The 109,701-nt window shown below is 46.0% G+C and carries 94 protein-coding genes, 1 pseudogene and 2 riboswitches; of the genes and pseudogenes, 62 read left to right on the forward strand and 33 right to left on the reverse strand.

Features of this window, described 5'->3' with window-relative positions:
• Window positions 1–328: 328 nt before the first annotated feature.
• From TW81_RS15035 to rplI, 6 genes are all read left to right on the forward strand, one after another.
• Complete coding sequence (locus TW81_RS15035; protein ID WP_045956554.1) at window positions 329–517, forward strand: (2Fe-2S)-binding protein; 189 nt, start codon at window positions 329–331, stop codon at window positions 515–517.
• 73 nt (window positions 518–590) lie between these two features.
• The gene (gene bfr / locus TW81_RS15040; protein WP_045956555.1) at window positions 591–1,067 is read left to right on the forward strand and encodes a bacterioferritin; all 477 of its coding nucleotides are present in this window, start codon (window positions 591–593) and stop codon (window positions 1,065–1,067) included.
• Between the two features lie 207 nt (window positions 1,068–1,274).
• Window positions 1,275–1,655 (forward strand): 30S ribosomal protein S6, encoded by a 381-nt coding sequence (gene rpsF / locus TW81_RS15045; RefSeq protein ID WP_045956556.1) that lies wholly within the window; start codon window positions 1,275–1,277, stop codon window positions 1,653–1,655.
• Window positions 1,656–1,663: 8 nt separating this feature from the next.
• A complete protein-coding gene (gene priB, locus TW81_RS15050; protein WP_045956557.1) occupies window positions 1,664–1,966 on the forward strand; it encodes a primosomal replication protein N in 303 nt (100 codons plus the stop codon).
• 16 nt (window positions 1,967–1,982) lie between these two features.
• On the forward strand, window positions 1,983–2,210 hold the full coding sequence (gene rpsR, locus TW81_RS15055) for a 30S ribosomal protein S18 (protein WP_000090472.1): 228 nt from the start codon (window positions 1,983–1,985) through the stop codon (window positions 2,208–2,210).
• A 31-nt stretch (window positions 2,211–2,241) separates the two neighbouring features.
• Window positions 2,242–2,694: a 50S ribosomal protein L9 gene (gene rplI / locus TW81_RS15060; protein WP_045956558.1), complete on the forward strand. Its 453-nt coding sequence runs from the start codon at window positions 2,242–2,244 to the stop codon at window positions 2,692–2,694.
• An 84-nt stretch (window positions 2,695–2,778) separates the two neighbouring features.
• Here rplI and TW81_RS15065 read toward each other — a convergent pair whose 3' ends face one another.
• Window positions 2,779–3,543 carry a DUF481 domain-containing protein gene (locus TW81_RS15065; RefSeq protein ID WP_156980978.1) on the reverse strand — a complete coding sequence of 255 codons (765 nt, stop codon included), beginning with the start codon at window positions 3,541–3,543 and terminating at the stop codon, window positions 2,779–2,781.
• A 173-nt stretch (window positions 3,544–3,716) separates the two neighbouring features.
• On the opposite strand from TW81_RS15065, the gene TW81_RS15070 reads away from it, so the two are divergent.
• From TW81_RS15070 to TW81_RS19715, 3 genes and pseudogenes are all read left to right on the forward strand, one after another.
• Window positions 3,717–5,129, forward strand: a complete 1,413-nt coding sequence (locus tag TW81_RS15070; protein WP_045956559.1) for a replicative DNA helicase — start codon at window positions 3,717–3,719, stop codon at window positions 5,127–5,129.
• A gap of 3 nt (window positions 5,130–5,132) precedes the next feature.
• Window positions 5,133–6,218 (forward strand): alanine racemase, encoded by a 1,086-nt coding sequence (gene alr, locus TW81_RS15075; RefSeq protein ID WP_204244006.1) that lies wholly within the window; start codon window positions 5,133–5,135, stop codon window positions 6,216–6,218.
• Between the two features lie 70 nt (window positions 6,219–6,288).
• A pseudogene (locus tag TW81_RS19715) lies at window positions 6,289–6,435 on the forward strand (BamA/TamA family outer membrane protein); the annotation flags it as partial.
• A 33-nt stretch (window positions 6,436–6,468) separates the two neighbouring features.
• Here the strand turns inward: TW81_RS19715 and TW81_RS15080 are convergent.
• The gene (locus TW81_RS15080; RefSeq protein ID WP_045956560.1) at window positions 6,469–6,888 is read right to left on the reverse strand and encodes a secondary thiamine-phosphate synthase enzyme YjbQ; all 420 of its coding nucleotides are present in this window, start codon (window positions 6,886–6,888) and stop codon (window positions 6,469–6,471) included.
• A 294-nt stretch (window positions 6,889–7,182) separates the two neighbouring features.
• On the opposite strand from TW81_RS15080, the gene pgi reads away from it, so the two are divergent.
• Window positions 7,183–8,835, forward strand: coding sequence for a glucose-6-phosphate isomerase (pgi, locus tag TW81_RS15085; protein ID WP_045956561.1), 1,653 nt, complete (start codon window positions 7,183–7,185; stop codon window positions 8,833–8,835).
• Between the two features lie 72 nt (window positions 8,836–8,907).
• Here the strand turns inward: pgi and TW81_RS15090 are convergent, their stop codons facing one another.
• From TW81_RS15090 to TW81_RS15120, 7 genes are all read right to left on the reverse strand, one after another.
• Window positions 8,908–9,804: a TIGR03899 family protein gene (locus tag TW81_RS15090; RefSeq protein WP_045956562.1), complete on the reverse strand. Its 897-nt coding sequence runs from the start codon at window positions 9,802–9,804 to the stop codon at window positions 8,908–8,910.
• Between the two features lie 298 nt (window positions 9,805–10,102).
• The gene (locus tag TW81_RS15095; RefSeq protein WP_420835067.1) at window positions 10,103–10,567 is read right to left on the reverse strand and encodes a DUF3299 domain-containing protein; all 465 of its coding nucleotides are present in this window, start codon (window positions 10,565–10,567) and stop codon (window positions 10,103–10,105) included.
• A gap of 36 nt (window positions 10,568–10,603) precedes the next feature.
• Complete coding sequence (locus TW81_RS15100) at window positions 10,604–11,863, reverse strand: ABC transporter permease (RefSeq protein ID WP_045956564.1); 1,260 nt, start codon at window positions 11,861–11,863, stop codon at window positions 10,604–10,606.
• Window positions 11,860–12,567, reverse strand: coding sequence for an ABC transporter ATP-binding protein (locus TW81_RS15105; RefSeq protein ID WP_045956565.1), 708 nt, complete (start codon window positions 12,565–12,567; stop codon window positions 11,860–11,862). Before TW81_RS15105 ends, TW81_RS15100 begins: the two co-directional genes overlap by 4 nt.
• A gap of 55 nt (window positions 12,568–12,622) precedes the next feature.
• Complete coding sequence (gene zrgA / locus TW81_RS15110) at window positions 12,623–13,321, reverse strand: zinc uptake protein ZrgA (protein WP_045956566.1); 699 nt, start codon at window positions 13,319–13,321, stop codon at window positions 12,623–12,625.
• Window positions 13,322–13,402: 81 nt separating this feature from the next.
• The gene (locus tag TW81_RS15115) at window positions 13,403–13,693 is read right to left on the reverse strand and encodes a DUF2607 family protein (RefSeq protein WP_239424382.1); all 291 of its coding nucleotides are present in this window, start codon (window positions 13,691–13,693) and stop codon (window positions 13,403–13,405) included.
• Between the two features lie 71 nt (window positions 13,694–13,764).
• A complete protein-coding gene (locus TW81_RS15120) occupies window positions 13,765–14,316 on the reverse strand; it encodes a YtfJ family protein (RefSeq protein ID WP_045956568.1) in 552 nt (183 codons plus the stop codon).
• A gap of 208 nt (window positions 14,317–14,524) precedes the next feature.
• Between TW81_RS15120 and TW81_RS15125 the strand changes: the two genes are divergently transcribed.
• Complete coding sequence (locus tag TW81_RS15125; protein ID WP_045956569.1) at window positions 14,525–14,725, forward strand: DUF1107 family protein; 201 nt, start codon at window positions 14,525–14,527, stop codon at window positions 14,723–14,725.
• Window positions 14,726–14,788: 63 nt separating this feature from the next.
• On the opposite strand, the gene msrA is transcribed toward TW81_RS15125, so the two are convergent.
• Window positions 14,789–15,415, reverse strand: coding sequence for a peptide-methionine (S)-S-oxide reductase MsrA (msrA, locus tag TW81_RS15130; RefSeq protein ID WP_045956570.1), 627 nt, complete (start codon window positions 15,413–15,415; stop codon window positions 14,789–14,791).
• Between the two features lie 115 nt (window positions 15,416–15,530).
• On the opposite strand from msrA, the gene tamA reads away from it, so the two are divergent.
• From tamA to TW81_RS15150, 4 genes are all read left to right on the forward strand, one after another.
• Complete coding sequence (gene tamA, locus TW81_RS15135) at window positions 15,531–17,246, forward strand: autotransporter assembly complex protein TamA (protein WP_045956571.1); 1,716 nt, start codon at window positions 15,531–15,533, stop codon at window positions 17,244–17,246.
• Window positions 17,243–21,007 carry an autotransporter assembly complex protein TamB gene (gene tamB / locus TW81_RS15140; RefSeq protein ID WP_045956572.1) on the forward strand — a complete coding sequence of 1,255 codons (3,765 nt, stop codon included), beginning with the start codon at window positions 17,243–17,245 and terminating at the stop codon, window positions 21,005–21,007. The genes tamA and tamB overlap by 4 nt, the downstream gene beginning before the upstream one ends.
• Window positions 21,008–21,069: 62 nt before the next feature.
• Window positions 21,070–21,417 carry a gamma-glutamylcyclotransferase family protein gene (locus TW81_RS15145; protein ID WP_045956573.1) on the forward strand — a complete coding sequence of 116 codons (348 nt, stop codon included), beginning with the start codon at window positions 21,070–21,072 and terminating at the stop codon, window positions 21,415–21,417.
• A gap of 56 nt (window positions 21,418–21,473) precedes the next feature.
• Window positions 21,474–21,830, forward strand: a complete 357-nt coding sequence (locus TW81_RS15150) for a DUF2799 domain-containing protein (protein WP_045956574.1) — start codon at window positions 21,474–21,476, stop codon at window positions 21,828–21,830.
• A 48-nt stretch (window positions 21,831–21,878) separates the two neighbouring features.
• Here TW81_RS15150 and fbp read toward each other — a convergent pair whose 3' ends face one another.
• Window positions 21,879–22,895 carry a class 1 fructose-bisphosphatase gene (gene fbp / locus TW81_RS15155; protein ID WP_045956575.1) on the reverse strand — a complete coding sequence of 339 codons (1,017 nt, stop codon included), beginning with the start codon at window positions 22,893–22,895 and terminating at the stop codon, window positions 21,879–21,881.
• Window positions 22,896–23,198: 303 nt separating this feature from the next.
• Here fbp and mpl point away from each other — a divergent pair, with 303 nt between their 5' ends.
• The 5 genes from mpl to thiQ all read left to right on the forward strand — a co-directional run bounded on the left by mpl (window position 23,199) and on the right by thiQ (window position 28,754).
• Window positions 23,199–24,551 (forward strand): UDP-N-acetylmuramate:L-alanyl-gamma-D-glutamyl-meso-diaminopimelate ligase, encoded by a 1,353-nt coding sequence (gene mpl, locus TW81_RS15160; protein ID WP_045956576.1) that lies wholly within the window; start codon window positions 23,199–23,201, stop codon window positions 24,549–24,551.
• A gap of 14 nt (window positions 24,552–24,565) precedes the next feature.
• Window positions 24,566–25,192: a flavin prenyltransferase UbiX gene (locus TW81_RS15165; RefSeq protein ID WP_045956577.1), complete on the forward strand. Its 627-nt coding sequence runs from the start codon at window positions 24,566–24,568 to the stop codon at window positions 25,190–25,192.
• Window positions 25,193–25,264: 72 nt separating this feature from the next.
• A riboswitch (TPP riboswitch) is annotated at window positions 25,265–25,386 on the forward strand.
• 46 nt (window positions 25,387–25,432) lie between these two features.
• On the forward strand, window positions 25,433–26,440 hold the full coding sequence (thiB, locus tag TW81_RS15170; protein ID WP_045956578.1) for a thiamine ABC transporter substrate binding subunit: 1,008 nt from the start codon (window positions 25,433–25,435) through the stop codon (window positions 26,438–26,440).
• Window positions 26,441–26,449: 9 nt separating this feature from the next.
• Complete coding sequence (gene thiP, locus TW81_RS15175; protein WP_045956579.1) at window positions 26,450–28,054, forward strand: thiamine/thiamine pyrophosphate ABC transporter permease ThiP; 1,605 nt, start codon at window positions 26,450–26,452, stop codon at window positions 28,052–28,054.
• Entirely contained in the window at window positions 28,038–28,754 is a 717-nt protein-coding gene (gene thiQ / locus TW81_RS15180) for a thiamine ABC transporter ATP-binding protein (protein WP_045956580.1), read from the forward strand. The genes thiP and thiQ overlap by 17 nt, the downstream gene beginning before the upstream one ends.
• Before the next feature lie 144 nt (window positions 28,755–28,898).
• Here the strand turns inward: thiQ and yjgA are convergent, their stop codons facing one another.
• Window positions 28,899–29,426 carry a ribosome biogenesis factor YjgA gene (yjgA, locus tag TW81_RS15185; protein WP_045956581.1) on the reverse strand — a complete coding sequence of 176 codons (528 nt, stop codon included), beginning with the start codon at window positions 29,424–29,426 and terminating at the stop codon, window positions 28,899–28,901.
• Window positions 29,427–29,534: 108 nt separating this feature from the next.
• Here yjgA and pmbA point away from each other — a divergent pair, with 108 nt between their 5' ends.
• Window positions 29,535–30,878, forward strand: a complete 1,344-nt coding sequence (gene pmbA, locus TW81_RS15190; RefSeq protein WP_045956582.1) for a metalloprotease PmbA — start codon at window positions 29,535–29,537, stop codon at window positions 30,876–30,878.
• A gap of 77 nt (window positions 30,879–30,955) precedes the next feature.
• Here pmbA and lysC read toward each other — a convergent pair whose 3' ends face one another.
• On the reverse strand, window positions 30,956–32,308 hold the full coding sequence (lysC, locus tag TW81_RS15195; protein ID WP_045956583.1) for a lysine-sensitive aspartokinase 3: 1,353 nt from the start codon (window positions 32,306–32,308) through the stop codon (window positions 30,956–30,958).
• A gap of 113 nt (window positions 32,309–32,421) precedes the next feature.
• Window positions 32,422–32,599, reverse strand: a riboswitch (Lysine riboswitch).
• Window positions 32,600–32,821: 222 nt separating this feature from the next.
• Between lysC and TW81_RS15200 the strand changes: the two genes are divergently transcribed.
• Window positions 32,822–33,943 carry a pyridoxal-phosphate-dependent aminotransferase family protein gene (locus TW81_RS15200; RefSeq protein ID WP_045956584.1) on the forward strand — a complete coding sequence of 374 codons (1,122 nt, stop codon included), beginning with the start codon at window positions 32,822–32,824 and terminating at the stop codon, window positions 33,941–33,943.
• Between the two features lie 52 nt (window positions 33,944–33,995).
• On the opposite strand, the gene TW81_RS15205 is transcribed toward TW81_RS15200, so the two are convergent.
• The 4 genes from TW81_RS15205 to TW81_RS15220 all read right to left on the reverse strand — a co-directional run bounded on the left by TW81_RS15205 (window position 33,996) and on the right by TW81_RS15220 (window position 40,436).
• Window positions 33,996–35,771 carry a PglL family O-oligosaccharyltransferase gene (locus TW81_RS15205; protein ID WP_045956585.1) on the reverse strand — a complete coding sequence of 592 codons (1,776 nt, stop codon included), beginning with the start codon at window positions 35,769–35,771 and terminating at the stop codon, window positions 33,996–33,998.
• A gap of 67 nt (window positions 35,772–35,838) precedes the next feature.
• Window positions 35,839–38,661, reverse strand: coding sequence for an excinuclease ABC subunit UvrA (gene uvrA / locus TW81_RS15210; protein WP_045956586.1), 2,823 nt, complete (start codon window positions 38,659–38,661; stop codon window positions 35,839–35,841).
• A 136-nt stretch (window positions 38,662–38,797) separates the two neighbouring features.
• Entirely contained in the window at window positions 38,798–39,673 is an 876-nt protein-coding gene (gene galU / locus TW81_RS15215; RefSeq protein WP_045956587.1) for a UTP--glucose-1-phosphate uridylyltransferase GalU, read from the reverse strand.
• Between the two features lie 112 nt (window positions 39,674–39,785).
• On the reverse strand, window positions 39,786–40,436 hold the full coding sequence (locus TW81_RS15220; protein ID WP_045956588.1) for a response regulator transcription factor: 651 nt from the start codon (window positions 40,434–40,436) through the stop codon (window positions 39,786–39,788).
• A 281-nt stretch (window positions 40,437–40,717) separates the two neighbouring features.
• Between TW81_RS15220 and TW81_RS15225 the strand changes: the two genes are divergently transcribed.
• The 26 genes from TW81_RS15225 (at window position 40,718) to tldD (ending at window position 71,755) form a co-directional block, all read left to right on the forward strand.
• On the forward strand, window positions 40,718–41,254 hold the full coding sequence (locus tag TW81_RS15225) for a single-stranded DNA-binding protein (RefSeq protein WP_045956589.1): 537 nt from the start codon (window positions 40,718–40,720) through the stop codon (window positions 41,252–41,254).
• Window positions 41,255–41,419: 165 nt separating this feature from the next.
• Window positions 41,420–43,438 carry an RNase E specificity factor CsrD gene (gene csrD, locus TW81_RS15230; protein WP_045956590.1) on the forward strand — a complete coding sequence of 673 codons (2,019 nt, stop codon included), beginning with the start codon at window positions 41,420–41,422 and terminating at the stop codon, window positions 43,436–43,438.
• 4 nt (window positions 43,439–43,442) lie between these two features.
• Window positions 43,443–44,885: a coiled-coil domain-containing protein gene (locus TW81_RS15235; protein WP_045956591.1), complete on the forward strand. Its 1,443-nt coding sequence runs from the start codon at window positions 43,443–43,445 to the stop codon at window positions 44,883–44,885.
• Window positions 44,885–45,532, forward strand: a complete 648-nt coding sequence (locus TW81_RS15240; RefSeq protein WP_045956592.1) for a type II secretion system protein M — start codon at window positions 44,885–44,887, stop codon at window positions 45,530–45,532. The genes TW81_RS15235 and TW81_RS15240 overlap by 1 nt, the downstream gene beginning before the upstream one ends.
• Complete coding sequence (locus TW81_RS15245) at window positions 45,525–45,848, forward strand: hypothetical protein (RefSeq protein WP_045956593.1); 324 nt, start codon at window positions 45,525–45,527, stop codon at window positions 45,846–45,848. The genes TW81_RS15240 and TW81_RS15245 overlap by 8 nt, the downstream gene beginning before the upstream one ends.
• Before the next feature lie 15 nt (window positions 45,849–45,863).
• Window positions 45,864–47,525 (forward strand): pilus (MSHA type) biogenesis protein MshL, encoded by a 1,662-nt coding sequence (gene mshL, locus TW81_RS15250; RefSeq protein WP_045956594.1) that lies wholly within the window; start codon window positions 45,864–45,866, stop codon window positions 47,523–47,525.
• 5 nt (window positions 47,526–47,530) lie between these two features.
• A complete protein-coding gene (locus tag TW81_RS15255; protein WP_045956595.1) occupies window positions 47,531–48,373 on the forward strand; it encodes an ExeA family protein in 843 nt (280 codons plus the stop codon).
• Window positions 48,374–49,399, forward strand: a complete 1,026-nt coding sequence (locus TW81_RS15260; protein WP_045956596.1) for a tetratricopeptide repeat protein — start codon at window positions 48,374–48,376, stop codon at window positions 49,397–49,399.
• Window positions 49,389–51,113: an MSHA fimbrial ATPase MshE gene (locus tag TW81_RS15265; RefSeq protein WP_045956597.1), complete on the forward strand. Its 1,725-nt coding sequence runs from the start codon at window positions 49,389–49,391 to the stop codon at window positions 51,111–51,113. The genes TW81_RS15260 and TW81_RS15265 overlap by 11 nt, the downstream gene beginning before the upstream one ends.
• 8 nt (window positions 51,114–51,121) lie before the next feature.
• Window positions 51,122–52,342, forward strand: coding sequence for a type II secretion system F family protein (locus tag TW81_RS15270; protein ID WP_045956598.1), 1,221 nt, complete (start codon window positions 51,122–51,124; stop codon window positions 52,340–52,342).
• Window positions 52,326–52,805, forward strand: coding sequence for a hypothetical protein (locus tag TW81_RS15275; RefSeq protein ID WP_045956599.1), 480 nt, complete (start codon window positions 52,326–52,328; stop codon window positions 52,803–52,805). The genes TW81_RS15270 and TW81_RS15275 overlap by 17 nt, the downstream gene beginning before the upstream one ends.
• Before the next feature lie 78 nt (window positions 52,806–52,883).
• Window positions 52,884–53,450 carry a prepilin-type N-terminal cleavage/methylation domain-containing protein gene (locus tag TW81_RS15280; RefSeq protein WP_045956600.1) on the forward strand — a complete coding sequence of 189 codons (567 nt, stop codon included), beginning with the start codon at window positions 52,884–52,886 and terminating at the stop codon, window positions 53,448–53,450.
• A gap of 34 nt (window positions 53,451–53,484) precedes the next feature.
• The gene (locus TW81_RS15285) at window positions 53,485–53,970 is read left to right on the forward strand and encodes a prepilin-type N-terminal cleavage/methylation domain-containing protein (RefSeq protein ID WP_045956601.1); all 486 of its coding nucleotides are present in this window, start codon (window positions 53,485–53,487) and stop codon (window positions 53,968–53,970) included.
• Between the two features lie 149 nt (window positions 53,971–54,119).
• Entirely contained in the window at window positions 54,120–54,623 is a 504-nt protein-coding gene (locus TW81_RS15290) for a pilus assembly FimT family protein (protein ID WP_045956602.1), read from the forward strand.
• Window positions 54,613–55,164: a type II secretion system protein gene (locus TW81_RS15295; RefSeq protein WP_045956603.1), complete on the forward strand. Its 552-nt coding sequence runs from the start codon at window positions 54,613–54,615 to the stop codon at window positions 55,162–55,164. Before TW81_RS15290 ends, TW81_RS15295 begins: the two co-directional genes overlap by 11 nt.
• On the forward strand, window positions 55,164–55,952 hold the full coding sequence (locus tag TW81_RS15300) for a PilW family protein (protein WP_156980979.1): 789 nt from the start codon (window positions 55,164–55,166) through the stop codon (window positions 55,950–55,952). Before TW81_RS15295 ends, TW81_RS15300 begins: the two co-directional genes overlap by 1 nt.
• Window positions 55,924–56,349, forward strand: coding sequence for a hypothetical protein (locus TW81_RS15305; protein WP_045956604.1), 426 nt, complete (start codon window positions 55,924–55,926; stop codon window positions 56,347–56,349). Before TW81_RS15300 ends, TW81_RS15305 begins: the two co-directional genes overlap by 29 nt.
• On the forward strand, window positions 56,339–60,859 hold the full coding sequence (locus TW81_RS15310; RefSeq protein ID WP_052706228.1) for a DUF6701 domain-containing protein: 4,521 nt from the start codon (window positions 56,339–56,341) through the stop codon (window positions 60,857–60,859). The genes TW81_RS15305 and TW81_RS15310 overlap by 11 nt, the downstream gene beginning before the upstream one ends.
• A 209-nt stretch (window positions 60,860–61,068) precedes the next feature.
• Window positions 61,069–62,112, forward strand: a complete 1,044-nt coding sequence (locus TW81_RS15315; protein WP_004747218.1) for a rod shape-determining protein — start codon at window positions 61,069–61,071, stop codon at window positions 62,110–62,112.
• 54 nt (window positions 62,113–62,166) lie between these two features.
• The gene (gene mreC / locus TW81_RS15320) at window positions 62,167–63,039 is read left to right on the forward strand and encodes a rod shape-determining protein MreC (RefSeq protein WP_045956605.1); all 873 of its coding nucleotides are present in this window, start codon (window positions 62,167–62,169) and stop codon (window positions 63,037–63,039) included.
• A gap of 3 nt (window positions 63,040–63,042) precedes the next feature.
• Entirely contained in the window at window positions 63,043–63,531 is a 489-nt protein-coding gene (gene mreD / locus TW81_RS15325; protein ID WP_045956606.1) for a rod shape-determining protein MreD, read from the forward strand.
• A 3-nt stretch (window positions 63,532–63,534) separates the two neighbouring features.
• Window positions 63,535–64,098 (forward strand): Maf family protein, encoded by a 564-nt coding sequence (locus TW81_RS15330; RefSeq protein WP_045956607.1) that lies wholly within the window; start codon window positions 63,535–63,537, stop codon window positions 64,096–64,098.
• Between the two features lie 16 nt (window positions 64,099–64,114).
• A complete protein-coding gene (gene rng / locus TW81_RS15335; protein ID WP_045956608.1) occupies window positions 64,115–65,584 on the forward strand; it encodes a ribonuclease G in 1,470 nt (489 codons plus the stop codon).
• A gap of 9 nt (window positions 65,585–65,593) precedes the next feature.
• Window positions 65,594–69,469, forward strand: a complete 3,876-nt coding sequence (locus tag TW81_RS15340) for a YhdP family protein (RefSeq protein WP_045956609.1) — start codon at window positions 65,594–65,596, stop codon at window positions 69,467–69,469.
• A gap of 12 nt (window positions 69,470–69,481) precedes the next feature.
• Window positions 69,482–70,300 (forward strand): carbon-nitrogen hydrolase family protein, encoded by an 819-nt coding sequence (locus TW81_RS15345; protein WP_045956610.1) that lies wholly within the window; start codon window positions 69,482–69,484, stop codon window positions 70,298–70,300.
• 9 nt (window positions 70,301–70,309) lie between these two features.
• Window positions 70,310–71,755, forward strand: a complete 1,446-nt coding sequence (tldD, locus tag TW81_RS15350; RefSeq protein ID WP_045956611.1) for a metalloprotease TldD — start codon at window positions 70,310–70,312, stop codon at window positions 71,753–71,755.
• Window positions 71,756–71,820: 65 nt separating this feature from the next.
• Here tldD and arcA read toward each other — a convergent pair whose 3' ends face one another.
• Window positions 71,821–73,041, reverse strand: coding sequence for an arginine deiminase (gene arcA, locus TW81_RS15355; protein ID WP_045956612.1), 1,221 nt, complete (start codon window positions 73,039–73,041; stop codon window positions 71,821–71,823).
• Window positions 73,042–73,608: 567 nt separating this feature from the next.
• Here arcA and rraB point away from each other — a divergent pair.
• Together rraB and TW81_RS15365 are read left to right on the forward strand one after the other, a co-directional pair.
• Window positions 73,609–74,022, forward strand: a complete 414-nt coding sequence (rraB, locus tag TW81_RS15360; protein ID WP_045956613.1) for a ribonuclease E inhibitor RraB — start codon at window positions 73,609–73,611, stop codon at window positions 74,020–74,022.
• A gap of 167 nt (window positions 74,023–74,189) precedes the next feature.
• Window positions 74,190–74,990 (forward strand): glycosyl hydrolase 2 galactose-binding domain-containing protein, encoded by an 801-nt coding sequence (locus TW81_RS15365; protein ID WP_045956614.1) that lies wholly within the window; start codon window positions 74,190–74,192, stop codon window positions 74,988–74,990.
• Here TW81_RS15365 and TW81_RS15370 read toward each other — a convergent pair.
• The 5 genes from TW81_RS15370 to argR form a co-directional block, all read right to left on the reverse strand.
• Window positions 74,987–75,379, reverse strand: coding sequence for a DUF2061 domain-containing protein (locus TW81_RS15370; protein ID WP_045956615.1), 393 nt, complete (start codon window positions 75,377–75,379; stop codon window positions 74,987–74,989). The two genes, TW81_RS15365 and TW81_RS15370, sit on opposite strands and share 4 nt — an antisense overlap.
• A 149-nt stretch (window positions 75,380–75,528) precedes the next feature.
• Window positions 75,529–75,969, reverse strand: coding sequence for a universal stress protein (locus tag TW81_RS15375; protein WP_045956616.1), 441 nt, complete (start codon window positions 75,967–75,969; stop codon window positions 75,529–75,531).
• Window positions 75,970–76,074: 105 nt separating this feature from the next.
• Window positions 76,075–78,654 (reverse strand): TRAP transporter permease, encoded by a 2,580-nt coding sequence (locus TW81_RS15380; protein ID WP_045956617.1) that lies wholly within the window; start codon window positions 78,652–78,654, stop codon window positions 76,075–76,077.
• Window positions 78,655–78,875: 221 nt separating this feature from the next.
• Window positions 78,876–79,844, reverse strand: a complete 969-nt coding sequence (locus tag TW81_RS15385) for a TAXI family TRAP transporter solute-binding subunit (protein ID WP_045956618.1) — start codon at window positions 79,842–79,844, stop codon at window positions 78,876–78,878.
• Window positions 79,845–80,175: 331 nt separating this feature from the next.
• Window positions 80,176–80,646, reverse strand: a complete 471-nt coding sequence (argR, locus tag TW81_RS15390) for a transcriptional regulator ArgR (protein ID WP_045956619.1) — start codon at window positions 80,644–80,646, stop codon at window positions 80,176–80,178.
• Window positions 80,647–80,976: 330 nt separating this feature from the next.
• Between argR and mdh the strand changes: the two genes are divergently transcribed.
• Entirely contained in the window at window positions 80,977–81,909 is a 933-nt protein-coding gene (gene mdh, locus TW81_RS15395; RefSeq protein WP_045956620.1) for a malate dehydrogenase, read from the forward strand.
• Window positions 81,910–81,983: 74 nt separating this feature from the next.
• Here the strand turns inward: mdh and TW81_RS15400 are convergent, their stop codons facing one another.
• From TW81_RS15400 to TW81_RS15420, 5 genes are all read right to left on the reverse strand, one after another.
• Window positions 81,984–82,373 carry a RidA family protein gene (locus TW81_RS15400; RefSeq protein ID WP_045956621.1) on the reverse strand — a complete coding sequence of 130 codons (390 nt, stop codon included), beginning with the start codon at window positions 82,371–82,373 and terminating at the stop codon, window positions 81,984–81,986.
• A gap of 141 nt (window positions 82,374–82,514) precedes the next feature.
• A complete protein-coding gene (gene pyrI / locus TW81_RS15405) occupies window positions 82,515–82,976 on the reverse strand; it encodes an aspartate carbamoyltransferase regulatory subunit (RefSeq protein WP_045956622.1) in 462 nt (153 codons plus the stop codon).
• Between the two features lie 14 nt (window positions 82,977–82,990).
• Complete coding sequence (pyrB, locus tag TW81_RS15410) at window positions 82,991–83,920, reverse strand: aspartate carbamoyltransferase (RefSeq protein WP_045956623.1); 930 nt, start codon at window positions 83,918–83,920, stop codon at window positions 82,991–82,993.
• A 250-nt stretch (window positions 83,921–84,170) separates the two neighbouring features.
• Window positions 84,171–85,175 carry an ornithine carbamoyltransferase gene (argF, locus tag TW81_RS15415; protein ID WP_045956624.1) on the reverse strand — a complete coding sequence of 335 codons (1,005 nt, stop codon included), beginning with the start codon at window positions 85,173–85,175 and terminating at the stop codon, window positions 84,171–84,173.
• A gap of 118 nt (window positions 85,176–85,293) precedes the next feature.
• Window positions 85,294–86,670 (reverse strand): PhoH family protein, encoded by a 1,377-nt coding sequence (locus TW81_RS15420; protein ID WP_045956625.1) that lies wholly within the window; start codon window positions 86,668–86,670, stop codon window positions 85,294–85,296.
• Between the two features lie 474 nt (window positions 86,671–87,144).
• On the opposite strand from TW81_RS15420, the gene rapA reads away from it, so the two are divergent.
• The 3 genes from rapA (at window position 87,145) to TW81_RS15435 (ending at window position 91,856) form a co-directional block, all read left to right on the forward strand.
• Window positions 87,145–90,054: an RNA polymerase-associated protein RapA gene (gene rapA / locus TW81_RS15425; RefSeq protein ID WP_045956626.1), complete on the forward strand. Its 2,910-nt coding sequence runs from the start codon at window positions 87,145–87,147 to the stop codon at window positions 90,052–90,054.
• Between the two features lie 62 nt (window positions 90,055–90,116).
• Window positions 90,117–90,854 carry a bifunctional tRNA pseudouridine(32) synthase/23S rRNA pseudouridine(746) synthase RluA gene (gene rluA / locus TW81_RS15430; protein ID WP_045956627.1) on the forward strand — a complete coding sequence of 246 codons (738 nt, stop codon included), beginning with the start codon at window positions 90,117–90,119 and terminating at the stop codon, window positions 90,852–90,854.
• Between the two features lie 39 nt (window positions 90,855–90,893).
• Window positions 90,894–91,856 carry a D-2-hydroxyacid dehydrogenase gene (locus tag TW81_RS15435; protein ID WP_045956628.1) on the forward strand — a complete coding sequence of 321 codons (963 nt, stop codon included), beginning with the start codon at window positions 90,894–90,896 and terminating at the stop codon, window positions 91,854–91,856.
• Here TW81_RS15435 and TW81_RS15440 read toward each other — a convergent pair.
• The 4 genes from TW81_RS15440 to pepA all read right to left on the reverse strand — a co-directional run bounded on the left by TW81_RS15440 (window position 91,853) and on the right by pepA (window position 97,734).
• Window positions 91,853–92,587: a substrate-binding periplasmic protein gene (locus TW81_RS15440; RefSeq protein ID WP_045956629.1), complete on the reverse strand. Its 735-nt coding sequence runs from the start codon at window positions 92,585–92,587 to the stop codon at window positions 91,853–91,855. The two genes, TW81_RS15435 and TW81_RS15440, sit on opposite strands and share 4 nt — an antisense overlap.
• A gap of 134 nt (window positions 92,588–92,721) precedes the next feature.
• Window positions 92,722–95,580, reverse strand: coding sequence for a valine--tRNA ligase (locus tag TW81_RS15445; RefSeq protein WP_045956630.1), 2,859 nt, complete (start codon window positions 95,578–95,580; stop codon window positions 92,722–92,724).
• Window positions 95,581–95,695: 115 nt separating this feature from the next.
• Window positions 95,696–96,145, reverse strand: a complete 450-nt coding sequence (locus TW81_RS15450) for a DNA polymerase III subunit chi (protein WP_045956631.1) — start codon at window positions 96,143–96,145, stop codon at window positions 95,696–95,698.
• 80 nt (window positions 96,146–96,225) lie between these two features.
• Window positions 96,226–97,734: a leucyl aminopeptidase gene (pepA, locus tag TW81_RS15455; RefSeq protein WP_045956632.1), complete on the reverse strand. Its 1,509-nt coding sequence runs from the start codon at window positions 97,732–97,734 to the stop codon at window positions 96,226–96,228.
• A 190-nt stretch (window positions 97,735–97,924) separates the two neighbouring features.
• Here pepA and lptF point away from each other — a divergent pair, with 190 nt between their 5' ends.
• Entirely contained in the window at window positions 97,925–99,028 is a 1,104-nt protein-coding gene (gene lptF / locus TW81_RS15460) for an LPS export ABC transporter permease LptF (RefSeq protein WP_045956633.1), read from the forward strand.
• A gap of 3 nt (window positions 99,029–99,031) precedes the next feature.
• Complete coding sequence (lptG, locus tag TW81_RS15465; protein WP_045956634.1) at window positions 99,032–100,102, forward strand: LPS export ABC transporter permease LptG; 1,071 nt, start codon at window positions 99,032–99,034, stop codon at window positions 100,100–100,102.
• 81 nt (window positions 100,103–100,183) lie between these two features.
• On the opposite strand, the gene mutS is transcribed toward lptG, so the two are convergent.
• On the reverse strand, window positions 100,184–102,748 hold the full coding sequence (gene mutS, locus TW81_RS15470) for a DNA mismatch repair protein MutS (protein WP_045956635.1): 2,565 nt from the start codon (window positions 102,746–102,748) through the stop codon (window positions 100,184–100,186).
• Window positions 102,749–102,833: 85 nt separating this feature from the next.
• Here mutS and pncC point away from each other — a divergent pair, with 85 nt between their 5' ends.
• The 6 genes from pncC to csrA all read left to right on the forward strand — a co-directional run bounded on the left by pncC (window position 102,834) and on the right by csrA (window position 109,499).
• Window positions 102,834–103,325 (forward strand): nicotinamide-nucleotide amidase, encoded by a 492-nt coding sequence (pncC, locus tag TW81_RS15475; RefSeq protein WP_045956636.1) that lies wholly within the window; start codon window positions 102,834–102,836, stop codon window positions 103,323–103,325.
• Window positions 103,326–103,520: 195 nt separating this feature from the next.
• The gene (gene recA / locus TW81_RS15480; RefSeq protein WP_045956637.1) at window positions 103,521–104,567 is read left to right on the forward strand and encodes a recombinase RecA; all 1,047 of its coding nucleotides are present in this window, start codon (window positions 103,521–103,523) and stop codon (window positions 104,565–104,567) included.
• 69 nt (window positions 104,568–104,636) lie between these two features.
• Window positions 104,637–105,101 carry a recombination regulator RecX gene (gene recX / locus TW81_RS15485; RefSeq protein ID WP_045956638.1) on the forward strand — a complete coding sequence of 155 codons (465 nt, stop codon included), beginning with the start codon at window positions 104,637–104,639 and terminating at the stop codon, window positions 105,099–105,101.
• A gap of 142 nt (window positions 105,102–105,243) precedes the next feature.
• Window positions 105,244–107,826: an alanine--tRNA ligase gene (alaS, locus tag TW81_RS15490; protein WP_045956639.1), complete on the forward strand. Its 2,583-nt coding sequence runs from the start codon at window positions 105,244–105,246 to the stop codon at window positions 107,824–107,826.
• A gap of 195 nt (window positions 107,827–108,021) precedes the next feature.
• Complete coding sequence (locus TW81_RS15495) at window positions 108,022–109,209, forward strand: aspartate kinase (RefSeq protein WP_045956640.1); 1,188 nt, start codon at window positions 108,022–108,024, stop codon at window positions 109,207–109,209.
• Between the two features lie 92 nt (window positions 109,210–109,301).
• On the forward strand, window positions 109,302–109,499 hold the full coding sequence (gene csrA, locus TW81_RS15500; RefSeq protein ID WP_004415691.1) for a carbon storage regulator CsrA: 198 nt from the start codon (window positions 109,302–109,304) through the stop codon (window positions 109,497–109,499).
• Window positions 109,500–109,701 lie beyond the last annotated feature (202 nt).

Raw genomic sequence — 109,701 nt, forward strand, 5'->3', positions numbered from 1 at the left:
TTGCTAAGATCTTCGACTAATATTTAGTTGATATCTTGCACCTTCTTCATTAGAAGAACATGCATCTGAAAAGGGAAGCTTCGGCTTCCCTTTTTGCATTTTGTTATAAGCATTACTTATCGTCTTGTTTCACTAATTTACTAATAGTAAAAGAGAAAGGCGCCTAGATATTTACGCCTATCTGGTCGTTATTCATAAGTGATTGATTCAGTCTGAATGAGTGAGTGGCGATATAACAAACAGTTCTTAAAAATGTACAAATGCAACTGGTAATGAGAGTTGTTCTTGTTTATATTGCTTTTGGTTTATTGTCGTTAGGTGGTCGAATATGTACGTGTGTCTTTGTCATGGAATTTCAGATAAGAAAATTAAGAAGTTAGCAATTGATGAAGGTATTACGGATATTCGTGGCCTTAAGCGATGCACTGCGTTAGGCAGCCAATGTGGCAAGTGTGTTAAGCAGGCAAAAGCTATCTTAGCGGAAACAGAACCTTTTCGACTAAAACAAGCCTGCTAACTCTGGCTTCGTCTTTTTTGACACTCTTCTATTTGCTTCTATGTTTAAAGAAGCCAAAGAGGAGGGCTTAATAATGAAAGGCGATCCAATCATCATTCAACATCTCAACAAAATACTGGGTAATGAGCTTGTTGCCATCAACCAGTACTTCCTTCACGCTCGAATGTACAAAGACTGGGGGCTAAAGCACCTCGCAGATAAAGAATACCATGAGTCGATTGATGAGATGAAACACGCCGATCATCTGATCGAGCGTATTCTATTTTTAGAAGGACTGCCGAATTTACAAGATCTCGGTAAATTGAGCATAGGTGAAGACACTAAAGAGATGCTCGAATGTGACCTAAAATTAGAAATGGCAGCCATTCCCGATCTCAAAGATGCGATAGCGTATGCTGAAGATATTCGTGACTATGTGTCGCGTGATCTATTTCAAGACATTCTGGAAGATGAAGAGGAACATGTCGATTGGCTTGAAACTCAACTCGGCCTGATTCAAATGTCAGGCATTGAGAACTATCTACAGGCTCAGTATGTTGATGAAGAATAAGCAATAATTTTTGTCATCCTTAACCCCATAGAATAACAGCTGCTATTAAAGTGGCTGTTTTTGTTTTAGCTCACATTTCTCTTGCTTCAACTGCTTTCTTTCTGTACTATTCGTGCTCCTTAAACTCAGTCAATTATCTTTAGTTCCTTGCTTCCTCTGGATGACTGAGCCATTTGTGGAAGCTGAATAATCCGTAAGGAGCAACCCATGCGTCATTACGAAATCGTATTCATGGTGCACCCAGATCAAAGCGAGCAAGTTGCTGGCATGATCGAGCGTTACACTGGTTCAATCACTGAAGCTGGCGGTAAAATCCACCGTCTAGAAGACTGGGGCCGTCGTCAACTGGCTTACCCAATCAACAAGCTTCACAAAGCTCACTACGTTCTAATGAACGTTGAAGCTGACCAAGCTGTAATCGATGAGCTAGAAACTGCTTTCCGTTTCAACGATGCAGTTCTACGTAACATGGTCATGCGTACTAAAGCGGCTATCACTGAGCAATCTATCATGCTTAAGCAGAAAGAAGAGCGTGCTCCTCGTCGCGAAGAGCGTGCTGAAGCTAAGCCAGAAGCAGCTGCTGAGTAATTTAACTTATGGCCAATCGGATGGAGCTTTCTGGCACTATTGCCAAACCGCCCGTTCGGAGTAAAAGCCCAAGTGGTATTGAACACTGTCGATTTTGGTTAGAGCATCGCTCGACTGTTATCGAAGCTGACCTACCGAGACAAGTTTATTGTCGTATGCCGGTTGTGGTTAGTGGGCAAAGGTCACAAGCATTCACTCAGAATTTAGTACAAGGTAGTAGCATTAAGGTAGGGGGCTTTGTCGCTTACCAAACTGGCCGAAATGGCGTAGGTAAATTAGTGCTGCATGCCGACAATATTACTCAAATTTAAGATCAGGAGATAGCCCATGGCTCGTTTCTTCCGTCGTCGTAAATTCTGCCGTTTCACTGCAGAAGGCGTACAAGAGATTGATTACAAAGACGTAGCAACTCTTAAAAACTACATCACTGAAGCTGGTAAAATCGTACCTAGCCGTATCACTGGTACAAGTGCTAAATACCAACGTCAACTAGCTCGCGCTATCAAGCGTTCACGCTACCTAGCTCTACTACCGTACACTGACAAGCATCAGTAATCGGTTCGTTTTTAAAAAGAGGAATTAAACAATGCAAGTTATTCTACTTGATAAAATCGGCAAACTAGGTGCTCTAGGTGAAACTGTAAACGTTAAATCTGGCTACGCTCGTAACTTCCTTATCCCTCAAGGTAAAGCAGTTATGGCAACTAAGTCTAACGTTGAAATGTTCGAAGCACGTCGTGCTGAACTAGAAGCTAAAGCTGCTGAGCAACTAGCTTCTGCTGAAGCTCGCGCTGAAAAAATCAACGCTCTAGAAGCAGTTGTTCTAGCGTCTAAAGCTGGTGACGAAGGTAAACTATTCGGTTCTATCGGCACTCGCGACATCGCTGATGCAATCACTGCAGCTGGCGTTGAAGTTGTTAAGAGCGAAGTTCGTCTTCCAGAAGGCGCACTACGTAACACTGGTGAGTTCGAGATTAGCGTTCAACTTCACTCTGAAGTTTTCGCAACTGTTACTCTACAAGTTGTTGCTGCTGAATAATTCAGTATCAAGACGTATTTTAAAAGCACCTTTCGAGGTGCTTTTTTTATGTCTGTTGAATAGCTAGAAAGAAAAGAGGCAGGTTTAGAAGGCAAACAGTAGATTAACTGAAAACATGCTGTCAGCTTTAAATAGGCCTTCCGGCACTTTATCGTGGTACTGACGCGAATAAGCAAGCTTAAGCGCGATATCTTCAGTAATATTGTTGGTTACGCTCAAGTCTGTATCTGTTCGTGTATTACTATACCCCGAAACAACGGTGATATCGGCGGAAATCGACAGGCTAGGTAGCGCCTGCCAAGTTGAATTTAAGTTGCCCCTAAATATCCCCTCTTGAACCGTTTCTGGAAAGATAATGTCGTCGTCATCAATTTCGTCCAAATTGGGCTCTTGGTAACGAAAACCGGGTCCAAATTCAAACTCGAGTACGAAGGTGTCAGTATTGGAGAATTGATAACCTAAACCACCAGATAGGGTGTAATCTTTAAAGTAGGCGCTATAACGTGAGTCGACACCTTTAAAGCTGCCATACAAATAGGTTTTAGGGCCTAGTTTGTAGTCACTTTGAGCGGTGTAAGTGGACTGACGTTTGTCTTCTTCGCCCTCTTTGTACAGAAGGTAGTATTTCCATTCGCCATTAGTTCGGTGGCGGCCTTTTACGTACTCGGCACTTAGGCGTGAATTGAGTGAACGTGAATCTGAATTTCCTGTGTGTGACTGGTAGCCGAACTCAATCTCGCTATCCCAAGGGGAAGATACATCAATATCCGTGTCAAATTGTTCATTGTCTTCGGCGTGAACGAGCATAGAGCTCATTAAACCAGCACTGATTAGCCAAATTTTAGACACTCACAACCTCTATATTGATGAAACGAATGGCGCAATAGTAGATTTAAACTCAAACAATACCGTCAGCGATAGGTTAATTCTACATTAGAACTCGACAAAGTATTGTATTAGTACAGACAACCGCTTCATTCTCGTTATAATTAGCGGTCTAGAGCAAGTTGTTGAGCAGAACCATGGCTGAAGCGAAAGTAGATTATCGAAATAAAAAGTTTAGTGACGCACAAGTTGATGCGATAAAAGTGCCACCACACTCGTTAGAAGCCGAGCAGTCAGTTATTGGCGGACTTCTGTTGGATAACGAACGCTGGGATACCGTCGCTGAACGTGTGGTTGCTAAAGATTTTTACAGCCGTCCGCACCGACTAATTTTCGAGGCGGTGAAATCTATTCTTGAAGACAATAAGCCGCTTGACCTTATTACCCTCTCAGAGTTTCTCGAATTACGCGAACAGCTAGACGATGTCGGCGGTTTTGCTTACCTTGCTGATTTAGTTAAGAACACGCCAAGTGCGGCTAACATCAACGCTTATGCCGAGATTGTGGCAGAGCGTGCATTGGTGCGCGACCTGATTGGCGTAGCAAATGACATCGCTGATGCGGGTTATGACCCTCAAGGTCGAAGTTCAGAAGACTTACTTGATTTGGCAGAGAGCAAAGTGTTTGCGATTGCTGAGTCACGTACCAATGAAAATGAAGGCCCGCAGAATGTCGACAACATCCTTGAGAAGACGCTAGAGCGAATCGAGCTGTTGTATAAAACGCCTCAGGATGGTGTAACGGGCGTCAATACTGGTTTTACCGATCTGAATAAGAAAACAGCAGGCCTGCAAGGTTCAGACTTGGTGATTGTTGCGGCGCGTCCATCTATGGGTAAAACCACGTTTGCGATGAACTTGTGTGAAAACGCGGCGATGGAGCAAGATAAACCCGTTTTAATCTTCTCGCTGGAGATGCCAGCAGAACAGATCATGATGCGTATGTTGGCATCGTTATCACGTGTTGACCAAACCAAGATTCGTACGGGTCAGCTTGATGACGAGGATTGGGCACGTATCTCTTCTACCATGGGGATTCTGATGGAGAAGAAGAATATGTATATCGATGACAGTTCAGGTCTTACACCTACAGAAGTGCGTTCACGTGCTCGTCGCATTGCTCGTGACCACGGTGGCCTGTCGATGATCATGGTCGACTACCTGCAATTGATGCGCGTCCCTTCATTGACCGAGAACCGTACTCTGGAAATCGCTGAAATTTCTCGTTCTCTCAAAGCATTGGCCAAAGAGCTCAATGTGCCCGTTGTCGCTCTGTCTCAGCTCAACCGCTCTCTAGAGCAACGTGCTGATAAGCGTCCGGTAAACTCGGATCTACGTGAATCTGGCTCTATCGAGCAGGATGCCGACTTAATCATGTTTATCTACCGTGATGAGGTGTATAACCCAGACAGCTCAATGAAAGGCACGGCTGAAATTATTATTGGTAAACAGCGTAACGGTCCAATCGGCTCGGTACGCTTAACTTTCCAAGGTCAGTGGTCACGTTTTGATAATTACGCAGGTCCTGCATTTGATATGGATGATGAATAACGCATGAGCTATATGAAGGCAGCGACGGCGTTTATTAATCTACAGGCGTTGGTGCACAATTTAGAGCAGATTAAGCAGCGAGCTCCGCATAGCAAAGTGATGGCAGTCGTTAAAGCTAATGGTTATGGCCATGGTTTGCGACATATTGCCAAAAATGCCAGTGGTGCCGATGCTTTTGGCGTCGCGCGCATTGAAGAGGCACTGCAACTTAGAGCTTGTGGTGTGGTAAAACCTATCCTTCTGCTGGAAGGCTTTTATTCTTCTAGCGACCTGCCTGTGTTAGTCACCAACAACATTCAGACGGCAGTCCATTGTGAAGAGCAGTTAACCGCGCTCGAACATGCCGAGCTAGAAACGCCAGTGGTGGTGTGGCTCAAAATCGATAGTGGCATGCATCGTCTCGGGGTACGACCTGAGCAGTACAGTGAATTTGTCACTAGACTAAAAGCTTGCGATAACGTCGCCAAACCACTGTGTTATATGAGCCACTTTGGCTGTGCTGACGAACTTGATAAGCCGACAACCAATGAACAGACTCAGCGCTTTATGAGTTTAACCGACGGCTGTGAAGGTGAGCGCTCTTTGGCTGCCTCGGCTGGCTTACTAGCATGGCCTGACAGTCAACTTGAGTGGGTACGCCCAGGCATTATTATGTATGGCGTCTCACCTTTTAATGATAAGACGGCACAGCAGATGGGTTACCAACCTGTGATGACACTTAAATCGCATTTAATTGCGGTACGAGATCTCAAAGCGGGAGAGAGTGTCGGTTACGGAGGCACTTGGACCAGCGAGCAAGATACCAAAGTCGGTGTAATTGCGATTGGCTATGGTGATGGTTACCCAAGAACCGCCCCCAATGGTACTCCAGTGCTGGTCAACGGGCGTAAAGTGCCGATTGCTGGCCGAGTATCTATGGATATGCTGACGGTTGATCTTGGTGCGAATGCGCAAGATAAAGTGGGTGACGAAGCCATTTTATGGGGTAAAGAACTGCCCTCAGAAGAGGTCGCTGAGCATATTGGAACCATCGCGTATGAACTGGTGACTAAACTGACATCACGCGTTGATATGGAATACTCTAAATAAATGAAACTCAGCCGTTTTCAAAAAGGGCTGGCCTTGTGTGCCAGCCTTTTTATTTCTTGTTGCCGACTAATATGACCTCAAAACATTGCATTTAGATATGCTGTGGAATATTGGCGGAGCCGTGTGATTTCAGGTTGAAGGAGTCGTGGTACGTGCTGAAATTGCTCGAGCAACGGATGAAGGCACCTTCCGAGTGATGGTTAACCTGCCGTTCTAAAATCGACACCAAGGAGTGCCACGCTCCTTGCGTCTACTCACCTTGTATTGTCGCCATGATTTGTCGACTAGTCGCGTAGTCTCGATGCTCACCTAGATAAATACCTTGCCATGTGCCCAGCGCCAAGCGGCCGTTCTTAATGGGAACCATCACGCTACAACCTAAAATCGACGCTTTAATATGTGCGGGCATATCATCATCGCCCTCATAGGTGTGTTGATAGTAGGAAGCTCGCTCTGGAACAAATTGGTTAAAGTGCTTTTCCATATCATGCCTGACGGTTGGATCGGCATTCTCATTAATGGTTAAACTGGCTGAAGTATGCTGAATAAAGAGTTGTAAGAAACCGACAGAATAATTCGAAATTTGTGGTAATTGTTGTTCAATTTCATCGGTAATGAGGTGGAAGCCACGCTTTTTGGCGCTGACCTGAATGGTTTTTTGTAGCCACATAAAGAGACCTACCTACAATTTGGACTTGTGTTGCCGTTAAGCTTGCTCTAGGTTAATGATACAATTCTAACTGCTCATATGACGTTTGTTTAGTTTTGAAGTAGGGAACGTGACCTAACTCAATGTGAGTGAGATTTCCCTACGTCATAATGATGCTGAAAAAAAATTACAAAGCCTTGTTATGTGGCAATTTGCCCTAACATGCCTAATATTATTAATTTGCTAATCGGGGATTCCACCAGTTTTCGCTAGGCTGAATGGAATAGAACCTACTGTAACATCGGGATAGTTACCATGTTGAAAAATATCAATCCAACGCAAACTCAAGCTTGGAACGCGCTAACGGCACACTTCGAATCTGCTCAAGACATGAATCTGAAAGACCTGTTTGCACAAGATGCAGCACGTTTTGATAAATTCTCTACGCGTTTCGGCAGCGATATTCTTGTTGATTACTCTAAAAACTTAATCAACGAAGAGACCATGAAGCATCTGTTCGCCTTAGCAAACGAAACTGAGCTTAAATCAGCGATCGAAGCGATGTTCAGTGGTGAAGCGATCAACCAAACTGAAGGTCGTGCAGTACTACACACGGCACTGCGTAACCGTAGCAACAAAGCTGTGATGGTGGGTGGTGAAGACGTAATGCCAGCGGTTAACGCTGTGCTAGAGAAAATTAAGTCATTCACTGAGCGTGTTATTGGCGGCGAGTGGAAAGGTTACACTGGTAAAGCGATTACGGATGTTGTGAACATTGGTATCGGTGGTTCTGACCTTGGCCCTTACATGGTAACGGAAGCCTTAGCACCGTATACAAACCATCTCAATCTGCACTTTGTTTCTAACGTTGATGGTACGCACATCGTTGAGACATTGAAGAAAGTAAACCCAGAGACAACGCTATTCCTTGTTGCGTCTAAGACGTTTACTACTCAAGAAACCATGACTAACGCACATAGTGCACGTGATTGGTTCCTTGAAACCGCAGCAGACGAAGCGCACGTTGCTAAGCATTTCGCGGCACTTTCGACCAATGCACAAGCGGTGTCTGAATTTGGTATTGATACAGACAACATGTTCGAATTTTGGGACTGGGTCGGTGGTCGTTATTCACTATGGTCTGCGATTGGTCTATCGATTGCTCTTGCTGTTGGCTTTGACAACTTTGTTGAGCTACTCGATGGCGCACATGAGATGGACAAGCACTTTGCGTCGACAGAATTAGAAAGCAACATCCCAGTGATTCTTGCTCTTGTTGGTTTGTGGTACAACAACTTCTACGGTGCGGAATCTGAAGCAATTCTGCCATACGATCAGTACATGCACCGATTTGCTGCTTACTTCCAGCAAGGTAACATGGAATCAAACGGTAAGTATGTCGACCGTGACGGCAACCCAGTGACCTACCAAACAGGTCCAATTATTTGGGGTGAACCAGGCACTAACGGTCAGCACGCGTTCTACCAGCTAATTCACCAAGGGACTAAGCTGATCCCATGTGACTTCATTGCACCAGCAATCAGCCACAACCCGGCAGGTGACCACCACCAGAAACTGATGTCTAACTTCTTTGCTCAAACAGAAGCGCTGGCATTTGGTAAAACGGAAGAAACAGTAAAGGCTGAACTTGTTCAAGCAGGTAAGAGTGCTGAAGAAGTTGCGGCGATTGCTCCGTTTAAAGTGTTTGAAGGTAACCGCCCAACTAACTCAATCCTGGTTAAGCAAATCACACCACGCACCCTAGGTAACCTGATTGCGATGTACGAGCATAAGATCTTCGTTCAAGGTGTAATTTGGAATATCTTCAGCTTTGACCAATGGGGTGTGGAGCTAGGTAAGCAACTAGCAAACCAAATCCTACCAGAGCTTGCAGATGAGTCTGCAATCAGCTCACACGATAGTTCGACCAATGGCCTGATCAACGCCTTTAAAGCGTTCAAAGCTTAATGAGCTTAGCCATTGCTAAATAAGCAACGCCAACCTCGAGGTTGGCGTTTTTTTGGGGGTTACTTCATTGCACTAAACGGTTGTATCGACACTCGGTTGAGCGTCAGTGCTCGCAGTAAACTTCTGGCTTAATAGAGCGACCATTTGGTCGTAGTATTGCATGTTGGGTTTATTACCAAGCAGTTTACACAACTCATTGCCCGTTGGGCTAAAACGGTAGTAGAGTAGCCGCACGCCTCGGCTATGCGCTTGCAACGAAAGGTGCTTGCCTTGGTAGATGAGAGGCAGTGGCGAGTCTAGGCCGATTTCGCCAGATTCCAGCTCGGTACCATGCATTAATCCAAGCTCAAACAGCACCAGCAGACTAGAATAAGGGAGTTGGAAGTTACCGACGTTAATGTTGCTAGCCGTTGTACGTTTACCAAAGCTAAATATCCCACCTTGGGCTCGATATCCGACTAACAACTTGCGGCTATTGTCACCGCCAAAACTGCATGCGAGTGACGCTGCGCGCTGAAGGATCTGCGCCTCTTTGGGCGTCATATCTTGCAAGACTTTCAGCGCTTTCATTGATGTCGAACCAGGGTTGGTTACTTCTCGTTTAAGTACCTGTGCCCACAAGCGTTGCATCGAATGATTGTGGACCTCTTGGGCCATATCAAAAAAGCGATACAACCAGTCTTGGTCGGGGTCACCCGCCGTTTCGTCTTTGCAGGATATATGCGCGAGCTTAAGGATTTGTTCAAGGTTTTTTTGTCGCAGTTCCTTACGTTTGCGATCACGTAACAACGCACGTTCAAGAATGCTTTTTTCGGGCTTATCGGTTTGAAGTAGCGCATCTAAGCCATAAGTTTGAGCAATGCTGAGTACGCGACTTGAACTGTCTTTGATATAGCTTGATTTCTTTTCTTGCCGGCCGGCTTGTTCGGCTTGGTGTTCAATAATCACCGGTTTGCTCGTCTCAGACATGCTATTTCCTTAGCCATCATAAGCTTAACATTAGGTATAACTGTACCTCGGAACGCTATAGCCTGCCAGAAAAAGACTGTGAGCCAGTTGGTAAAATATCGCTATCATAAATGATAACAAGTTGTTAAAATTGTTATCGTTAGTTTTGAGGGGCTTATGAAGTATTTCAATGAGAATAAACTGAAAAAGCACCTGTCAATTGCTCTAGTGTTACTGGTTTACCTAGGTGTACTCAGCTATCTTTCTAGCTATCTGTCCTAATTTAGGCAATTAACAGGCCGCTTATATTTTTTAACAATTACATGTCATCGTACTCGGCGATCTCTGTCCCTTGTATGACATATCCTGTTTCTGCCAACTCATGGCTCATGCTCTCGGTCTTTAAGGTACCAATCACATAGACTACATCCCAAAGCTCCTGCACTGGTGCGCCTTTCGGAAATTTGACATAGATGATTTGATTCGGCGGCGGTGGTGGCACATGGATACAGGCGCCGAAATAGGGAACTAGGAGAAACTCAGTCACGATATTAGCGTCCCCTTCTAGCGGAATGACAAATCCAGGGATCTTAACTTTACTGCCATTTAGCTCCTGTCTTACGCTGCCGATCTTAGATTGTTCCATCGTGTTACCAGAGTGATCAATGGCGGGCATGCCAGTTGAGTCAAACTGATTGCGTTCGCTTTCCGGTATCAAATCTATCCACTCTAAGGTGAGTGTATCGTCTGCTTTTACGCTATAACTCGCCAAGCCTAACGTCATTACAGCGATTAAGATCGTTACTATTTTTTTCATAATTTAAACTCTAATTGTCATACCGTCGCTGAGCGATTGTCGATAAGCTCTAAATGCGGGAATCAGACCGATAATAGTACCTGCCAGCTGCACCGCCGCCAACAGTGTCCATTCATATTGAGATAATGCGCTCATCTGCAAGTTGATACCATAGCTTTGCTGGATTATTGGTCCAGCAACGGTAAGTAGGGTATAAAGACCGAGAGTGCCCACTAGTAAGCCAACAAAGGTCAGTGCACTCGCTTCTAAAATCAATAGTCTAAATACATGCCTTGGCCTTGCTCCCATTGCGCGAAGAATCGCCATTTCTCGTCGACGCTCTTGCAAACTGGTCAAGAGGCTCGACAGCATACCTAACAAGCCAGCAAAAACGACAAACACCGAGACTGCCATCAAGGCTTGCTCGGCGACAGACATCATGCCCCAAAGTTCATGTAAGGCGACGCCGGGCAATATGGCGCTCAACGGCTCTTGTGGGTAGTTATTGATTTGGCGTTGGAGAGCAAAGGTTTGGATCTTCGATTTTAGTCCAAGCAACATTGCTGTGATTTGCTTAGGCTGAAAGTTCATTGCTTGTAGTTGCTCGGCTGAAGGGTTGTTGCCCAGATTGGCCCCCGACTCCCAGCCAACATGAATTGCTTCAATCGCTTCTAGTGAGACGTGCACCGTTTTGTCAACCGGTGTGCCTGTTGGTGCAAGAATACCAACCACTTTAAACGGTGTATTATCATGACGACTAAACCCAACATCACTAATGCCATGAGCAATCACCATTTCACTGCCAATAGTGTAATTGAGTGATCGTGCGACATCAGCACCAATAACGGCTTCAAATAAGCGATCAAAGGGTTTACCTTGCTGAAATGCGAGCGGTTGCTTGCGGCCATAACGATAGTGTTCAAAGTAACTATGATTGGTTCCCATCACACGAAACCCTTTGTGGGAATCGCCAAGCGAGATAGGAATTGCCCACTCTACAGCGCGATGTTGGCTAAATTCCTGATAGCTTCGCCAATCGATGTTATTGGTCGCATTACCGATACGAAATACAGAATAGAGCAATAAGTTTACTTGACCAGAGCGTCCACCAACAATCAAATCAGTACCTGAGATTGTATTGGCGAAGCTCTCTTTGGCTTGGGTTCTGATACGTTCCACGCCAAGCAGTAAAATAACGGAAATGGCTACGGTTAAAATAGTAAGCAGGGCTGTAACTTTTCGATTACGGACGCTTTTCCACGCCAAAGTTAGTGTCGGTGTCATTGCTTCGCTCCTGCTTGATTCAATTGCTCTAAATTGATCGTTCTATCGAACAACGCTTCTAAAGTCGGATCGTGGCTGACAAACAGTAGGGTCGACCCCGCTTGATTGACTTGATCAAGCAGCAGTTCAATAAAGGCAGTACGATTGTCGTAATCCAGTGAAGAGGTTGGTTCATCGGCGATAACCACTTTGGGTTTGCCCATTAGTGCGCGAGCGGCAGCGACACGTTGCTGTTGACCAATACTTAATTCAGCGACAGGTTTATCGAGCAAATCAACAGGCAAATGTAACCTTTCCAAGAGCTGTTTGGCATACGAGGCCAAATCCCCAGAGACTTGCTGGCGGCGTAAATTTGAAAATTGGCAAGGCAACATGACATTTTCAACCACGCTTAAATAGGGCAATAAATTAAATTGCTGAAAGATATAGCCAATATTACTAGCGCGGAACTTGTCCCGTTTACTCCCCGACATCTCGGTCAAATTGTTGCCCAGAACCTTAACAGAACCTGAGGACGCCGTGTTAATGCCAGTGAGTAGCCCGAGTAGGGTAGATTTTCCACAGCCGCTAGGACCTTTGATAAAGAGATGCTCACCAGATTGAATAGTGAGGGACGGAATGTCGAGTGTCGCAGTGGTATTGCCCGGCCAAGTAAACACCACTTGATCGAGTTCCACTACGGAGTGAGGAGAAGGTTTATCCATTATTTTTCCAGTGTTGCGAGTAAAGCGGTTTGGAATAGCCAAACCGCTTTAGACGTTAAAGAGAAATCTTAGTGTCGCCTTTAGCAAGCTCAAGCGCTGCTTGTTTACTGTCTGTCAACACATTGACCTTCAATGACTCTGTGGTTGGGAACAGAGCAAACCATTGAGTCTCGATACTGTTTAGAGCGCTAATATCACTACAGTCGTAGTGGTATTCAACACTAAATTGACCATGGCTATCATGATCATCATGGTCGTGACCTTCGTGACCTTCGTGACCTTCGTGACCTTCGTGACCTTCGTGACCTTCGTGTTCATCATGATTATGTTCATTTTCATGCTTGTGGTTGTCATGCGCATGATCATCATGCTGGTCGTGGTCGTGGTCGTGGTCGTGGTCGTGGTCGTGGTCGTCTTCATCTTCATGGCCACCCAAAGTATGACTCACAGATTGGTGTTCGACCTTACAGCCCGCAGCCTTTGCTAAGGTGAAAACATTTTCAGCGCGCTCAAGTTTTGCGATAGCTTGTTCTAGCAGGCGCTGCTGCTGTTCTGAATTTGGTTGATGCTCAAACCCAACCACGTCCACGCCTGGAGCGGTAATTTCCATTAATAGCTCATTACCATCTTGAGCGATGTTGATCTCTACCTCGCCGTGAACGTGAGCGTCATGTTGGCGGTAACCTTGTTCTGCATGAGCGAAAGTGCTGACAGCCAGTGTGATTCCTAAAGCGATTGGCGTGATATTTTTCATATTAAATCCTGATATTTTCATTGAGTAATGCAAGGTATCCAGCAGATATGGATACTATTATTGGGTGTATAATTGATGAAATCAGGATAGTGGCGGCGAGCGAGGAAGGTAGGCGAAGCTCACCACTTCACTGTAGTGATAGTCCGCAAGTGCATAGAACTGGTCGTTGGGCTCAGGAAGCCTGACAACTGGTAACGCTGGAGTGAGTCCATGCGCGCCACTCGCAAAAAGCTGACAGTGGTGATCGCTATGATGATTGAATGAAAGGTCGTACTGATGGTCTATAAACGCGAAATTTAGCCACAGCACAAGAGCAATTGCGAACAAGGCAAGCGCAGTCTGGTGGTATGGTGTTAGGCGAGTTTGAGGCACAGTAACAAGCATTCAATAAAAATGGAGTTGTTATAATATAACAACTCCATCTCAAAGAAGAAACTAAAGGATTAGAGGTTTTCTGTTACTAACGTCAGCACCTGCTGAATTTCACTTTCATCCAGAGAACCTTCCTTAACAAATAGTACTTTGCCTTGTTTGTCTTGGACAATAATCGCAGAGGACTCTTCAGCGAGCTGCCAAGCGTCTGCGACGGCACCGTCTTTATCTAATACCATCGAAGACCATGGGAACTCAATCTTGCTATCGATAGCCGATGATTTTACAAATGAGCCAGTTCCCCAAATTGCATCGTCTTGGTTGATTATCGATGTCGTTTGGTAACTTTGCTCGGGAAATTTGGCTGCCGTGATGGCTGCCATCAGTGGGGCATTCATCGCTTTTGAGCTGCTACGTCCGGCGATGGCTTGAATCACTCGTACTTTGCCAAGCAAGTTTTGTGTCGACCAAGCTTGGAAGGTGGCGTCCTCTCCGTTGAGAACAATTTCACCATGTTTGCTTACCATCGCGTCGGGTACGGTTTGACCTACAGAGATGTTGTGAGCAAAAGCAGCAATGGGAGAGCATGCGATTGCTAGGGCGAGAAGGGTTTTATTTTTCATTATGTTATTTCCTTTTAAAAGTGCGGAAAAAGTATATACCCAAATTTATAGCGCGGTAAAAAAAACTCATCAAGCACACTGGTCTGACATCACGTTGTTAACAAAATGCTACACATTAAATACGCATCCGGTATAATACATGTCAGCCCTAAGGATTGGAGCTAAGCAATCGGTTCGAATTGCATCACATAAGGATATTGGAGTTGTTATGCTGCGTGAATTCACTATTTATCGCCCTCAACAAATTGCACGATTTGTTAAAACTTTGTTTAAAGGGCAATTTGTAATATCAGGAGTGGGTAAGTTCACTTTTGATAATGGCAAAGTTTTGCTACCGGACGTAAAAGATCCTCAGAAGCTATCGACTTACAAAGAGATCAATCAGGCGATTGCGCTGCTGTCGGTCTAATCAAGTTATCACTACCCATTAATGTAAAAGTCGCCCAAGTAGGCGACTTTTTCGTTGCAGCACTTATTGGGGCGGGAAGCACACTCCAGTACCACCCAGACCACAATAGCCTTCGGGGTTCTTAGCCAGATATTGCTGATGGTAATCTTCGGCGTAATAGTATCGGCCTGCGGGTAGGATTTCAGTTGTGATCGCGCCTTTCTCGGTACCAAGTAGCGCTTGATAGCTATTTTTTGATTTGAGTGCCGTTTGGTATTGTTCATCACTGTAGACGTATATTGCTGAGCGATATTGGGTACCTCGATCGTTGCCTTGCTGCATGCCTTGAGTCGGATCGTGTCTTTCCCAGAAGGCTTGCAGTAGTTGCGTGAGACTGATTACCTTAGGATCGAAGACGACACGAACCGCTTCGGTGTGACCAGTTTGTCCGGTGCAGACTTCTTCGTAAGTTGGGTTCGGGGTAAAGCCTCCCGCGTAACCAACAGAGGTACTGACGACGCCTTCAAGTTGCCAAAAAAGACGTTCAGCTCCCCAAAAACAACCCATTCCGAGCAAAATTTTCTCGCAACCTTCTTCAGGTTCCGCAGTCAAACTGGAGTGGTTAACGAAATGAGTGTCCTCAAGAGGAAACGGTGTCTCACGACCAGGGAGTGCTTGCTGGGCTGTGATCATGGTTTGTTTGTCGAGCATCGTGATTTCCTTGCTAGCGTTTTTTATATAGACCGCCTAATTCCCTGTTTTTATACAGACTTATTATTTAACTGGCGGTATTATTCTCTTATATGATGTAGACAGATAATTAAGCATGATCCGCAGGCCTTTACCAGTTCTAATCTCGCTTCTTTTGTACTCTTCGCCGCTATTGGCGCAAGAAGTCGATCTTAAAATTCAAGGGATTGATGGGGCACTGTTGGATAATGTTAAGGCGTATCTATCTGCGATACCTGAGAAAGATTACGAAGTAAGTTTACGTTTTAAGGGGCGTCTTGAGAATAACTTTAACGATGCCTTGAACGCACTTGGTTACTATCACCCTAAGTATGACTTTGTGGTATCGGACGATGAGAAACAGGTGACTGTCAATATTGATCCTGGCCCCGTCGTCATCATCAAGTTGCTAGATATACAGATCAGCGGTGAAGCGAGCCAAGATCCCGAGTTTAAAGCGTTAGTCGACAAGAGTGGCTTGGTCGAGGGCACTGCGCTCAATCACAGCCAGTATGACTCGTTAAAAAGTGCTATCCGTAATCTTGCTCTGCAGCGAGGCTATTTTGAGGGCGACTATCAACAGAGTCGTCTCGAGGTCGCACCACAGCTCAACCAAGCCTTTATTCGCCTTCATTTTGATAGTGGTATTCGCTACCATTTTGGTGAGAACACTATCTCAGGTAGTCAGATCACAGAAGAAAAAGTCTCCTCGCTATCACCTTATCAGCAAGGGGAGCCTTATCAAGTCACGCTAGTTGGGGAGTACAACCAAAATCTTTCCAATACAGACTGGTTCTCATCGGTATTTGTTGAGCCAGATCTCAGTGTGTTAGGTGAAGAGCGTGAGCTACCAATGAAGGTCTCTTTAGCGCCGCAAGCTAGGAATAAAATAGAGACAGGTGCCGGGTACTCGACAGACTTAGGTGTCAAAGGTTCGCTTAAGTGGAAGAAGCCTTGGGTAAACAGTCGTGGACACAGTTTTGACAGCAGCTTTTCACTCTCGGCACCTGAACAGACAATCACAGCGGGCTATCGTATTCCGCTCGAGGATGCCTTGAATGAATACTATCGCATCCAATATGGAATGAAGAAACAAGATAGCCGCGATACAAAAAGCATTGAATCCAATTTGGCCGTTGAGAGACATTGGCTACTGGATAATGGCTGGCACCGTACTGTCTATGTTCGACACCTGTTAGAGAACTATACTCAAGGTTTACAAGATGATAACGCCCAGTTTGTATTACCCGGGATTACTTTCTCACGCAGTCGTATTCGGGGTGGCGCGATGCCCACTTGGGGAGATAGGCAAAGCCTGACTTTGGAATACGGCGATCCCAATGTACTTTCCGAAACAAGGGTTACGCGTGTCATTGGTGGGATGACTTGGATTCGTAGTTTAGGGACCAATCATCGCGGAATTTTTCGCATTGATGGCGCCGCGAACTTTGCAGATGAGTTCGACAAGCTTTCGCCGTCGCTGCGTTTTTTTGCTGGTGGTGATAATAACTTACGTGGCTACAGTTACGAGTCGATTTCTCCGCGAGATGAAAGTGGCGCGTTAACGGGTGCAAAATACATGGCAACGAGCTCACTGGAATATCAATATCGCGTCTATGGCGATTGGTGGGGGGCAATGTTCTACGATGTTGGCGATGCCTTTAATGAATCGCCAGATATTAAACGCGGTACTGGGGTCGGTGTGCGTTGGGCATCCCCTGTCGGGCCGGTTAGGCTGGATTTTGCTTGGGGGCTTGATGCCAATAAAGGCGACGAATTCAAGATACATTTCACTCTGGGACCTGAGCTATGATACGTATTGTTATCAAATGGTCGAAATGGCTTTCCTACTCTTTTCTGCTGCTGTTGCTGAGCGTATTTATTGCCGTAGGTGTGTTGTTATTCACCCAGCCGGGTTTAAATCTCGCTTTGTGGGCCTCTGAAAAGTTTGTGCCTCAGCTTAAAGTGGAATCTGGGCAAGGTGCGATTTTTCCGCGCTTTACTCTTAACAATGTCGCCTATCAAGACGAAACATTGCAGTTAGATACCCAGCTCAAGTCGATAACCTTAGCGGTCAATGCAGCCTGTTTTACTGAGCCAAGCGTATGTGTGGATGAATTGGCAATCGATGGGGTATCGCTATCAATGCCGCAACTGCCAGAAAGCCCGGATGAGTCCGAGCCGACGGAGTCATCGAGTAGCGGTAAAGTTACTTCGCCTATCCCAATTGAGTTAAGTCGCTTAGCCTTAACGGATATCAATCTGGATATATTGGGCCATCAGATCTCATGGGACTCATTTACCAGCGGCGCTTCATTGCAAGGCAACCGTCTACGTGTTAACAAAACGAGATTGGTGACACTTTGGGTTAAGTTGGCTGACAGTGCGTCCTCGCCTGCTGAACCAGAACCCGAGCAAACTCAGACAAATAAAGCAAAAGAGATAGTATTACCCGCTATTCAACTGCCGCTGCAAATTGAGCTGGTGCGCCTTGATATCAACGATTTCAAGCTTGAACAGGCAACGCCGATCATCGTCAATCATCTTGGTTTAGCGGCAAACGCCAAAGGTTACAAAGTTGATGTTAAAACGCTTGAACTCGATATGCCTCAAGTGGTTGCTCAGCTTCACACCGCCGTTGAGCTGAGAGGGGAATACCCACTTGCTCTGGCTCTCGATGCAACTGTTAAAGAAGAGATAGCTGCTGGACAGAAATTATCACTGCAAGCGCAAGGCAGTGTCGCCGATCTCGCCTTGTCGGCGCAGTTTTCGGGATTAGCGAAAGGGGACCTTGTCGCAAAGCTTGCTCCACTCAAGCCTGAACTGCCTTTTGATATTCAGCTGACTAAGGCTGATGTTCAGTGGCCACTTATTGGCGAAGGCGATTACTCAGCAGCGATAGAAAGGTTCACAGCACAAGGTTCACTAGAGGGATATCGCCTTGACTTGATGGCTGACCTCAAGGGTAAGCAGTTGCCCGATGTTGCTTTGGCGGTTGAAGGTAAGGGGGATTTGTCTCAAATAGAGCTGAGCAAGGCTGATATTGCGACTCTTGGCGGTACGATTTCTGGCGACCTGATGGCTAACTGGCAATCTCCAATCAATTGGGCGGCGAATCTAACACTGCAACATATTCAACCCGGACTGCAATGGTCTGAGACTGAAGGTGATATTAGTGGCGCATTTTCCACCACTGGTCGTCTGACACAGCAAGGTGGCTGGCAAGTGGATGTCCCTCAGCTAAATATTGATGGTGTGCTACGCGGTTATCCGCTCAATATTGCGGGCAGCCTCACTGCTGCGGATGTCACGGGTAACAACGAATTAAGAGTCCAAACCCCACAATTAGTTTTGGCTCATGGCCCGAACAGCATTAAGGCTCAAGGCGAGCTCAATAAAAAATGGCGCATGGATCTTGCGATTAACTTCCCTGATTTGATCAAAACAGTGCCAGAGTTAAAAGGGCGGGTTGTTGGTGATGTTTCTTTACGTGGTGATTTTCAACAGCCCCAAGTTGGGGTGAATCTTGTTGCCAACAGCATTGATTGGCGCAAGCAAGCCCAAGTGAAGCAGATCTCTTTGACTGGTGATGTCACACCATTGCCAGCGCCAGGCGGTACGCTTAGTGTTAAGGTCAATAAAGCCCAATACCAAGACTACCTAGTTGACCGTGCCCAGTTGGACTTTTCAGGTTCGGAGCAGCAGCACCGACTGACTTTAGATGTTAACTCAAACATTGCCTCGACAAGTTTAGCGCTGAGTGGGGCATTAACACAAAAACCTCAACTGCAATGGCAGGGCAAGCTTGAGCGAATGTTACTTTCTTCGCAGCAAGGTGAATGGCGTTTAAACAAGCCAACAGCGTTAGGTTTTGAGCAGGCGACACAGCAAATTTCGGTGGCTTCTCACTGTTGGTTGCAGGCAAATTCCTCTCTGTGTTTAGAAAAGAGCATCAAAGTAGGCAAAAGTGGCGAGGCCACGGTCACCTTGGATCAATTCGACTTTGAACAGATAAAGGCTTTTTTACCCAAGGAGACTCAACTTGTTGGTCAAGTCGGTGCTAAGGTTTGGGCCAAATGGGGTCAAGATATTGCGCCACATTTGACTGCTAATGTGGTGTTGCCAAAAGGCCAAGTCACGCAGCAACTTGAACAACCACTAAAGATTGGTTGGGAAGGGGTGACTGTCAATGCTGAGCTGGCTGACAATAAACTGCATGCTGACTGGCTACTTGATGTTACTGATAATGGGGATGTATCAGGAAATGCAACGATTCCCGATGTACTTAGCGAAGACAAGAAAATAGATGGTCGCTTGAAATTGTCCACGTTTAATCTCGACTTTCTAGCCCCTTTGTTTGGCGAGTTTAGCCGCCTTGAATCCAATATTAGCAGTGACCTTACAATTAATGGGCCAGTATTGCAGCCTAAAGTGAACGGCAGCTTTGTTGTCGATGACATTGTGGTTGAAGGTGAGATTTCACCAGTAGAGGTAGATTCTGGTCGTATCGCGATTAATTTTTCAGGTTACGAAGCGACGTTAGCATCTGTACTGCAAACTCCCGATGGCAAACTGGAGGTATCAGGTGATGCAGATTGGCACAACTTAAAAGATTGGAACGCTAAACTACGTGTATTTGCAGAGGAATTGCTGGTTAACATACCACCTATGGTGAAGCTAAAGGTTCAACCCGATATGACTATCGCTGCCTCGCCCAGCTTGGCGACGATTGATGGTACTATCGACTTGCCTTGGGGGCGTATCGTTGTCGAAGAGCTACCACCAAGTGCGGTCGGTGTGTCAAAAGATCAGGTTATCCTTGATGAGCAACTCCAACCAGTTGATAAAGAGAGTTCCGTGCCATTTACCGTCCAATCCAATATTAATATCAAAATTGGTGATGACTTTAAGCTCTCTGCTTTTGGTTTAGAGGGGGGATTAGTCGGTAACCTCAATGTTGCACAGAAAGATAAAGGCCCATTTGTCACGGGTGAAGTTAACATTACTGATGGCTCGTACCGCTCATTTGGCCAAGACTTGTTGATTGAAGAAGGTAAGGTGCTGATGAATGGTCCAGTCGATCAACCTTATCTGCAGATCACAGCGATTCGTAATCCGGACAATACGCAAGATGATGTTACGGCGGGGGTTAAAGTGACAGGGCCTGTAAGCGAACCAACTGTGGCGATTTTCTCCGACCCTGCGATGGCGCAGGCGAATGCGCTTTCTTACTTACTGCGAGGTCAAGACATTGATGGCGAAGCGGGTGGCAGTGCAATGACAACGACCTTAATTGGCCTTAGTCTCGCGAAAAGTGGTCGAGTGGTGGGAGAGATTGGCCAAGCATTTGGTGTGCAAGATCTACAACTGGATACCGCAGGCTCGGGTGATGATTCTCAGGTGACAGTAAGCGGCTATATTTTACCCGGGTTACAAGTCAAGTACGGAGTCGGTATATTTGACTCGGTTGGCGAGTTCACGGTGCGCTATCGCCTAATGCAAGACCTCTACTTAGAGGCCGTGTCTGGGGTAGATAGTGCTGTTGATTTGCTTTATCAATTTGAATTCGATTAAGCGTTGGCTTCTGCGCTAAACGATCAATGCAATAAACCTACACATCGAAAGGAGTCGATGCGATGCAGCAATTAGTTTTTGTCTACGGGACGCTTCGCTACGGTCAGGTGAACCATTATTTACTCGAACAATCGCAGTGGCTTGGTAACCATGCTACCCCGCCTATTTATGCTCTTTATGATCTTGGCGCTTATCCAGCCGTAATAGAAGGACACAGCGTTATTTATGGTGAAGTCTATCAAGTCGATGAGCATACGTTGCAGCAACTTGATTTATTGGAAGATGTTCCCGTAACTTATCGCAGAGAGCAGGTTGAAACACCATTTGGACCCGCTTGGATGTATGTATATCAACAGAGCAACCAACTTGATGTGTTGATATCTTCAGGCGATTGGTGTCAAAAGGTGTAATACTTAGAGGGTACGCTTTGCTCGAGCAATAGAGTGAAGTGACTAAGGAGAAAGCGATGAAAACTAAACTGGCACTAATGAGTTTGTTGTTAGCTGGGTGCACATCGATGCCACCTCCTACGAGTAGTGTCGAAGGTGACTGGTTAGATTATGGAAAGCTGCGCGCAGAGCAAGGCTTGTTAAAACAATCTGAGCAGAAGTTAACGAAACTCGATGATGATGGTGTGTTGAATTCACAACTTTACCTTGCATACTCAAATGGTTATGAGCAGGGGCGCGCAACCTATTGCTCACAAAACGCTTACATGCTTGGTGTGACAGGTAAGCCGTATTTAGGCATATGTGATAGGTTGGATCCATTCTTTCAGCAAGATTACAACTCTGGCAGAAGCTCCACCGCAGGGTCTATATAATAAAAGAGTCGCGTATTCGCGACTCTTTTTTACTTCTACCGATCTCGATTAGTTCTCTTCGCTATTCAGTTCTAAAAACTCTTCGACTTTTTTGACCATATTTTTTGAGCCGACAAAGAAAGGTACACGCTGGTGTAATTCTGTCGGTTTAATATCCATAATGCGTTGCACACCGTCAGAGGCTACACCGCCAGCTTGTTCAATGATGTACGCCATTGGGTTGCATTCGTAAAGTAAGCGCAACTTGCCGTTTGGGTGACTTTGTGTGCTTGGATAGAGATAGATACCACCTTTTAGCAAGTTGCGATGGAAGTCTGCGACTAACGAACCAATATAACGTGATGTGTATGGGCGATGATCGCTTGGTGCATTTTCTTGGCAATATTTAATGTATTTTTTCACGCCCACCGGGAAGCGAATGTAGTTCCCTTCGTTGATTGAGTAGATGCTGCCATCTTCAGGAATCATCATATTCTCATGAGATAAGCAGAAGGTGCCAAGTGAAGGATCATAGGTAAAACCATTGACGCCATTACCTGTGGTGTAAACCAGCATGGTTGAAGAGCCGTAAATGACATACCCAGCAGCCACTTGCTTGTGGCCCGGCTGCAGGAAATCTTCTTCTGTTGGTGGTGTACCAATCGGAGATACACGGCGGTAGATAGAAAAAATGGTACCGACCGAAACGTTGACATCAATGTTTGATGAACCATCCAGTGGATCCATCAACACGACGTACTTTGCGTTTTTGTTCAGTTCTTTGTTAAACGCTACTGCTTCATCTTCTTCTTCACTGGCAACACCGCACACTTGGTCGCGGGCTTCAAGAGCGGCCTTAAACTTCTCATTGGCGTATACATCAAGTTTTTGCTGATCTTCGCCTTGAACGTTTGCGGTGCCTACGGCACCAGTTATATCACCTAAACCGGCAGCGTTGATTTCACGGTTAACGATTTTTGCAGCAAGGCGAATTGAAGAAAGTAGGGATGATAGATCACCGCTAGCGTGGGGGAAGTCCGCTTGTTTTTCAACAATGAACTCGCCAAGGGTGCGCATTCCAGACATGGTTTTTCCTTTAAAAAGTCGCTCATAGATAGGGGGAATGGGCGGCATGGTCTCTAACGGATCTTTCATTGCTGCCCGAGCTAAGTGTAAAAGTAAGAACTTTTTATTGGTAATGAACTAACTGTCTTAGATCTCAAACTTTTTAGTAAATTTTCAACAGTTTTCATAGGTGTGTGATGACGTAGATGGACAAAGCGTCATCAACTGAACTGTGAAGTGGTTATCTGCGGCTAAATGTGTTCGCTTTTTAATGCATTGTCGCCATAATGAGCAGATATTTTCCGCTTAGAACAAGGCTTTTCTATGCATATTCATATTTTGGGGATTTGTGGCACCTTCATGGGTGGCGCAGCAGTGTTAGCGCGTCAATTGGGGCATAAAGTCACAGGCAGTGATGCCAACGTTTATCCACCAATGAGCACTCTTTTAGAGTCTCAAGGTATTGAAATCATAGAAGGCTTTGATCCTAAACAATTGGATCCGGCACCTGATCTAGTCGTGATTGGTAACGCCATGAGTCGCGGCAACCCTTGCGTCGAATACGTACTCAATAGCAATTTACGCTACACCTCCGGCCCGCAATGGTTGCAAGAGTTTTTACTGCATGACCGTTGGGTGCTGGCTGTTGCGGGAACTCACGGAAAAACAACAACATCAAGTATGTTAGCTTGGATATTGGAAGACTGCGGCTATCAACCAGGATTTCTGGTTGGGGGGGTGCTCGGTAACTTCGGTATTTCAGCCCGTCTCGGTGAAAGTATGTTTTTTGTTGTTGAAGCTGATGAATATGACAGTGCTTTTTTTGACAAACGTTCTAAGTTCGTTCACTACCACCCTCGCACACTGGTAATGAATAATTTAGAGTTTGACCACGCGGATATTTTTGATGACCTTGAAGCGATTAAGCGTCAATTCCACCACTTAGTCCGCACCGTTCCGGGGAATGGTCGACTGTTTGCTCCTAAGCAAGATGCAGCGCTGCAAGATGTTCTTGAGCGCGGTTGCTGGAGCGAAATGGAGTTTAGTGGTGAAAACGGCGATTGGCAGGCCGAGAAAATCCAAATTGATGGCTCGCAGTTCAAAGTGCTATTCCAAGGTGAGCTCATTGGTACCGTTAACTGGGATCTCGTTGGTGATCATAATGTTGATAATGCTTTGATGGCGATAGCGGCGGCACGTCACGTTGGTGTGACACCTGATCTCGCGTGTCAGTCGCTGGCGAAATTTATCAATACCAAGCGTCGCCTAGAATTAAAAGGTGAGGTGAATGGCGTCACCGTTTACGATGATTTTGCCCATCACCCAACGGCAATTGAACTGACCTTAGGTGGTTTGCGTAATAAGGTCGGCAATGACAGAATCATAGCGGTACTTGAACCTCGCAGTGCCACTATGAAGCGCGGTGTGCACAAAAATACGCTAGCGGCAGCCTTGCAAGCTGCAGATGCTGTGTTCCTCTATCAGCCAGAGTCGATTGACTGGTCTGTTGAAGAGATTGCTGCTCAGTGCCAGCAGCATGCCCAAACCGCGAATCGTGTTGATCAGTTGGTGGATGATATCGTTGCCAACGTCAGCTCTGGTGACCACATATTAGTCATGAGTAACGGCGGTTTTGAAGGTATTCACGATAAGCTGCTGGCAAAGCTAGCCCAATAGTGTAGTTATTGATTATGAGTAAACAACAGAAAGCCATTACCTTAGCCTTTACCGGCGCTTCAGGTGCGCCTTACGGTTTGCGTTTGCTAGAATGCCTGCTGGTCGCTGAGTATCAAGTCTATCTTCTTATCTCATCTGCCGCGCGGGTTGTTCTCGCTACTGAGCATGGTCTTAAATTGCCCGCGAACCCAGATGCGGCCAAGCAAGCTTTGGTTGCACAGCTCAATTGTGATCCAGATAAGCTGGTGGTATGTGGTAAAGATGACTGGTTTTCTCCTGTCGCTTCAGGGTCTGCCGCGCCGAAGCAGATGGTTGTGTGCCCTTGCTCTGCCGGAAGTGTCGCCGCGATTGCCCACGGAATGTCTGATAACTTGATTGAACGCGCTGCAGATGTCGTGATGAAAGAACGTGGTCAGTTAGTGCTTGTGGTGCGTGAAACGCCCTTTTCAACGCTCCATTTAGAGAACATGCATAAGTTGTCACAGATGGGAGTGACTATCATGCCCGCCGCACCTGGGTTTTATCATCAACCTCAATCCATCGAAGATTTGGTCGACTTTATGGTGGCGCGTATTCTTGATCACCTTGGTGTTGAACAGGGACTAGTGCCGCGCTGGGGTTATGACTCTCGCCATATATGACGCAGCATGCGAATGACGAATGTGTCTATATTTGGGGATGGCTATTGGATTTCAATAATATTACAATTTGAGTGTTACTCATCGGGGAGCTATTAATCTGACTTATTGTTAGCGATTGCTGAGATCGAGCCTTGCTCGGGACCCGTGTACCTGAACCAGATAATGCTGGCGTAGGAATTGAGTTTGGATTTTTGGTCCGTTTCTCAACCCTGTGCCGCTCACACATGGAGAGAGCGAGCAGTGAAAAACACTCTAAACACCCTTTCGGCTAGTACCTTAGCAATTGCCATTCTATCTTCATTTTCTGCTATAGCTGCAGAAAAAACTCTGACTGTATATACCTATGACTCTTTTGCTGCTGACTGGGGGCCGGGTCCTAGCGTAGAAAAAGCATTCGAAGCCCAATGTGGCTGCGAGCTTAACTTTGTCGCACTTGATGATGGTGTCTCAATTCTTAATCGTCTGCGTTTGGAAGGGGAAAACACTAAAGCCGATATCGTGCTTGGCTTAGACAACAATCTGATGGCTGAAGCGAAAAAAACTGGCTTGTTAGCCAAGCATAGCGTTGATACCAGCAAAGTCAGTTTGCCTAATGGTTGGAGCGACAATACGTTTGTTCCGTATGACTTTGGTTATTTCGCTTTTGTTTACAACAAAGAAAAGCTGGTTAATCCACCGAAAAGCTTGAAAGAGCTGGTGGAGTCTCGTGACGATCTTAAAGTGATCTATCAAGATCCACGTACGTCTACTCCAGGCCAAGGTTTGATGCTATGGATGAAGTCAGTTTATGGCGATCAGGCAGTAAATGCGTGGCAAAACCTGGCTAAGAAAACGGTCACCGTGACCAAAGGCTGGTCTGAAGCCTACTCTATGTTCTTAGAAGGAGAGTCGGATTTAGTTCTGTCTTATACCACTTCTCCGGTCTATCACTTGATCGCAGAAAGCGACAGTAAATACGCTGCTGCTGACTTTGCTGAAGGTCACTACACTCAAGTCGAAGTAGCGGCAAAAGTTAAGTCGTCTGCCAATCAAGCATTGGCCGATGAGTTTATGAGTTTTATCCTTAGTGATGAGTTCCAATCTGCCATGCCAACGGGCAACTGGATGTACCCAGTGACAGATATTGCCTTACCGCAAGGTTATGAAACATTGACGGTACCTACTAAAGCGTTGGCGTTTAGCCCTGATGACATTGCCGATAACCGCAAGCTTTGGATTCGTGAATGGCAAAATGCGCTTACTTTCTAGGACAATCTTTTGCATAGTACGCCCAAAATAGGCTTATGGGTCGCGATTGGTATCGCGACCTTTGTCGTTTGTACTCTTGGTGCTCTGATTATCAACGCTCCTTCGCTGGCAGTTGGTCAGATATGGAACGATCCCTATTATCAGCATGTAACCAAGTTCAGCTTCTACCAATCTTTTCTCTCAGCATTGCTCAGCGTTGGTTTCGCGCTTCCTGTCGCCCATGCTCTGTCTCGGCGTCAGTTTATCGGTAAATCCTTATTGCTGAAGCTGTTTGCGACGACCTTGGTTTTGCCTGTCCTTGTCGGAGTATTTGGCCTGTTGGCGATTTACGGCAATAGCGGATTGGTTGCCCAGTTGTTTAACTATCTAGATAGCAAGTTGCCATTTTCGATCTATGGTTTAAACGGAATACTCATTGCCCACGTGTTCTTTAACTTACCCTATGCGACTCGATTGTTACTCCAATCGCTTGAAGCTATCCCGCAAGAACAGCACAAGTTGTGCGCGCACCTTGGTATGGGGCACTGGGATAAGTTTCGTTGGGTTGAGTGGCCCAGGCTTCGTCAGCAATTACCTCATGTGACTGGTTTAGTCTTTATGCTCTGCTTCACTAGCTTTGCCACTGTAATGGCGCTAGGCGGTGGCCCCAAGTCAACCACGATTGAACTGGCAATTTACCAAGCGATTAAGTTTGATTTCGATTTACAAGCAGGAGCACTGCTCGCAATCTGGCAAATGCTTTTGTGTGGCACGATGGCGTTGGCAATCCAGCGTCTCGCCAAGCCAATGTCGGTAGCGTCGGGTTCTCAGGCGACGACGAGCTATTTGGTTAGAGACAGTATCGCTTCCAAATGTTGGGATTGGGGATGGATCACTGGATCAATTTTGCTCGTCATCCCGCCACTATTGATGGTGATGGTAAGTGGCATCAATTTACAAGCCCTCGATGTGTTCAGCGACAGTCGCTTTTGGCAGGCATTATCGGCATCGATCAAAGTGGCCACTATGGCGAGTGCGATTGCTGTTGTTACGGGTGTCAGCATCTTAATCACCAGTCGTCGCTGGCGACTCAATGCTCAAACGCGAAAAGCGGATCATATTGAGCTAATCGGCACTATTATCTTAGTCACACCGGGATTAGTCATCTCAACAGGGTTGTTTCTCTTGCTGCTCTCTTTTACTGATGTATTCAGCCTAGCCTTTGTGGTCGTCGTTGTCGTTAACGCTTTAATGGGCTTACCTTATGTGATTAAGACCCTTGCTCAGCCAATGTTACATGTTGAGCAGCAATACCAATATTTGTGCGCCAGTTTAGGTATCAAAGGCTGGAATCGATTTAAAGTTGTTGAGTGGAAGGCGTTGAAAAAGCCCATCGCGCATGCATTTGCCATTAGTTTTATGTTTGCCATTGGCGATCTAAGTGCGATTGCTCTGTTTGGCAGTCAAGAATTTCGCACCTTACCCTTGTATCTGTTTCAATTGCTCGGCAGCTATCAAATGGAGTCGGCGGCCGTTGTCTCCGTTACCCTACTATTGCTCAGCATCGGTTGCTTCACGCTGATTGAAACCTTGTTAAATGCTAATTCTAAGGGGCACCATGCTGACCTTAAGTGATGTTGACTACTACTACCATGATGAATTGTTTCACTTTGATGCGACTATCAGACCTCGGTCGATAGTCGCATTGATGGGGCCGAGTGGCGCTGGTAAATCGACTCTGTTAGCGCTTATTGCTGGTTTTATTGAGCCTGCGCGAGGACGAATTGAAGTTAATGGGCAAAATATCCTTGGTCAAGCACCTTATCAACGACCGTTTGCTATCTTGTTCCAAGAGCATAATTTATTTGCTCATTTAACCGTTCGCCAGAACATTAGTCTGGGGTTAGATCCAAGCTTGAAATTGACCTTAGAGCAACAAAAAATGGTTGAGTATGCCGCTCAGCAGGTGGGTATAGAGGCGTATCTCAACCGTTTGCCCGAGCAGCTTTCGGGAGGCCAGCGTCAAAGGGTTGCCCTAGCACGCTGTTTTGTTCAACCGCATCGTATTTGGCTTCTCGACGAGCCATTTTCTGCGCTTGATCCTATTTTGCGTGAAGAGATGTTGAACTTGGTCAAGTCTCTTGCCAGTGAAAGGGAAATAACGGTCGTGATGGTGACGCACCATATAAGCGATGCCAATTCGATTGCGTCAGATTTTATCTTTGTCGCCAATGGGCAGGTTGAAGTGGCAGACAGTATAGAGATGTTGTCATCAAAGCATGAAAACCAAGCCTTAAGTGACTTTGTTCGAGCGGGAGAGTCTCCATCTGCTTGAGCGTGATCAGGATTTTCAACTTTTCACACACTCCGTTATTTGAAGAAAAAAAACAAAGGGTTGATGCTCTCACATCAACCCTTATAACTTTCTCGCTTCTCGCTTCTCGCTTCTCGCTTCTCGCTTCTCGCTTCTCGCTTCTCGCTAGATTTCTTCTTCGTTTAAAGCCTTGAGAATTTGGAAAATTTCACGCGACGCCTTGGCAGGCTTGCCTGATTTTTTCTCTTTTGCGGCCTGACGTGCAAGCTGACGTAAGCGCTGGCGATCTGCTGCTGGATAAAGCTCCATGATATCGTCGATAGCACTATCGCCTTCTTCTACGGCACGGTCGCGCAATTGTTCAATTTTGTGCAGTGCCGCTGTTGCTTGAGAGTGTTTGTTGCGCACCTTATCCAATGCCGCTTGGAGTGGCTCTGGATCTTCAAAGCGCATCAACTTACCAATATATTGAAGTTGGCGTCGACGCGCTTCATTTTTAAAACGTTGAGCATCTTTAATCGCTTCCGCGAGATCGTCACTGAGCGGGAATTTTTCCAACACAGAAGGCTTAAGGCTAACAAGCTCTTCGCCTAGCTTTTGCAGCTCTTCCATATCGCGTTTCATCTCGGTTTTGCTTACCCAGATGATCTCTTCCTCTTCTTCCCATGGCGCTTTTTGATTCTTACGTGCCATTTTTCTGCCTTAATTTGAACACCTATTTCTCTATTTTAACAAGAATCGTGGGGAGAAAGCGAAATTCTTGTTATCCTAAAGACAATTGATCTTAAGAATAAAGAAAATATGGACGTAAGACAGCAAGTTGCTCAACAACGCGTTGAGTTAGAAGCGGCAGTGGCCAAAGCGTTAGAGATGGCAGCAGCAAAGTCTGATGCCGCGGAAGTCGCGATCAGTAAAACGACAGGCTTAAGTGTTTCTACTCGTATGTGCGAAGTAGAAAACGTTGAGTTCAACAGTGATGGCGCATTGGGGATTACGGTTTATCGTAATCAACGTAAAGGCAGTGCTTCGACTTCTGATCTTAGTGATAAGGCGATTGAGCAAACCGTGCTAGCCGCGCTTGATATTGCTCAGTATACCTCTGAAGATCCATTTGCAGGCCCCGCACCTAAAGAGCTGATGGTGCAAAATATCCCTGATCTTGATCTGTTCCATCCTGATACGCCCGATCCTGATTATGCCGCGCAGGTCGCGATTGCCGCTGAGCAACAAGCGCTTGCTTACAGCGATAAGATTAAACAGAGTGATGGTGCGAGTTACGATAGCCATTACGGTTTGAAAGTCTATGGTAACAGTCATGGCTTGTTGGCGAGTTATGCGTCTAGTCGTCATAGTACTAGCTGTTGTGTGATCGGTCAGGGCAACAATGGCGAAATGGAGCGTGACTACAGTTATACAGTTGCGCGACATAAAGACGAACTTTGGACGCCAGAAACTGTCGGTCTGAAGGCGGCAGAGAAAACCGTTAGCCGACTTGACGCGCAGAAGCTTAAAACGGGCAAATACCCAGTGATGTTTGCTGCTGATGTGGCTACAGGACTGCTTGGTCATTTAGTGATGGCGATCAGTGGTGGTAATCTTTATCGTAAGTCTTCATTCTTGCTCGATCAGCTTGGTAATCAAGTTCTACCAGATTGGTTTAATGTCTCTGAACGCCCACATGTACTGCGCGGTCTTGCTTCGAGCCCGTTTGATAGTGAAGGGGTGTTTACCCAAGACAGAGAAATCATTACCGATGGCGTATTGGCGACGTATCTGTTGACTAGTTATGCCGCGCGTAAGATGGATATGACGCCAACCGGTCATGCTGGTGGCATCCACAACTGGTTTGTGAAATCGACAGGTCAAAACTTCGAACAGATGCTGAAAGAGCTGGGCACTGGCCTACTTGTGACTGAAGTGATGGGCCAAGGGGTTAATATCGTCACTGGTGATTACTCTCGCGGCGCAGCAGGTTTCTGGGTTGAGAATGGTGAAATTCAGTTCCCTGTGTCAGAAATTACCATCGCTAGTAACTTAAAAGAGATGTTTAACCAGATCGTTGCCGTGGGCAATGATGTTGAAACTCGCTCGCAAATCCAAACGGGTTCTATTCTATTGGAATCTATGAAGGTCGCTGGGGAATAAGGCATACGCTTTGGTAAGCGCTCCACCGATTGATAAAGGGTTGGCTTAGTAAGCCAACCCTTAATTTTTGGCAGAGCCTATTTCTCAAACAATTCAGTGTGGAGTTTTTGAATCGCTTGTTTAGCTACTGACTCATTGACTAAGAAACAGAGGTTATGTGGGCTTGCACCATAGCAGATCATGCGTAAGTTAAAGTCTTCTAAAGTACTGAACACTTGTTTAGCGTAACCCTTGCTACCACTCATGTTATTACCAATGAGTGCTACTAAGCAGAGGTTGTGTTCAACCTCTACCGAACATAGCTCTTCCAATTCAGCGCGAGCTTCGGCCGGTAATTGCGGCGCACCGCCTGAGGTATCGGTTTGATCTAGGGTGAGAGAGACACTGATCTCTGAGGTAGTAATCAAATCGACTGAAATTTTGTGCTTGGCTAGAATTTCGAACACTTTGGCTAGGAAGCCGTATGCATGGAACATTTTTGCGCTGCGTAGCGTAACCATGGTTTGGTTGCAGCGTAAAGCTAAGGCGCGAAACAGCGGTGAACTTTCCACTTGATGACGAATCCATGTGCCACCTTTTTCCGGTTCTTTAGAAGAGCCGACAAAAACCGGAATGTCATGGCGTAGTGCAGGAATAAGCGTAGAAGGGTGCAAAATCTTAGCGCCAAAATTGGCCATTTCAGACGCTTCGCTAAAACTGATTTCTGCAATTGGCGACGCTTTCTGTGCGATGCGTGGATCTGTGGTGTATATCCCTGGCACGTCTGTCCAAATTTCTAGTCCAGATGCTTCAACCGCTTCGGCGATCAAGGCTGCGCTGTAGTCGCTTCCGCCACGACCTAACGTTGTCGTGTTCCCTTCCGCGTCAGAACCGATAAAACCCTGAGTGACAACAACGAAGTCTTGGCATAGTGGGACTAGCGACTGTTTCGCTAACGCTTTGATTTGTTCTAGTTCTGGTTCTGCTCTACCGAAATTACTGTCGGTGCGCAGTATATCGCGAATATCAAAACGCGCTGCATTGATACCGCGCTCTTTCATTAGCTGTGTTAATAAGTGAGTCGACATCAGCTCGCCGCATGCGACCAAATGGTCAGTAAGCTTTTTACTCGCTTGGATGGAAGCCGCTTCTGCCAGGCTGGTGACCGTATCTAAGATTTCGTATACATCACTAGCAGCTTGAGTTGCATCTTCAAGTTGCTCAAGTACTGAGTCATGAATTTGCGCCAGTTGAGTGAGAAGTTCACTACGACGGACTTGGTCTTGCACACCGTTTGCTAGTTCAACCAAGAGGTTAGTAACGCCAGAACAGGCACTGCTTACGACAAGTTTGGTGTTTGGATTGTTTTCAATGATTGCAGCACAGCGGCTCATCGCCTCAAAGTTAGCGACACTTGTTCCACCAAATTTGGCTACATTAAAACTGCTCACAGCTTTTCTCCCACGACTTCCTAAAATAAAAACATTTGGTAGTAATACCAATATCCGTTTGCTTTGATGAGGAGTGTTGAGCGAAAGAGAGGGGGGTCTTTTTATGTATGACTTTCCTCAGAAGCTCATCATCAGACTGGGCTGATGACAGTTGTAGGGATTCAACCCTAGCAACCGACAGATCTAAACCGACACTCTAGATCTACCTCGGCACTGCTCCCCCTAAATATGTTGTATTGGATTTGTGGCTCCACAACACACCTACCTGGGCAGTGCTCCTCTTCTGCAAATAATTTGCTATGTGGCATAAATATTCACCACGTATCCGCATTGAACGTGTTTCTGTGAGCTATGTCAATCAGTATTTGCCACTTCTCTTGATTTAAAATTAACAAACTTGTGACAGTGGTTAGACCTCAATACTTTGGGCGAATTGCTGATGATAAAGAATTCGATTAAGGTGAATTAAGGAAGTAAAGAACAACGCATAATAATATTTCAAAGGAGCTGCCAATGACGATTCAAAGTTTTATTCCCCCACACCGAATTTTGATGGGGCCTGGGCCATCGGATATTTCTCCGCAAGTGTTACAAGCGCTAAGCCGACCTACGGTTGGGCATCTGGATCCATTGTTTGTTGCTATGATGGATGAATTGAAATCGCTGCTGAAGTACGCCTTTCAGACTGAAAATGAATTTACCATTGCCGTCTCAGCGCCAGGAAGCGCAGGTATGGAAACCTGTTTTGTTAACCTGATTGAACCGGGAGAAAAAGTCATTGTGTGTCGCAATGGTGTGTTTGGCGAACGTATGCGTGAAAACGTTGTGCGTGCAGGCGGGGTGGCTGAAGTCGTTGATGATGAGTGGGGCATGCCCGTCTCAATCGATAAAGTTGAGCAGGCACTCAAAGATCATCCCGATGCAAAAATACTCGCTTTTGTGCATGCGGAAACGTCAACAGGCGCATGCAGTGATGCACAAGCACTCGGTAAACTCGCTAAGCAATATGGTGTATTAAGTATTGTTGATGCGGTAACTTCATTGGGTGGCGTGCCGCTTAAAGTTGATGAATGGCAGCTCGATGCGGTCTATTCTGGTAGTCAAAAATGTCTTTCTTGTGTACCTGGACTGTCTCCTGTGACATTTTCACCTGCCGCTATCGAGAAAATTCAGTCACGTACCACTCCGGTACAAAGTTGGTTTTTAGACCAAAGCCTAGTATTGGGTTATTGGAGCGGTGATGGCAAGCGTAGCTACCACCATACAGCGCCTGTTAACAGCTTATATGCGCTGCATGAATCGTTACTCATCCTAAAAAATGAGGGGCTGGAAAAAGCGTGGCAACGTCATCGTGATATGCACGAAAAACTTAAGCAAGGGCTTGAAAAGCTAGGTTTTGAGTTTGTCGTAGAACAACAATCTCGTCTACCTCAACTTAACGCTATTTATGTTCCTCAAGGCATTGATGAAGCGAAAGTAAGATCGCATTTGCTAGACACGTACAATTTAGAAATTGGTGCAGGTCTTGGCGCTCTAGCGGGTAAAGCATGGCGAATCGGTTTAATGGGCTATGGAGCGCGGGTAGAGAATGTCGCGCTTTGTCTAAGAGCACTCGAAGAGTCTTTAACTCAGTAGTGCACTCATCATCTGAATTTAAGAGCAAGGCGACCTGACTGGGTCGCCTTATTTAATTGTGCTGTTTGTCACTATCGGCCTTCAAAGCATCTACATTAGGCGCGATATATTGGACTTGAGAAAAGTCTCTTTCGGGGAAGAGGAATTGAGCTTCACTGCGAATTTGCGCAGCTTTGACGCTGTCGCCCAAGCCTTGGTAGGCCAAAATGAGATTGTTATAAAATGCAGGTCGCGGTTTGTCTTTAATGACCTTAAGTGACCAATCCACATAGGGCTGTATATATTGCGCATCTTGCGTGTACAAACCGATATTTAAGTAGGTACTGTAGATATCCCAGTCATACCTGTCTTTCCACACCACAGGGTTCGACACCTGATTAAGTAGCTCAGGTTCTTTCGGCTGTGAGCGCTCAAACTGAGTTAGGATGTAGTTGGTATGCAGGGTAGTCAGCATGTAGAAACTGGTGATTATCGGCAGAACTAAACTAAGTACACGCAATGCGGTTTTTGAGATAACACTGAACGGAGCTTGGCGGTAGCTGCTGGCTCGCTGATCCACCCAATAGAGTAAAATGATAAAGGCTATCCAGTGAATCGCCGAGTGATAGAAAGGATACTCTAACTGACTGTGTAATACGATTGGCACAAATAGAGCGAACATCGCCAGTCGTGTGCCTTTTTTAGCTTGATAGAGCCGAGCGAGGACGAACAAGGCGGCGAGGATGATCGCGACTAATGGTAGCAGACCGCCTTCGACTCCCCAATACAATAGCTCATTATGTGGGTGGTCCATGGCAGCAAGGCCCGGTTTGTAATTCTCATTGAGCTGATGTTGTCTGGCGGTATAGACCATGTATTCGGGCTCAAAACGCCCATAGCCATAGCCAGTAAATGGCTTCTCGATCAACATGTCGATAGCTTGAGGGAAAGTGTATTTTCGCGGGCTGTCTAGATTCGCTTTTTGCTCAACCAGTGAGCTTTGGCCTCCGGCGATATAAGGTGTCACCAAGCCAATACCGACGCCGACGAAAATTGCTATTGTCCAACCAATAAAGCGTTTTTTGGTCGCAAATCTGAATACATACGGAACCAGCAATAAGGTCGATAGAATAGCGCTAAGCCAACCTGTGCGCGATGCGAGCACGACAATTAGTGGTACTGTCGCTAATGGCATTAAATAGAGCAATGCCACTTCACTGAACTTACGTTGGTACTTGGTTGGATGTCGAGTAAGTAAATACCCCGACAGCGCAAGCCCTGTGGCTAGAAAGCTCGCCATGACATTAGGTTGTTGAAATATTCCGTAAGGACGGTTCGCCTCAGTGTTGTAGCCAAAAGGGTTACCGGGTTCTAACAATAGGTATTGCACCCAACCCAAAAGGGCTTCGATAAACACGGCAATCGTAATAAACCACAGCAGACGTTGCCGCTGTTTATTGCTAAAGCGAAACTGCTGCAGTACAACAAATAGACTATATCCTGCCCATAACCCTGTCAGCCTTCCTTGCGAGAGTTCGAGATCTGAACCGGTATACAACACTGGCAAGGTAAGCATGATACAGCAGATGAACAAGCCAATAGTGAGTTTGTTGTATCTCAGCGCCTGATAACTCGCTAATTGATAAAGACCTAACGCGAGGGCAAAACTAATTGTGAGCCAAGTTGTTGAGTTAAAAGCTAGCGCCAGACCTGCACCGCCCGGATTAGGCATGAAAAAGTGCATTGCCAGCAAAAATACTATGCCTACTGACACAATGAAAGGTCTGGTTAAAGGGATCTTTGGCGCCTTAATTTCAAGCTCTGTCCCTGCTACATGCGTAGTCGCCATAAATCGAGATACCTCAAAAATACAGACCAGTGAATCGATACTGGTCTGTAAATCCTACTAATAATCGCTACTTTAACATAGGCTTGAGGAATCGGGCAGTGTGAGAACCGTCTACCAGTGATACTTCCTCTGGCGTTCCTTGCGCGACGATTTCTCCGCCACCTTGCCCCCCTTCGGGGCCTAGGTCTACGATCCAGTCTGCCGTTTTGATGACATCCAAATTATGCTCAATCACAACCACAGTATTACCATGATCACGCAGGCGATGCAGTACTGTCAGCAGTTGTTGAATGTCGTGGAAATGCAAGCCAGTGGTTGGCTCGTCCAAAATATACAAGGTTTTACCTGTATCGCGTTTAGACAGTTCACGTGCAAGTTTGACTCGTTGCGCTTCCCCTCCTGACAAGGTCGTGGCGGCTTGGCCTAAGCGTATGTATGACAAACCAACATCGATCAATGTTTGTAGTTTACGTGCGATGACAGGAACCGGCGCAAAATACTCACGTGCATCTTCTACCGTCATCTCAAGGACTTCATCAATGGTTTTGCCTTTGTAACGTACTTCCAACGTTTCACGGTTATAGCGCTTACCTTTACAGACATCACATGGAACATAAACATCGGGTAAAAAATGCATCTCTACTTTGATAACGCCATCACCCTGACAAGCTTCACATCGACCGCCGCGGACATTGAAGCTGAAACGTCCAGGCTTGTAGCCTCGTGAACGCGACTCTTGTGTACCCGCAAACAGTTCGCGTATTGGCGTAAAAATACCTGTATAGGTCGCTGGGTTTGAACGCGGTGTGCGACCAATCGGACTCTGGTCAATATCGATGACTTTGTCAAAGTGCTCTAGTCCTTTGATTTTCTTATAAGGTGCAGGCACAGCTGTGGTTGCACCGTTAAGTTGGGTGTGCGCTATCTTAAAGAAAGTATCGTTAATTAAGGTTGATTTACCTGAGCCTGACACGCCGGTAATACAGCTAAATAATCCGACAGGAATTTCGAGCGTGACGTCTTTTAGGTTGTTGCCTGACGCGCCAATTAGCTCAACCACTTTCTTTTTGTCTTTCGGCGTTCGAGTACTTGGTATCGCTATCTCTTTTTTACCGCTGAGGTACTGGCCAGTCAAAGAATTAGGATTAGCGATTATCTCGGCCATTGTCCCTTCTGCAACGACATTACCACCATGAACTCCAGCGCCGGGTCCGATGTCAATCACGTGATCGGCAATGCGGATCGCGTCTTCGTCATGCTCAACCACTAAGACGGTATTGCCAAGGTCGCGCAGATGAGTAAGGGTTTTGAGCAATCGTTCATTATCGCGCTGGTGCAAACCAATGGATGGCTCATCAAGCACATACATCACGCCAACCAGGCCTGCCCCTATTTGGCTGGCTAAGCGGATTCGTTGCGCTTCACCGCCTGAAAGTGTTTCAGCACTACGAGACAGATTGAGATAATTTAAGCCAACGTTGACTAAGAACTGCAGGCGATCGTTGATCTCTTTCATCACCTTTTCAGCAATTTGGGCGCGTTGTCCTTCAAGCTGTAAAGAGGCGAAGAAACCCAAAGCGTCAGCAATACTCAGTTCGACAATTTCAGGCAAGGTTGTATCACCAATAAAGACATTGCGCGCTTCTAAACGCAGGCGACTGCCGTCACAGCTCGAACAGGTCTTGGTTGAGATGTATTTGGCTAAATCTTCACGAACAGCATTGGACTCCGTATCACGATAGCGGCGCTCTAGGGTATTGAGGATGCCTTCAAATGGATGGCGTTTAACCCGAATATCACCACGATCATTAATGTAGTTAAATTCAACTTCAGTTCGTCCTGAGCCAGTTAAAATAACGTCACGAATTTTTTTCGGTAATGAGTCAAATGGCGCGTGCAGATCAAAATCGTAGTGTTTGGCGAGCGAGGACAACATCTGGAAGTAGTAGTAGTTTTTTTGGTCCCAACCACGAATAGCACCTTGTGCCAAACTAAGAGATTCATCCACTATGACTCGAGCAGGGTCGAAATATTGCTGAACGCCAAGGCCGTCACAGGTGTGACAGGCGCCCGCAGGGTTATTAAATGAGAAAAGTCGAGGCTCAAGTTCTTGCATGCTGTAGCCACAATGTGGGCAGGCGAAGTTAGCAGAGAAAACAATTTCGTCCCCAGAGCCATCCATTGGGGCAACGACAGTAATGCCACCTGACAACTCTAGTGCTGTCTCAAATGATTCCGCTAGACGTTGCTGGAGATCATTGCGGACTTTGAAACGATCTACAACCACTTCAATAGTATGTTTTTTATGTAGCTCAAGGGACGGAGGATCGGACAGATCGCATGTCTCGCCATCAATACGTGCACGGATAAACCCTTGTGCTGCGAGATTTTCAAGCGTCTTGACGTGTTCGCCTTTACGCTCTTTAACGATAGGCGCAAGGAGCATCATTTTTGCTCCCTCTGGTAGTTCAAGCACTTTGTCGACCATTTGCGATACGGTTTGCGCTGTAAGCGGAACTTTATGCTCCGGGCAGCGAGGCTCACCAACACGAGCGTATAATAGTCTTAGATAGTCATAAACTTCGGTTATGGTGCCCACGGTAGAGCGAGGATTGTGAGAGGTCGATTTTTGCTCGATAGAAATAGCTGGGGATAAACCTTCAATATGGTCAACATCGGGCTTTTCCATTAACGATAGAAATTGGCGTGCATAAGCGGACAATGATTCTACGTAACGGCGTTGACCTTCTGCGTACAAAGTGTCAAAAGCAAGTGACGATTTTCCAGAGCCAGATAGACCTGTAATGACGATCAATTTATCGCGAGGTATGGTTAAGTTAATATTTTTCAGGTTATGGGTGCGGGCACCACGGATTTCTATCTGATCCATTCTCAACACTCAAGGTAAAAACAAGTGGGCTAAGTATTACATAGTGTGAGAAATGTGCAAAGGAATACTGGATAAAAAAACAGTAGCAAGGCAGCCTTTAGAGCTGCCTGGTCGCGAGTAGTACGTGGGGTGAAAACTAAAGATTCTCTTTGGTCGTCATGTGCTTATCCAACTCTGACTTTTTGGTATCTTTAAGATAGAGGTTTTCAAAGCAGTAGTTAGTTGCTTCAATATATCCTTCGACACTACCACAGTCGAAACGCTGACCTTTGAATTTGTAGGCGAGAACACAGCCTGATTTTGCCTGCTTGAGGAGAGCGTCAGTGATTTGAACTTCTCCGCCTTTGCCTGGTTCGGTGTTTTCGATTAGCTCAAAAATATCAGGCGTCAGAATATAGCGGCCAATAATGGCGAGGTTACTTGGAGCAGTGCCTGGCTCTGGCTTTTCTACCATGTCATCGACACGGAAAATATCGTCTTTGATCATTTCCCCAGATATTACGCCATATTTATGCGTCTCTTCCTCTGGTACTTCTTGCACTGCGACAATTGAGCAGCGGAACTGTTTGAATAGCGCCACCATCTGTGCCAACACGCCCTCTTGTTCGTTAACACATAGGTCATCGGCAAGTACGACAGCGAAAGGTTCGTCACCAACCAACTCTCGGCCAGTTAAAATTGCGTGCCCTAAGCCTTTCATTTCACGTTGACGGATGTAGGTGAAGTTTGCACTATCGATAATGTCGCGGATATCGACTAGGAGCTCTTCTTTGTTGGTCCCGCTGATTTGATGTTCTAGTTCGTAGTTCTTATCAAAGTGATCCATGATCGAGTGCTTACCACGGCCAGTAACAATGCACATGCCATTCATGCCCGCTTGAATCGCCTCCTCAACGCCATACTCAATAAGAGGTTTGTTCACCACTGGCATCATCTCTTTTGGCATTGATTTGGTCGCAGGCAAAAAACGAGTACCGTAACCTGCGGCTGGAAACAGGCATTTCTTAATCATGATCAATCCTTTAAATACTGAGTATCATATTGGCGCAACTGTAGCATAAATACTGTTACTTGTTGATTAACTCGCATCAGGTGTAATTAATAACAGAGCTACAGAACAATCTTCAGCAATACGGATGCATATGTTGCTTCGCCCATGCGGCTGCTTGCACCCGGTTTTTGACGCTTAATTTTTTGAATATCTTTTGCAGATGAGACTTCACAGTAAACTCGCTAATAAACATATCATCAGCAATTTGTATGTTGGAAGAACCCGACATCAAGCAGCGCAAGATTTGCAGCTCGCGAGTAGTCAAATCAACGGTTGCGGGTGTAGTGTGGGTATCAACCACGTGACGATAATGAAAAAGTAGCTGTGAAGTCACCTTTCTGGGTAACCAATTCTCTCCATTAATAATGGCTTCACAACCTTTCACCAAGTTGTCAATTGTCGCATCTTGATAGAATAAGCCTTTGAGATGACCAAAAGCGAGTAGCTCATCGGTAGTCAAACGGTGAGACACGTTAAAAACAATGGTTTCAAAAGTTTTGTCTGCAATTGGTAGCTTGTTAATCACGGCTTGTAATTGGCTATATTCTTGAAAATCAATGACCAGAATTCGATGTTTGTACTGGTGTAGCGCAAGTAGGAGTTCATTCGGCGCTATGGTTGCTATGGCATTTTCCATGTGTTGTTCGATATGTTGAATCGTTGGGCTTTTGAGCTTTCTTTCGGTCAAAAAATAGAGTGTTCTTGAGTAGATATTTTTAGCCATACTGTTCTCGGTTGACGTTGATAATGTTTTCAACCAGAGTGACTGAATGTGGCGCTATGTGCGAATTGAGCTGAGGGCTTTGCGTTTTATCTCATGCCATTCAGTAACTAACTGATTTCTCAGTTTTGATAAAGTATGAGTTTTGTCCAAATCTCTGAGTTGCTTTATGTAGTAAAGAGGGGTTTGTCGACATTGTAGAGACAGGGATTTGTACCCAGCGTAAAGCGTGTTATCCTATTGCGCTATTTCTTAATCAATACCAAAGTTAGACGGAGCGAAAAATGGCTAGCCGTGGAGTTAACAAAGTTATTTTAGTCGGTAATTTGGGGTCAGACCCAGAAGTACGTTACATGCCAAATGGCAGTGCTGTAGCCAATATTACAATCGCGACGTCTGAATCGTGGCGTGATAAAGCAACTGGTGAACAGCGTGAAAAAACGGAATGGCACCGTGTTGCGCTATTCGGCAAGCTGGCAGAAGTGGCTGGTGAATATTTGCGTAAAGGCTCACAAGTCTACGTAGAAGGCCAACTTCAAACTCGCAAGTGGCAAGACCAAAGTGGTCAAGAGCGTTATACAACGGAAGTGGTTGTTCAAGGTTATAACGGTGTGATGCAAATGCTTGGTGGCCGTGCTCAGGGTGGAGCTCCAGCACAAGGTGGTATGGGGCAGCAACAGCCTCAGCAAGGTGGATGGGGACAACCTCAGCAACCTGCGATGCAGCATCAACCTGCGAAACAGCCGCAATCTCAACCTCAACAAGCTCAGCCACAGTACAATGAGCCACCAATGGATTTTGATGACGACATCCCATTCTAAGTGTTTGTTATTGAAAAAAAGCCGCGCAAGTCGCGGCTTTTTTATATAGTAAATAGAGGAAATTACGCTAGAGGTAACACAAAGTTATCAGTTGGCGTCGTTTAGGGCACAACACCTTTTGTGCGCCACAACCCAATTGCACGTTTAGAAAGGAACTCTTGATACATGAGGTATACCCCTACCTTAAAACTCAGTACGCGACTGGTTGCTTTTGTAACCATGATTGTCATTAGTGCTATGTTTATCCTTTTTTTAGGAGGTACGCTATCCTTTAAACGTCTTGGCCAAGAGTATTTGGATCACTCTCTTAAAGGAATTGTAGATGTTCTCGATAAAGAGATGGAAGATCCTGATGCGGCCTATTCGCTGCAAAGGTGGATGCCGAAAATGCTTCAAGCCTCAAATATCGTTGAAATGGAGTTATTGTCGGAATATGGGGTAATTTACCGTTTTAAAGATACCTCATCAAAAGTCGATGCTGCGCTACTGTACGAGAAGGAATACAAACTCGAACGAAATCAAGGTTATCGAATTCGATTTAACGCCGTTCCTCCCTACTTAGGTTATGGTTACTCCATTCAGGCGTTGTGGTCCATTACACTTGCGGTGGCGTTTATTGTTTTTTGTTTAGTCAGGGGCCTTAAGTGGCTTAAAGAACAACTCATTGGTTCTGAGTTGCTTGAAGAGCGAGGGCGAATGATTCTCGCAGGGCGAGTCGAAGAACACGCTGTCGGAGATGAAAAAGAGTGGCCTTTCACCGCCAGCCTCGCATTAGACCGGTTGATTGAAGAGCTACAAGATGCCCGTCAAGAACGCAGCCGTTTTGATACTTTTATTCGCAGCCAAACATTCCTCGATCAGTTAACTGGGGCGGCGAATCGAGTGTTATTTGACAGTAAATTAGAAGCGGCGTTATCTGAACATGGTTCTCATGGCGGAATTTTGATATTACGTGTTGACGACTGGGAGCAAGTCGAAGAAGAGCACGGCAAGCAAGTTGCGGATGAATTTCTAATTAGTGTCGGCGAAGGACTGAACAACGTAATACAGCGTTATTCTGATGTTATTCTGTCGCGTTATTACAGTTCCGATTTTGCAATATTTGCTCCAAATCTGTCGAATAAAGATGTCTCTAATGTCGCCGCACACTGTCTTAAACAGCTGGCTAAACTTGACCCTCCTGCCCCATTAGAAAATGATAATTGGGTGCATATTGGTGTCAGTATGTATCGAGAGGGAGAGAGCCAAGGACGCATTCTTGATGAAGCAGAAACGGCGTTAAAAAGTGCGCAGCTACAAGGTATCAATACTTGGAGCCGGTTTCAAAAACACGTTAATCAAGATGAGGAACGTGGTAGCGTGCGTTGGCGTACGCTCTTGGATGTGGCCCTTCAACCAGACAATCTCTATATCTTCTCGCAGCCTTGCTACCTGCTAGATAGTCACAAGCAATCATTGATCGACCATTTTGAGCTTTTCTCCCGCATACATGATCCTGACAAAGGCGTGATCAAAGCTTCGCGTTTTAACTCTGCGGTGGAGTCTATCGGCTATGAGGCAACGTTGGATAAAGCGGTAATTAAGACGGTTATTCGTTATATAAGAGATTCAGATGAATCAAAGAGTTACTCAATAAACTTACATGTGGTACCTTTTGCCGAGCGTAGCTACTTTAAGTGGTTTCGCGATGAATTATTGCAATTAACTACTGAGCAACGTGCGCGAGTGTCGTTTGAGTTTGCTGAAGCTCGCTTGGTGAAACATCTAGACTATATACGTCCTGTTGCCCGAATGATTTGTGGGCTGGGGAGTAGCGTCGTCGTTGGTCAAGCTGGACGTACTATTGTTAGCACCCACTATCTTAAAGAGTTCCCGGTAAGTTATTTGAAACTGCACCGAAGCCTGATTAAAAAAATCGATCAGCGGCCGGAAAATCAGCTGTTCGTACGTAGCTTATTAGGAGCATGTTCGGGCTTGGATACTCTGGTTATCGCGGTGGGTGTCGATAACAAACAAGAACATACAACGATATTAGAGCTGGGTGTTCATGGCATTCAAGGGCGTTATTTGGCTGCAGAACAGCAACTGTTGCCAAAAGCAAAACAAGCCAAACGTGAACCTCAAAGGCGACAACCTGAGAAGAAAGTACAAATTGGCAGTCGAAATCGATGGCGTAAAGTGTAGAAAAATGAACATTCAATCTTTGATAGGAAAGCTTAAGCGTGGCAAGCAGACCGCAACGGAAGTCTATGTTGTTGTCCAGCCGAGTGCGCTGTTTTTCTCTGCCCCTGCAAGTTTGTCGCTGCCAGTTCAGGTGCAAATCGCTGGTAGTCCTTGGCAAGAACTCTTGTTGAAAACTTTACGCGATGCCAAGGTAACGAATATCGCGCTTAAGGTGGTTTTGCACGCGAATATTTATCAGACGTTTCAAATTGATAAGCCGAACATTCCGCAAGATGAGCTAAAAAGCGCGCTACCTTTCTTAGTCAAAGATCTGATCAGTGAAAAAGTCGCGGATATTGTCGCTGATTCCTCACCGCTTTCGGTTAATAATAAGCTGCAAGTCTATGTTGTTCCTCGGGCTATCGTTACAGGGCTTTATTCCTCTCTTCACGCGATGAATATTGAATTGGACAGTGTGCTTGTTGAGGATGAGGTGTGGGGCCATTCTGCTGGTGATGAGATTAGCACCTTCCTCTTGTTACAAAGAAGCAAACAAGGGCAGTATCGTATTAGTGCGTTTGCGGATTCTCAGTGCGCATTTCAAAGAACCATTCGCGGCGTAATGGCGCCATTAACCGGTGTGGCAAGCAGCGCACTTCAGCTAGATAGCCTTGCTTTAGAATTACAGCGTTCAATTGATTATCTATCTTCGCAAATGCGTGGGATATCACTGCACCAACTGCGAGTGTGTTGTGATGAAGAGCAACAACAAGAGCTGATTGCTAGCCTGGCTGAGAGCTTGAGCGTAAAAGTGTCGGCTTTGTCTGAGCAAGGTCAGGAGTCGGGAGCATTACTTGCTGCAAGCGCCAACAAGTTAACCCAAACTGATATTAACCTCTTTCCGGATGAACTAAAGCCCCAAAAAGAGTATTTCACCTTACAGAATGTGGCGCTGGGCTGGTTGCTGAGTGTGGTGGTTATCGGTTTGGGGTTTGCCGGGTTGAAGTACCAACAAGCCCAACTAGAGAAAGAACTGCAAAGCTATCAGACGCAAGAGGCTGAGTTGAAACAGCAAGCAGAGCGTTTAACCCAGCGTTTGGCTAAGCACAAACCAACAGCAGAAAAAGTCGCTGCTGTCGCTAGGTTGAAAGTAGAGGTCGCCGCAAAACGTCGTTCATTACAAGCGCTAAACGATATTGATGAATCTCAGCAACTGGGTTATTCAGGAGTAATGCGTTCACTGGCTCAGTTAGGTCGCAATGATATCTCTTTGAGCTCGATTACCATCAATGCCACCACTTTGGATTTAAAAGGGTTAGCACGTGAGGCAAAAGCCATTCCTAACTGGGTCAATCAATTTAAGAGTGAGATAAATCTGGTTGGCCGTACGTTTGAAAAGCTTAAAATTAGTCGTAATGACCAAAACATAATTACCTTCGAGCTTAAGACACAGCAGGAGGACGAATAATGCAGCAATACTGGCAGCAGTGGTGTGAAAAATTTGTTCAACTAAGCTTGAGGGAGAAAGGGTTAATCACCTTATGTGGCTTTGTTGTGACGATTCTCGGTTTACTGACGCTGTTGATTGAGCCCGTTTTTGAGCACAATCAAGCGACTACTCAGCGTATTTCGACCGCAAAACTGGAGACTCAACGTCTAGAGGCTGATATTTTGCTGATGACAGCCAAACTCAACAAAGATCCCGATCAGGAGCTTAATCAAGAGCTCAAGCAGTTAATGATTGAAAGTCAGGCGTTATCCACTCAACTGGCGGCCATTGTGGAAACCTTGGTTTCTCCTAGTCAGATGGCGGAGTTGTTAGAGCAAGTGTTAATTGACTCCAAAGGATTGCACTTGGTTTCGTTGGAATCTCTGGCGGCAGAACCCCTGATGAGCAACGCGAACGAAAACATATCCAATTATTTCCTCCATCCAGTTCGGCTTGAGTTGACAGGAAATTATTTTGCCATCGTCGAGTATTTGGAGTCGTTAGAAGCTCTGCCCGCCAAATACTACTGGCGCAGCTTTGATTATTCTGTCGAACAATACCCAACGGCGCGTTTGGTGATTGAGGTATACACACTCGGAACAAGACAGGAGTTTATCGGTGGTTAGAATCTGGCTATTTCTACTAATTTTTTCCACCAGCGCCGTTGCGTCACAAGACCCAACGGCTCCTCTGGGTTGGCAGCAACCGCTGCAGAATGAAGCGGCGAAGGTAAAGCGTAAACCTTTGCCTGCACTGCAAAGCATCGTGTGTATTGAAAATAATCAGAATGAGTGTCATGCGGTGTTAGACGGTCAGGTTGTTCTTGTCGGTGAACAAATCGGTGGCTATAAGATCAGCCACATAAAGCCAGATACGGTGACTTTAGTTAAGGGCGGTAAGTCTTGGAATTTAAATCTCTTCTCTCTGGAAGTGAAACAGTAAGGTTAGTGGGAACGTATGCATAAACTCGCGATTGCAATCACTGTGACAAGCTTATTAGCTGGTTGTGCTATGGGGCATAGGGATCCTGTAGAGGTAAAAGGGGCGATTAATCAATCGATTAATGAGAGCAATAGCCGCTCTCTTGAGACGCTACCTGCTTCGGTTGAAGCTGATCTTATGCCAGAGCTGAGCAACGATGATGCGCTGATATCTAAAACCATAAAGCGTTTCAGAATCAAAGCCGATGGCGTCGACGCGAAGGCATTTTTTGCTAGCTTAGTTAAAGGCACGCAATACAGCGCCGCTATTCACCCTAGTGTTACAGGAAATATAACTGTCAACTTAAACGATGTTTCACTCGATGAAGTCTTAGCTGTTGTCCAAGACATGTACGGTTATGACATTGATAAAGTGGGTAATGTGATTCAAATTTACCCCGCTGGGTTGAGAACGGTCACTATACCTGTCGATTATCTCCAGTTTAAGCGCGCTGGCCGTTCTTTGACGTCAATTTCGACCGGCACTATTACTAATACCGATGATGGTTCATCTTCACGCTCAACAAATACTACGAGTTCTTCGGACTCTAGATCGACCAACAGTACTTCAAGCAATGTTCAGGGCGGCACTGAGATTGAAACAACCAGTGAAAGTAACTTCTGGCCTCAGTTAGAAAAAGCGGTCGCACAATTGATTGGATCGGGTGATGGTCAAAGTGTTGTTGTAACGCCACAGGCCAGTGTGATTACTGTTCGAGCTTATCCAGATGAAATTAGAGAGGTGCGCAACTTTTTAGGCGTATCTCAGCAACGCATGCACCGCCAAGTTATTCTGGAAGCTAAGATTCTCGAAGTTACGCTCAGCGACGGCTACCAACAAGGGATTAACTGGTCGAAAGCCTTTACTTCCAATGGTACCAACTACACCTTAGGTCAGGGTTCGATTGTTAAGGATGCCACTGGCGCGATTTTACCTGCCGTATTGCCAGGGCTGGATTCAATCGGAAGCTTATTGGGCGGCCAGTCAAATCTTGTTATCTCGAGCGGCAGTTTCGATGCAGTGCTGAGCTTTATGGCGACACAAGGAGATCTCAATGTGTTGTCTAGCCCACGCGTGACAGCATCTAACAACCAAAAAGCGGTGATCAAAGTTGGTACTGATAGTTACTTTGTTACCGACTTTTCCTCCAACACAGATACCAGTACATCATCAACCAATACCTCTACGGATGTGGAGTTGACGCCTTTCTTTTCGGGTATCTCGCTTGATGTTACACCGCAAATTGACGACCAAGGTAATGTCTTGCTGCACGTTCACCCAGCGGTGATCGATGTTAGTGAAGAGCGTAAAGAAATCAGCTATGGCGATACCAGTTTGACTCTGCCATTGGCAACCAGCTCTATTCGTGAGTCCGACTCTGTGATTCGAGCGCAAGATGGGGATGTTGTCGTCATCGGTGGTTTGATGAAGTCTAATACCTTAGATCGCGTATCGAAAGTGCCATTTTTAGGTGATGTACCAGGGCTAGGGCATTTGTTCCGCAATACCACTAAACTGACACAAAAAACCGAGTTGGTCATTTTGCTTAAACCATCGGTAGTTGGCGTCAATACTTGGCAGAAAGAATTAGAGCGTTCTCGCGACTTATTACAAGAGTGGTTCCCTGACGAGCATTAATCATCATGTATCTTGACCATTTTGGCTTCGAAAATTGGCCGTTTCATCTGACTCCAGATACCGAGATGTTTCTTGGTTTAGCGCCGCACTTCGAGGCCATTCAAATGGTCAACTCGGCACTTGAAATGGGTGAAGGGTTAATCAAAGTTACTGGCGAGGTAGGGACAGGCAAAACCATGATCTGCCGATTGCTGGTTAAGCATTTTAAGCACAATGTACAGTTGGTTTTTATTCCTAATCCTGCGCTCAATGGTAGCCAATTACGTTTGGCCGTAGCAGCAGAACTCGGGCTGGAGTGCAGTAACGAGGCGACGATTGTTGATGAGATACACAAGCAACTGATTCAACTAAAAGCGAACAATAAACATGTGGTTGTTCTGGTTGATGAAGCGCAAGCACTGAGTGATGATGCGTTAGAGGTGCTGAGATTATTTGGTAACCTCGAAACCGAACAAGAAAAGTTGCTGCAAATTATTTTACTTGGGCAGCCTGAGTTGGATCAGCGACTTGCAGAACATCACTTAAGGCAATTTCGTCAGCGAATCACTTTTAGCGCGACATTACGTGGCTTAACGCTTGATGAAGGTGTGGCATACATTAATAACCGTTTGGTGAAAGCTGGAGGCAGCGAAACCTTGTTTAATCTGAGCCAAAAAAAAGCTATTTGGCGTGCGAGTAGCGGGTATCCACGACTTATTAATCAGATCGGCCATAAAGCCTTGTTATTAGCCTGTAGTCATAAAACACCACAGGTGACGAATGCGCAGCTTTACGATGCGATTCACGATACTTACGACAGTTGTAAACCAAAATTTAAAAGCCCGCTGCTATGGGGGTGGAGTGAATAAATGAGTGTCATTAATCATGCACTTTCACAGCTTGCCAGTGAACAAACCAAGTTAACTGGCGAAATCAGTAAAGCAGACGTGAAGCCAATCAAGCAACGCGCGGTATTACCTTGGGTTGTTGGAAGTTTTAGCTTGAGTTTGGCTGTTGGAGGCTGGGCGCTGTCACAACAATCGCCAACTGAGCTTATCCATCAATCTGTACCTGAAAAGAGTGCAGTAACGGAGGCTGTTTCTCCAACCACTAAAGTGGCCGTCATCGAACAACCCATTTATCACGTCGTCAGTGAAGAAAATATTGCTCATGATGTGAAAATAGCGAAGGCAACCTCGACTCCAAACCAAGACTTTTCATCATCGCCAGAGCCAGCCAACGTCGCTGAAGTCGCACCAGCTGAAACTCAGGGCATGGTGGTGATTGAGCAAGTTGAACTGACTCCGCAGCAGTTGTCGCTTAAGGCGCAAGAAAGCGCAAAAAAAGCCTTAGACAGCAATAACCTCTCTGAGGCGCTTAACCTCTATGCAGAAGCATTACGCTATACGCCACACAACAAACAAGTCAGAAAACGTTTAGCCGCTCTTTATTACGGTAAAGGGGAGCTGCGTAAAGCGGCAGATATTCTGCAGAAAGGTATCGTGCTAGACAATCATGATTCGACCTTACGCCTCTCTTTGGCAAGAATGTTAATGAAAGAGCAACAAAATGCGGTGGCATTGACGGTCTTGACGGCACTGCCAGAGTCTGCTTCTGTCGAATATCTGTCGTTAAGAGCGGCGCTAGCGCAAAAAGAGCAGCAAGATAATCTGGCACTACAAAGCTATCAAAAATTGGTGCAACTCGAACCACAAAGCGGTCGCTGGTGGATGGGACTAGGTATTTCGCAAGAGCGCGAGTTTGAGCTGACAGAGGCTAAGCACTCATATCAACAAGCGTTGGGTAAATTAGGTCTTTCCAGCCAATCTCAACAATTCATCCGTGATCGTATCGCCTTGATTAGCAGTTTAGAGGAGCAGCCGAGTGAAAATTAAATTAAGAAAACGCCTCGGTGACTTACTGGTAGAAGAAGGCATTATTACTGAGCAGCAAGTGGAACAGGCACTCAGCGCACAAAAGACGTCAGGCCGTAAGCTGGGGGCAACACTGATTGAACTCGGTTTTTTGACCGAACATCAAATGCTGTCGTTTCTTTCCCAACAGCTCAATATTCCACTGATTGATTTGAATCGCGCAGATGTTGATATTGACGCTGTACAACTGCTGTCGGAAGTTCACGCTAGGCGTCTACGCGCTTTAGTCATTGGCCGAGACATGGACACCTTGCGTGTGGCGATGAGTGATCCCGCTGACCTATTTGCTCAAGAAGCTCTGCTTGGTCAATTGTCTCAATACGCTATCGAGTTTGTCATCGCTCCTGAAGGACAGTTGGTGGAAGGGTTTGATCGCTATTACCGCCGAACCAAAGAAATTGCGTCCTTCGCTGAACAGCTACAGGCTGAGCATCAAGTCACAGAAGCGTTTGATTTTAATATAGAGGGTGAAGATAGCGACGAAGTGACTGTCGTTAAACTGATTAACTCTCTATTTGAAGATGCGATTCAAGTTGGCGCATCGGACATTCATATCGAGCCAGACTCAGATGTATTACGCCTACGTCAGCGTATTGATGGTGTATTACACGAGACCTTACTCAGCGAAGTGAATATTGCCTCAGCGCTCGTATTACGTTTAAAGCTGATGGCCAACCTCGATATTTCAGAAAAACGCCTACCACAGGATGGACGTTTTAACATTCGCTCCAAAGGACAATCGGTTGATATTCGTATGTCGACGATGCCAGTCCAATACGGTGAATCGGTGGTGATGCGTTTACTCAATCAGTCATCTGGTGTACGTAAACTGGAAGAGTCAGGTATACCACCTCATCTACTTGAAAGGCTACGACGTCAACTGCGTCGTCCTCATGGCATGATTCTCGTCACTGGGCCAACGGGTTCAGGCAAAACGACCACCCTTTATGGCGCACTCAACGAGCTGAATGAACCGGGTAAAAAAATCATCACTGCCGAAGACCCAGTTGAATATCGTTTACCGCGAGTGAACCAAGTGCAGGTTAATCCTAAGATTGACCTCGATTTTTCAACCGTATTGAGAACCTTCCTCCGTCAAGATCCGGATATTATTCTGGTGGGGGAGATGCGAGATCAAGAAACGGTAGAAATAGGCTTACGAGCCGCGCTGACAGGTCACTTAGTTCTCAGCACGCTGCATACTAATGACGCAATAGACAGTGCTTTGCGTATGATGGATATGGGCGCACCGGGGTACTTAGTCGCGAGTTCAGTACGTGCCGTTGTCGCGCAGCGACTGGTGCGTAAGGTGTGCTCGGACTGTAAAACCGAAGCGCCGTTGGATGATGCGCGTAAACAGTGGTTGGCGCAGCGTTTCCCAAATCAAGTCAGTGCGAGTTTTGTTAAAGGTCGTGGGTGTCAAAAATGCAATCTAACCGGTTATCGTGGCCGAATCGGCGTCTTCGAGATGTTAGAGCTGGAGCAAGAGATGATGGATATGCTGCGGGCAAATGACGCGGTTGGCTTCTCGAAAGTCGCTCGTCAGTCAGCAAGCTATAAACCGTTACTCGCCTCGGCGATGGAGTTGGCATTGCAAGGTACGATCAGTTTAAGTGAAGTGATGAGTCTAGGTGAAGGAGACTCATCGGGTTACGCACAAGCAATTTATATCTAGGGTAGAGAATGAAAAGCTTTCGATACCAAGGGCGAAACCTAGATGGCAGTGCTGCGTCGGGGCAGATAGAAGCGCCAACCCAAGAGGCGGCCGCTGAGCAGTTGATGGGCAAAGGGATTATTCCAATTAACATCTCTTCCCATACCAGTAAGGGTGTGGTCAGTGTCGACTTGAAAGCGCTGTTAACGCCAGCTATCCCGCTTGAAGTGTTAGTGATCTTTTGTCGTCAACTGTACAGCCTGACTAAAGCAGGGGTACCTTTGCTAAGGTCGATGAAGGGCTTGAGTCAAAACAGCGCCAATAAGCAGCTTCAGACCGCTCTAGAAGATGTCACACAAGAGTTGACCAACGGGCGAAGTTTGTCAGCCTCGATGCAACTCTTTCCCAAAGTATTTAGCCCGCTGTTTGTTTCTATGATCCATGTTGGTGAGAATACCGGTCGGCTCGATCAAGCCTTGCTGCAATTGGCGAATTACTATGAACAAGAGGTAGAAACGCGCAAACGGATCAAAACGGCGATGCGCTATCCGACATTTGTGATCAGCTTTATCGTCATCGCCTTGTTTATTCTTAACGTCAAAGTGATCCCGCAGTTTTCGAGTATGTTTGAACGTTTTGGCGTCGATCTTCCGCTCCCGACGCGTATTTTGATCAATACGTCAGGTTTTTTTGTCAACTATTGGCCAATGATGATTGCCGTTATTGTGGGGAGCCTGTTTGGTTTTCGGGCATGGTTGAGTACGGCGAAAGGGAGAGAAACGTGGGACAGATGGCGCCTTAAAATGCCAGTCGTTGGCGAGCTGATCAATCGCGCTCAGTTATCACGTTTTTCACGTACATTCGCCTTAATGCTAAAAGCTGGCGTACCATTGAACCAATCTTTAGCGCTCTCTGCTGAGGCACTTGGTAATAAATATCTTGAGAATCGTTTAATGGAAATGAAAGCATCGATTGAGGCAGGTGGCGCCATCTCTTCGACGGCAATCAATAGTGGCGTATTTACGCCACTCGTCATTCAAATGATCAGCGTGGGTGAAGAAACAGGTCGAATTGATGAGTTACTGCTTGAGGTCGCGGACTTTTATGATCGAGAAGTGGATTACGATCTCAAGACTCTTACGGCAAGAATTGAGCCTATTCTGTTGGTGATAGTGGCTGGAATGGTATTGATTCTCGCACTCGGAATCTTTCTGCCGATGTGGGGAATGCTGGATGCGATTAAAGGGTAGTCTGGTTCGCTATATCGAGCGCTCTCGGCTTGCGATTTGGTTGCTGGTTATCACTTGTTTGATCATGAGCTTTATGTTGGTGTGGCAAAACGTGGTTAAAGAAGCCGACCAATCTGCCATGTTGCTTGCAAGTCAGCGAATTGTAGAGCGAGCCAGTTACTACAAGCAACAGTGGTTGCTGGCTGGGCAACAGCCGTCTTTAACGATTGAAGGCCAAACGTTGAACTACACTAACATGGGGTGGGTTAAACCTTTGGACGATAAGCAACAAGTGGATTGTGTGTTGTGGCTTGATATTTTGCATCCGCAACATGAAATGATGGGAGCGAAACCTATCGCGATTGAAAACAAGACTGATGCGAGTGACTTTTGGTGTGAGTACTTTTTGTCAAACAATACCATGATCTCTATCAGTTTGATTGATAATAAATTTATAGCAAAGGCTGGTTTCTTGGCGCAGTAGTATTATTGACACTTTCAATATGGCGTATTAGTGCAAGTTCCGTATAATGCTAGGTACAAAACTGTAGGTAATGAATATATGTCAAACAAACAGTCTGGTTTCTCGTTAGTTGAGCTGGTTGTCGTGATCGTGGTAGTGGGTTTATTAGCGGTCGCAGCCTTACCGCGTTTTCTTGATGTCACGGATGAAGCGAAAAAAGCCAGTGTAGAAGGTGTTGCTGGTGGCTATGCCACAGGTGTGTTATCTGCAAGAGCGCAATGGGAAGCAGAAGCAAGACCGTCAATTACTATCGGAACGGATGTTCGCAATACCGTAAACTATGATGGTGTTGATTTTTGGCTAACCAGTAGCAGCCAGTCGGGTGGTGACTTTAGAGATGGCTACCCGTATGCGGTGAATACCGACAACGCTACTTTTCCTACTAGTTTAACTAATGAAATCTGTATAGATTTGATGGAAAATTTACTTCAGAATCCGCCACAAGTGGGGACGGTAACCCAAGCTCAAGCGGATTCTAATATTAAGTATTCAGCACAAGCAGATAATGCTGCCTCGACTTGTACTTATATTCAACAAGAAGGCAATAGCGAACATCAGTTTGTCTATGAAATTGAAACAGGTCGCGTGACCGTAACCCTGCAGTAACGCTGCAGATAACCATTAAAGAGAGATTTTTACTATGAAACGACAAGGTGGTTTCACCCTAATTGAGTTAGTGGTGGTAATTGTTATTCTGGGTATTCTTGCTGTGACAGCGGCGCCGCGATTTTTAAACCTGCAAGATGATGCTCGCCAAGCGACGCTAGAAGGCTTCCGTGGTGCGGTAGCTGGTGCAATGGGCATTTCGTACGGGCGCGCAGCTATTGACGGTATAGAAACAGTTCAGTGGGTAACAGGAACGTCTGAAAATGAGATAGATGGAATCCAGCACTCGTTTGGTTATCCGATTGCTGATAACGACGACGGCATTGGGGCTGCCGTTGATCAATCAGGTGACTTTATTGTGATTTCAGATACAGGTGACAGCGGTTCGAATGCTGCGTCAATCGTATATGGTTTTGAAAACTATACTGGTGCTTGTGTTGTATATACAGAAGCGAACTCTGCCACTGAGCCTGCTACAGTAGTACTGTCAACTACTACTGCTACGTGTACTCCTCCATAAAGTCTACATTTTGTAAAGGCCAGCATCGCTGGCCTTTTTCTTATCTATAGTAATATTAAGATCTCTTATCAAAATCCCTTAAAAAACAATGGCTATAGGCTTATTTGGTATATACTCAATGGATATATCTTACCTCCATGGAAAGGGTCATGGTTAATAGCAAGCTTGCAGGGTTCACCTTAGTTGAATTGATCGTCGTAATTTTGTTGGTGTCGATCGTTTCGGTTTATGCTTCAAGCCGTTATTTCGGTGCCAGTAGTGTTGACAGCCATCTCATCGAGAGTGAGTTGCTCTCTTCCCTTCGTTTAACTCAGTTACGCGCTATGCATCGCAATGGCTTTTGTGGTCGCTGGCTTGTTGAAGCCAATCAAGCTGCCCATGTTTCTCCAAGCAAAAGTTCGAATGTTTGCGTCAGTAGTATTCGAGATAGTGGAGTTGAGAACGATACTTTGGATAGCAGTTTCGTCGATGCGGGCCTAAATGGAACAGTGCTTTCCTTAACGACTAATAATGCTACCAACTATATCGACTTCAATAGCTTAGGTCGTCCTGCACAATGTACCACTAGCAGTTGTCAATTACGCTGGACGGTGAGTTCGGGGGCGTCAGGACTTATCTGCATCAATACTGAAGGGGGCATCTATGCGTGTTAACGCCAAAGGCTTCACTTTAGTTGAGATGGTCATCGTCATAGTGATTATGGCTATTGCGGTCACGGGTATTACAGCGTCCTTATTTCCTCTTGGTCGGCAAAGTGTTGAGCAAATCGCTGCGGTAAAGGCGGCAGAACTAGGCCGGGCCGTGATGGATGAAGTGGTTGGTCGAAACTTTGATGAAAAGTCTGGTCCGTACGGTGGGCTACCAGAGTGCATCCCCAAAACTATTGCGGATGCAGAGTCATGTACGTTACCAAATCAACTTGGTGCAGATGGTGAGCCGACTAAATCAGCATATAACGATGTGGATGATTTTCATGGCTTAAGTGGTTTGGCTACCGACGTATTAGATAACACCTTAAGTGCTGGTTACAACGGTTACTATATTGATATTCAAGTCTTCTATGAGCAAGACAGTAGCGGCACTATGCTAGGGCAAGTGTCGAATGTAGCGACAAACTACAAGCGCATAAACGTCGTTATTACCGATAGACAGGGTAACAAATATCCGTTTGCCACTACACGAGGTAACTTCTAATGCGAGTGCGAGGTTTTACCTTAATTGAGATGGTTGCATCTATTGTGTTGCTTGGCGTGGTTGGGCTGTTTCTTGGGGAAGTTATTCGCCAGTCATTGGTGCTTTTTTCTGACACATCATCACGTGAGGCTCTCGTTCAGCAAGGGCGGTTTGTAACTGAGAGGCTAAGGCGAGAGCTCCGAGAAGCGGTACCTAATAGCGTTGTCGTCAATGGTGATGGTAGTTGCATTGAGTTTGTCCCAATCGTAAACAGTGGCCTTTATCAGCAGCTACCAGTCGTGGGGAGTAGTGATACGCTGCGTGTGCTACCCATTACCAAGCAGATCACTGCCAATGATCGTCTTACTATTTATCCAACCTCTAATTCGGAACTAAGAGCAACACCTACTGGGAGTGGTCAGGTGACTGTGATTGAGAATGATGTAACATTTACAACACCAGTGCCACCAGCAACTTGGTCGATGGTTGATATCGATCTTACTCCACCAACTGTGTTTACCAATGGCTCCCCAGCTAACCGCTTTTATATCTATAATCAATTAGTTGCGTTTTGTAAGTTTGGTAGCACACTAAATCGATACTCCGGCTACCCTTTAGGGCGACTTGACTTAGATCCCGTGTATTTGGGAGCCCCTACTAAAATGGTTGAGAATTTATCGGGTGCAAATTTTGTTGTTGAACAACCTCAATTACAGAGAAATGGTTTGATAAAAATGGAGCTAATATTTGAAGCGAAAGGGGAGCAGGTAAGGTTTGACCATGATGCACTTATCTACAACACGCCATAAGCAGCAAGGCAGCGGGCTAATATTAGTCGTGTTCATTATTGTTGTTGTGCTCGGCTTAGTTGCTTTGACTGCCAACCGAAATCAACAGCGCAATAGTGACCAATTGCTTGCGTCTGTTATCGGTACACGCGCTGAAATGGCTGCAAGATCCGGCGCTCAAATAGAGATTAGTCGTTACTATCTAACCACCACAGGCAGCTGCCGTTCGGGCTCCGAGCAAACTCTGGAATTTGAAGGTGAAGGCCTAGCGCAATGTCGTGCTAAGGTAACTTGCCTGGATGTCGGTATCTTAGATAGTGGGAAACGTGTCTATCAGTTGACCTCCACGGGTAGCTGTACCGTTGGTGATTGGGTACATCAGCGAGTAATTGAAGTAGGACTTAGTGATGATAGTTAGACGAATTTTTCTTTTAATGCTTGGTTGTATTGTGCTGCCAAGTTTTGCTGCGACTAACTATGTCTTATCACCCGGTATGGACCTTTCTGATTTGCCTAGTTGTTCTACTAACAATTGGGATATCAACCCCTTTACTAATGTGTATCACTGCCGAAATGGTAAAGTAGAACTAGATACGAGAGACAGCATAGAGGCAAGCAGCAACTCAGTTTTAAAGGCGGATGATGGTTTTAGTTTTGATGGTAAAAATACGATAGGTTCGCCATCTGCTCGAATAGATCTGGAATCTTCATGGGGTTCGATAGATTGGTCTGAGAATGCCAACAAACTCTATGGTGGGATTACTGCAAACTCGAGTGACATCTCACTAGAAGATGTTGAGGTTACAGGAGGAGTAGTTACAGGCGGAGATATCGATATTAAAGATAGCTCGATCGGCGGTGAAGTAAGTTCTAGCAATAACAAGGTGACGATAAAAGACAGTGATGTTGGTGGGAACATCAATGCCAGTGGCGATATTGTTATTGAAGGTGTGGAAGTAGCGGGGAGCATTACAACACCAAATAATCAGATCACGATCAAAGACTCGGATGTGGCTGGAGATATCTATGCCAACGGCGATATTGTTATTGAAGAATCAGAAGTTACGGGAAATATTACAACTCCAAACAATAAAATAACGATAAAAGAATCAGATGTTGTCGGTAATATTAGTGCCAATGGCGATGTCGTGATCGAAGATTCGAATATTCGCGGAAACATCATCAGTACTAACAATAAAGTCGAATTGAAAGACGGTACACAAGTAATTGGTGATGTAACGGCGGGGCAACCCAATTGGGGTACGGTTTATGTAAAAGACGGCAGTTCCGTGGTCGGTACGTGTCTCTATCGCACAGAACCTGAGAATGCTTGTAATTCAGCAGATTTACCGGAGCCTGTAGCTCTTTATCACTTAGAAGAGAGCTGGACTGGTGCCAATGGTGAAGTCAAAGATAGTTCTGGGAATGGACTGCATGGGCGGGCCTACAATGGAGCGAGTACAGAGCCTGCTTCAAGTAACTCAGCGTTACCTGCGATAGATATGATGGGCACTTGTGGCTACGGTTCATTTGTTAATTCACAAGACCAGTATGTAGAAATTACTGATAACAGTTTATTGGATATGGATGGATCTTTTACTGTATCAGCATGGATCTATCCTAAGAGCCTGCCTGATAGTGATCTATTCAGTATTGTTTCTAAAGACAGCAACTTTGAGTTCCATTTGAACTCTGATGGTAAGATTTTTTGGTGGTGGCTGGATGAAGACGGGGATGAACACTCAATTACGAGTAATAAGTCTGTAAGTCTCGACCAATGGAGCTTTATTACAATTCGTTATGATGAAGATAAAGAACGTGCAGAGCTCTACATTGACGCTAAAAAACGCGGAAACAGAAAGTCTGAGCAGCCTGAGATAAACTCAAAGCCTCTTCAAATTGGTCACGAGGGATACCCCGGTAGGGCGTTTGACGGTTTCATAGATGAAGTTCAGATCTTTGATATCGCATTAAGCAAGCAACAGATACAAGTACTGATGGAGCAACGACACGAATGTTCGTCGTCTCCAGAGCTACAGTGTTTTACAGACGACTTCAATAATGGATCGTTGTCAGATCTTTGGGTCACTTCAACCAGTAAAGGTTCGTTTACCCCTGGAATTGTTAATAATCGTTTACGATTCACTGAAGCGGTAAGGAACCAAGCCACAGCTTCGAGTTACCAGCGACTATTCCCTGCTAGAGATAACTTAGTAGAGGTTGAGTTTGATCACTTTGCTTATGGTGGCAATGGAGCTGATGGTATTGCTATCGTCCTCTCTGATGCGACGGTAACACCATCGGCAGGTGCTTTTGGTGGCCCTCTAGGCTATGGGTTTAAACGAAATGAACCGGGTTTTTCTGGCGGTTGGCTCGGTGTAGGTATTGATGAGTATGGTAATTTCTCCAACGAAGGCGGTACAGGTTCTGAACCTGGGCGCAGACGTCAATCTGTCGCATTGAGAGGTTCGGGGGTTGGAGAGACGGGTTACAAGTACTTAGCTGGCGCTTGTAACAATGGTAACTCTAATCAGAGTGGAAACTGCTTAGACCCTAAAGTAGATGATAACAATACGTCAGATCCTAGTCAGGTGCATCGCTATAAAATAGTAGTGGATTCTCGCAACACTGGTCAATCGAACGTAGAAATTTTCCGTCGTATTGGTGCTGGTAGTAATTGGCAAACTATTGTTGGCCCAATTGATGTGTTAGCTAGCCAGTACGCGCAGTCACCTATTCCTGAAGACTTTTTGCTTTCAATCACTGGTTCTACTGGTGGTTCTCGAAACAACCATGAAATTGATAACTTCCAAGTCTGTGCTCTAAATTCTCGCCCTATTGAAGACCAAATCGATCATTTTAGGTTCAGTCACACAGGGTCAGGATTAACGTGTAACGCAGAAGAAGTCACTATTCAAGCGTGTAAAAATAGTACCTGTAGTGAGCTTTACACCGGCTCGGTTACAGCAACTCTGACCCCGAGTAGCGTCTCTGGTGGCGGTGGATGGGTTGGAGGTAACGAAGTTACTTTTTCCGGGGGGAGCGCTAAGTTTGACTTGCGTAAAAACCAGCCCGGTACCGTCACAATTGGTGTCAGTGGTTCATCTCCAACAACCAAACCGTTTTCAACTACCTTGTGTAGTAGTGGTGGCTCTGCCTTTGCCAGTGATAAATGTGCTATCTCTTTCCAAGAGAGTGGTTTTGTAGTTGATGTTGCAGATATGTATGCCAATAGTGCAGCGACAGCAGTGATAAAGGCGGTTAAGGCGAGTGATAGCTCTCAGCAGTGTGTACCGAGCTTTGGCAATGTTACAAAGAAGGTAGGATTTTGGAGCACGTATATAAGCCCAGATATTGATAATGTGATTGAGCAAGCGAAAATCTCAATTGATAGCCAAGAGATCGCGACTGAAGAGGGTTCTTTAAGTTCGATTGATATTCAGTTTGATAACAACGGCGAGGCTGTGCTTAATCTAAACTACCCAGAAGCTGGTCAAATGCAGCTCAATGCCAAATACAGCGGTCAAGGTGATGAATCAGGATTAACCCTAGTGGGTAGTGATCAGTTTGTCTCCGTCCCTAAAGCGCTAGGTGTGGTTGCAAAAAATAGTAGTGGTGCCGATGGTAGTTGTTCAGACGCAAATATAAGCTGTAATGTGTTTACTAAGGCAGGGCAGGAGTTTTCTCAACAGGTTATCGCTTATGCTGAACCTGAAAGTGATGGCACAGCGGTAGTTACAAAAAACTATACAAATGGTGTGACACTTGAGCATGAAATCATTGCTCCAAGCACGGCTGACGGCGGAGTGGTTGGTGTTCTTGGTACATCTTCTGCGACCATTACTTTGGGTGAAATGACGACGATTAATCAGAGCGTTTCTGAAGTCGGGGTGTTTGATTTTAAAGTAAAACCTAATACCTATTTAGGAAGTTCACTTGATACTCCTGATGGCGTGGCATCAAATGTCGGGCGCTTTGTTCCAGCCTACTTTAATGTTCAGCCCAGTGCTCAAGCGCCAATGCTTAGGTCGGTCTGTCAAGTCGGCACGGAGTGGTTTACCTACATCGGACAATCCTTTAGCTATTTGGTTAACCCAAGCTTAGTGCTTAATCCGGTCGTGGTCGATGGGTCTAGCGTCACCAGCAACTACTTTATCGGCCAATGGTGGCGCTACAGCGGCAATTGGGCTGGGCGCAGTTACGCCAGCAGCAATGGGTTAGGTATCGAGTTTAATCCAGACAATCTCGCATCTTTGCAGCGAGCGGATACTTCAGGTAGTCAATTAGAACTGGTGGATGAAAAGGTTACTTACGTCAAACAAGTAACGCCAATCGAGCCATTTGATGCCAGCTTTGATTTGACAGTTAGTAAAGCTGACCTGACTGATTTAGACAACGTTTGTTTTAAAACCGCAGATAGCAATAGTGCCAATGACTGTTTGAGCCATACCTTTTCTGATGTCGATGGTAATATGCAGTTACGATGGGGACAAATGCTGATCCACAATACCTATGGAGCAGAAGTTTCTCCGGTGCGGCAGCGTGTAGAAGTTCAACACTTTGCCAACAATCGCTTCCAGACCAATACTGCTGATTCGTGTACTGACTTTGTTGCCGTGGGGCGGTTTAGTTTCACATCTAGTGATTATAATGTCGTGATCAATGGTTCCCCGACTCAACCTGAGGTTAATGCTAGCTTGATGAACAGTACTATTGATAAAGGTGAGGGTTGGATAGAGTTCTCTGCTCCAGGAGCAAATGCAACTGGTGAAATCAGCACTTCTTTCAATCTAGAAACTCATGGTATTCCTTGGCTCAAACGAGATATCAGCGGCAATAGTGCATTTGATGAACAAGAGTCCGGTGTTGTTCAATTTGGTATCTACCGAGGAAACGACCGAGTGATCTGGTGGAGTGAAAAAAACTAGCCAGTAGAGTGTGACGTTTCTATTTTTGGTGATATTGGCGCGTCTTTAGATAGGAATTTTTTGCCATTTTTCTGCATATCGTTAGGAATCTGTTAGAAATTGCGTGTTTCAGCCCATGTTTACACTTCAATGCCTTGCTGTGACGGCAAGGCATTGGTACATTTAGTGCAATTTTCTATCTTCTAATTCTTTCAGGACGAGCGAAGAATATGTTCAAAAAACTTCGTGGCATATTTTCTAATGACCTATCTATCGATTTAGGTACTGCCAACACACTAATCTACGTTAAAGGACAGGGTATCGTTCTAGACGAGCCTTCAGTCGTAGCTATTCGCCAAGATCGCAACCGCGCAGGCAAAAGCGTTGCCGCTGTAGGCCATGCAGCTAAACAAATGTTGGGTCGTACGCCTGGCAACATTTCTGCTATCCGTCCAATGAAAGATGGCGTTATTGCTGACTTTTACGTGACTGAAAAAATGCTGCAGCACTTTATCAAACAAGTTCACGATAACAGTGTATTGAAACCAAGCCCGCGCGTTTTGGTGTGCGTACCTTGTGGTTCAACTCAAGTAGAGCGTCGTGCGATTCGTGAGTCTGCGCTTGGTGCAGGTGCTCGTGAGGTTTACCTAATCGATGAACCTATGGCTGCAGCAATCGGTGCAGGTCTGCGTGTCTCTGAGCCAACCGGTTCTATGGTGGTCGATATCGGTGGTGGTACGACCGAAGTTGCAGTTATCTCACTTAACGGTGTGGTTTATTCATCTTCTGTACGTATCGGTGGTGACCGCTTTGATGAAGCGATCATCAATTATGTTCGTCGTAACTACGGCAGCTTGATTGGTGAGGCGACGGCTGAAAAAATCAAACATGAGATCGGTTCCGCTTACCCAGGTGATGAAGTTGAAGAGATCGAAGTTCGTGGTCGTAACCTTGCTGAAGGTGTGCCGCGTAGCTTTAGCCTCAACTCAAATGAGATTTTAGAAGCGCTACAAGAACCGCTAACAGGTATTGTTTCAGCAGTGATGGTTGCACTTGAACAGTGTCCACCAGAGCTAGCCTCTGATATTTCTGAAAATGGTATGGTGCTGACCGGTGGTGGTGCACTACTTAAAGATCTTGATCGTCTGCTAACTGAAGAGACAGGTATTCCGGTTGTGATTGCAGAAGATCCACTGACGTGTGTTGCTCGTGGTGGTGGTAAAGCGCTTGAGATGATCGACATGCACGGTGGCGATCTATTTAGCGAAGAGTAATTTGAATGATCTTGGCCTAGTGCCAAGATTGGCAAGATAAGGATCTCATATTCCATGAAGCCTATTTTTGGCCGAGGACCTTCACTACAGTTACGCCTGTTTTTTGCCGTTATTCTATCAGCCAGCCTTATGCTGGCTGATAGTCGTTTAGGCACATTTGCTCAAGTTCGTTATTTGCTCAATAGTATGGTCGCTCCGATTCAGTACTTGGCTGACGTCCCACGTGTGATGTTTGACGGTGCTTACGAACGTTTCAATGTTCGTCAAGACTATATGGAGAGTACTCGCTTACTGAAGCGTGAAGTGCTTCGCCTCAAGAATGATCTCTTGTTGCTTGATCAGTATCGTGAAGAAAATCAAAGGCTGCGCAAGCTGTTAGGCTCTTCATTTATCCGCGATGAACGTAAAGTTGTCACAGAAGTCATGGCGGTGGATACCTCTCCTTACCGTCACCAAGTTGTGATCGATAAAGGCCATATCGATGGCGTATATGTTGGTCAGCCTGTCGCAAACGAAAAAGGCATTGTCGGACAAGTCACCTTCGTTTCGGCGCACAATAGTCGAGTTTTACTCCTAACAGACAGTCTAAGCGCGATCCCTGTTCAGGTGATCCGTAATGATATTCGAGTGATCGCCTCAGGGAACGGTAAGTCTGATCGTATTAACCTTGACCATATCCCGATTAGTCTGGATATCGAAGAGGGCGATCTCTTGGTCACCTCAGGTTTAGGTGGCATCTATCCGGAAGGATTTCCTGTTGCTCACGTCGCGAAAGTAGAGCGAGACACTGCGCGTGAATTTGCTGTGATTGATGCAGAGCCAGTGGTCGATTTTGAACGACTGCGTTATTTGTTGCTTATTTGGCCGAATGATTCTCGTCAGGATAAAATTCAGCAGGTCAGCCCAGAATCTATAGAGGAACAATAAACAATGACAAATAGTGTACTAAAAGGAAAGTTTGTCATTGCTTGTTCGTTTTTAATTGCGCTAACACTGCAAACGATCCCTTGGCCAGGCATGCTCGATTTACTGCGTCCATCTTGGCTACTACTGGTGGCATGCTACTGGGTTTTAGCCCTACCTCATCGGGTGAACGTTGGCTCAGCGCTAATCTTGGGTTTGCTGTGGGATCTATTGCTTGGATCCACTTTGGGAATTCGCGGAATGATGATGTCGATTGTCATCTACCTAGTCGCGTTGAACTTCCTTGTTATTCGCAACATGGCGCTATGGCAGCAGGCCATTTTGATCGGTGTGATGTCGGTTCTGCTTGATGTGCTGATTTTCTGTGGTGAATACCTCATTCAAGATGTGGCCTTTAATCCGGTCTCATTATGGAGTGGACTCATCAACTGTGTTCTATGGCCATGGATGTTCCTATTGATGCGTCGTGTTAGACGCCACTGGCATATAAGATAGAAAATGACCCAACCTTTAATTTTGGCTTCAGGCTCGCCACGACGCAAAGAGCTGTTATCTCAACTTGGTTACACGTTCTCGGTAGTAAAAACGGATGTCGAAGAGTGCCGTCAAACGGGTGAAACTGCACTGCAATATGTTTCTCGCTTGGCAAAAGATAAGGCGATGGCCGCCGTTGTTCAGCAGCCAGCTTCAGTTGTAATTGGTTCGGATACCATAGTCGTATGTGACGAACAGGTATTGGAAAAGCCCGATGATTTAGCGCATGCTAAACAAATGCTATTGGCGCTCTCAGGCAGAGCGCATCAGGTGATGACAGCTGTGACTGTTGCCACACATGAAATTCAAGAAACGGTCGTAGTAACGACAGACGTATGGTTTAAAACCTTGTCAGAGCAAGAAATAGAACAATATTGGCATACGGGTGAACCATGCGATAAGGCTGGTAGTTATGGTATTCAGGGGTTAGGCGGGCGCTTTGTCACTCGAATTGAGGGCAGTTACTCCGCCGTTGTTGGCCTACCACTGTATGAAACCGACCAGCTCTTGCACGAATTCTATCAATAAAATTTGAGGTGCTCTTATGAGTGCAGAGTTGATTATCAACGTGACCCCGAGTGAAACTCGTGTGGCCATGATTGAAGGGGGAACCCTACAAGAGATCCACGTTGAACGTGAAGCAAAGCGTGGCATTGTCGGCAATATTTACAAAGGTAAAGTGAGCCGAGTGTTACCTGGTATGCAAGCGGCGTTTGTTGATATCGGTCTTGAAAAGGCCGCGTTTTTGCATGCATCGGACATTGTTCCCCATACCGAATGTGTTGCTGAAAACGAAAAGCAGCAATTTCAGGTGCGTGATATCTCTGAACTTGTTCGTCAGGGGCAAGATATTGTCGTTCAGGTGGTGAAAGACCCGCTGGGCACTAAAGGTGCACGTCTGACGACAGACATTACCCTGCCGTCTCGCTACCTAGTCTTTATGCCTGGGGCAAGTCATGTCGGTGTATCGCAGCGAATTGAAAGTGAAGAAGAACGCCATCGCCTGAAAAAGGTGGTTGGCGAGTACTGCGATGAAAATGGTGGTTTTATCATTCGCACCGCGGCAGAAGGCGCTGATGAAAAAGAGCTCTCTCAAGATGCGGCTTTCCTTAAACGTTTATGGTCGAAAGTCACCGAGCGTCGCAGCAAATACAAAACTCGTGCAACCTTATACGGGGAGTTGGGGCTTTCTCAGCGCATACTGCGCGATTTTGTTGGCACTGAACTGAATAAAATCTTAGTCGACTCACGAACTGAGTTCGAAAATCTCAAAGAGTTTACGTCTGAATATGTTCCTGAGTTAACAGAGAAATTGGAGCTGTATGAAGGGGATAAACCTATCTTTGATATGTACGATACGGAAAACGAGATTCAGCGCTCTTTAGATCGCAAAGTTGAACTCAAATCCGGTGGTTATCTGATCATTGATCAAACAGAAGCGATGACCACAGTGGATATCAACACAGGGGCATTTGTTGGACGACGTAACTTAGAAGAGACCATCTTTAATACCAATATCGAGGCAACCCAAGCGATTGCTCGTCAACTGAGATTGCGTAATCTGGGTGGCATTATCATCATCGACTTCATTGATATGGCGTCAGATGAGCACCGTGCACGAGTCCTAACATCATTAGCGGCGGCGTTAGACAAAGACAGAGTGAAAACCAACATCAACGGCTTTACTCAACTTGGTCTAGTCGAGATGACACGTAAACGGACCCGTGAAAGTATTGAACATGTCCTCTGTTCTACTTGCCCTACTTGTGAAGGGCGAGGCAGTGTTAAGACAGTTGAGTCGGTGTGCTACGAGATTTTACGTGAAATTACGCGTGTGAATCGCGCTTACGATGCTGATAAGTTTGTCGTGTACGCGTCCCCTGCGGTGGCGGATACCTTACAGGGAGAAGAGTCGCATTCTCTTGCCGAGCTTGAGGTATTTATTGGTAAGGAAGTGAGAATCCAAGCTGAGCCACTCTATATTCAAGAGCAATTTGATGTTGTGATGATGTAAAGGCTGTTTGTGACTTCAATTTCGACTCGGCTTATTCGCTTATTGCTATGGCTAACCGTTACGCTACTGGTCACTCTAGCTATAGCGGTGACAGCTTTGCGTATCGCTTTGCCTCAACTTAACCATTTTCAACCTCAAATTCAGACCTGGATTAACCAAGGTGTTGGGCTTGATTTCGAAGTGGCTGACATTAAAGGATTTTGGCGCAATACGCATCCATCTATCTCGCTGCAAAATGTCAAAGCTAACTTGCCAGAAAGCAGTGGTATTCATTTTTCTGCTGATAAAGTGGAAGTTGAGTTTGATCTTGTTCAGTCATTGATTCAGCAACAGCCAGTAGTTGCCGATCTCAACATCTATCATTTGAATCTAGATATCACCTCGATTGAGTGGATCAAGACCGACAGTGACCAAGCGCCGCAACTGCAGCCCAAAGGCGAACAGCAAGATGTTATGCAGCAACTCGATCAATTGCTGCTTCGTCAACTGGATGGGTTCTCGCTCGCGGAGTCAAAGATCCACTTACTTGGCTTTGATGGCGTCAAACGAGAACTAGATATCAAAAGATTGCAGTGGCAAAACAACGGAACAAAACACGTTGCTGCAGGTGAAGTGAGCTTGGCGCACAGCAATGTCAATTCAGCTCAAGTCAAAGCAAACTTTGTTGATCATGGTTCGCTTAAGACGGTAAGTGGGGAATTTTACCTTTCTGCGCAAAATGTGTTGATTACACCGTGGCTGAGTAAGTTTGTTAAAAGCGAATCTGGGATAGAAAAAGGCCAAGTGAGTTTCAGTAGCTGGTTGACCCTAGAGCGCAGCGAGCCAGTCAATGCTTATCTTGAATTTGATTCCTCAGAACTGAGCTGGAAAGAAGGTCAACAGCACGAACTGTGGTTAGATTCAGGCATTATTGAACTTGAACCTAATGATTCAGGCTGGCAAGTGAATGCTTACTCACTAAATCTGACAACCGATGACATTGAATGGCCAGAGTTGGACATCGCGTTTGACTGGCAACCGAACCAGTGGCGTTTGAATGTCTCACAACTTGATATCAAAGCCATCACTCCGCTTATCAAATTGGCCCCTGACTCAAAGCCAACCACAGATATGCTTACCACCTTATCGTTTGGTGGCTTGGTTGAAGATATACGCGTCTCTATGGGCGAAAGTGTCGACTCCCTCAGCTACTCAGCTCAACTCTCAGGCGCGTCTATGGCACAGTGGCAACTGCTACCAGAGCTGCATCATCTTTCTGCCTCTATCAATGGTCGTTTAGATCAAGCTCAGGCGAAAGTTACTCTTGTTGATGATGTTCTACCCTATGGCGAGGTATTCCAAGCGCCGCTAAAAATTAAGCAAGGCCAAGTCGATATCGTGTGGCAAAACAGTGAGTCTGGCTGGCGCTTGTGGGCTGACAAAGTAACCGCTGCTACACCTGATCTACAAGTTCTGGGTGCATTCCGACTCGATTTTCCCAAAGATCGCAGCCCCTTTTTGTCTTTTTATGCTGAGGCGGATCTCTACAATGCGGCTGAAACATGGCGTTATTTACCCACGCTAGCACTGGGACAGAATCTCACCGATTATCTCAGTAGCGGCATTCAAGGTGGGCATGTCAACACGGCTAAACTGCTTTGGTATGGTGAATTAGGCGATTTTCCTTATCACAACAACGATGGCATGTTTCAAGCGTGGGTTGGTTTAAAACAAGCTAAGTTTAGTTTTGACACCGCTTGGCCGACGATCACCGATCTTCAGCTTGATCTCTTGTTCCAAAATGATGCTATGTATCTAGATTCACGCAGTGCAACATTAAATGATGTTGACGTTACCCGTATCACTGGGCGAATCCCTCGACTCGCTCCGGGGGGCCACATAGAGATCGAAGCGCAGGCCGTGGCGCAAGGTAATGCGGTACGCGATTATATGACCGCTACACCATTGGTGGATTCGGTTGGCGCCGCACTGACGGCTATCCAGGTCGATGGTCAAGTCGAGTCGAGCTTCCAACTTAATATCCCTTTTACTCATGGTAAGCAGGCCAGAGCATGGGGCTATGCTGATCTTAAAAATAATCACGTCACGATTGATGCTCCGCCAATGACGTTGGAGAACGTGTCCGGTCGAGTTGAGTTTGATAACGACGTCGTCAGTGCAGCAGGCCTTTCGGCGGCATTACTCAAGCAGCCTATTGCCATCGATTTTCAAGGTGAAAACATCGCACAAGGCTATGGTGTGGCAATCGATGTAATCGCGGATTGGGACATTGAGCCGCTCGAACCTTATTTAGGTAAGCAGTGGCTTGAGCCTTTAGCTGGTCACGCACCGTGGAACATGGATGTCGATATCCAGCTCAATGATGTTGGCTTTACTTATCAGATCAATACTCAAGCTGATTTGAGATTTATGGCCAGCGATTTTCCAGCTCCTTTGAATAAGGCCAACGGCATTACCGGTAAAGCAAAACTTGAAGCATCAGGAAATCAAGAGAGCATTAGTGCTCGCCTCCAGCTACCGAGCTTAAAGTATCAAGCGGAGATAGATATCCGTTCGAAAAAGCCCGTGTTAACGGATACATATATGGTGCTGGGTAAAGGCAGTTTTAAGATAAGTCCAGTAGCGGGGCATCAAGCTCAGGTTGTCGTTGATGAGCTTGATTTGGATCGTTGGTTTGAGCGATTCTCAACACAAGAAGGGCCATCACAAGCACTCGTTTCTCAGATGAATACCCCAGAAATACCGCTGCCAACGCGAGTCGATCTGAATGCCAAAGAGCTGACATTCGGCAGTATTGATTGGAATGACGTTAACTTTAACGCGCGCAGAAAAGGGTTAGGCTGGGCGATGAGCCTCGACAGCCAAGAAGCGAAGGGTGAAGCGAACTACATAGAGCCGTATGACCTTTCTGTCTCTCTCGAACGCTTACACGTCTATGTTCCAGCTTTCGATGGTACGCTCAAAGACAACAAAGTATTCGAGCCGGAAAATGTTGAAGCGCCATTAATTAGCCAGTTTGAGCGTAACTTTCATGAACAGATACCCAACATAACACTGACTATAAAAGACCTCTGGCTACAAGGTTACAAAGTGGGCAAAGCGCATTTAGATTTGCAGCGTAAAGGAGAAAAACTCGAGTGGCAGAAACTGACGTTTGAAAGTGGTACCAATAAAGTGGATTTGAAAGGCTGGTGGAAGCTCAATGAAAGCGAAAATCACACAAAGTTTGATATTGATATTTCGGGCGAAAACAACAGCGATGTGATGGAACGTTTTGGTATTTCGTCAGGCATTCAAAAAGCGCCGTTTGAAATTACTTCCCAGCTAGAGTGGGATGGCTCACCTTGGACTGCCAGAGTCGATACCTTGAATGGCGAGGTATCAACTAAACTAGGTAAAGGGGTGATATCAGATGTCAGTGGTGCGGCGCGCTTACTGGGTATATTTAGCCTAGACTCGATAATTCGTAAGATGCAGCTCGACTTTAGCGACGTGTTTGATAAAGGCATGGCGTTTAATTCGATTACCGGCACTGGTTCGATACGTAATGGTATTTTCTTGACCAACGACATCAAAATGGATGCCGTTGCTGGTGAAATGAACATTAAAGGTTTGGCGAACCTGAACTCGCGTACTGTTGATGCTGAGGTCAAATTCACGCCTGATATTACCTCGGGGATACCGGTTCTAACCGCGTTTGCTGTCACGCCGCAAACCGCGCTTTATGTTTTAGCCATTACAACGGTTATCTCACCCGTGGTTGAGGTGTTTACTCAGGTCAATTATGAAGTTAAAGGGCCGCTTGATGCCCCTGTGGTCAAAGAACTATCTCGTAGTCGAGGTGAGTTTAAACTGCCAGAGAAACTACGCGAACGGAATCAATAAGGTAGGGTTGTCATGGAAAGAGTAGGGTTGATTCAAATGACCTCGGGGCCGATCCCGAGTGATAATTTAGCTTATATACGTCAACAAGTGGCGATGCTCGCTGAACAAGGCGCAAAGCTGGTCATCACCCCAGAGAATGCTTTGGTGTTCGGTAGTCGCAATGACTACCATCACGTTGCAGAACCTATCGAACAGGGGCCGCTGCAAACCAGTCTAGCTGAGCTTGCTAAAGAACATAATGTTTGGTTGGTGATAGGCAGTATGCCAATTCAACGTGAACAAGGGGTAACGACAACCTCTATGCTGTACTCACCACAAGGTGAGTTGGTTGCTCACTATGACAAATTGCACATGTTTGACGTCGATGTTGCGGACAGTCATAAGCGCTATCGTGAATCTGAAACTTTCCATGCAGGCAGTAAAATCGTTAGCTATCCTACGCCATTCGCCCATATTGGCATGAGTATCTGTTATGATGTTCGCTTTCCAAGTTTATATAGTGAATTGGTTCACCTAGGCGCAAACTTGATCTTGGTTCCAGCCGCGTTTACGGCGGTGACTGGAAAGGCGCATTGGGAAGCGTTGCTTCGCGCACGTGCGATTGAAACTCAGTCTTGGGTGGTCGCTGTGAACCAAGTTGGCACGCACCCATGTGGCCGTGAAACTTGGGGACACTCAATGGTTATCTCTCCGTGGGGAGACATCGTTGCGAGTCTCTCTGATCAAAAAGACAATTTATTGGTCGATATCGACTTAAGCCAAGTAGAAGAATTAAGAGCAGCGATGCCTGTACAGCAGCATGCTCGATTCAGCCATCAGTTACAAAATTAAGAGCAAAGTATGACAATAAATCACGTAGAAGAGGCGTTGCTAAAGCCAGCCGGACTGAGCGAGCAAGATATTGCCGATACACTGGCAAGTATTGCGACTCGCCAAATTGATTATGCGGATATCTACTTTCAGTCTAGTTGGCACGAGTCTCTGGTATTGGAAGATAGCATCATTAAAGATGGTTCTTTCAATATTGATTGCGGTGTAGGAGTTCGGGCCGTTACGGGTGAAAAAACCGGCTTTGCCTATTCAGACCAAATTCAGCTCGACGGTTTGACTCAAAGTGCTACGGCGGCGCGTGGTATTGCTCAGCAAGGACAAAACGGTAAAGTTCAGGCCTTTAAACGCAGCGACAACCAAAGTTACTACGGAGCAGTGAACCCTCTCGAGAGTTGGCAGAAAGAACAAAAAACTCAGCTGCTTAAAGAACTAGACGCCTACATTCGAACTAAAGAGCCGCTGATTAAAGAAGTGTCAGTGAGCTTAAGCGGTGTCCATGAACAAATCTTAGTTGCCGCGACGGATGGCACTTATGCCGGAGATGTTCGTCCACTGGTTCGTTTGTCCATCAGCGTGTTGGCTCAAAAAGGTGATCGCCGTGAGCGTGGAAGCTCTGGTGGCGGTGGTCGATTTGGTTATGATTTTTTCCTCTCCGATGACGAAGGTTCAAAAGTTGCTTATCACTATGCTGATGAAGCCATTCGTATGGCATTGGTCAACCTTGAAGCTGACGCTGCACCTGCTGGTATGATGCCTGTTGTGCTGGGCTCTGGTTGGCCTGGTGTCTTGCTACATGAAGCGGTTGGTCATGGTCTTGAGGGTGACTTTAACCGTAAAGAGTCGTCAGTCTTTAGTGGTAAGCTAGGGCAGAAAGTGACTTCAGAGCTGTGTACGATTGTCGATGATGGAACATTGAAAGATTTACGTGGCTCATTAAACGTAGATGATGAAGGGGTGAATGGTCAATACAACACCTTAATCGAAAATGGCGTACTTAAAGGTTACATGCAAGATAAGCTCAATGCGCGCTTAATGGGTGTCAATCCGACCGGCAATGGTCGCCGTGAATCTTATGCGCATCTGCCTATGCCGCGTATGACAAACACCTATATGCTGCCAGGCCAGCATACGCCGGATGAGATCATCTCTACCGTTAAGAAAGGCTTGTATGCCCCTAATTTCGGTGGCGGTCAAGTCGATATCACGTCGGGCAAGTTTGTCTTTTCAGCGTCAGAAGCTTACTTGATTGAAGATGGTAAAATTACCCGCCCAGTCAAAGGTGCGACTTTAATTGGGTCTGGTATTGAAGCGATGCAGCAAGTTTCGATGGTTGGTAATGATCTAAGTATCGACCGTGGTGTTGGTGTGTGTGGCAAAGCGGGTCAAAGCGTCCCTGTTGGCGTTGGCCAGCCGACATTGAAGTTAGACTCAATTACTGTCGGTGGTACAGAGTAGTTCTTAAGCCCGAGTTCCTAGAGTGATATTTTCTAGGAACTCGGGGGCTTTTAATCGTAATTTAGTTATATCCCATCACGTTCAATCGGGCAGCTCATACAACGAGCCCCACCACGCCCTCGGCCGAGTTCATTGCCTGGAATCGTCAGAACTTGAATACCGGCTTTGTCATACTTCTCATTGGTATACACATTACGTTCATAACCGATAACAACGCCTGGCTTCACGGTTAGTACGTTATTGGCATCGTTCCATTGTTCACGTTCTGCTTCGTAGCTATCACCGCCTGTGGTGATAATTTTTAGGTAGTCAATCCCAAGCGCTTCTTCAATAGCATGGATAAAGCTTGGTACTTTTTCAACCTTCATTTCACCGTCGTCTTTCGGTGTTAGACGCCAAGTATTGAGATCTTTGCGCATGATCTCTGGGTAGACAGAGAAGGTATCGATATCCATATGTGTCATGACGGTATCTAAGTGCATGCATGAACGGTGTTTTGGTAGTTCAATAGCAATGACTTGTTTCGCTTGACTATGTTTAAACAGGCTGGCTGCTAGGTTCTCTACACCTTGTGCAGTAGTACGCTCAGACATACCAATCAGTACCGCACCTTTACCGATAACTAGTACGTCGCCGCCCTCAATATTGGCATTATCGTAGTGGAGATCTTCGTCACCAAAGTACTTAATGAAGTCCTGACCAGCAAACACGGGATGCCAGCGATAAATGGCGCGTAAATGATTCGTTTCGCGTTGACGGGCTGGTTTCATCATTGGGTTAAGTGACACACCACCATATACCCAGCATGAAGTATCTCGGGTAAATAAGTGGTTCGGCAGTGGTTCGATAACAAAATCTAACGGACGGTGCATGCTTGGTAGCATAGAAGAAGACGGAATCGGCAGCTCAGAATACGCCAATCCACCTAGTAGAACCGTCGCTAGGTGTTCGTTATCCATCTCTGACAGATAACTGCGCAGATCTCTTGCAAACGTAGGACCGTAGCGGAAATCTGAAATTTGGGTGTTCAGTAGCCATGTTTTGGCTTCATCAACAGCAAGTGTTTCAACAAGCAGGTTATGAAGTAGCAACACTTCCACATCTTGACTGCGTAGTGTTTCGGCAAACTTATCATGTTCTTCGCCCGCTGCTTCTACGGCCAAAACGTCGTCAAAAAGTAGTTCGTGGCAATTTGACGGGGTGAGGTGGGTGAGTGCGCGCTCAGGACGGTTTAACAATACTCTTCTTAGTTGACCAACTTCTGAGCCTACGTACAACTTACTCATTTTGTATCCTTACTATCTAATCCGGAGCGTATTTATGACAAGTTTGTTATAAAGATGCAAGTCCAATAAATGGTTTGTAAAACTGCAAAATTAATTATATTTAATATTAAATTCTGTCTATTTTCATTATTTTGGACTTTAAATCCATTTAAAGTTGGGAGGGAGAGCTGAGTAAAGATGCTTTACTATGCGTTTAGTATAAAGTGCTAGAATTGCTCGGTTTGAATAACAAAAAAGCATAGCTATGCACAAACACGCGAAATCACCTTGCATTGTTATGTTTTTATGCACTGTTCCACATGCTCAGTCTATGCAGTGGAGGAAGATAAAAAGTCAGTTCTTTGCTTGCGCTACTTCTAGGTGGAAATAGAAAGAAAATGCTGAATACACACAATGATAAAAAATTGTTAATTTAGCAGTGTGTGAGATGGATCTTGTTTGATCTAAGGGAGTGTAGCGAAGAAAGATCTTGATCTAATGTCATTCCGGGTAGAAATTTATCCGGATCCATGCGATATTTCGTCGCGGTAAACTATGATCAACTTGTCACTATCTGGAGCACGACATATGTCTCATGAAGATGAATATCTATCTGTTGAAGAATTAATTGAAATTCAAAAAGAAGATACTCGCGAAATCATTCAAGCCTTATTAGAAGATGGTAGTGATCCAGATGCTCTGTATGAAATCGAACACCACTTGTTTGCTGAAGACTTCAACACGCTAGAAAAAGCGGTGGTCGAAGCGTTTAAGATGGGTTTCGAAGTGCTAGAAGCAGAAGAGACAGAAGACGAAGATGGCAATAAGCTGCTCTGCTGTGATGCGACGATGGAGTCGGCACTTAACCCAGAGGCGATCGATGCTCAGGTAGAGAAGCTCGTTCATCTGGCTGAAAAATACGACATCATTTACGACGGTTGGGGTACTTACTACGAAGGTGAAGATGCACTTTACCCAGAAGAGGACGATGACGAAGAGTAATCTTTCTCTCCTATCTTTCAAATACCAGCTTTAAGGCTGGTATTTTTGTATTCAGCACACCGCTGCGTAGCTCAGTTAGCTCTTCTACACCTTTATCCGCTTCTATCTTTTCTTAGTCAGTTAGCATTATAATCAGATGATGTTGATCTAGAACAAGATTTAGATATATGGAACTTCCCCTTGCAGGACTTTGGCAAGTTTCTCCTTTGACCGATTTATCTATTCCTCAGGATGATATTACCTTTCCCGGCCCTCTAAGCCAGATACTGCCCGAATCCTTATCTGAGTCTGAAATAGCCCAGCAAGAATGGCACTTAATGCACGACATTGAGGTGGATGAGGCCATGTTGGCTTTTCCTGCGGTAGATTTGATTATCGGTGGGATTGATTACCACGCAGAGATCCGTATTAATGGCGTCGCTGCGTTTGATTGTGATCGGTCTCAAGCGGAATATAAAAAGGACATTCGCCCCTTTCTGCAAAAAGGAAGAAATCGCTTCGAGATACTGTTTTTGCTCGAAGATGACGATTGGCTATTAGACGATGCGCAAGACCAAGAGTTGTGCCAATTGGGGGCGGAGTATCATAAGCACGATGAGCGTCTCGGAATTTGGCAAGTGCCTCGCTTGCTGTTTATTCGCAATGTGCGGTTGGAACATGTGGTAACAGAGCAGATCTGGCACCACGGAGGTGGGTGTGAGTTTCTTGTTGATCTTCATTACACCACTTACGCTCCAGGGTTAGTTTCAGCATCGGTCAAGTTTAATGGCATGATCTATCAATTACCGATCGACGTGCGCGATCATCACGCGAGTGCTTTGTTTCAGATCGAAGCTCCGATCTATGCAGATAAGAGTAACCCTGAGCCTGATGAACTTTACCAGCTTGAAGTGAATCTGGATGGTCAAAGCCAACGATTCCACATTGGTTTAAGCAAAGAGAGTAGCGTTACTCACTACCCCGTTTAAGCGTGAAGGCCACCCCAATGCTCTCCTTGGCCCTGCTTACTTTGCCATACTTTTTCATGGAAGTAGTAGGCAATGGTGTTAATTGTCGGTTCGATAGTTGCCATAATACCGCCAACAAATGCGTCGCCAGTCATTAAGTACACTACGCTAAACGCAACACTAAAGTGTACAACAGCAAAGCTGGTTGTTTTGATTTTCGCAGAGCGTGATAGACGGTTGAGTAGGCGGCTTTTTGCCCATACCTGCTCATGAAAGTAAAAAGCAACAGTGTTGACTGACGGTTCAATCATAGCAATTAGGCTGCCAATCAGAATATCACCAGTCAGTAGATAAGCGACGGTGAACGCGATGGTAAAGTGTATCGTTGCGAATGTGATGGTCTTTTTCATCTTGATAACCCTTGTAGTCTCTTGCTATGTGGTTATTATTGATAATTATTCGCATTAATTGAAATGGCTTGTTTCGATTAAATTGATAGTTTTTACCAATCAAAAAGGCGCTCGTTGGAGAGCGCCTTGTCAGTTCTTAGCGGTTGGAATTAGGCGCCTTGCGGTTTGACAACCAGTACATTGATTGGAGAATTTTGTACTACTTTACTTGCCACAGAGCCTAACACCACTTTATCAAGCTTAGATCGTTTGTGGCTTGGCATAACGATAAGATCAGCGCCAAGTCGTTCGGCAAAATCCAAAATAGTAGAGTAAGGCTTGCCTTCTGCAACATGGACTTTATAAATCACGTCTTCTGCAATGTGCTTCACGGCAAACTCTTTCAGTTGATTTTCAACGTCTGCCTTCATCTTCATGGCTGCATCTTTCGGGAAGTAGGTTGCAACCATAGACATATGAATACCCGGCAGAACATTCAGCAGATGCACCTGCGCGTTTGAATGCTTAGCGTGCCAAACGGCTAACTCGACCGCTTTATCAGAAAAGCCTTTGTCATTGAGGTCGACAGGAACAAGAATTTGTTTATACATGATGGTATCTCTTTTTATTCTCTCCCACGGCGGTGTTAAACGCAGTGGGGGAGTTATGCATCCGTAGTTAAGTGTAGCCCCGCCACGTGAGCAGGGCTGCCTAGATTACGCGCTCAACCGTTCCTTTCGAGCTCGTCTTGTTTGGTTAAATCCAAGCCCTATCAAAATGAGTAGGGCAGGGACAAACACCCACTCTTTCATTGGTCGGTCTGCATCGACGACCACCGAACGAATTTCCCAGTCAAAGTCGATACCAACAGATTCTGCTGGGCTGCCAAACTCGACCATATCAACCACCATACGACCATCACTATTCGTGAGCATTAGACCCATTGAAGAGATGCGTTCGTCTGCGGTTGTTGCTTCATCAGCAAAAGGTAGGCGAACTGTTTTTGATAGAAGATCACCTTCAAGGTTTTCCCCCGCAACAAGCAGTTCAAGCTCTTCTCCGACGCTGAGTTTCTCGGTGATCTCAGCGATGTCAGTTCCAGGGTAGAGGACTTTCGCCGGATAGATTTGATCCCACCAAAAACCTGGACGGAAGAAAGTAAAGGTCAAAGCAAGTAGCAGAACGGTTTCCCACCATTTATTTTTGGTAAACCACCATCCTTGAGTTGCTGCAGAGAATATCAGCATTGCGATGATCGAAGATATGATCGTGAGCAATAAATGCCACCAAGTATCGATACCCATCAATAATAATTGGGTATTAAAGATGAACATAAATGGCAAGATTGCAGTTCGAATATCGTAGGTAAAGCCTTGAATACCCGTCCTTATTGGATCCGACTTAGCAATAGCGGCAGCAGCAAAGGCGGCTAAGCCAACCGGAGGCGTGTCGTCAGCAAGGATACCGAAGTAGAACACAAATAGGTGGACTGCGATCAGAGGAATGATCAGGCCACTTTGTGCACCTAGGGTGACGATCACTGGAGCCATCAATGTCGAAACAACAATGTAGTTAGCCGTCGTCGGAAGACCCATGCCTAAGATCAAACTGATCACAGCCGTAAACAGCAACATAAGAATAATGTTACCGCCAGAGATGAACTCGACAAAGTCAGTCATCACTAGACCGATACCCGTTAATGTCACGACACCAACAACCGTACCTGCTGCTGCGGTTGCCACACCGATGCCGATCATGTTACGTGCGCCAGAAACAAGACTTTCGAGTAGATCAATAAATCCTGCCTTGGTCTGCTCCGTGATGGATCCTTGCTGAGTCATAATTGCCATCAAAGGGCGTTGGGTGATCAGAATAAAGATCATGAAAACGGTGGCCCAAAATGCAGATAAGCCAGGAGAGAAACGTTCGACAGTCAGACACCACACGAGTACAACGATAGGCAGTAGGTAGTGTAGACCCGATTTAATGGTTGGCCCTGGATCTGGTACTTCCGTCAACTCTTCATCAATCTCAATTGCGCCTTCTTTAGAGTAGCGGGCAGAAATTTTCACTAGGCCGACATAAGAGAGCAACAATGCCACAGTTACAATTGGTGTCGCTGCCTCACCAAACACGTCTTTGGTCCAGCCGACACCATAGTAGACAATGGCGCTGACGACGCACAAACCAAGAATGGTGCCAGTAAATGAGAGTAAGCTTGCTAGCAGAGTTGGAGTGTGACGGCGAGGAAGGCCCGTCATACCAGCTTTACAAGCTTCTAAGTGGACGATGTAAATTAGCGCGATGTATGAAATCAGTGCTGGCAAGATCGCCGCTCTGATCACTTCGACATAAGAAATGCCCACATACTCAACCATTAAGAAGGCCGCAGCACCCATGATTGGCGGCGTAAGCTGGCCGTTGGTTGACGCTGCAACTTCTACCGCGCCTGCTTTAGTGCCCGGAAAGCCCACTCGTTTCATGAGTGGAATGGTAAAGGTACCCGTGGTGACGACGTTTGCAATCGATGAGCCTGAAACAAGACCAGATAAACCTGAGGCCACCACCGCTGCTTTTGCTGGGCCGCCTCGCATATGACCAAGCAAAGAGAAGGCGACTTTAATAAAGTAAGCACCTGCGCCAGCGCGTTCTAGCATCGCACCAAATAGCACGAAAAGAAACACGAACGACGTTGATACCCCCAGTGCGACACCAAATACCCCTTCGGTTGTTAACCACAGATGGGACATGGCTTTGTTTAGGCTGGCTCCTTTATGCGCGATAACATCGGGCATGTATGGGCCACCAAAGGTATAGAGCAAGAAAACGGCTGCCACAACCATCAGCGGTGGACCTAAAGCGCGGCGCGTTGCTTCAAGCAGCAATAGCATACCTGTGACTGCGACGACAATATCGAGAGTCGTGGGTGCGCCAGATCGGCCAGCTAACTCAGTATAGAAAAGATAAATATAAGCGGCGGAGAAACTGCCAGCGAGAGCCAGTAGCCAATCGACAGCCGGAATGCGGTCTCGTGGCGAATTCTTCATCGCCGGATAAGCAGTGAATGCGAGAAATACGGCGAACATCAAGTGAATGGAGCGCGCTTCAGTGTCATTAAGTACGCCAAAATTGAATATAAACGGCAGTGGAGAAGCGTACCAAAGTTGGAACAATGACCAACATAGCGGCACAAACCATAAGATGCGACCTGAAAGCCCTGAAGGGGCACGCGCACCAGTATCGGATTGAGCCACCATTTCTTGCACATCTTGAGACGGTGTGGTTGTCTTCGACATGTACTTATTCCTTATTATAAATGGTCCGTATATATCTTTATAAGAACCTTTATTTAACATCTTTCAGTCTAGTGAAAAGATGAAATATTGCTCAGTTGTCTGGTTTTTTTAGGTGTAAAACGAGGACGAGTTTCAATGATGTGAAACTCAAATTTGAGTGCGGTGTGACTGACCGCGACGACTATGTACCAAGGGGGCGTTGGCCCCCTTGGTAAAGAGGGTTACTTAAGTAGACCAATCTCTTTGTAGTACTTCTCTGCACCTGGGTGTAGAGGGATAGAAAGACCAGCTTTTACCATGTCTTCTTTCTTCAAGTTTGCAAACGCTGGGTGCAAACGCTTGAAGGTGTCAAAGTTTTCGAATACAGATTTCGCTACGTTGTAAGCTACATCGTCAGAAACGTTGCTTGTCGTTACCATAGTTGCCGCAACACCAAAGCTGTTGACATCTTTGTCGGTACCGCGGTACATACCGGCAGGTACTGTGCTGTACGCATAGTATGGGTTGTCAGCAACGATCTTGTCGATCTGAGCACCAGTTGCAGAAACCAGTTTCGCGTCACATGAAGTTGTCGCTTCTTTGATTGATCCATTTGGATGGCCCACTACGTAAACAAATGCGTCAATCTTGTTGTCACACAGTGCTTGTGAACGCTCAGAACCTTTCAACTCAGACGCCAGTTTGAAGTCGTCGTTGGTCCAACCCATCGCTTCCATAACCACACCCATAGTCGCGCGGTCACCAGAACCTGGGTTACCAATGTTGACACGCTTACCTTTTAGGTCAGAAACGTTTTCAATACCAGCGTCGCTGCGCGCGATGATGTTGAACGGTTCTGTGTGTAGCGAGAACATAGCACGTAGTTCTTTATACGGGCCTTGTTCAGCAAACTTACTAGTACCGTTGTAACCGTGGTACTGCCAGTCTGACTGAACGATACCGAAGTCGAGCTCACCCGCACGGATAGTGTTGACGTTGTAGATCGAACCACCAGTAGATTCTACTGAACAACGAATATTGTGTTCTTTACGGCCTTTGTTCACGAGCTTACAGATTGCGCCGCCTGTTGGGTAGTAAACACCAGTAACAGAGCCTGTACCAATAGTAATAAACTCTTGAGCGTTAACTGCACCAGCGCCCATTACTGCAGCTGCAATCGCACCAACTTTAATAAGTTTGTTCAATGCCATGAATTTCCCTTCCTTATTCACTATTACCCCTAAGCAAGTGTAGTCGCTTTGGGCGTTTCCTATTGATGGAAACGGCATCTTTTTCAATCCGTATGTTGAAAAAGTGGCTGAATAATAGCAAAAAATTGGCACATAATTACATGGATGTTAAAAATTATAGATAAAATGCCTAAGCTTTATTCTATTTTTTTAGCGAGGTTTGATTAATTAAGTTTAAATTAATCAATCAGTTAATGACTGTTGTTAACTAAAGTATGATTTTTTTAAGATGTGATCGCAGTCACGCCGTGAATTTGACGGCGTGATTTCTATTTGGAAAGGTTATAAACCGTTAACCTGCGTACTCAAACAGGTCACACACGGAATCAAACAGTTGTTCTGTCGTAATCGACTGAGTGGGAGTAATAAAGATGGTATCGTCGCCAGCGACCACACCAAGAATCCCTTCCGCTTTGCCAAGGGAATCAAGCAAACGAGCAATAAGCTGTGCAGCCCCTGGGCCTGTGTGAATCACGACCAAAGCATTGTTATGATCAATGTCCAGCACCAGTTCGCGCAGTGAACTGGACACCGTTGGCACGCCAAGCTCTGCTGGAAGACAGTAAACCATCTCCATTTTGGCGTTACGCGTACGTACCGCGCCGAACTTAGTCAGCATACGCGATACTTTCGATTGGTTGATGTTCTCAAACCCTTCGTTTTTAAGTGCCTCGACAATGTCGCCTTGTGAGCCAAAACGCTCTTCTTTTAGTAGAGCTTTAAAAGCACGAACGAGGTTATCTTGTTTTTCAGAATGGCGCATAGTTCTGTTCTATCTTGTTTTCGCTATGAGTAATTGCATATTCTCGCATAGCTATGCAAATTGTCCTAATGCAAAGCCCGATTTCTGTCTACTCTATCACTGTAAACTTGGCAAAAATGATTGACAGGAATCACGCTTAAACCTTTGTCCTTAAAGGTTCAGAGCATGGTAAGTGCGGTGAAGATTCAGTGTGTTTTTTTCGCATTGCGCAAGGTCGCAAAGCTGGCGTTAATTGATTGTAATCAGGTTGTGATTACTATAGGTTGACGTGGTTGATTATCAATCGCTCTACAAAACATATATAAGAGAATCATCTCAAGGAGAACTACGATGAAAGTAGCCGTTATTGGTGCCGCTGGTGGCATCGGTCAAGCCCTAGCTCTACTACTTAAAAACCGTCTTCCTGCTGGCTCTGATCTAGCACTGTATGATATCGCCCCTGTTACTCCGGGCGTTGCTGCTGATCTAAGCCATATCCCGACGCCTGTTTCAATTAAAGGCTACGCGGGTGAAGATCCAACTCCTGCGCTAGAAGGTGCGGATGTGGTTCTTGTTTCTGCAGGTGTTGCGCGTAAACCAGGTATGGATCGTGCGGATCTGTTCAACGTTAACGCGGGTATTGTTAAGTCTCTTGCTCAACGTATTGCTGATGTATGTCCGAAAGCACTAGTAGGTATTATCACTAACCCAGTCAACACAACAGTGCCAATCGCTGCGGAAGTTCTCAAGCAAGCTGGTGTTTACGACAAGCGTCGCCTATTCGGTGTAACAACACTCGACGTCATTCGTTCTGAAACCTTTGTTGCTGATCTTAAAGATAAAGATCCAGGCGAAGTTCGTGTACCTGTTATTGGTGGCCACTCTGGTGTAACGATTCTACCGCTACTTTCTCAAGTTGAAGGTGTTGAGTTCACTGACGAAGAAGTTGCTGCGCTAACCAAACGTATCCAAAACGCGGGTACTGAAGTGGTTGAAGCGAAAGCGGGTGGCGGTAGCGCAACACTTTCTATGGGTCAAGCAGCTTGCCGATTCGGTCTGGCTCTTGTGAAAGCCCTACAAGGTGAAGAAGTAATTGAGTACGCTTACGTTGAAGGCGATGGCGAACATGCACCTTTCTTCGCTCAACCAGTAAAACTTGGTAAAGATGGCGTCGAAGAAGTACTGAGCTACGGTGAACTAAGCGATTTCGAGAAATCTGCTCTAGACGGCATGCTTGAAACGCTTAACGGTGATATCCAAACGGGTGTTGAATTCGTTAAGTAATCAAGCCGAAGATGAATAATGAAAAGCCGACATTGATGTCGGCTTTTTGATTTTAGCAATACAGCGAAACGCGATTATTTACGTACCGCAATGGCTTCGATTTCAATGCCAACATCTTTTGGTAGACGAGCTACTTCAACACATGAACGCGCTGGGTAGTTCGCTACGTTGTGCTCATCAAAGAACTTACCGTACACTTCGTTTACTGTGCCGAAGTCGTTAAGATCTTTAACGAAAACCGTCATTTTAACGATGTCTGTTACTGATAGGCCAGAGGCTTCTACAACGGCTTTTACGTTGTCTAGAGATTGACGCGCTTGCTCTGCGATATCTGTCGATACTTCACCAGTAGCTGGGTTCACTGGGATTTGGCCTGAAGTCAGTACCATGTTGCCTAAGTCAACACCTTGTACGTATGGGCCAATGGCTGCTGGAGCGGATTCTGTGTGAAGTACTTTAGTCATTATTATCTTCCATCTGTTAGAGAGTGTACGGATTTGAGGGAACTCAGTGTGCCGTGAAATAGCGGATGGGTAAAGAAAAAATCCTTGCCCACTACGAGCAAGGATTGTTTATTTTCACCGTTAGATCACTTAAAGCCGAGCCTAACGTTCAGTCACGATTTCACGTGAGAAGACTTTCTCACAGTATTTACATTTCAAACGAATATCGTTTTTCTTTTCGAATACTTTAAAGCTGCTTTCTACCGGCTCACCGTGGGTAATACAGTTCGTATTTGGGCACTCGAACACGTTATTGACCTGCTCTGGAAGTTCAAGTGGCAGCTTTTTCACCACTTGGTAGTCTTCTATCTGGTTTACCGTCGCATGCGGTGCGTACAGGGCCAATTTACTTGCTTGTTCTTCGCTGATAAATACGTTTTCAATCTTTAGCAGATCTTTATGACCCAGTGCCGACGATGGCAGATTAAGGCCGATCGTGACACGCTGCTGAGATTTATGCATTGAGAACAGTTTAAGTACTTTAATGCCGATCTGTGCAGGAATATGGTCGATAACGGTACCGTTTTTAATTGCTTCAACCTGCAATTGAGTTTCTTTAGCCATGATGTTCTCCTCGATTACAGTGTTTCATTTAAGACAAGAGCAAGTAACGCTTGGCGTGCATAGACGCCGTTTTCTGCTTGCTCAAAGTAGTAAGCGTATGGGGTTTTATCGACATCGACGGTAATTTCATCAACGCGTGGTAGCGGGTGAAGTACTTTTAGGTTTTCACGCGCTCCTTCTAATAGCGAAGCGGTTAGGATGTAAGCCGATTTAATATGGGCGTATTCAGATTCGTCAAAACGCTCTTTTTGAACGCGAGTCATGTACAGAATATCCAGTTCAGGAATGACGCTTTCCATATCGGTATGCAGGCTGTACTCAATGCCTGATTCGTCCAACTCTTCACAAATGTAATCAGGCATCGCCAGTGCGTCAGGTGCGATAAAAAAGAAGCGGATATTGTTGAACTTGGCCAGTGCTTGTGTCAGAGAGTGGACGGTACGACCATATTTTAGGTCCCCGACAAAGGCGACATTGAGGTTATCAAGACGGCCTTGAGTTTCTGCAATTGAGAATAGGTCAAGTAGCGTTTGCGTTGGATGCTGGTTTGCGCCGTCACCACCGTTGATAACTGGCACACCATTAGAAAACTCAGAGGCTAATCGCGCCGCGCCCTCTTGTGGGTGACGCATTACGAAGGCATCGACATAGGATGAGATAACCTGAACTGAATCAGCGAGCGTCTCACCTTTTTTCGCTAGTGACGTGTTACCACCGTTATCGAAGCCAATGACATCTCCGCCGATACGCTGTATTGCGGTCTCGAAAGATAAGCGGGTACGGGTTGATGGCTCGAAAAAGCAGCTCGCGACGACCTTGTTTTTGATCAACTCAGGTTGAGGATCCGCTTTTAATTCTCCCGCTGTTTTGACAATCAATTCCAGCTCTGTACGAGAAAGCTCAGGAATCGAGATAATATGCTTGTTGTAAAGCGTGTTTGTCATAATCATCTTCCCAGTCATGAATTTTAGGCACAAAAAAGCCCCCCATTACGGGAGGCTTCAGAAATCGGTGGAAATAGAAAAAAACAACGCTGGTAAGCACGTTGGCTTACCCAGTGTAATACGCTTTTTAGAGCACGAATTACGTGGCATTGTTTTACTATCTCCCGACAAATTGCCGAGCATTATACGCTTTAGATTGACTAACGCAAGCGATTACATCGAGGCTTTTGCTGTCTTTTATCGGCCGTTATCACGCACCTAGCGTGGCCACCATCACAGCTTTAATGGTATGCATGCGGTTTTCGGCTTCATCGAAGACAATTGAGTGTTCAGACTCGAATACTTCTTCCGTCACTTCTAAACCTTTCATGCCATACTTTTCGGCCACCTGTTTACCAATCACGGTTTCATCATTATGGAATGCAGGTAAACAGTGCATGAACTTGACCTGCGCATTGCCTGTTTTGGCAATCACATCCATATTGACTTGGTAAGGTGTCATCTTAGCGACACGCTCATCCCATGCTTCAGGCGCTTCACCCATAGAAACCCAGACGTCAGTGTACAGGTAGTCACAGCCTTGTACGCCTTCTTCGACATTTTCGGTGAGAGTGATTTTAGCGCCAGTTTGCTTGGCAATCCCTTGGCAGGTTGCTACTAGATCGGGTTCAGGCCAAAAGTCTTTTGGTGCGACCAAGCGAATGTCCATGCCCATTTTAGCCGCGCCGACTAACAGTGAATTCCCCATGTTATTACGTGCATCACCTAGATAAGCGAACGAGATTTGGTGCAATTGTTTGCCTCGTCCGTGCTCAAGCATGGTCAGGAAATCAGCAAGGATCTGGGTTGGGTGGAATTCATCCGTTAGACCGTTCCAAACCGGTACACCTGCATGGGTGCCGAGTTCCTCAACGATCGACTGACCAAAGCCACGATATTCGATACCATCGTACATGCGACCTAGTACACGTGCAGTATCTTTCATCGACTCTTTGTGACCAATCTGCGAGCCAGATGGACCGATATAAGAGACTTGCGCACCTTGGTCAAAGGCGGCGACTTCAAACGCACAACGAGTGCGGGTTGATGCTTTTTCAAAGATGAGGGCGATATTTTTTCCAACCAGCTTCTTCTGCTCAGTGCCCGCGTATTTGGCTTTCTTTAGGTCGGCGGAAAGGTCGAGCAAAAACTGGATCTCTTTCGGTGAGAAATCGAGTAGTTTGAGGAAGTTTCTGTTGCGAAGGTTAAAGGCCATACTCCAGTCCTTGAATGTTCATTCATCTTATGGAGCTAGTTAAACATATTTAACTGTTGTTTGTGAATAATTATTTTAAATAAATGCCGAGATATGAATTATATCTCGGCATGAGTGATTATAAATTCTCTTCTGCAAATTTAGCGAGACGACTACGGACGACACCATTGAGGTGGATGTTGGCGCTGCCTTCGAAGTTTTTAAATCGTTCAACCATGTAAGTTAAGCCTGATGTCACAGGGGTTAAATAGTGAGAGTCAATTTGCGCCAAGTTGCCTGAGCAGACAATCTTGGTGCCTTCACCACAACGGGTGATGATGGTTTTGATCTGCGAGGCAGTGAGGTTTTGACACTCATCCAGCAGAACAAACGCGTTTTGAATTGAGCGACCACGCATAAAGTTGATCGACTTAAACTGAATATTGGCTTTATCACAAATGTATTTCAGCGAGCCTTCAGTACAGTGATCGTTCTTATGCAGCGCTTCGAGCGTATCCGTGACCGCGGCAAGCCAAGGCAGCATTTTCTCCTCTTCACTACCGGGTAGGAAACCGATTGATTCACCAATGTCTGGTGTATTTCGCGTCACAATGATTTTGTCGAACATGCCTTTTTCTATGGTCTGTTCAAGGGCAGATGCCATGGCAAGTAGAGTTTTACCGCTACCCGCCGCGCCAGTGAGAATGACTAAATCGATGTCAGGGTCGAGCAGTGCATCAAGCGCCATGGCCTGGTAGATGTTTTTCGGGGTGATATCCCATGCACGGCGATGCATCATACGTTCACGGCTGAGATCTTTAATGGTGATCTTATCGGTGTCAATTTCTTCAACACGTCCTGCGAAGTCACTCTCTTCATCAATGACGTATTGGTTGATATAGGTCGGCTCAAACGGTTCTCTGTCTAGGGTGTGGTATGTTCGGCCCGCCAGATTTTTGCTCTCAACGTTATCAATATTGCTCCAGAATTCCCCTTCAATTTGCTGAAAACCTTTGGTCAGGTATTGAACGTCATCAATCAATTGGTCAGTGCGATAGTCTTCCACAAAACGTACGCCAGCTCCCTTGGCTCGCAAGCGCATGTTAATGTCTTTGGTGACTAGGATCACTTCGCGTGGAGCACGTTTGTTTTGCAAGTAGAGCACGCCGTTTAAGATCCGATTATCCCCAGCTTTGTCAGCAAAGGCTTTCACAGTCTCTTGTAGCTCAAAATCGGCCAATATTGATATATGGCCTGTTGCTTCCTTGTCTTTGTTGATTGGAATACCTTCTGAGATTTCATCAGGCGTTGCATCTTTAAACATCGCTTCGAGGGCACGTATTGCAACACGGGCATCACGAGCAACGTCGCGTTTACTGTCTTTGATTCGGTCGAGTTCTTCGAGGACGGTCATCGGAATGACGACATCGTGTTCTTGAAATGAGTAGATGGCGAGTGGTTCGTGTAACAGAATATTGGTGTCGAGGACAAAAAGCTTCCGGTCTGTATCACCCATAAGCGTCTCCTTTCCGCGTCGCGGCTTGCTTACCCCTCATACCATGGTATGAAGTGGTCTACCTGCAGTTGCTTGCAGCTTTGTAGCCTGGCAATCAGAATACGCTGATGGTTTGACTACATAAACTGCAAACCCGTGTTGATCGTCATCCTATCAAATGCATCTCTTATGCCAGCCTTAAATTTGACGGCAATCAATACACTTTCATGAATAAGTATAAGCATCGTTTTCAACACTCTGGTTAAGAATTGCCACTGATTTCTTACACTTTGATGTCATCCTCATGTTGAACAAAAAATTGTTGGATTTTGAGGCCTTTGTACGTGACCAATGTCACAGCTTCGAGTAAGATTAGCGGCCTTTTTCTGCGCCACGCCTGACACCATTTTCCTCGTCAGTTGCCTTTCAAGTTGCGCAAGAATTACTAAAATAAATAGACCCATTTTTGAATTGAATAGATGAGGTAGTCGATTGATGACATTTGCTTTGGGCCAGCGCTGGATCAGCGATACGGAAAGCGACCTAGGTTTAGGAACCGTTGTAGCATTGGATGCTCGTACTGTGACACTTATGTTTGCAGCTTCTGAAGAAAACCGAGTTTATGCTCGCAATGATGCGCCTGTCACCCGAGTAACCTTCAATGTTGGTGATGTAATCGATAGCCAAGAAGGCTGGGCTTTAAAAGTTGAGCAAGTGGTCGAAGACCAAGGGCTACTTAGCTATGTCGGTGTACGAGAAGACAATGGTGAAGAGGGGGTGATTTTACGTGAAATCATGCTCAGTAACCAGATTCGTTTTAATAAGCCTCAAGACAAATTGTACGCTGGTCAAATCGATCGCATGGACAACTTTGTGCTTCGTTATCGTGCACTGATGAACCAATATGAACAGCATAAAAGCCCAATGCGCGGCCTATGCGGTATGCGTGCTGGCTTGATCCCTCATCAGTTATATATTGCTCATGAAGTTGGCCGTCGTCATGCGCCTCGCGTGCTGCTTGCCGATGAAGTCGGGCTAGGTAAAACCATTGAAGCCGGTATGATCATCCACCAACAAGTGTTGGCGGGTCGTGCCGAGCGTATCCTGATCGTAGTACCTGAAACCCTTCAACACCAATGGCTGGTGGAAATGATGCGCCGTTTCAATCTCCACTTCTCAATCTTTGATGAAGAGCGCTGTATTGAAGCTTTTGCTGATTCTGACAACCCATTCGATACCCAGCAGTATGTGTTGTGTTCTCTCGATTTCTTGCGTAAGAGCCGTAAGCGTTTTGAACAAGCATTGGAAGGCGAATGGGATCTGCTTGTCGTCGATGAAGCACACCACTTAGAGTGGAGCCCAGAGAAGCCAAGCCGAGAATACCAAGTGGTTGAAGGCTTAGCTGAGAGCACTCCGGGGGTTCTTTTGCTGACGGCGACGCCAGAGCAGTTAGGTCGTGAAAGTCACTTTGCCCGTCTACGTTTACTCGATTCGGATCGTTTCTTTGACTATCAAGAGTTTATCAAAGAGGAGGCGCAGTACGCGCCAGTCGCTGACTCAGTCAGTGCTTTATTTTCGGGTCAAACGTTAGAGAATGAGGCCAAAAATCAGATTAGCGAATTGCTTTCCGAGCAAGATGTCGAGCCGTTGTTCCGCATTATCGAAAGCAATAGCGATGAAGAAGCCAAAGCGGCCGCGCGCCAAGAATTGATTGATAATCTAATGGACCGTCATGGTACAGGGCGAGTGCTGTTTAGAAACACTCGTGCAGCTATCAAGGGCTTCCCGCAGCGTAACGTCAATCTTATCCCTATGCCAATACCTCAGCAGTACACAACCTCAATGCGTGTTTCAGGAATGATTGGCGGCAAGATCACACCAGAAGCTCGAGCGCTGAAAAATCTTTATCCAGAAGAACTGTTCCAAGAGTTTGAAGGTGAAGAGGCGAGCTGGTGGCAGTTCGATAGCCGAGTTAACTGGCTGCTTGAGAAGATCACAGATAAACGTAGTGAGAAAATCTTGGTGATTGCTTCGCGCGCGAGTACGGCTCTGCAACTGGAACAAGCGCTGCGTGAGCGTGAAGGCATTCGTGCCACGGTTTTCCATGAAGGTATGTCGATTCTAGAGCGTGACAAAGCGGCGGCCTATTTTGCCCAAGAAGAGGGTGGCGCTCAGGTTCTGATCTGTAGTGAAATCGGCTCTGAAGGTCGTAACTTCCAGTTTGCCAACCAGCTGGTCATGTTTGACTTACCGTTTAACCCAGACTTGCTGGAGCAGCGTATTGGCCGCTTGGACCGAATTGGTCAAAATCGTGATATTGATATTCATGTGCCGTATCTGCAAGGGACATCGCAGGCAATATTAGCGCGTTGGTTTGACGAAGGTCTGAACGCATTTGCCGAAACCTGCCCAACTGGACGTACGGTTTATGATCAGTATTCTGAGCGATTAATCGCTATGCTTGCATCGGGCGACATCACAGACTTAGATGACGTCATCGCAGAATCGGCCGCGCTCAACAAAACGCTTAAAGCGCAGCTTGAACAGGGGCGCGATCGTCTATTAGAGATGCATTCCAATGGTGGCGAAAAAGCCCAAGCGATTGTTGATAAGATTGCCGCTACCGACGGCGATACCAACTTGGTCACTTTTGCGCTGAGCTTGTTTGACACTATTGGCTTAGATCAAGATGACAAAGGTGAGAACGCATTAGTTGTGACTCCGTCAGAGCACATGTTAGTACCGAGTTATCCGGGGCTGCCATATGAAGGGGCCACGATTACCTTTGATCGTGAAACCGCACTGTCGCGTGAAGACATGAACTTTATCAGCTGGGAACACCCAATGATCCAAGGTGGTATCGACTTGTTGATGAGTGAAGGCGTCGGAACAACGGCTGTGTCATTACTGAAGAATAAAGCCTTACCTGTTGGGACTATGCTGCTGGAACTTATCTATAAAGTCGATGCGCAGGCACCAAAACGCAGTGGTATCAGCCGCTTCCTACCTACGACTCCTATTCGAGTTATGCTCGATGGTAAAGGTAATGATTTATCCAGCCAAGTTGAGTTTGAAAGCTTTAACCGCCAGTTGAGTCCGGTTGGTCGCCATATCGCCACCAAACTCGTGGCTTCGGTTCAGGCTCAGGTTCACCAGCTAATCGAAGTGGGTGAAAAGCTCATCGTCGATAAAGTGGAAGCGATTCGTCATCAGGCGCAGCAAGAGATGCAAGCGAGTTTGAACTCAGAACTTGAGCGCTTACAAGCCCTGAAGGCGGTCAATCCGAATATTCGTGATGAAGAAATTGAAGCGATTGATGGTCAAATCAAACAACTCAATGGTTACATTAGCCAAGCACAATATCAGTTAGATTCATTACGTATGATCGTTGTTTCTCATAATTAACCCGATCAATAACCTCAACTATTTAAACCCAGCCTAGGCTGGGTTTTTATTGGATAAACATAATGGCAATGACAGAGTACCATCCACCGAGAGAACCTTGGCTGGATATCGTATTTGAAGATGAGCATATCTTGGTGGCAAACAAACCGTCGGGGCTGTTGTCCGTTCCCGGTCGACTGGCCGAGCATTACGATAGTCTCTGGTCTCGCTTAGTTGAGATCTACCCTGAGATTCAAGTGGTGCACCGACTTGATATGGATACATCAGGTTTAATGTTGTTTGCTAAGCACAAAGAGGCGGAACGTTCGCTGAAGAAACAGTTCCAATACCGACTCACACATAAGGTCTATTACGCACGCGTCTGGGGGCATGTCGATCAGCTTGAAGGAGAAGTGGATCTGCCACTCATTTGTGATTGGGAAAATCGCCCGAGACAAAAAGTGTGTTTTGAGCATGGTAAACCATCACAGACTTTGTATCAGGTGGCAAAAAGGGAAGATAAAACCACGATTGTTAGACTGCTGCCAGTGACTGGACGCTCACATCAGCTGCGCGTTCATATGCAGGCGTTGGGCCATCCTATTGTTGGCGATGAGTTCTACGCGCAAGGCGAAGCGTTTGAGTATTCTTCTCGCTTAGAACTTCACGCTGCTGAGTTGAGTTTTTATCATCCATATTCAGAGATCTTGCAGGCTAGTTTTGTTCCATGTGACTTCTATCTTGAAGCGGAAGCGATGATCTTTAACTATTTTTCTCCTGTGCGAGAATTACCAGACTATAAATCGCTGCCTCGCCCATAAACACCCCAAGGATCATCATCGGCAGCGCAAGGAGATCTTATGTCGCTGCCAACTATCGTTTTTCTTGATCGTGCCACGATCCCAACCCAGATTGAACTGCCTCATTTACCTTTTGAACATCAATGGGTTGAGTATGATTTGACTGCGCCGGGCGAGGTGATTGATCGTCTCCAGTCCGCTGATATTGTGATTACCAATAAAGTCTTGCTCGATCGCTCAGTATTGATGCAACTCCCCAACTTGAAGATGATTGCTGTCGCTGCAACGGGATACAACAACGTTGATATCGAGGCGTGTCGCGAGTTTGGTATTGCTGTGAGCAACGTTCGGGGCTATGCGACACAGTCGGTACCTGAACATGTAATTGCTATGATGTTTGCGTTAAAGCGTAATTTAAAAGGCTACCACAATGATATTGCAGCAGGAGAGTGGCAGCGAAATAAACAGTTTTGCTTCTTTACGCATCCTATTAGTGACACGGCGGGTTCGACAATGGGGATTGTGGGTAGTGGCGCACTAGGGCAAGCGACAGCCAACTTAGCTAAAGCGTTAGGTATGCATGTGTTATTTGCCGAGCGCAAAGGTGCCACTCAATGTAGAGACGGTTATTTACCCTTTGAGCAGGTTTTAGCCATGTCTGATGTCATTAGCTTGCATTGCCCGCTCAATGAGCAAACGAAGCACTTGATTGGCCGCAAAGAACTGTCGCTGATGAAGCCTTCGAGTATCGTGATTAATACTGGGCGTGGTGGCCTAGTGGATGAAGAAGCACTGATTGATGCGCTCAAAGATGGTGTGATTCGCGGTGCAGGGTTTGATGTCTTTACCGATGAACCCGCAGATGAATCAAATTCGTTAATTGCCAATATGCATTTGCCTAATTTATTGCTTACACCGCATATTGCTTGGGGCAGTGATTCTTCGATTCAAAAACTCGCGGATATATTAATCGATAATATTGTCGCCTTTGTCGAAGGCAGAGAGCAGAATCGAGTCGCTTAGTCGTTGCTCTGATTCGCCGTTGCTTTTAACTCCGCTAAGCCTTGATTGAATATCTCCATCAAGGCTTGTGCATCTGGATGAGCTTTGGAAAACATCAGGTAGCTATCATTGGTCAAAAATGGCTTGGGGTTATAGGTGATCAACTGCTGGGTTTCGATGGGAAGTTTACTCAGTGAGAACATACCTATATGTTTCTCTTCTGGTACTAATTCAACACGGCGATATTTGAGCAACTGAAAGGCTTTGGCTGGTGTTTCTACTCGATTAATGCGGATCTCGTTGTTCTCTATTAATTGATCGAGTTCGCTGCCATAGCTGTAGCCTAAGCCACCTCCAAGCAGCTTTCCTTTTACGTCAGCGAGTGTCTGCCATTCAAATGGTTTCTCGCGTAGATGAAAAAAGACAAATTGTTCTTGTGCGACCGGATCGCTATACATGAAATACTCGGTTCGTTCTTCGGCGTACATCCACACAGCCGTAGCCACATATTCACCTTCACTGGCTTTTTTGTAAGCGCGCTTCCAAGGGTAAAAGTGGAATTCGACTTGGTAGCCTTGATTGGCAAAAACTTGTCGGATGGTTTGGCCAACATGACCGTAATCTGCGAGTTTCTCGCCGATAAACGGAGCCCAATCTCCAGCGGCAATTCTGATTATTTTATCTTCTTCGCTGGCCAATGAGAGAGAGGAGAATGCTAACAGACAGCTCGAAATCAATAAGTGGTTCGGCATAGGAACTCCTCATCGTTACTTCTTTATTAAATTTAGAAGAAAAACTGCCGTGAACCAAGGCGTAATTTCTCACGACAAATAACAAGGCCAGTCGCGATGACTGGCCTTAGTGAGATGTTTAAGAGGTTAATTGTTTATAACGCTGCAATAGTTGTCTTTTGCTCTTCAAGCTTAACCAGAGTCTCTTTGTAACCCTCTAGCTTCTCACGTTCTTTAGCGACAACTACTTCAGGTGCTTTCGCCACGAAACCTTGGTTACCCAGCTTACCTTCGATGCGTTTGATTTCGCCGTGAGTCTTGCTGATTTCACCATCAAGACGCGCAAGCTCTGCATCTTTGTCGATCAGACCTGCCATTGGGATCATCAACTCAGATTTAGCCACAAGAGCGGTTGCACATGCTGGTGTTGCTTCATCAGCTTCAAGCACGCGTACCGCTTCTAGTTTCGCTAGAGACATTAGTACCTGCTTGTTCGCTTCTAGACGAGCCGCGTCTTCTGCATTTGCAGCTTTCAGCATGACGTCCAGCGGCTTACCTGGGTTGATGTCGTATTCAGCACGTAGGTTACGGATGCTGGTGATGAACGCTTTCACCCACTCGATATCGTCTAGCGCTTCTTGGTTGAAGTTTGCTTGGTCGAATTGAGGCAGTGCTTGAAGCATGATGGTTTCGCCTTCTACACCTTCAACTAGTGGCTTGATGCTTTGCCATATAGTTTCCGTGATGTAAGGGATCACTGGGTGAGCAAGACGTAGCGTCTTCTCAAGAACCGTGATTAATGTACGACGAGTACCACGTTGTTGCGCTTCAGTACCTTTCCATAGAACGGGTTTAGTTAGCTCTAGGTACCAGTCACAGAATTGGTTCCAGATGAATTCGTAAAGCGTGTTCGACGCCATATCGAGACGGAAGTTGTCGATATGGTTATTGAACGCTTTCGCTGCGAGTTCAAACTGAGACTCGATCCACTTGTCCGCTAGTGAGTATTCAACTTCACCAGCACCAAAGCCACAATCTTGCTCTTCTGTGTTCATTAGTACGTAACGGCTCGCGTTCCATAGCTTATTACAGAAGTTACGGTAACCCTCTAGACGCTTCATATCCCAGTTGATATCACGACCAGTAGAGGCCATTGCAGCGAGAGTGAAACGTAGGGCGTCAGTACCGTATGGTTCGATACCGTTTTCAAACGTCTTACGGGTGTTCTTCTCGATCTTCTTCGCTAGCTGAGGCTGCATCATGTTGCCACAACGCTTCTCTACTAGAGACTCAAGGTCTATACCATCGATCATGTCGATAGGGTCAAGTACGTTACCTTTAGACTTCGACATCTTGTCGCCGTTTTCGTCACGGATTAGGCCCGTTACGTAAACTGTCTTGAATGGGACTTGCGCTTTACCATTTTCATCTTTGTTGAAGTGCATGGTCATCATGATCATACGCGCAACCCAGAAGAAGATGATGTCGAAACCAGTAACCAGTACATCTGAAGGGTGGAATGTCTTCAGATCTTCAGTTTGCTCAGGCCAACCTTGAGTACCGAAAGTCCATAGCGCTGAAGAGAACCAAGTATCTAATACATCGTCGTCTTGGCGTAGAACAACAACTGACGCTAGGTTGTTTTCAGCACGTACTTCTTCTTCAGTACGGCCTACGTAGACGTTGCCATCGTTGTCGTACCATGCCGGGATGCGGTGACCCCACCACAGCTGACGAGAGATACACCAGTCTTGAATGTCACGCATCCAAGAGAAGTACATGTTCTCGTATTGCTTAGGTACGAATTGGATTTCGCCATCTTCAACCGCTTTAACTGCTGGCTCTGCAAGAGGCGCAGCACGTACGTACCACTGGTCAGTTAGCATTGGTTCGATAACGACGCCACCACGGTCACCGTAAGGTACCGTTAGGTCGTGATCTTTAACTTCATCAAGCAGACCAAGCTCGTCGAACTCAGCAACGATAGCTTTACGCGCAGCGAAGCGCTCCATGCCTTGGTATTTAGCTGGGAGTTCGGTTGAGTAAACATCGCTTGCTTCACCGTTGGTAGTGAATACTTCAGCTGCATCGCGGATATCAGCATTGAAGGTCAGAATGTTGATCATCGGCAATTGGTGGCGCTTGCCCACTTCGTAGTCGTTGAAGTCATGCGCCGGTGTGATTTTCACACAGCCAGTCCCTTTTTCCATATCCGCATGTTCGTCACCCACGATTGGGATGCGACGATCAACGATAGGAAGAATAATTTCTTTACCGATTAGATCTTTGTAGCGAGGATCTTCTGGGTTAACCGCGACACCGGTATCGCCAAGCATGGTTTCAGGACGGGTTGTCGCAACAACAATGTAGTCTTTACCTTCAGCGGTTTGAACGCCGTCTGCTAGCGGGTAGCGGAAGTGCCACATGTGGCCTTTTTTGTCTTTGTTTTCAACTTCAAGATCAGAAATTGCTGTGTGCAGTTTAGGATCCCAGTTGACGAGACGCTTACCACGGTAGATGAGATCTTCTTGGTAAAGACGAACGAACACTTCTTGAACAGCGTTAGATAGGCCGTCATCCATAGTGAAGCGCTCGCGATCCCAGTCAACTGAAGCGCCTAGGCGACGAAGCTGTTTAGTGATCGTGCCACCAGACTCGCCTTTCCATTCCCAAATTTTGTCGATAAAAGCATCACGGCCGTAATCGTGCTTAGTTTTGCCTTCTTCTGCAGCAATCTTGCGCTCAACAACCATTTGCGTTGCGATACCTGCGTGGTCTGTACCGACTTGCCAAAGGGTGTTTTTGCCCTTCATACGTTCGGCACGGATCAACGTATCCATGATGGTGTCTTGGAACGCGTGGCCCATATGTAGGCTACCAGTGACGTTCGGTGGTGGGATCATGATGCTGTATGATTCTTTCGACGTGTCACCGTGTGGCTTAAAGTAGCCTTTCTCTTCCCAAGCTTGGTAAAGAGCTTGTTCAATTGAAGTTGGGTTGTATGTTTTTTCCATAGCGATAGATATTCTGCAGATAGGTCTGGTTTAATTCTAAGTCAATCTTTATAAGTGAGGGATCTCAGTAAGATCGCCTTAACTATAAGGATTGACCGGTTTTATGCTAATGGTATTAGCTGTGTTCGATCTCGATCGTTTGTAGCTGATAACCAGCTTGGCGATAGATTTTATATCTTTCTCGCGCTAGTTGCTTGGCTTTTTCTTCGCAAGGGACGAAGTCTACCACCTCAGCAAACTTGTTCGCAAAGGTTGTCTCATTTTCCGCCAAATTTATTACTAATTGGCGATTCCATGATGGTTTGACGCCTTGGTAGCCAATCTCGATGTTGGTGCCATACTTGGGCCCTTCACCAATGAGGTTATGAGCCATAAATTGTTTGGCATCGATTTGCCAGAACAGCTCGGCGATTTGCTCGGCGTGCACTTTATCATTGCAATTTAGATAAACCTTAGCACCTTGCTTGGCGAAATGATGGGCCAGAAACAGGACATATAAACCAAACCCTTCAGCCTTGGCTTGAGGAGAATCTGGATTAATAATGTAAAAGGTCGCATTCGCCATAGCTGTTTGTACTACTCAGGATTAAGAGATCTCAAAGATACAAAAAAGGGCCTTGCGGCCCTTTGTTAAGATTGTGAGGGTTATTCCTCTGTCTCTTGGCCACTGCGATTAAGCAGGAATTGGACAAGCATTGAGACAGGACGACCAGTAGAGCCTTTAGCCGCGCCTGATTTCCAAGCCGTACCCGCAATATCGATGTGCGCCCAGTGATATTTCTTAGCAAACTTAGACAAGAAACACCCCGCAGTAATTGTACCGCCTGGTCGACCGCCGATGTTTGCCATATCTGCAAATGGGCTCTTGAGTTGCTCGTGGTACTCATCCGCCATAGGTAGACGCCATGCGCGGTCACTCGCTTGCTCTGAAGCGTTTACTAGCTCATGAGAAAGCGGGTTATGGTTTGAGATAACACCGCTGATGTGATGGCCCAATGCGATAACACATGCACCAGTCAGGGTTGCGACATCAACCACACACTCAGGCTCGAAGCGTTCAACGTAGGTCAGAGCATCACACAATACTAGGCGACCTTCTGCATCCGTATTTAGAACTTCAACTGTTTGGCCTGACATAGTCGTCAGAATATCACCAGGACGGTATGCGTTGCTGCCTGGCATGTTTTCACAGCCAGCGAGCACACCAATCACATTGATTGGTAGGTTTAGCTTAGCTAATGCTTTCATGGTACCGAATACAGACGCTGCACCACACATGTCGTATTTCATTTCATCCATGCCTTCGCCTGGCTTAAGTGAAATACCGCCTGAATCGAAAGTAAGGCCTTTACCAACCAGTACGATTGGTTTCGCTTCTGGATCTGGGTTGCCCTTGTACTCCATGATAGACATCATAGATTCATTCTTCGAACCACGGCCAACCGCTAGGTATGACGTCATACCCAGTTTTTCCATCTCTTGCTCGCCAATGATCTTAGTCGTTACTGTTTCATAATCGTCAGCTAGGCGACGTGCTTGAGATGCTAGGTAAGCTGGGTTGGCGATATTTGGTGGCATGTTGCCAAGGTCTTTCGATGCTTTCACACCAGACGAAATCGCCAGACCATGAGCGATCGCTTTTTCACCTAGATTTAGCTCACGACGTGTTGGTACGTTGAATACCAGTTTGCGTAGTGGGCGACGAGTTTCAGGTTTTTGGCTCTTGAACTGGTCAAAGGTGTACAGGCTGTCTTTTGTCGCTTCAACAGCTTGACGTACTTTCCAATATGTATCGCGGCCTTTAACGTGCAGTTCAGTCAGGAAACAGACAGCTTCCATCGAACCCGTTTCATTGAGAGTGTTGATGGTTTTTTGGATGATCTCTTTGTATTGACGTTCACCCAATTCACGTTCTTTACCACAACCTACCAGTAAAACACGTTCAGACAGTACACCTGGTACTTGATGAAGCAGTAGCATCTGCCCCGGTTTTCCTTCTAGATCACCACGGCGAAGTAGTGAACTAATATAGCCATCGCTAATTTTATCTAGCTGCTCGGCAACTGGAGAGAGGCGACGTGGCTCGAACACGCCGACAACGATACATGCGCTGCGCTGTTTCTCTGGACTGCCACTTTTTACACTGAACTCCATGCGTACTCCTACATCCTGAAGACAAATAGAACTAAATGTTAGATAATGTCATCTTACTTGTTGATTCCTTAGTCGGAACTATCCTTAAATAAGCGCATTAACAGTTAGCCAAAAATTTAAAAATAAAAGGTTCAACGGGAAATTATAGTGATTCAATTAAAAAAACAAGTTTTGTATAGGTAATTTCAGCGTGATTATTGTTAGATATTTGATCCGCGAGACACTCAAAAGCCAATTAGCGATCTTTTTTATCCTGTTTTTAGTCTTCCTTAGCCAAAAACTGATCAAAGTTTTGGCTGATGCATCGGACGGCGATATTCCCGCTAGTTTGGTGATGCACTATGTGGCGTTAAGCATGCCTTCAATGGGGCTATTAATGTTGCCATTGAGTCTTTTCTTGGGGATCTTGCTCACTTTTGGCCGTCTATACGCAGAAAGTGAAATTACCGTCATGAACGCGACCGGGATCGGCAATAAATTCTTGATCCGCGCGGCGCTGTATTTGGCTGTGATTACCGGAGTGATCGCTGGATTCAACTCCTTTGTCTTTGCCCCCTATAGCCAAGATCAGCTGGTTAAACTGCAAGAAGAAACGGCAGCAGAAAACAGTGTCGACCTGCTCAAAAAAGGCCACTTCCAAGGTACACCAGACGGTTCGTCGGTGGTGTTTATCGATGATATTGATGGCAAAAAACTGAAACACGTCTTCGTTGCTCAGATGCGTCCACGTGATTCTATTCTACCGAGTGTCTCTTTTTCTCAATCTGGAGAAGTGAAAGAGTTGAGTGACGGCCGCCAAGTGATTCGTATGTACGAGGGTACACGCTATGAAGGCGTTCCGACCCGCGTCGATTATATGGTGACGGATTTTGACCAATACGAAGGTTTGATTGGTCAACGTGACGTCAAGCCGAAAGGTCGTGACTGGGAAGCCATTCCAACGCTAGATTTAATGAAAAATCCAGACAGGCGTGCACAAGCTGAAGTGCAGTGGCGTATTTCATTGGTCGTCTGTATACCACTCTTGACAATGTTGGTGGTGCCATTGTCGGCAGTGAATCCACGTCAGGGCCGCTTTGCCAAAATGGGGCCAGCAATTTTGATTTATCTGGCGTATTTCTTAGCGATAAGTGCGACTAAGTCAGCGATTGAAGATGGTTCTATTCCGACGGTTGTTGGGATGTGGCCAATTAATGCTGCGTTACTATTGACGGCAATTGCAATTAACTCGATGGACAGCATTCCTGTTCGCCGCTTTAAAGACAAACTAAGACAAAGAAAAAAGGCAGCGTAAGTCGTGTTTAAGATTCTCGATCTCTACATAGGTAGAACCATTATTGCGACTACCTCCTTGGTATTGGCGACCTTTGTTGGGCTTTCGGCCATCATCAAATACGTTGAACAATTGCGTAAAGTGGGTGAGGGCACATATGACCTTATCCAAGCGCTATTGTTTGTTTTGCTCAGCATTCCGCGAGACATCGAAATGTTTTTCCCCATGGCGGCCTTGCTTGGAGCATTGATTGGGCTTGGTATGCTTGCGTCTAGCTCTGAGCTAGTGGTGATGCAGGCGGCGGGATTTTCCAAGTTAGATATTGGTTTGTCGGTGCTTAAAACTGCCGTGCCTTTAATGATCATGGTGACCTTGCTTGGTCAATGGGGCGCACCTCAAGCGCAAAAGGCGGCGCGTGATCTACGTGCATTTTCGACTTCTGGTGGTGCGATTATGTCGGTCAGAACGGGCGTTTGGGCTCGGGATGCCAATGATTTCATTTTTATTGGTAAAGTGGAAAACGACAAAATCTATGGCATGAACATGTGGCGATACGACGCAGACAAACGCTTACAAAGTGTCGTCTTTGCTGAGGAAGTCGATTATGTTGCGGACAACACTTGGACGATGAAAAATGTTCAGTTGACCGAAATGGTCGATGAGGTAGAGATCTCGAAGGAGAGCTTACCTGAATACAGTTGGACAACCTCGCTAGCGCCAGACAAGCTTGCAGTTGTGACGGTTAAACCGGAAGAGTTATCCTTAGCTGGTTTGTACGATTACGTCTCTTATCTTAAAGCGTCAGAGCAAGACCCTTCTCGCTATGAACTGGCGTTTTGGCGCAAAGTTACTCAGCCATTCTCCATTGCGGTCATGATGTTGATGGCACTGTCGTTTATCTTTGGTCCACTGCGCAGTGTAACCATGGGCGCGCGTATTTTATCGGGTGTCATCGCCGGATTTACTTTCTATATTTCGAGTGAGTTCTTTGGCCCATTAAGTTTGGTCTACAACATACCACCTGTATTTGGGGCAGTGATGCCAAGCGTTGTCTTTTTGACGATTGCGTTGATGTTGTTACGTCGTAAGCTTTAAGTCATACACCTTAGACAGTGCACACGAAAACGGCAGCCGATTGGCTGCCGTTGTTCTTTCTACGCTTTGAAGAGCAAATGATTAGATGAGCTTTTTCAGTCGATAAAGTGCTTCGAGTGCCTGTCGTGGTGTCAGGTCATCTGGGTCAATTGCCGACAGCGCTTCTTCTACTTCACTTGGCTCTGGGATCAAGCTCAATTGATTGGCTATATCCACCGCACTTGAGCGAGGAGATATGTCGTTGTCGTGCCCGAGTTGTTCCAACTGAGTCAGTTTCGCACGCGCATTTTTGATTACACTTTTCGGTACCCCTGCCAATCCCGCAACGGCGAGGCCGTAAGACTTGCTCGCTGCGCCTTCCTGAACAGCATGCATAAAGGCAATGCTGTCACCATGTTCGACCGCATCTAGGTGAACATTGGCAAGATGAGGAATTTGGTTTGGCAACTCGGTCAGCTCAAAGTAGTGCGTGGCAAACAAGGTCATCGAACCGAGTTCTTTCGCCAGCCATTCGGCACTGGCCCAAGCGAGAGAAAGTCCATCATAGGTACTGGTGCCGCGGCCAATCTCGTCCATTAAGACCAAACTGTTGGCGGTGGCATTATGTAGAATGTTGGCCGTTTCTGTCATTTCTACCATAAAGGTTGAGCGGCCTGACGCGAGATCATCTGATGCGCCGATACGAGTAAAGATCCGATCAATCGAACCGATCTGAGCGGATTCCGCTGGTACATAAGATCCAATATGCGCCATCAAGGCGATCAGCGCGGTCTGACGCATATAGGTCGATTTACCACCCATGTTAGGACCAGTAATGATCAACATCTTACGCTGTGGATTAAGATCGATTGGGTTGGCAATAAACGGGTCATCCAGCACCTGTTCAACCACAGGGTGACGGCCAGCTTGAATATGAATACCAGTGTCTTTTGTCAGTGTTGGACGGCAGTAATCTAAACTGTCGGCACGCTCGGCTAAGTTCTGCAACACATCAATCTGTGAGACTGCGGATGCGACATTTTGCATCTGTTCCAAGTGTGGCAGCAACAGATCAAACAGTTCTTCCCACAACTGCTTTTCAAGTGCCAGAGCTTTGGATTTAGAGTTAAGTACTTTGTCTTCGTGCTCTTTTAGCTCAGGAATAATATAGCGCTCGGCATTTTTTAATGTTTGGCGACGCACATAGTGAGGCGGCACGAGATGACTTTGCCCTCGGCTGACCTGAATAAAGAAGCCATGTACATTGTTATAACCCACTTTAAGCGTATCGATGCCGTGGCGTTCGCGTTCATCTTGCTCTAATTGCTCAAGATACTCAGTCGCACCATCGGCCAGTTTACGCCATTCGTCGAGTTCTGAGTTATACCCTTCGGCAATCACACCACCATCACGAATCACCACTGGAGGATTATCTTTGATCGCACGTTCTAGTAGCTCACACACTGAATCCATCGGTGCAGCGTATTGCGCTAGCTTGGTTAAGTATGGGTGTTCAAGTGCGCTCATCGTCTCGGCAAGTTCAGGCAGCTGCTGGATGGCAAAACGTAAGCGAGCCATATCACGAGGTCTTGCACTGCGAAGTGCCAAGCGAGCTAAAATTCGTTCAATATCACCAATCTGTTTGAGTATCGGATGAAGATCTGTAAACAACGCTTGTTGTTTCAGCTCGGTGATGGCATCTAAACGATGATTAAGCGTATCGATATCGCGCATTGGCTGATGAAGCCAGCGTTTCAGCATGCGGCTTCCCATCGCTGTTGCTGTGTGATCGAGCACTTCTGATAAGGTGTTATCAATCCCGCCAGCCAAGTTTTGGGTGATCTCTAAGTTACGGCGAGTCGCCGCATCTAAGATTACCGAGTGATCTTGTCTGTCGAAGGTCAAAGAGCGAATATGAGGCAGCGCAGTGCGTTGAGTATCTTTGACATACTGAATCAAACAGCCTGCGGCGCATAAGCCAAGCTTAGCGTTCTCGACACCAAAACCTACCAAGTCACGCGTACCAAACTGCTGGTTTAATTGTTGCTTAGCAGTGTCGAGTTCAAACTCCCATACAGGGCGGCGGCGATTACCACTGCGTGCAGACATCAGGTGGACAGGTGCAAAATCTTCTGGGAACAGCAATTCACGTGGAGAGGTGCGCTGCAATTCTGCCGCCATCGCCTCTTCGCTTTCTGGCTCCATCAATTGGAATCGACCAGAGGTGATATCAAGAGTGGCGTAACCAAATTGACCGTTGTGGTGGTAAATGGCCGCAATCAGATTATCAATCCGTTCAGAAAGCAGTGCTTCGTCGGTCACTGTGCCCGGAGTCACGATGCGAACGACCGCGCGCTCTACAGGTCCTTTACTGGTTGCAGGATCGCCAATCTGCTCACAAATAGCGACGGACTCACCGAGCTGAACAAGTTTAGCGAGATAACCTTCAACCGCATGAAATGGCACGCCGGCCATAGGAATTGGCTCTCCTGCAGAAGCTCCGCGTTTGGTCAGAGAAATATCGAGCAACTGAGAAGCTCGTTTCGCATCATCATAGAAAAGCTCGTAGAAATCACCCATGCGATAAAACAGCAAAATTTCCGGGTTCTCGGCTTTGAGCTTGAGATATTGCTGCATCATAGGCGTGTGTTTTTGTTCAGCTTTCACAGTTAAGATCTTTTGTTTATTGCTATTGCGGCTTAGGATACGTGAATAGCCAATGGGCGAAAAGGTGTATTAAGGGGTTTTCGATATGGAGTCACAGCAAATTCTGTCGCAGCAATTGGGTGACCTGCTTCATCGACATCAACTGGTAATGACTACAGCCGAGTCTTGCACTGGTGGCGGTGTTTCTGCCGCAGTGACTGACATTGCTGGCAGTTCTGCTTGGTTTGACCGCGCTTTTATCACCTATAGCAACGAGGCAAAAATCGAGATGCTTGGTGTGAAAGAGCAAACGCTTCAAGCTCATGGTGCGGTCAGCGAGCAAACTGTTGAGGAGATGGTTCAAGGCGCATTGGCCCATTCTAATGCCAATGTTGGTGTCTCAATCAGTGGTATCGCCGGACCTGGCGGAGCAAGCGAAGAGAAGCCTGTTGGTACGGTTTGTTTTGCATGGGCTAATGAAAATGATTGGCTTAAAGTTGCCACTTATCATTTTGAAGGTAACCGCAGTCAAGTACGGCAACAGGCGGTAGAGACTGCACTGAGAGTAATGTATGAAAAGCTACTTAGTGGCAGTTAATCGTTATTGATTATAATTTAAATTTCATAAAAATCAGATGGATGTCATCAAATTCTAAAAAAAACCTACATAGGTATAGACACTGTATGAATCAACAGTATAATAATTTGCATTGATTGTTCAGTGAGATTGCTGAACGGAAGAATTAGATTGATATTCATCAGCACGAAATAGATGAGTCATTTGGAGAAAGTGATGGACGAGAACAAACAGAAAGCGCTCGCCGCTGCGCTAGGTCAGATTGAAAAGCAATTCGGTAAAGGTTCAATCATGCGCCTTGGTGATAACCGCGCAATGGATGTAGAAACGATTTCTACAGGCTCACTTTCTTTGGACATCGCTTTAGGTGCTGGTGGTCTACCAATGGGACGTATCGTAGAAATCTACGGTCCAGAATCTTCAGGTAAAACAACACTAACGCTTGAATGTATTGCTGCTGCGCAAAAACAAGGTAAAACGTGTGCATTTATCGATGCTGAACACGCACTAGACCCTGTTTACGCCAAGAAGCTTGGCGTTGATATCGATGCACTGCTGGTTTCTCAGCCGGATACTGGTGAGCAAGCGTTAGAGATCTGTGATGCATTAGCTCGCTCTGGTGCGATTGACGTTATGGTGGTTGACTCGGTTGCAGCACTAACACCTAAAGCAGAAATCGAAGGTGAAATGGGCGATAGCCACATGGGCCTTCAAGCTCGTATGCTTTCTCAAGCGATGCGTAAGCTGACTGGTAACCTTAAGCAATCGAACTGTATGTGTATCTTCATCAACCAAATTCGTATGAAGATTGGTGTGATGTTTGGTAACCCAGAAACAACCACGGGTGGTAACGCACTTAAGTTCTACGCTTCTGTTCGTCTTGATATTCGTCGTACCGGTTCTATCAAAGAAGGTGACGAAGTGGTTGGTAACGAAACTCGCATCAAAGTGGTTAAGAACAAGATTGCTGCACCGTTTAAACAAGCTGAGACTCAAATATTATACGGTCAAGGCTTTAACCGTGAAGGTGAATTGATCGACCTAGGTGTGAAACACAAGCTCATCGAGAAAGCGGGCGCGTGGTACAGCTACAACGGCGACAAGATTGGTCAAGGTAAAGCAAACGCAGGTAAGTTCCTACGCGAAAACCTAGAAGCTGCACAGACTATCGACGCTAAACTGCGTGAAATGCTTCTTTCGCCGGCTGAAGTTCAGCCAGACGATGCTGAAGTAGGCCAGATGCCAGAACAAGAAGAGCTATAATCTAGCCCTTTACTTTCCAAAGCCCTGCAATTGCGGGGCTTTGTTATATCTAACCTTTACACCAATATTATGTTTCAACGCAAACCTCCAACACTCTCTAGTAAAGAAGCCGCGATACAATTATTGAGCCGTCGTGATCACGGTGAATATGAACTCTACCAAAAACTCACTCTCAAAGGTTATGACGCAGAAGAGGCTCAACAAGCGATCAATTTTTGTTTAGAGCATAATTATCTCGATGATCTTCGTTATGCCAAAAGTCAAATCCGCCAGCACGTCTATAAAGGGCATGGTGAAAGGCGTATTCGCCAGGAATTACAGCAAAAGAGGGTCACAGACTCCGTTGTCGAAAAAGCTCTGGATGATGAGCCGCAAGACTGGTTTGAGTTAGCAAAACAAGCGGCTGAGAAGAAATTCAAAGGGATTAAAGCAAAAGACCAAAAAGAATACGCTAAACAGGTGCGTTTTCTCCAATATCGGGGCTACAGCTTTGAGCAAATCAGCTATGCGTTAAGCGAGCAAAGTGAAGACTAACTAGCAAAATACCTCGCTATTTGGGATTTTATTTCTAATTGCTGGCTCAAAAGGCTCTTTTCCACAAGAAAACTAGTCGTAGCGCTAACCATGATCTACAATAGCGCAAAATTCTAACTCGACTATTTTCAGGAAGAGCTGCATGTACATGAGCACTGATGAGGTTCGTAACGCGTTCCTTAAGTTCTTTGAAAGCAAAGGACACCAAATCGTAGACAGTTCATCGTTGGTTCCACATAACGATCCAACTCTGCTATTTACTAACGCAGGTATGAACCAATTTAAAGATTGCTTTTTAGGCGCCGAAAAGCGTGCCTACACACGAGCAACTACGGCTCAGCGTTGTGTACGTGCTGGTGGTAAACATAACGACCTTGAAAATGTGGGTTTTACTGCTCGTCACCATACCTTCTTTGAAATGCTAGGTAACTTCAGCTTTGGTGATTACTTCAAAGAAGATGCGATTGCATTCGCTTGGGAATTCCTAACAGAAACTCTGCAACTGCCAAAAGAGCGCTTGCTTGTAACTGTCTACGAGACAGACGACGAAGCGTTTGAAATCTGGAACAAAACGGTGGGCGTACCCGCTGATCGTATTATTCGTATTGGTGATAAAAAAGGCGGTAAGCAGTACGAGTCAGATAACTTCTGGACCATGGGTGACACTGGCCCTTGTGGTCCGTGTACGGAAATTTTCTACGACCACGGTGAGCATATCTGGGGCGGACGTCCTGGTACACCTGAAGAAGATGGTGACCGCTTCATCGAGATCTGGAACAACGTATTTATGCAGTTCAATCGTCATGCTGATGGCACGATGGAACCACTACCTAAGCCTGCTGTTGATACAGGTATGGGCATTGAGCGTATCTCGGCAATCATGCAGGGCGTTCACTCAAACTATGAAATCGACGTTTTCCAAAAGCTAATTAAAGCAGCAGCGGAAACGATTGGTTACCAAGACTTGTCAAATCAGTCATTACGCGTTATTGCTGACCACATCCGTTCTTGTTCATTCCTGATCGTTGATGGTGTGATGCCTTCAAACGAAGGTCGTGGTTATGTTTTACGTCGTATTATTCGTCGTGCAGTTCGTCACGGAAACAAGCTGGGTGCGAATGGCGTATTCTTCCACAAGTTAGTGGGTGTACTGGCTGACGTTATGGGAACTGCGGGTGAAGAGCTTAAAAAGCAACAGGCCGTTGTGGAAAAAGTTCTCCGTATCGAAGAAGAGAACTTTGGTCGCACTCTAGAACGCGGTATGGCGATTCTTAACGAAGCGTTAGACAGTCTAGATGGCAAAGTGCTTGATGGCGAAACAGTGTTTAAACTTTACGACACGTACGGTTTCCCTGCTGACTTGACTAACGATGTTGCGCGCGAACGTGACTTTGCTATCGATGAAGTCGGTTTTGAGAAAGCGATGGAAGAGCAGCGTCAACGTGCTCGTGAGGCCGGTCAGTTTGGCACTGACTACAACGCAACCATCAAAACTGAAGCTGAGACTGCATTCTGTGGCTACGCAGGCACTCAAGGTAGCAGCAATATTGCGGAAATCTTCGTTGAAGGCGAAGCGGTCGAATCACTCTCTGCTGGCGATAAAGCAATCATCATCTTGGATGAAACGCCATTCTACGCGGAATCTGGCGGTCAATGCGGTGATGCGGGTGCTCTAAAAACTGAATCCGGTCTATTCAAAGTCGAAGATACTCAGAAGCTAGGTAACGCCATTGCGCATCATGGTGTACTTGCGGAAGGTGTATTGGCGAAAGGTGACGAAGTTGCCGCGACTGTTGATGCACAACGTCGAGCTGCAATCTCTCTCAACCACTCGGCTACTCACCTACTGCACGCTGCCCTGCGTCAAGTTTTAGGTGAACACGTAGCGCAAAAAGGTTCGTTGGTAAAAGCAGAAAACTTACGTTTTGACTTCTCTCACCTCGAAGCGGTAACGCCAGCAGAGCTGAAAGAAGTTGAGCGCCTAGTTAATGCCCAAGTGCGTCGTAACCACGTTATCGAAACTAACGTAATGGACATTGAGTCAGCGAAGCAGAAAGGGGCAATGGCGCTATTTGGCGAGAAGTACGATGATGAAGTTCGCGTGCTGTCTATGGGGGATTTCTCTACCGAGCTTTGTGGTGGTATCCACGCAGCAAATACCGGTGACATCGGTCTGTTCAAGATTACTTCAGAAGGTGGTATTGCGGCAGGTATTCGCCGTATTGAAGCGGTCACGGGCGAGGCGGCACTCGACGCGATAGAAGCGCAGCAAGCTAAGTACGAAGAGAAACTGGTTGAATCTGCTACTAAAGCGAAAGCGTTAGAAAAAGAAATCCAGAAGCTCAAAGATAAGATGGCCGCGGCAGAAAGTGCCAATGTCATGGGCAAAATTGAATCGATTAACGGCGTGAAAGTATTGGTTGCCTCTCTTGAGGGCGCTGATAACAAGAACTTACGCGTGATGGTAGATGACATCAAAAACCAGATGGGCAGTGGAGTCATTCTGCTTGCCAACATCAATGACGATAAGATTGGCCTTATCGCAGGTGTGACGAAAGATCTTATTGGTAAGGTGAAAGCGGGTGACCTAGTCAAAATGGTCGCTGAGCAAGTTGGTGGTAAAGGCGGTGGCCGTCCTGACATGGCGCAAGCTGGTGGTACGGATATCGATGCTCTTCCACAAGCTATCAAGACAGTTCATCCATGGCTAGAAGAGCGCCTGTAGAACTCACTTTATAAAGTGTAACGCTCAATCAGTTTATTGATTGAGCGTAATTTATTTAAGCGAACCAAGTGGTTTAATTGTATGCCTAAGTGGCGTCAGTTAGGCCACTTGGTTTTTGTTATAACTACTGCAAACAATATTCAACATGTTGAATGTGGTCCGAATGAGACTTTGGTCTTGGGAAGGTGAAGACTGGTGAAAAAGCCCCTTATCGTGCAAAAGTTTGGCGGAACGTCGGTGGGTTCGATTGAAAGAATTCATGGTGTTGCTGAACACATCATAAAGGCGAAAAATGATGGTAATCAAGTTGTAGTGGTCGTATCTGCCATGTCTGGTGAAACAAACAGACTGATGGATTTGGCAAGGCAGGTCGATAGTGTACCGACTGCACGAGAACTTGATGTTTTGCTCTCTGCTGGAGAACAAGTGTCGATGGCACTGCTTGCAATGACGCTAAATAAATTAGGCTATGCAGCGCGTTCACTTACCGGAGCACAAGCGAATATTGTGACGAATAATCAACACAATGACGCAACGATTAAACACATTGATACCAATACTATTAGAGAATTATTAGCGCAAGACCAAATAGTCATTGTCGCAGGTTTTCAAGGGATTAATGAAAGTGGGGATATCACTACGTTGGGCCGAGGCGGCTCTGATACAAGTGCAGTGACACTTGCCGGAGCGCTAAGAGCAGATGAGTGCCAAATTTTTACTGATGTTGATGGTATTTACACCTGCGACCCGCGTGTTGTCAGTAATGCTCAAAAACTCGCAGTGATTGATTTTCCCTCGATGGAAGAGATGGCGCGTAAAGGGGCGAAGGTATTGCATTTACCGTCGGTTCAGTATGCATGGCAGCACAACGTTCCGCTGCGAGTCTTGTCGAGCTTTGAAGCAAACAGTGGAAGTCTAGTTAAAGGCGATGTCTGCCAATCTGCTGTATGTGGAGTTGCGATACAAAGAGATATGTGTCTGATTCGAGTTGAAAAAGATGCACTAGCCAGTGTAGAGAAACAGTGTCAGATGCTCGGAGTCGAGATCTGGAATGTGATCGAGCATGCAGAATGGGTTGCTGTCGTCATAAAACACGACGCTTATGCCAAGCTGGAACTGGTTTTCGGTGACAAAATCCGTAATAGTGAAATAGTAAGCTTACTGACTGCAGTCGGCCTTCAAGTCGAAGGACTGATTGAAAGGTCATTCGCTTTGTTAATAGAGCAGGATATACAAGTTGATCATTGCGTGGTGAACCCACAATCTTTGATGTTTGTGCTGCAACCAGATTGTATCGACAAAGCGGCTAACATACTGCATGATGCTTACATTACTTCTGCGGAGGCTGTCGACTGTCGGCAAAAACATGCTTATTTGGGCTAGATCCTAAACAGAATTGAGTTTACCAAAATAGAACTTTTGTTGGATAATAGCCTCGTAGCAAGATAAATCAGAGATTACTCAAGGAGCACAGAATGCTAATTTTAACTCGCCGCGTTGGCGAAACTCTTATGATCGGTGATGAAGTAACAGTAACTGTACTTGGTGTAAAAGGTAACCAAGTACGTATTGGCGTTAATGCACCAAAAGAAGTGTCTGTTCACCGTGAAGAAATTTACATGCGCATTCAGGCAGAAAAAGGTAATGGTAACGTTGCGTCAGGCAACTACTAATTACGTAAGAGGCTGACAGTTTGTCGGCCTTTTTTGTGCGGGTAAAACCATCTAATTCTATTAAAAAGAGCGAATTAACATCGCTTTGATTAAATAGCCAACGGTTGGATGACTTTTTGCCTTTTTTGCCAAGAAAATGTTTGACATATTTTTGGTAAATCGTAATATGTGCCTCCGCAAGACGGTGAGGTGGCCGAGAGGC

The sequence above is a fragment of the Vibrio galatheae genome, from assembly GCF_000967545.1.
Taxonomy (GTDB): domain Bacteria; phylum Pseudomonadota; class Gammaproteobacteria; order Enterobacterales; family Vibrionaceae; genus Vibrio; species Vibrio galatheae.

Excerpts from the sequence above, each read along its gene's own strand:
- TW81_RS15035 (WP_045956554.1), top strand. The coding sequence starts at position 329 with ATGTACGTGTGTCTTTGTCATGGAATTTCAGATAAGAAAATTAAGAAG.
- bfr (WP_045956555.1), top strand. The coding sequence starts at position 591 with ATGAAAGGCGATCCAATCATCATTCAACATCTCAACAAAATACTGGGT.
- rpsF (WP_045956556.1), top strand. The coding sequence starts at position 1,275 with ATGCGTCATTACGAAATCGTATTCATGGTGCACCCAGATCAAAGCGAG.
- priB (WP_045956557.1), top strand. The coding sequence starts at position 1,664 with ATGGCCAATCGGATGGAGCTTTCTGGCACTATTGCCAAACCGCCCGTT.
- rpsR (WP_000090472.1), top strand. The coding sequence starts at position 1,983 with ATGGCTCGTTTCTTCCGTCGTCGTAAATTCTGCCGTTTCACTGCAGAA.
- rplI (WP_045956558.1), top strand. The coding sequence starts at position 2,242 with ATGCAAGTTATTCTACTTGATAAAATCGGCAAACTAGGTGCTCTAGGT.
- TW81_RS15070 (WP_045956559.1), top strand. The coding sequence starts at position 3,717 with ATGGCTGAAGCGAAAGTAGATTATCGAAATAAAAAGTTTAGTGACGCA.
- alr (WP_204244006.1), top strand. The coding sequence starts at position 5,133 with ATGAGCTATATGAAGGCAGCGACGGCGTTTATTAATCTACAGGCGTTG.
- TW81_RS15080 (WP_045956560.1), bottom strand. The coding sequence starts at position 6,888 with ATGTGGCTACAAAAAACCATTCAGGTCAGCGCCAAAAAGCGTGGCTTC.
- pgi (WP_045956561.1), top strand. The coding sequence starts at position 7,183 with ATGTTGAAAAATATCAATCCAACGCAAACTCAAGCTTGGAACGCGCTA.
- TW81_RS15090 (WP_045956562.1), bottom strand. The coding sequence starts at position 9,804 with ATGTCTGAGACGAGCAAACCGGTGATTATTGAACACCAAGCCGAACAA.
- TW81_RS15095 (WP_420835067.1), bottom strand. The coding sequence starts at position 10,567 with ATGACGTTAGGCTTGGCGAGTTATAGCGTAAAAGCAGACGATACACTC.
- TW81_RS15100 (WP_045956564.1), bottom strand. The coding sequence starts at position 11,863 with ATGACACCGACACTAACTTTGGCGTGGAAAAGCGTCCGTAATCGAAAA.
- TW81_RS15105 (WP_045956565.1), bottom strand. The coding sequence starts at position 12,567 with ATGGATAAACCTTCTCCTCACTCCGTAGTGGAACTCGATCAAGTGGTG.
- zrgA (WP_045956566.1), bottom strand. The coding sequence starts at position 13,321 with ATGAAAAATATCACGCCAATCGCTTTAGGAATCACACTGGCTGTCAGC.
- TW81_RS15120 (WP_045956568.1), bottom strand. The coding sequence starts at position 14,316 with ATGAAAAATAAAACCCTTCTCGCCCTAGCAATCGCATGCTCTCCCATT.
- TW81_RS15125 (WP_045956569.1), top strand. The coding sequence starts at position 14,525 with ATGCTGCGTGAATTCACTATTTATCGCCCTCAACAAATTGCACGATTT.
- msrA (WP_045956570.1), bottom strand. The coding sequence starts at position 15,415 with ATGCTCGACAAACAAACCATGATCACAGCCCAGCAAGCACTCCCTGGT.
- tamA (WP_045956571.1), top strand. The coding sequence starts at position 15,531 with ATGATCCGCAGGCCTTTACCAGTTCTAATCTCGCTTCTTTTGTACTCT.
- tamB (WP_045956572.1), top strand. The coding sequence starts at position 17,243 with ATGATACGTATTGTTATCAAATGGTCGAAATGGCTTTCCTACTCTTTT.
- TW81_RS15145 (WP_045956573.1), top strand. The coding sequence starts at position 21,070 with ATGCAGCAATTAGTTTTTGTCTACGGGACGCTTCGCTACGGTCAGGTG.
- TW81_RS15150 (WP_045956574.1), top strand. The coding sequence starts at position 21,474 with ATGAAAACTAAACTGGCACTAATGAGTTTGTTGTTAGCTGGGTGCACA.
- fbp (WP_045956575.1), bottom strand. The coding sequence starts at position 22,895 with ATGTCTGGAATGCGCACCCTTGGCGAGTTCATTGTTGAAAAACAAGCG.
- mpl (WP_045956576.1), top strand. The coding sequence starts at position 23,199 with ATGCATATTCATATTTTGGGGATTTGTGGCACCTTCATGGGTGGCGCA.
- TW81_RS15165 (WP_045956577.1), top strand. The coding sequence starts at position 24,566 with ATGAGTAAACAACAGAAAGCCATTACCTTAGCCTTTACCGGCGCTTCA.
- thiQ (WP_045956580.1), top strand. The coding sequence starts at position 28,038 with ATGCTGACCTTAAGTGATGTTGACTACTACTACCATGATGAATTGTTT.
- yjgA (WP_045956581.1), bottom strand. The coding sequence starts at position 29,426 with ATGGCACGTAAGAATCAAAAAGCGCCATGGGAAGAAGAGGAAGAGATC.
- pmbA (WP_045956582.1), top strand. The coding sequence starts at position 29,535 with ATGGACGTAAGACAGCAAGTTGCTCAACAACGCGTTGAGTTAGAAGCG.
- TW81_RS15200 (WP_045956584.1), top strand. The coding sequence starts at position 32,822 with ATGACGATTCAAAGTTTTATTCCCCCACACCGAATTTTGATGGGGCCT.
- TW81_RS15205 (WP_045956585.1), bottom strand. The coding sequence starts at position 35,771 with ATGGCGACTACGCATGTAGCAGGGACAGAGCTTGAAATTAAGGCGCCA.
- uvrA (WP_045956586.1), bottom strand. The coding sequence starts at position 38,661 with ATGGATCAGATAGAAATCCGTGGTGCCCGCACCCATAACCTGAAAAAT.
- galU (WP_045956587.1), bottom strand. The coding sequence starts at position 39,673 with ATGATTAAGAAATGCCTGTTTCCAGCCGCAGGTTACGGTACTCGTTTT.
- TW81_RS15220 (WP_045956588.1), bottom strand. The coding sequence starts at position 40,436 with ATGGCTAAAAATATCTACTCAAGAACACTCTATTTTTTGACCGAAAGA.
- TW81_RS15225 (WP_045956589.1), top strand. The coding sequence starts at position 40,718 with ATGGCTAGCCGTGGAGTTAACAAAGTTATTTTAGTCGGTAATTTGGGG.
- csrD (WP_045956590.1), top strand. The coding sequence starts at position 41,420 with ATGAGGTATACCCCTACCTTAAAACTCAGTACGCGACTGGTTGCTTTT.
- TW81_RS15235 (WP_045956591.1), top strand. The coding sequence starts at position 43,443 with ATGAACATTCAATCTTTGATAGGAAAGCTTAAGCGTGGCAAGCAGACC.
- TW81_RS15240 (WP_045956592.1), top strand. The coding sequence starts at position 44,885 with ATGCAGCAATACTGGCAGCAGTGGTGTGAAAAATTTGTTCAACTAAGC.
- mshL (WP_045956594.1), top strand. The coding sequence starts at position 45,864 with ATGCATAAACTCGCGATTGCAATCACTGTGACAAGCTTATTAGCTGGT.
- TW81_RS15255 (WP_045956595.1), top strand. The coding sequence starts at position 47,531 with ATGTATCTTGACCATTTTGGCTTCGAAAATTGGCCGTTTCATCTGACT.
- TW81_RS15260 (WP_045956596.1), top strand. The coding sequence starts at position 48,374 with ATGAGTGTCATTAATCATGCACTTTCACAGCTTGCCAGTGAACAAACC.
- TW81_RS15270 (WP_045956598.1), top strand. The coding sequence starts at position 51,122 with ATGAAAAGCTTTCGATACCAAGGGCGAAACCTAGATGGCAGTGCTGCG.
- TW81_RS15275 (WP_045956599.1), top strand. The coding sequence starts at position 52,326 with ATGCGATTAAAGGGTAGTCTGGTTCGCTATATCGAGCGCTCTCGGCTT.
- TW81_RS15280 (WP_045956600.1), top strand. The coding sequence starts at position 52,884 with ATGTCAAACAAACAGTCTGGTTTCTCGTTAGTTGAGCTGGTTGTCGTG.
- TW81_RS15285 (WP_045956601.1), top strand. The coding sequence starts at position 53,485 with ATGAAACGACAAGGTGGTTTCACCCTAATTGAGTTAGTGGTGGTAATT.
- TW81_RS15290 (WP_045956602.1), top strand. The coding sequence starts at position 54,120 with ATGGTTAATAGCAAGCTTGCAGGGTTCACCTTAGTTGAATTGATCGTC.
- TW81_RS15295 (WP_045956603.1), top strand. The coding sequence starts at position 54,613 with ATGCGTGTTAACGCCAAAGGCTTCACTTTAGTTGAGATGGTCATCGTC.
- TW81_RS15300 (WP_156980979.1), top strand. The coding sequence starts at position 55,164 with ATGCGAGTGCGAGGTTTTACCTTAATTGAGATGGTTGCATCTATTGTG.
- TW81_RS15305 (WP_045956604.1), top strand. The coding sequence starts at position 55,924 with ATGATGCACTTATCTACAACACGCCATAAGCAGCAAGGCAGCGGGCTA.
- TW81_RS15310 (WP_052706228.1), top strand. The coding sequence starts at position 56,339 with ATGATAGTTAGACGAATTTTTCTTTTAATGCTTGGTTGTATTGTGCTG.
- TW81_RS15315 (WP_004747218.1), top strand. The coding sequence starts at position 61,069 with ATGTTCAAAAAACTTCGTGGCATATTTTCTAATGACCTATCTATCGAT.
- mreC (WP_045956605.1), top strand. The coding sequence starts at position 62,167 with ATGAAGCCTATTTTTGGCCGAGGACCTTCACTACAGTTACGCCTGTTT.
- mreD (WP_045956606.1), top strand. The coding sequence starts at position 63,043 with ATGACAAATAGTGTACTAAAAGGAAAGTTTGTCATTGCTTGTTCGTTT.
- TW81_RS15330 (WP_045956607.1), top strand. The coding sequence starts at position 63,535 with ATGACCCAACCTTTAATTTTGGCTTCAGGCTCGCCACGACGCAAAGAG.
- rng (WP_045956608.1), top strand. The coding sequence starts at position 64,115 with ATGAGTGCAGAGTTGATTATCAACGTGACCCCGAGTGAAACTCGTGTG.
- TW81_RS15345 (WP_045956610.1), top strand. The coding sequence starts at position 69,482 with ATGGAAAGAGTAGGGTTGATTCAAATGACCTCGGGGCCGATCCCGAGT.
- tldD (WP_045956611.1), top strand. The coding sequence starts at position 70,310 with ATGACAATAAATCACGTAGAAGAGGCGTTGCTAAAGCCAGCCGGACTG.
- arcA (WP_045956612.1), bottom strand. The coding sequence starts at position 73,041 with ATGAGTAAGTTGTACGTAGGCTCAGAAGTTGGTCAACTAAGAAGAGTA.
- rraB (WP_045956613.1), top strand. The coding sequence starts at position 73,609 with ATGTCTCATGAAGATGAATATCTATCTGTTGAAGAATTAATTGAAATT.
- TW81_RS15365 (WP_045956614.1), top strand. The coding sequence starts at position 74,190 with ATGGAACTTCCCCTTGCAGGACTTTGGCAAGTTTCTCCTTTGACCGAT.
- TW81_RS15370 (WP_045956615.1), bottom strand. The coding sequence starts at position 75,379 with ATGAAAAAGACCATCACATTCGCAACGATACACTTTACCATCGCGTTC.
- TW81_RS15375 (WP_045956616.1), bottom strand. The coding sequence starts at position 75,969 with ATGTATAAACAAATTCTTGTTCCTGTCGACCTCAATGACAAAGGCTTT.
- TW81_RS15380 (WP_045956617.1), bottom strand. The coding sequence starts at position 78,654 with ATGTCGAAGACAACCACACCGTCTCAAGATGTGCAAGAAATGGTGGCT.
- TW81_RS15385 (WP_045956618.1), bottom strand. The coding sequence starts at position 79,844 with ATGGCATTGAACAAACTTATTAAAGTTGGTGCGATTGCAGCTGCAGTA.
- argR (WP_045956619.1), bottom strand. The coding sequence starts at position 80,646 with ATGCGCCATTCTGAAAAACAAGATAACCTCGTTCGTGCTTTTAAAGCT.
- mdh (WP_045956620.1), top strand. The coding sequence starts at position 80,977 with ATGAAAGTAGCCGTTATTGGTGCCGCTGGTGGCATCGGTCAAGCCCTA.
- TW81_RS15400 (WP_045956621.1), bottom strand. The coding sequence starts at position 82,373 with ATGACTAAAGTACTTCACACAGAATCCGCTCCAGCAGCCATTGGCCCA.
- pyrI (WP_045956622.1), bottom strand. The coding sequence starts at position 82,976 with ATGGCTAAAGAAACTCAATTGCAGGTTGAAGCAATTAAAAACGGTACC.
- pyrB (WP_045956623.1), bottom strand. The coding sequence starts at position 83,920 with ATGACAAACACGCTTTACAACAAGCATATTATCTCGATTCCTGAGCTT.
- argF (WP_045956624.1), bottom strand. The coding sequence starts at position 85,175 with ATGGCCTTTAACCTTCGCAACAGAAACTTCCTCAAACTACTCGATTTC.
- TW81_RS15420 (WP_045956625.1), bottom strand. The coding sequence starts at position 86,670 with ATGGGTGATACAGACCGGAAGCTTTTTGTCCTCGACACCAATATTCTG.
- rapA (WP_045956626.1), top strand. The coding sequence starts at position 87,145 with ATGACATTTGCTTTGGGCCAGCGCTGGATCAGCGATACGGAAAGCGAC.
- rluA (WP_045956627.1), top strand. The coding sequence starts at position 90,117 with ATGGCAATGACAGAGTACCATCCACCGAGAGAACCTTGGCTGGATATC.
- TW81_RS15435 (WP_045956628.1), top strand. The coding sequence starts at position 90,894 with ATGTCGCTGCCAACTATCGTTTTTCTTGATCGTGCCACGATCCCAACC.
- TW81_RS15440 (WP_045956629.1), bottom strand. The coding sequence starts at position 92,587 with ATGCCGAACCACTTATTGATTTCGAGCTGTCTGTTAGCATTCTCCTCT.
- TW81_RS15445 (WP_045956630.1), bottom strand. The coding sequence starts at position 95,580 with ATGGAAAAAACATACAACCCAACTTCAATTGAACAAGCTCTTTACCAA.
- TW81_RS15450 (WP_045956631.1), bottom strand. The coding sequence starts at position 96,145 with ATGGCGAATGCGACCTTTTACATTATTAATCCAGATTCTCCTCAAGCC.
- pepA (WP_045956632.1), bottom strand. The coding sequence starts at position 97,734 with ATGGAGTTCAGTGTAAAAAGTGGCAGTCCAGAGAAACAGCGCAGCGCA.
- pncC (WP_045956636.1), top strand. The coding sequence starts at position 102,834 with ATGGAGTCACAGCAAATTCTGTCGCAGCAATTGGGTGACCTGCTTCAT.
- recA (WP_045956637.1), top strand. The coding sequence starts at position 103,521 with ATGGACGAGAACAAACAGAAAGCGCTCGCCGCTGCGCTAGGTCAGATT.
- recX (WP_045956638.1), top strand. The coding sequence starts at position 104,637 with ATGTTTCAACGCAAACCTCCAACACTCTCTAGTAAAGAAGCCGCGATA.
- alaS (WP_045956639.1), top strand. The coding sequence starts at position 105,244 with ATGTACATGAGCACTGATGAGGTTCGTAACGCGTTCCTTAAGTTCTTT.
- csrA (WP_004415691.1), top strand. The coding sequence starts at position 109,302 with ATGCTAATTTTAACTCGCCGCGTTGGCGAAACTCTTATGATCGGTGAT.